The sequence below is a fragment of the Actinoplanes aureus genome, assembly GCF_015704865.1.
GTDB classification, from domain to species: domain Bacteria; phylum Actinomycetota; class Actinomycetes; order Mycobacteriales; family Micromonosporaceae; genus Actinoplanes; species Actinoplanes aureus.
Map to the genome: position 1 here is coordinate 470397 of NZ_JADQTO010000004.1, position 113232 is coordinate 583628.

The window sequence follows — 113232 nt, forward strand, 5'->3', positions numbered from 1 at the left end:
TCTCCACCAGGGCGATCAAGCCGCCGGCGGCCGCCTCGGGGGAGACGTGGCCGATGGAGAGGCCGGAGGTGCCGCCGGAGAAGCGGCCATCGGTGATCAGCGCGCAGGCCTTGCCGAGGCCGCGGCCCTTCAGGAACGAGGTCGGGTAGAGCATCTCCTGCATGCCGGGGCCACCGCGCGGGCCTTCGTAGCGGATCACCACGACGTCGCCCTCGGTGACCTCCTTGCCGAGGATGCCGGTGACCGCGTCGTCCTGGGACTCGTAGACCTTGGCCGGGCCGGTGAATTTCCAGATCTCCTCGGAGACGCCGGCGGTCTTGACGACGCAGCCGTCCGGGGCGAGGTTGCCGAAGAGGATGGCCAGGCCGCCGTCCGCGGTGTACGCGTGATCAACCGACCGGATGCAGCCGGATTCAGCGTCGGTGTCGAGCGTGGCCCAGCGGTTCTGAGTGGAGAACGGCTGGGTGGTCCGCACCCCGCCGGGCGCCGCGTGGAACAGCTCCAGCGCCTCAGCCGACGCCGATCCGCCCCGGATGTCCCATTTGTCCAGCCAGGCTTCCAGCGAGGGCGAGTGCACGGACCGGACCCCGGTCTTGAGCGCACCGCCCCGGTTGAGCTCGCCGAGCAGAGCGGGGATGCCACCGGCCCGGTGCACGTCCTCCATGTGGTACTTCGGACTGTTCGGCGCGACCTTGGACAAGCAGGGCACCCGGCGCGAGACGGCGTCGATGTCGGAGACGCTGAAGTCCAGCTCGGCCTCGCGGGCCGCGGCGAGCAGGTGCAGCACCGTGTTGGTGGAGCCGCCCATCGCCACGTCCAGGGCGACCGCGTTCTCGAAGGCGTCCCGGCTGGCGATCGAGCGGGGGAGCACCGACTCGTCGTCCTTCTCGTAGTACTCCTTGGCGATCTGCACGATCAGCCGGCCGGCCTCGGTGAAGAGCGCCTTGCGGGAGGCGTGCGTGGCAAGCGTCGACCCGTTGCCGGGCAGGGAGAGCCCGATCGCCTCGGTGAGGCAGTTCATCGAGTTGGCGGTGAACATGCCGGAGCAGGAGCCGCAGGTCGGGCAGGCGGAGCGCTCGATGGTGTCGAGCTGCTCGTCGGTGACGTTCTCGTTGGCGCTGGCGCTCATCGCGTCGACCAGGTCGAGCTTGTCGTGCACCACGCCCTCGATGGCGATCGTCTTGCCGGCCTCCATCGGGCCGCCGGAGACGAAGACCGTGGGGATGTTGAGCCGCAGCGCGGCGATCAGCATGCCGGGGGTGATCTTGTCGCAGTTCGAGATGCAGACCAGGGCGTCGGCGCAGTGCGCGTTCACCATGTACTCCACCGCGTCGGCGATCAGCTCGCGACTGGGCAGGGAGTAGAGCATGCCGCCGTGGCCCATGGCGATGCCGTCGTCGACCGCGATGGTGTTGAACTCGCGCCCGACCCCGCCGGCCTCGGCGATCGACTCGGCGACCAGGCCGCCGAGGTCCTTGAGATGCACATGCCCCGGTACGAACTGGGTGTAACTGTTGGCGATGGCGACGATCGGCTTACCGAAGTCGTCGTCGGTCATGCCGGTGGCGCGCCACAGGGCGCGCGCGCCGGCCATCGTGCGACCGTGGGTCGAGGTCCGGGAGCGCAGCTCAGGCATCCCCCCATACTGCCACCGGCTGGTCGGGGATAGGCCACGGACGTCCACAGCTCGGGACGCCGGGGGCTGTCGGAATCGACGGAGATCCGGCACAGTGTGTCCGTGCATTCACCGTCCGGATTGGAGCTGGCCGGTCTGGCATGCCTGCTGGCCGCCGTTCCCGCGGTGGCGTACCTCGGGCAGTCCGGCCGCCGGCACACCGGTGCGGCCCGGCGGGCTCACCTGCTCCTGGCGGCCGGCGGTGCGATCGCCACCGCCGCCGCGCTGGCCGGGCTGGCCAGCGCGCTGCTGACCGGCCACCACCATGATCCAGCGCACATCCGGTCGCTGGCGACCGCGGTCGCGGTCGGCATGGGGGTCGGCACGCTGGTTCTGCTGGCCGGCACGGTGGTGCTGCCGGGCGCCACCCGTGGCCCGGCCGCGGCGGTACGCCACGTGCTGGACGGCCTGGTGATCGCGGCGGCGATCTGGTTCGTCGGCTGGGTGCTGATCTCCCGGCCCACCCGGATCCTCGGGGACCTGACGCCGTACCCGTGTCTCGCCGTGCTGGTGCCCGCGGTGTTCGTGGTGCTGGCGCTCGGCCTGACCGCGGTGATGGCGTTGCACGCGCACCGGCCGCGCCGGCACACCGTCCGGGTGGCGGCCGGGGTGAGCGTGGTGGCCATCGCCGCGACCGCGCTCTCCGGCGGCATCTGCCGGGAGCGCGACTGGCTGGTGCTGTTCAGCGTGCTGCTGCTCACCGCCGGGCTGTTCCACGTGGCGTTCGCGGTGCGCGCCGCCGACCGCCCGGTGGAGCTGAGCGGCGACGTGCTGGAGCGCGGCGGGGCGTACGCCGTGGTGGTGATGATCGCCATGCTCGCCGCGCTCGGTTACCACCTGATCCGCGGCGGCACCATGGACGTGCTCGGCTACTTCGGCGCCGCCGTGGTCGGCCTGGCCCTGGTGGCCCGGCAGTACCTGGCGCTGGACGACGTGCGGCGCTACACGGTGCAGCTGCGCCAGCGTGAGGCGCACTTCTGTGAGCTGGCGCACACCGATCCGCTGACCGGCCTGGCCAACCGCCGGGGGTTGCAGCGGGCACTGCGCGAGTCGCCGGAGAATGCCGCCCTGATCGGCATCGACATGGACGGCTTCAAGATCGTCAACGACATGCGCGGGCACGACATCGGCGACGCCGTGCTGGTCGAGGTCGGCTCCCGGCTGCGGCGCAACCTGCTGGAGGGCGATGTCGCGGCCCGGCTGGGCGGTGACGAGTTCGCGGTGCTGATGCACGGGGACCCGGAGGAGGCGGTGCTGGCCGCGCACCGGTTGCTCGCGGTGCTCGGCGAGCCGTACGAGGTGGACGGCGGACCGATCTTCCTCTCCGCCAGCGTCGGGGTGGCCGACACCGGGGAACTGCTGCACGACGCCGACCTGGCCCTGCGCTACGCCAAGCAGCGCGGCAAGAACCGGGTGGAGCGCTACCAGGCCGGCTACGACGAGTTGCTGCGCCGCCGCGGGACCCTTCAGGGCGAGCTGCGCCACGCGATCGACCGCGACCAGTTGCGGCTGGTGTTCCAGCCGGTGGTGGCACTGCCGTCGATGCGGCCGGTGGGTGCCGAGGCGCTGCTCCGGTGGACCCATCCCGACCTGGGTCCGGTACGCCCGGACGAGTTCATCCCGGTCGCCGAGGAGTCCGGACTGATCAACCGGATCGGCGCGTGGGTCCTGGAGCAGGCCTGCAAGCAGCTCTCCGAGTGGCTTGCGAAAGGGCACGACGTCTGGGTCTCGGTGAACCTGTCGCCCAAGGAACTGCACAACGCCGACTACGCCGGTCAGGTCGCCGACGTGCTGGCGGAGTACGGCGTTCCACCACAGCGGCTGGTGCTGGAGGTGACCGAGCACGCCGTCGCCACCGACATGGAGGAGCTGGTGCGCCGGCTCGCCGAGCTGCGCGGGACCGGGGTGCGGATCGCGCTGGACGACTTCGGGGCGGGCTACTCGTCGCTGACCCAGCTGCGGACGCTTCCGGTGGACATCCTGAAGATCGATCACGCGCTGGTGGCGGAGCCGGAGTCGCGTACCGGGACGGCGGCCCCACTTGTCGACGTGGTGGTCCGGCTCGGTCACCGGCTCGGCCTGGAGGTGCTGGCCGAGGGGATCGGCTCGCCGGCCCAGCGCGAGGTGGTGGAGGAGGCCGGCTGCCGCCTGGGGCAGGGGTCGCTCTTCGGCTGGGGTGTGCCGGCCGAGCACTTCGAGACGCGGCTGCGGACACTGCGCCCAGCGGGTCCCCGGCCGCAGCCCACCGCGCGGAACGCTCCTCCGAGTGACGCCCCGGCGCGCAGCCAGGTGGTCCGGCTCGGGCCGGGAATGCGGCAGGTCAGAGCGTTGCTGCCGAGCGACCCGGATTTCGCTGATCAAAATGTGGGATCAGTTGACTCAGGCCGTGAGATGGGGCAAGGTTAGCCGCATGTGCTTCGCGTCCCGAGTACTTATCTGAGCGCACCTCTCCACCAAGGAGGGTGCGCTAGGTCCCGTGCTTCTGCACGAGGGCCTTTTTTGTTGCTCAAAAGCCGGATCAAGTACTCGACCGCCAACCGAAAAGGTCTGAACTGCCATGACGAGACCCACTCCCGAATCTCTCGCCCAACGGGTCACTCCGGCCACCGTCGCTGCGGCCGTGAACACCGCCACCACCACCGTGGCTCCGGTAGCCACCAGCGGTGCCGGCGCGCTCGTCCGGTCGCTCGAGGCGCTCGGGGTAGAGGTCGCGTTCGGCATCCCGGGCGGGGCGATCCTCCCGGCGTACGATCCGCTCTTCGACTCGAAGGTGCGGCACATCCTGGTCCGGCACGAGCAGGGCGCCGGGCACGCCGCCACCGGGTACGCGCAGGCCACCGGCAAGGTCGGCGTCTGCATCGCGACCAGCGGTCCGGGCGCGACGAACCTGGTCACGCCGATCGCCGACGCGTACATGGACTCGGTGCCGATCGTCGCGATCACCGGGCAGGTCGGCCGGCCGTACATCGGCACGGACGCCTTCCAGGAGGCGGACATCCAGGGCATCACCCTGCCGATCACGAAGCACAACTTCCTGGTCCAGGACCCGGAGGAGCTGCCCCGGATCCTGGCCGAGGCGTTCCACCTGGCGGCCACCGGCCGGCCCGGCCCGGTCCTGGTCGACATCCCGAAGGACGTGCTCCAGGCGCACACCACGTTCGCCTGGCCGCCGAGCCTGGACCTGCCCGGCTACCGCCCGACGCTGCACCCGCACGGCAAGCAGATCCGCGAGGCGGCCCGGCTGATCGCGCAGGCCAAGCGCCCGGTTTTGTACGTGGGCGGCGGCGTCCTCAAGGCCGGCGCCACCGACGGGCTGCGCAAGCTGGCCGAGCTGACCGGCATCCCGGTGGTCACCACGCTGATGGGCATCGGTGCGTTCCCCGACTCGCACCCGCAGCACCTGGGCATGCCCGGCATGCACGGCACGGTCCCCGCGGTGTACGCGTTGCAGCGCTCCGACCTGCTGGTCACCCTCGGCGCCCGTTTCGACGACCGGGTCACCGGCAAGCTGGACTCGTTCGCTCCGGAAGCAAAGGTGGTCCACGCCGACATCGATCCGGCGGAGATCGGCAAGAACCGGCACGCGGACGTCCCGATCGTCGGCGACGCCCGGCACGTCATCGACGAGCTGATCGCCGCGGTCTCCGGGAGCGCCGGCGGCGCCGCTCAGTACGAGGCCTGGTGGAAGACGCTCAACGAGATCCGCGAGCGCTACCCGCTGGGCTACGAGGAGCCGACCGACGGCACCCTCGCCCCGCAGTACGTGATCGAGCGGATCGGCGCGCTGGTCGGCCCGGACGCGATCTACTGCGCCGGTGTCGGGCAGCACCAGATGTGGGCGTCCCAGTTCATCAAGTACGAGAAGCCGGGCACCTGGCTGAACTCGGGTGGCGCCGGCACCATGGGCTACGCGGTTCCGGCCGCGATGGGCGCCAAGGTCGCGAGGCCGGACACGCAGGTCTGGGCGATCGACGGCGACGGCTGCTTCCAGATGACCAACCAGGAGCTGGCCACCTGCGCCCTGGAGGGCATCCCGATCAAGGTCGCCGTGATCAACAACGGCAACCTGGGCATGGTCCGGCAGTGGCAGACCCTGTTCTACGACGGCCGCTACTCGAACACCGAGCTGGGCACGCACAAGCACCGCATCCCGGACTTCGTGAAGCTGGCCGAGGCGCTCGGCTGCATCGGCCTGCGCTGTGAGTCGAAGGACGACGTCGACAAGATCATCCAGCAGGCCATGGAGATCAACGACGCTCCGGTGGTCATCGACTTCACGGTCGGCAAGGACGCGATGGTCTGGCCGATGGTCGCGGCCGGGACCAGCAACGACGAGATCATGTTCGCCCGGGACGTGCGCCCGACCTTCGACGAGGACGATCTGTGATGACGAACAAGCACACGCTGAGCGTGCTGGTCGAGAACAAGCCCGGTGTGCTGGCCCGGGTGAGCGGCCTGTTCTCCCGCCGCAGCTTCAACATCGATTCGCTGGCGGTGGGCGAGACGGAGAACCCGGAAGTCTCCCGCATCACGATCGTGGTCAACGCCGACACGTCTCCGCTGGAGCAGGTCACCAAGCAGCTCAACAAGCTGGTGAACGTCCTGAAGATCGTGGAGCTGGACCCGGCGCAGTCGGTCCAGCGTGAGCTCCTGCTGGTCAAGGTGCGTGCCGACCGGGCGCAGCGCAGCCAGGTGCTCGAGACCGTCGAGCTGTTCCGGGCCCGGGTGATCGACGTCGCTCCGGACACCCTGACGATCGAGGCCACCGGCAATCCCGACAAACTGGATGCGTTGCTGCGCGACCTCGAGCCGTACGGGATCAAGGAGATGGTCCAGTCGGGTCTGGTGGCCATCGGCCGCGGTTCGCGCTCCATCACCACCGGCCCGGCTCTACGCGCCGCCTAGTTTTCCATCCAACCGCCCCACCCGCCGCCCTAAACCGGACTAAAGGCGCAACTAGCAAAGAAGGAAGTCATGACCGCGGAAGTGTTCTACGACGACGACGCCGACCTGTCCATCATCCAGGGCAAGAAGGTCGCCGTGATCGGCTACGGCAGCCAGGGCCACGCGCACTCGCTCTCGCTGCGCGACTCGGGTGTCGACGTGGTGGTCGGTCTGAAGGAGGGCTCCAAGAGCCGTCCGAAGGCCGAGGAGCAGGGCCTCACGGTGAAGACGCCGGCCGAGGCGGCCGCCTGGGCTGACGTGATCATGGTGCTGGCGCCGGACACCGCGCAGCGCAAGATCTACGCCGAGTCCATCGCCCCGAACCTGACCGCGGGCAAGGCGCTCTTCTTCGGCCACGGCCTGAACATCCGCTTCGGCCTGATCAAGCCGCCGGCCGACGTGGACGTGGCGATGGTCGCCCCGAAGGGTCCGGGCCACCTGGTCCGCCGCCAGTACGTGGACGGCAAGGGTGTGCCCGCGCTGATCGCGGTCGAGCAGGACGCTTCCGGCAACGGCCAGGCCCTCGCCCTGTCGTACGCGAAGGCGATCGGCGGCACCCGCGCCGGCGTCATCAAGACGACGTTCAAGGAGGAGACCGAGACCGACCTCTTCGGCGAGCAGGCGGTCCTCTGCGGCGGCACCGCGGCGCTGGTGCAGACCGGCTTCGAGGTGCTCACCGAGGCCGGCTACGCCCCGGAGATCGCGTACTTCGAGTGCCTCCACGAGCTCAAGCTGATCGTGGACCTGATGTACGAGGGCGGCATCTCCCGGATGCGCTACAGCGTCTCGGACACGGCCGAGTTCGGCGACTACGTCTCCGGCCCGCGCGTGATCAACGCGTCGGTCAAGGAGGAGATGAAGCGGATCCTCGCCGACATCCAGTCCGGTGCCTTCACCCAGCACCTGATCGAGGACGACGAGGCCGGCGGCCCCGAGCTCAAGAAGTACCGTGAGCAGGGCGCCCAGCACCCGATCGAGATCACCGGCGCGAAGCTGCGCGGCATGATGAGCTGGGTGGACCGGCCGATCACCGAGACCGCCTGAGGTTTGACCGCTTGAAACGCCCGGCCGGGGTTACCCGGCCGGGCGTTTTCGTGAATGAACTGAACCTCACGGTGGCCCCCGTTCGTACCATTCGGCATCGTCTATGGCGACGAAAGCGGATGGAGAGCCATGACTGCCGTTGTCCTGGTAACCGAGGAACTCGCTCAGGCCGCGCTCGACCTGCTCGCCGACGAATTCACCGTCCGGCAGATCGACGGCACCGACCGGCCGGCTCTGCTGGCCGCGCTGGCGGAGGCGGATGCGGTCATTGTCCGCAGCGCCACGAGGATCGACGCCGAGGCGCTCACGGCCGCGACCCGGTTACGTGTCGTGGCCCGGGCCGGGGTGGGTCTGGACAACATCGACCTGCCCGCCGCGACGGCCCGTGGCGTCCTGGTGGTGAACGCGCCGACCAGCAACATCGTCTCGGCGGCCGAGCAGGCGGTGGCACTGCTGCTGGCGGTGGCCCGGCACACCGCGGCGGCGAGCGCCACCCTCAAAGCGGGCGCCTGGCGGCGCTCCGCGTTCACCGGGGTCGAGGTGCAGGGCAAGACCGTCGGGGTGGTCGGGCTGGGCCGCATCGGCGTGCTCTTCGCGCAACGGATGGCCGCTTTCGGGGTACGCCTGATCGCGTACGACCCCTACGTGCAACCGGCCCGGGCGGCGCAACTCGGTGTCCAGCTGGTCACCCTCGACGACCTGCTCAAGGAGAGCGACTTCATCTCGGTGCACCTGCCGCGTACGCCGGAGACGCTCGGTCTGATCGGCGAGCGGGAACTGACCCTGGTCAAGCCCGGCGTCCGGATCGTCAACGCGGCCCGGGGCGGGCTGGTCGACGAGGCGGCGCTGGCCGAGGCGCTGGCCGGCGGCCGGGTGGCGGGCGCCGGCCTGGACGTCTTCGAGACCGAGCCGATCACCGACTCCCCGCTGTTCGGCTTCGACAACGTGGTGGTCACGCCGCATCTGGGCGCCTCGACCGCCGAGGCGCAGGACAAGGCGGGGCTGGCGGTGGCCCGGAGCGTACGGCTCGCCCTGCGCGGACAGTTCGTACCGGACGCGGTGAACGTGCGGGCCGGTAGCGCGGTGGACGAGGACGTACGCCCGCTGCTGCCGCTCGCCGAGCGGCTGGGCCGGGTCTTCACCGCGGTGGCCGGCGGCGTGGCGGCCCGGGTCACCGTGGAGGTTCGCGGCGAGGTGGTGGCGCACGACGTCACGGTGCTCGAACTGGCCACCATGAAGGGGCTGTTCGCGCCGGTGGTGGAGGAGACGGTGACCTACGTGAACGTGCCGCACCTGGCCGCCGACCGGGGAGTCGAGGTGGAGCTGGCGACGGCGGAGGACGCCGGCGAGCACGCCAATCTGATCACGGTGCGCGGGGCGCTGCCGGACGGCCGTACCGTCGCCGTCGCCGGCACCGTGGTGACGAGCGGAACCCGGGAGACCGCGAAGCTGGTCGAGGTCGACGGCTTCGAGCTGGACCTGGCCCCGGAGGGGGTGCTGCTCTTCTTCCGCTACCGCGACCGTCCCGGTGTGGTGGGCACGATCGGCACCACGCTGGGCGGGGCAGGCGTCAACATCGCCGCCATGCAGGTGGCCCGCCGGGCCGCCGGCGGCCAGGCGCTGATGGTGCTGACCGTGGACTCCGCGGTGGATCCGGAGGTGCTGAACACGGTGTCGCGCGGGATCGGCGCGACCCGGGCGGCCGCCGTGGATCTGCGGGCGGACTAGGACCGGATCGGCGGCGGGTAGACCGTGCCGTCCTGGAGGTCCAGCAGGTCCAGGTTCAGCTCGCCGGCGAGCCGCTCGATGGTCTCCAGCACCACGTCCGGGCAGCTCTCGTCGAGCCGCATCTGGATGTGGTCGGCCGCGGCGTGCAGCGGGGCGTTGGCCCACGGCGTCCCGGGTTCCGTGGCGCGTGGGCCGCGATCGGGATACCGGCTGGTCAGGGCGTCGTAGAAGGCGACGACGCGCGGGTCGGCCGGGCGCTGCGGGTGATCGCCGCGGGCGCACCGCTCGTTGGCGTCGCGCACCGCGTCCGGGGCGGCCGTCTGGTCCATGGCCCAGACCACTAGGTCGAAACTCACCGGCGCATGGTGCCATCACACGGCCGTGGTACGCCGAATCGGTGCGCCGACACGCGGGGATGCGTCTTGCGCGTCATTAGTCCGCATCGCTAGCGTTGTCCCAGCCGTACGTTCCGGGCCGGACACGTCTTCGGGTGACGCCGTCCGTCACCGGTTCGCACGGCAAGAATCCGGCGGGACCGAACCACGCGTACTCGTCGCAGCAGCCCCCGTGATCGTTTGCCGCGATCCGGGGGCTGTTTGCCGCTCACCTGTTGGGACCCGCGTACCGAACATCGGGAAGCGGTACTACCCTGGCACGGGTTGGACCCGACGTTGGGAGTGGACGTGAGCGTGGCGCGGATCGCGGTTGTCGCCGGTGACGGCATCGGGACCGAGGTGACCGCGCAGGCCCGCAAGGTGATCGACGCCGTCCTCCCCGGCTCCACCTACAACGAGTACGACCTGGGCGCCCGCCTCTACAACCGCACCGGCGAGGTCCTGCCGCGGTCCGTGCAGGACGAGCTGGCCGGCCACGACGCCATCCTGCTCGGCGCGATCGGCGACCCGAGCGTCCCGCCGGGCATACTCGAGCGCGGCCTGCTGCTCAAGCTCCGCTTCGACTTCGACCAGTATGTGAACCTGCGCCCCTCCAAGCTGTGGCCGGGCACCACCAGCCCGCTCGCCGGCGTCAAGCCCGGTGAGATCGACATGGTCGTGGTCCGCGAGGGCACCGAGGGCCTCTACGTCGGCGCCGGCGGCGTCCTGCACCAGGACACCCCCGCCGAGATCGCGACCGAGGAGAGCCTCAACACCCGGCATGGCGTCGAGCGGGTCATCCGCGACGCCTTCGCCCGCGCGCAGCGCCGCGACCGTCGCCACGTCACCCTGGTGCACAAGACCAATGTGCTGACCAAGGCCGGCAGCCTGTGGGCGCGCACCTTCGCCGCCGTCGCGGCCGAGCACCCCGACATCACCACGGAGTACCAGCACATCGACGCCGCCAGCATGTTCATGGTGAGCAACCCACAGCGGTTCGACGTGGTGGTGACCGACAACCTCTTCGGTGACATCCTCACCGACATCGCCGCTGCCGTTACCGGCGGCATCGGCATGGCGGCCAGCGGCTCCGTCAACCCGGAGCGCGCGTACCCGTCGACTTTCGAGCCCGTGCACGGCTCCGCCCCGGACATCGCCGGTAAGGGCATCGCCGACCCGGCGGCCGCCATCCTCTCCGCCGCGCTGCTGCTGGAGCACCTGGGCCACCTCGACGAGGCACGGCGAGTAACCGAGGCGGTCGCGGCCGAGGTCGCGTCCCGGGCCCCGGGCGCGCCGCTGCGTACCGCCGAGGTCGGCGACCGCGTCGCCGCCGCCGTCTGAGCCGGCGACTTCCACCCCGGAGCCCGGTCGGGCTCCGTCACCCGCGGTCATTGTTTTAACGACCGTTCGGGGTAGATTCATGGGGCACTACGGGTGCCCTCGCATGCTTCGATCTTTTCTTCGTAGAAAGCAGGTCTCGCTGTCATGAGCGGTGGTGACAACCTCGAATTCGAGATCCGTCCGAACCCGGCACCCGTAGGCGACGCAGAACGCGCCGCGCTGCTGGCCAACCCCGGCTTCGGCCGCATCTTCACCGACCACATGGTCACCGTTCGCTATGCCGACGGCAAGGGCTGGTATGACGCGCGCGTCGAGGCCCGTGCCCCGATCCCGATGGACCCGGCGAGCGCCGTGCTGCACTACGCCCAGGAGATCTTCGAGGGGCTGAAGGCGTACACGCTGCCGGACGGCGGTGTCGCGATGTTCCGCCCGGATGCGAACGCGGCCCGCTTCAACCAGTCCGCCGAGCGGATGGCGATGCCGGCCCTGCCCGTCGAGACGTTCCTCCGGTCACTGCACGAGATCATCGAGATCGACCGTGGCTGGATCCCGCAGGGCGAGGAGGGCAGCCTCTACCTGCGCCCGTTCGCGTACGCGAGTGAGGTCTTCCTCGGCGTCCGCCCCGCCACCGAGTATCTCTACCTGGTGATCGCCTCCCCGGTCGGGCCGTACTTCTCCGGCGGTGTGAAGCCGGTGTCCATCTGGGTCTCGCCGGACTACACCCGGGCCGCTCCCGGCGGCACCGGCGCCGCGAAGTGCGGCGGCAACTACGCCGCCGGCCTCTCGGCGCAGGCCGAGGCCGCCGAGCACGGCTGCGACCAGGTCGTCTACCTGGACGCCGTCGAGCGTAAGTACATCGACGAGCTGGGCGGCATGAACGTCTTCCTGGTCTTCGACGACGGCAGCCTGGCCACCCCGCCGCTGACCGGCACCATCCTGCCCGGCATCACCCGCGACTCGGTCATCAAGCTGGCGCGGCGGGCCGGCCGCCGGGTCGAGGAACGCCCGATCAGCCTGGACGAGTGGCGCGAGGGCGCCGCCTCCGGCCGGGTCCGCGAGGCGTTCGCCTGCGGCACCGCCGCGGTGATCACCCCGATCGGCACGATCCGGAGTCTGGACGGCGAGTTCACCGTCGCCGACGGCGGTTCCGGCGAGGTCACCATGGCCTTGCGCAAGGAACTCGTCGACATCCAGCGCGGCCGCGCCGAGGACCCCTTCAGCTGGGTGCATCGAGTTCTTTAACCCTTTTAGGGGTACGCGTCCCCCACAGTCCCCGTGCTGCCCCGCGGCCTGGGCACGGGCCCAGGCCGCAGCGCGACCGCCGGGCTGATGCGGTGGTCCCGTTCAACCCCCCAACCGCTCCAGCACAGCGCCCGCCTCGGGCAGTCCGGAAATCTCGGCCTGCACGGCGCGGGCGTTGGCGCGTAGAGCGGGCAGTTCCCCCGCGGCCTTCGCCACCGTCGCCGGGGACAGTTCGTGCGGCGGCAGGACGGTGGCCACACCGGCCGCCGCCGCCCGCGCGGAGTTGACGAACTGGTCGGCACCCTGCGGCAGGATCAGGTGCGGCAGCCCGTGACAGAGCGCCGCCACGATCGTCCCGGCCCCGCCCTGGGTGACCAGCCCGGCGCAGTGCGGCAGCAGCAGGGCGTGCGGCACGAAGTCGGTGACCAGCACATTCGACGGCTGCGGGCCGAGTCTCGCCGGATCGCTGCCGGGGCCGAGCGCGACGACCACGTTGACGGGCAGATCCCGCAGCCCGGCGAGCGCCGTCTGGAACACCTCGGTCGCGCCGAAGAAGAGCGTTCCGAGGGTCAGGTGCAGCGTCGTCTCGTACGGAAGTGTGGAGAGATCCCACGGCAGCCGCTCGCCCGGCAGCACCTCGCCGGAGGTGGGCCGCAGGGCCCACCGGTCGCGGAACGCCGCGACCGCGTCGTCCTGCAGGGACGGAGGGCAGTTGTCCAGGTAGGGAACGCCGAGGATGTGGTCCGCCACGTTCCACCGCTCGCAGAGTTCCGGGTACCGGGCACCGAACCAGTCCCAGGCCTCGGCCGGGAGCGGGCCGAGCCCGTGCACCACGTGACGGGCGCCGGTCCGGGCCGCCGCTATCGCACCGGCCAGTTCCGTGATCGGGTGCACGACCAGGTCCGGCCGCCACTGCTCGGCACGCGGGACCAGGTTCCCGGCCCGCCGGAACGCGGCCGCCCCGAACATGCCGGAGATGATGGCCGGCATGCGCTCCTCCGGCGGCAACGCGGCGGGGTTCACGCCGCTCGCCCGGAAGTCCGCATCCGCCTCCGCCCGGCTCGGGCCGACGTCCCAGGTGGGAATGCCACGCCGGGCCGCCTCGGCGACACCCTCGGCGCCGGAGGCGAGGACCACGTCGTGCCCGGCCTGCTGAGCGGCGCGGATCATCGGGAGCAGCGGAAGCAGGTGACCGTGCGCGGGCCAGGTGCTGAAGAGGATGCGCATCCCTCCAGCAGAACCCGCCCGCGCCGTTACGTCAGTCAGTTCTCGGTCAGCAGGTGTCCCCGCATCGCGGCGATCTCGTCGGCGCTGATGCCGATCTCCTTGGCGTACGCCTCGACCGTGCCGTGCCGTTCGTGTAGATCGTTCAGGAACATCAGCATGGCCTCCGGCGGCGAGTCGAACATGTGCTCGTTGCCGAGGACCGCCTCCGGGTTGTGCTCCAGCAGGTATTTCGTGAGCGGGCGCATCGCCTCGGTGGTCAGCGCGTAGTCCGCGGCGATCACCTCGTCCTCGACGCCGAGCAGCGACAGGGTCAGCGCGCAGACGGTGCCGGTCCGGTCCTTGCCGGCCATGCAGTGCACCACGACCGGGGCGGCCTCCGGGTCGGCGATCAGCCGCAGCGAGTCGGCGATGGCCTCCCGCCCGTCCTCGGCGAAGTTCAGGTAGCGGTCGGCCAGCCAGCGCTCGTGCAGGGTGTCCTCGTCGTGCTCGACCTCTTCCCAGTCCACGTGCCGCAGCACCAGATTCCGGTAGTCGACACCGTGCTCGTCGGCCACCCGGCCGAACTTCTCGACCTCGAAGGGCCGCCGCAGGTCGATCACCGTGCGTACGCCCAGCGCCGCGAAGGCCTCCGCGTCGCCGTCGTTGAGCCGGTGCAGCGAGTCGGCCCGGAACAGCCGCCGCCAGCGCACGGTCCGGCCGTCCAGACCGGCGTATCCGCCCACGTCACGGAAGTTGTACGCCTTCGAGAAAGGCAGGTTTCGTGAATACGATTCAGCCGACACGCCCCCAACTTAGTCTCGATAGTTGGAACAGCGCTTCCCACGAACCCGGTTAGTGGCATGCTTCATCTCGTGACCCACTCCGTGCTCATTATTGGCACCTAGCGCGCCGGCCGACGTTCTTCGCCGACGCGCAGACCTCCCGCATCCGCGGGGGGTCTTTTTGTTGTGGTGGTGGGTGATCAACTCGAGAGGACTGCCTTCCGATGAACTACCAGGTGTTCGACACGACGCTGCGCGACGGCGGGCAGCGCGAGGGAATCAGCTACACGGTCGCCGACAAGCTCGCCGTCGCGCGCCTGCTGGACGAGTTCGGGGTGGGCTTCATCGAGGGCGGCTGGCCGGGCGCCATGCCCAAGGACACCGAGTTCTTCGAACGAGCGAAGACCGAGCTGGAGCTGCGGCACGCGGTGCTTGTCGCGTTCGGCGCGACCCGCAAGGCCGGTGTCGACGTGGCCGCCGACCCGCAGGTGAAGGCGCTGCTGGACGCCGGGACCCCGGTGGTCTGCGTGGTCGCGAAGTCGGACATCCGGCACGTGGAGCGGGCGCTGCGCACCACCGGGGACGAGAACCTGGCGATGGTCCGGGACACTGTCCGGCACCTGGTCGCGAATGGACGGCGGGCGTTCGTGGACTGTGAGCACTTCTTCGACGGCTTCCGCTACGACCCGGCCTACACCGCGAGCGTGGTGCAGGCCGCGATCGAGGCCGGCGCCGAGCGGGTCGTCATGTGCGACACCAACGGCGGCATGCTCCCCTCGATGATCACCAAGGCGATCAACGAGGTGGTCTCGCTGACCGGCGTCAGCCCGGAACAGCTCGGCATCCACTGCCAGAACGACACCGCCTGCGCGGTGGCCAACACCGTCGCCGCCGTCGAGGCCGGCGTCAAGCACTTCCAGTGCACCGCCAACGGCTACGGCGAGCGTCCCGGCAACGCCGACCTGTTCGCCGTGGTCAGCAACCTGCAACTCAAGCTCGGGCTGAAGGTCCTACCGGACGGATGCCTGGAGAAGGCGACGCGGGTCTCCACCGCGCTCGCCGAGATCGCCAACATCGCCCCCGACACCCACCAGGCCTACGTCGGGGCCGCGGCATTCGCTCACAAGGCGGGGCTGCACGCGAGCGCGATCAAGGTGGATCCGCTGCTGTACAACCACGTCGACCCGTCGGTTGTCGGCAACGACATGCGGATCCTGGTTACCGAGATGGCCGGCCGGGCCAGCATCGAGCTCAAGAGCCGTGAGCTCGGACTGGACCTGGCCGGCCACCCGGACACCCTGACGAAGGTGACCCAGAAGGTCAAGGACCTGGAGGCCGGCGGCTGGTCGTTCGAGGCCGCCGACGCCTCGTTCGAGTTGCTGGTCCGCAGCGAACTGCCCGGCGCCGACGTGGCCCGGCCGTTCACCCTGGAGTCCTACCGGGTGCTGGTCGAGCACCGCGAGGACGGCACGGTCATCTCCGAGGCCACCGTCAAGGTCCGGGTACGCGGCGAGCGGGTGATCGCCACGGCCGAGGGCAACGGTCCGGTCAACGCCCTCGACGAGGCGCTGCGTGTCGCGCTCTCCAACCACTACCCGCACCTCAAGTCGTTCGAGTTGACCGACTACAAGGTGCGGATCCTGGAAGGCAGCCACGGCACCAACGCGATCACCCGGGTGCTGCTGGAGACCAGCAACCACACCGGCGAGTGGACCACGGTCGGCGTACACGAGAACATCGTCGAGGCCAGCTGGACCGCCCTCGTCGACGCCCTGACCTACGGCCTGGCCCGCACCACAACCACAGTCTGAGGCCCAACCCCAGTGCTGCCTCAGGACCGGTGAGGCAGCACTGGGGTTGGGCTGTTTAGAGGGCTGGGCTGCGGGCGGCGGCGACTGACGCGATCAGCGCGATCGCGTCCGCCCCCGGCATCGGGTCGAGCTGCCGGCCGTCGCGCAACCGCAGCGCCACCCGGCCGTCAGCGGCCTCCCGGCCGCCGATAACCGCGACGTACGGAATCTTGCGTCCGGCCGCGTCCCGGATGCGGGCGCCTACCGATCCGTCGTGATGAACCTCGGCCCGTAGTCCGGCGGCGAGCGCGTTCTGAGCGAAGTCCCGCGCCGCCGCGTCCTGTTCGGCGCCGATCGGCAGCACGTCCAGCTGCACCGGCGCGTACCAGACCGGGAACGCGCCGCCGTGCACCTCGATCAGATGCCCGAAGAGCCGCTCCATCGACCCGGCCAGGCTGCGGTGCACCATCACCGGCCGGGACCGCCCGCCACTCGCGTCGGCGTACTCCAGCTCGAACCGTTCCGGCTGGTGGTAGTCGATCTGCACGGTGGCGAGGCTCCACTCCCGGCCGGCCGGGTCGGCGATCTGCATGTCGATCTTCGGACCGTAGAACGCGGCTTCGCCGGGCGCGTCCGCGTACCGAATATCGGCGTTGGAAAGCGCGTCGCGCAGCAGCGCCTCGGAGCGTGCCCAGCCCGCGTCGTTCCCGCCGTATCTCCCGCCGGCGCCGCGCAGCGAGAGCCGGTACGACACCGGCCCGAGACCGAGCGCGGCATGCGCGTCGCGCATCAGCCGCAGTACCCCGGCGACCTCGTCGCCGGCCCGTTCCTCCGGGCAGAAGATGTGCGCGTCGTTGAGCAGGATGGACCGGACCCGGGAGAGCCCGCCGAGCACGCCGGACCGTTCCGCCCGGTACATCGGGCCCAGCTCGGCGATCCGTAACGGCAGATCGCGGTACGACCGCTGGCGTGCCTTGAAGATCAGGGCGTGGTGCGGGCAGAGGCTGGGCCGCAGCACCAGTTCGTCGTCGCCGACCCGCATCGGCGGGAACATGTCGTCGGCGAACTTGTCCCAGTGGCCGGAGAGCTCGAACATCCGGCGTTTGCCCAGGGCGGGCGAGTACACGTGGTGGTAGCCGGCGCGTCGCTCCAGCTCGTACAGGTAGGACTCGATCTCGTGCCGGGCGGCCGCGCCGCCCGGCAGCCAGAACGGCAGACCGGCGCCGATCAGCGGGTCGGAATCGAAAAGGTCCAGCTCGCGGCCGAGCCGGCGGTGGTCGATGGACATCGGAGGTCTCCTCGGGTCGGTGAGCGACACACCGAGGAAGCAGAACGGCCCCGGGCATATCGCCCGGGGCCGTGTCGTCACTGAGAGGTCAGCGGAGACTAACGCCGGGACGTGCCGGCGTCGTCGTGACTGCGCTGATCCTCATGCCGCCGATGCTAGGCCCCGCCCGGTCCCGCCGCGAGCCAGTTTTCGGCGAGGAGCTGGAAGAGGTAGTGGTCCTGCCACTCGCCGGCGATCCGCAGGTAGCGCGGCGCCATGCCGATCCGTTCGAAGCCGTTGCGCTCCAGCACGCGCCGCGACCGTACGTTGTGCAGCAGCGTCGCCGCCTCGACCCGGTGCAGGCCGTGCTCGGTGAAGGCGGCCCGGACGATCGCCGCGACGGCCGCGCTGGCCACACCGCGACCGGCGGTCTCCTCGGCGACCCAGTAGCCGAGGCTCGCCGACAGGAACGGGCCGCGGACCACGTTGGAGAGGGTGACCCGGCCCACGACCCGGCCGTCCACGACGATCACGTACGGCAACGCGTCGTCCTTACCCAACACGTCGGCGATGAGCCGCCGCTGCCCGTACTCGGTGTAGTAGCTCTCGTCGCGGATCGGGTCCCACGGCTCCAGGTAGGCCCGGTTCGCCCGGACCAGCGCGGCCAGAGGACCGGCATCGTCGACGGTGACCCGCCGGATCTCGATCACGAGGCCGCCGGGACGGTGAGCGAGGCGTACACCGCGCGGTGGTCGGAGTCGGTCACGTCGTGCACGTCCACCTCGCGCACCCCGATCCGCTCGTCGACCAGCACGTGGTCGATGGTCACCAGCCCGTTCGATCCTCCCCGGGACGGCCAGCTGGGGACGAGACCGTCGCCCACGGCGTCGGCGGCGTCCCGGTAACCGGTCGCGATCAGCTCACGCAGCACCTTATGGTCCAGCGTCGCGTTGAAGTCGCCGAGCAGGATCCGCGGCGTGGCGGCCGGGTCGGCGGGCAGCTGCTCACGGATGTCGGTGCTCCAGCCGGCGAACATGGTCGGGTGGGCCGGGGCCAGCGGGTGCACCGACTCCACGTAGACCGGGGCGGCGCCGGTCGGCTGGATCGTCGCGTACGCCTGCTGGAAGCCGCCGCCGTTGCGCCGCGACCCCTGATCGGTCATCGGGTAGCGGGAGTAGAGGCCGGAGCCGCTCGCGCCGTACTCCGGTGCCAGCTGCTGGTAGGGCAGCAGCTCCGCGATGCCGGCCGCCTTCAGGGCCGCCTCGCCGCGCGGGGTGAACTCCTGCACGGCGAGCACGGCGACGTCGTTGTCCCGGACCATCTGTACGATCTGCGCCGGGTCGGCTCCGCTGAACAGCAGGTTGGCGGTCAGCACCCGCAGCTCGACGCCCTCGGACGGGCCCTTGTCGAAGTCCGGCAGGGCGCGCGGCAGCACGCACACGGCCATGCCGAAGGCGACCACGCCGGCCACCGCGGCGATCGGCCACCGCTTGGTGATCAGGGCGATCAGGAACGGGATCCAGGTCCACGCCGCGACGAAGGGCGTACCGGCGAACAGCATGATCAACAAGCCGCGTTCGAGCCCGAAGACCCGTCCCAGGAACCAGAGCGCCCCGGGCGCCACAAGCAGCCAGAGCAGGACGGAAAGGACGATTCGGCGCTTGGCCGGGCGTTTCTCGAGCGGCGCGTCGGTGATCGTCATGGCGGCAAAGTTATCTGGGCCTCGCTAACAGCATGCTGTGAACGCGGTTTACATCACACCATCGACGGCGATGGCTGCCCGGGGCCGCGGCGCGCCACGACCCCGGGTCCCACCGTCAGACGTCGGCGTCCACCAGATCGCCGAACTCCGCCAGATCGTCCCGGATGACGGCACCGTCACCCTCCACGACCAGGGTCAGCCCGTCCACCGCGAGGTGCCGTCCGGCGGCCGCGGAGACCTGCTCCACGGTCGCCTCCAGGTACTCCCTGCGCAGCGTCTCGTAGTAGTCGTCCGGCAGGCCGTGCACCACCAGCGAGGCCAGCGCCCCGGCGATCGCACCCGGCGTCTGCATCTCCACACTCAGCTGACCGGCTCGCCAGGAGCGGGCCACCTCCAGCTCCGCCTCGGTGACGCCCTCCCGCTGAGTGCGGGCGATCTCGCCGAGGGTGTCCTTGATCGCCGGGCCGGTCACCGCGGTCTGCACCCCGGCGGCCACCTCGAACCGGCCCGAGCGGCGGGTCATCGCGTACGACCCACGGATCCCGTACGTGTAGCCCTTCACCTCGCGGATCAGGTGGTTCAGCCGGGACGTGAACGCGCCGCCCAGCACGGTCGCGGCGAGCGTCATCGCCACGTAGTCCGGGGTGGCCCGCTCGGGAGCCCGGTGCCCGATCCGCAGCGTCGACTGCACCGAGCCGGGCCGGTCCACCAGCAGCGTGCGTACCCGGTCCGGTACCGGCACGCCCAGCGGGCCCTCCTTCTCCTGTGGCGCGCCGGAGGTATCGGTGAACGCGGCCTCGGCCAGGACGTCCAGGTCGAGCGCGTCCAGATCCCCGGCCACCAGCAGCACACCGGGACGCAGCATCCACGACTCGTGGAAGGCGAGCACGTCCTCGACGGTGACCGCGGCGACGCTCGCCGGGTCGCCGTGCAGCGGACGGGAGTAGCGCCCGTCCGCGCTGAAGAGGTCCTTTCGCAGCGCCGCGTCCGCACGCGGCCCGGGCTGCGCCCAGTCCATCCGCAGCGCGGTCACCTCGTCGTCGCGCACGCGCGCGACATCCGCGGCGTCCAGCTTCGGCGTGCGCGCGGCCTCGGCGGCCAGGCGCACGGCGTCGGCCAGCATCGGTACGGGCGCCGAGACACCCACCCGGAAGGCGTCCCAGTCCACCGACGGGGACAGTTCGGCGCCGAGTCCCTCCAGCGCCAGCGCGTACGCCGCCGAGTCGCGCCGCTTCGTCCCCTCCTCCAGGCACTTGGCGAGCACCGTCGCGGTGCCCTCGCGGCCGTCGGTCTCCCGGGCCGCACTCGCGTCGAGCAGCAGCACGGCGCTCGCGAGGATCTGGCCGGGCAGGTGGGCGGCGATCACCGTGCCGCCGTGCGCGCTGATCCGCCGCACCGCGGGAAAGGCGTACGGGCGGGCCGGTCCCGGGTCCGGACGGGTGGTGACGAGGGTCATGAGGGCTCCCCGGGCAGGTAGGTGAGGGTGACACGGGACTCGGGCCGCAGCGTCTCGGCGGCCGCGGCGGTGACGTCGTCCGCGGTGACGGCGAGCCACTTCGGCAACCGGTCGCCGGCCGCGGCCGGATCGCCGAACTGGGTCGCGTACCGGCCCAGGGTGTCGGCCCGGCCGCCCACAGTGGAGACCTGCCGCCACCACGCGGTGGTCAGCAGCGCCTTGGCCCGGTTCAGCTCGTCCGTGGTGACCGGCTCGTCGATCAGGCTCTGCACCACCTCGGCGAGGCCGGCCTCCAGGGTGTCCACGGCGACGCCGTCCTTCGCGGTGGCCGTGATGATCAGCGGGGCCGGGGCGTGTGCCAGGTCCACACCGTACGAGCCGATGTAGTCCGGCTGCGCGATCCGCGCGCCGTCGGCCAGCCGCTGGTAGAGCCGGCTGCCCCGGCCGTTGCCGAGCACCGTCGCCAGCACCGTCATCGTGTCGTAGCCGGCCGACCCGAACGGGTACGTCCGGTGCGACAGGTAGATCCGCGGAGCGGGCACATCGGCGGTGACGGTCTCCCGCGCCGGGGTGCCGGCCGGACCGGGAAGCGTCCCGTCCGGAGCCGGCGGGATGTCCGGCACCGTGGCGATCGCGCCGAAGTACTTCTCCGCGAGCGCGAACACCTCGGCCGGCGTGGTGTCCCCGACCACCGTGAGCACGCAGTTGTTCGGCGCGTAGTACTGCTGGTGGAACGCCTTGAACGTGGCCAGGCTCGCCGCGTTCAGATCCTCCATGGACCCGATCGTGGCGTGGTGGTACGGGTGGCCCTCCGGGTAGAGCAGCGGAAGCAGGCGCAGCCACGCGTCGCCGTACGGCACGTTCTCGTACCGCTGGCGCCGCTCGTTCTTCACCACCTCGCGCTGGTTGTCCAGTGTCTCCTGGGTGAGCGCCGGGACCAGCCCGCCCATCCGGTCGGCCTCCAGCCAGAGCGCCAGCTCGAGGTGCTCGGACGGCATGGTCTCGAAGTAGTTCGTCCGGTCCGGGTTGGTGGTGGCGTTCAGCGAACCGCCGTTACCCTGCACGAGCTTCATGTGCTCGGTCTTCTTCACGTGCTGCGAACCCTCGAACATCAGATGCTCGAAGAGGTGCGCGAAGCCGGTCTGACCTGGCGGCTCGTGCCGGGAGCCGACGTCGTACCAGAGGTTGACGCAGACGACCGGTGCGGTCCGGTCCTCGCTGACGACGACGCGCAGGCCGTTCGCCAGCCGCGTGGTTTCGATGGGCCACGGATACCCGGTCGTTGCGACCGGTGCGGTTGGTGACGTCACCCGCCCATCTTGCCCTGCCGGCATCCCATCGATAACCGCGTAGCGCATGATCGTGCGCGGTGTAATGCTGGTGACGTGCTGGACGACGTACGGGCGCGGCATTCCGCAAGGGGGATCTGATGGCCGACGTGCTGATCCGGCCTGGCCTGGCCATTCCGGAGAGTGAGCTGAGCTGGCGCTTCTCGCGCTCCAGCGGACCGGGTGGCCAGGGCGTGAATACCACGGACTCGCGTGTCGAGCTGTCGTGGAACCTGCTCGCCTCCGGCCTGCTGTCACCCGCGCTGAAGGAACGCGCGGTCGAGCGGCTCGGCAGCCGGCTGGTCGACGGCGTGCTCACCATCACCGCCTCCGAGCACCGCTCCCAGCTCCGCAATCGCGAAGCTGCCGAGGCCCGCCTGGCCATGCGGGTCGGCGAGGCCATCGCGCCGCCACCCCGCCAGCGCCGCCCGACCAAGCCGTCCCGCGGCTCCGTCGAGCGCCGCATCGGCGAGAAGAAGCGCCGAGCCCAGATCAAACGCAACCGGCGCGGAGACATGGACTGACGCGGCAGCCGTTCACGGACTGTAGCGAGTCCGAACTCGCCCAAGGCGTGACGGAACGGCGGATACTGAGCCGATGGACAACTTGCCGGACAAGGGCGATGCCGAGATCATCACCATGCTGGAAGAGCGCCTGGGGCGACTCGAGCTCGCCGTTTCGCACGCCAGCTCCGCGCTCAGCGGACAGCAGGCCGAGGCGGCGGACGCGATAGACGAGGCAGTGGTCGAACACGAAGAACTCGGTTCCCTGCTCAAAGAGGTCATCCGCCGCCTGACCGGAAAGTAGCTAAGACACCGAGCGCGGCGGACTGATCGGGCGCAACTGACCGCGCGCGGCGGGTGATTTCTGGATACTCGCAGCATGGAGGACTTGACCGACAAGAGCGACAGCGACCTGATCGCCCTGCTGAAGTACGACGCCACCCACCTGCAGGACGTCGTCGACCACCTGCGGTCCGACGGCGCCGGTGATCCGGCCGAATCGATCCGCCTCCTCGATGACGCGGTCGCCACCCAGGAGGAGAACGTCGCGATCCTTCAGGAGTTCGCCCGCCGCCGCGCCGCCGCCGGCTGAATCGCGCCGGCGGTCGCGCTGGGGCCCGGCGTCGCAGGTGGCCGCGGGGGAGAGCGGGGACGGGCCGGATCGTCGGGACGGTCGTTGCCCGTACCCCTCAGCGTTGGTTGAAGGGTGCGACGGCCTCGCGGTTGCGTGCGGCGGCCTCCGGGCCGAGCAGTTCCTCGCAGACGCGGATCAGGCGGCTGCGCAGGCCGGCCGCGCGGCGGGCGAGTTCGCGCTGGCGTGCGACGTACTCGGCCTTGCCCTCGGGGGTCTCGATCTTCACCGGGGGGTGGCCGTAGGAGGCCAGGTCGTAGGGGCTGGCCTGCATGTCGAGCAGGCGGATCTCGCCGGCCAGGGCGAAGCAGTCCAGGGCGAGGGCGCCGGGCACGGCCGGGCCGAGTTTCTGCGCCCACTTGTGGACGTCCATCGCCGCGTGCAGGCAGCCGGGCTGGTCCAGGTCGACCTGGGTGGCGCGGGTGGGCTGCAGGCGGTTGAGGCCGACGGCCTCGGGGGTGAAGAAGCGGAAGGCGTCGAAGTGGGTGCAGCGGATGGTGTGCTGCTCGACCACCTTGTCGGTGCCGTCCTGGCCGAGGCGTAGCGGCAGCTCGTGGCGGTGCTCCGGCTCGCGGTAGACCATCGCCCACTCGTGCAGGCCGAAACAGCCGGAGAAGACCGGCCGGGACGCGGTCGCGGTGAGCAGACCGTGGATGTATCGCACGCTCTCGCCGCGGGCGTGCAGGAACGCGTCGACGTCCAGCGTGACCACGCCGTCGGGGTGGGTCAGATAGAACTTCAGGCCGGCGTGCTCGGCGAGCCCGTCGGGAGCCGGGGCCAGCCCGGCGCCGACGCCGGGATGCCACCGGCGCAGCAGCGACGGCCTGGTCCCGTAGTAGTCGTAGAGGAAGTCCTCGATGGCGTGCTTCTCGCCGGTCGACCGGCGGGCACGGTGGCCCGCGGTCATCTGGTCGGCGCGCTCGGCGTGCGCCCGGGCGAGGGGAATCCAGGTGACCGAGGGCAGCGTGGTGGTGAGTGCCCTCACCTGCTTGATCCCCATCGCACCAATGTATCTAGCCAAGGCGATCAACACGATCACCGTTTGGCGCGAATGAGTTCCGCCACGGCGTGGCGCGACATAGGCATACGAAAGTATGTAGCAGGTGTACTACATTCTTGATAGTGTGCTGGACATGAACGAGACGGTGCTGGCGGGTGAGGCAGGGGTCGGCCGCGGCGTGCCGATCGATGAGGCGGTTATCGAGGTTCGCGACCTGCGGATGAGCTACGGGCCGAAGGAGGTTCTGACCGGCGTCGATTTCACGGCTCACCGGGGCGAGGTGCTCGTCCTGCTCGGGCCCAACGGCGCCGGCAAGACCACCACCATCGAGATCCTGGAGGGCTTTCGCCGGCGGTCCGGTGGTGCCGTTCGGGTGCTCGGCGTCGACCCGGAGCAGGGAGCGGAGCAGTGGCGGGCCCGCCTCGGTGTGGTGCTCCAGTCCTGGCGTGACCACAGCAAGTGGAAGGTCCGGGAGTTGCTGGAGCACCTCGGCGCCTACTACTCGGTCTACTCCACGGCTGATCGCCCCCGGCCCTGGCCGGTCGACGAGCTGCTCGAGGTGGTCGGGCTGACCGAGTCGGCGGGCACGAAGATCGCCCGGCTCTCCGGTGGCCAGCGGCGCCGCCTCGACGTGGCGATCGGCATCGTGGGGCACCCCGAGCTGCTCTTCCTCGACGAGCCGACGGTCGGCTTCGACCCGGAGGCGCGGCGCGAGTTCCATGATCTGGTGCACCGGCTGACCGATGTGGACGAGACCACGATCATGCTCACCACACACGATCTCGACGAGGCGGAGAAACTGGCCGACCGCATCCTGATCCTCTCCGGCGGGCGGATCGCGGCGGCCGGCTCGGCCGACGAGCTGTCCCGGCAGGTGTCCGGCGAGACGGAGATCCGCTGGACCCGGGACGGGCAGCGGTTCGTGCACTCGGCGGCGGAGGCGACGGGCTTCGTGCGGGAGCTGTTCCGCCAGCACGGCGACGCGATCGGTGACCTCGAGGTGCGGCGGAGCAGCCTCGAGGAGACGTACATGAAGTTGGTCCGCGAGGCTGAGGGGAGCGCGCGATGATCCGGGTGGTTCGGCTGGGTCTGAGCCGAGGGCTGATCGAGCTGCGGCAGACCGTGAGCAGCGGGACGGATCTGTTCGGCTACTTCCTACCCGCGGTGTTCCTGGTGATCGCGCTGATCTGGATGCGCGACAGCACGATCCCCGGGACCGAGTTCGCCCTGGGTGCGCACAGTCTGGTCGGTTCGATGGCGATGCTCATCGTGATCAGCGGACTCATGAGCATGATGCAGTACCTGACGATGGACCGGGAGGACGGCACGCTGCTGCGGGCGAAGGCCACGCCCAACGGGATGACCGGCTACCTGATCGGCAAGATCGTGCTGGTTGCCGGGGTGGCCGTGATCAGCTGCCTCTTCGTCCTGGTGCCCGGCCTCTTCCTGGTGGACGGCCTGACCCTCGGCGCCGACGGGTTGCTGGTTCTGCTCTGGCTCGTGCCCCTGGCCTTCCTGGCGACCATGCCGCTGGGCGCGGTGCTCGGCGCGCTGTTCGAAAACCCGCGCCAGGCGTCGCTGATGATGCTGCCGATCATCGGACTGACCGCGGTCTCCGGCGTCTTCTATCCGATCACCGCACTGGCCGGCTGGGTGCAGGGCGTCGCCCAGGTCTTCCCGGTCTACTGGTTAGGGTTGGGCCTGCGATCGGCCTTCCTGCCGGATGCCCTGGTGGCCGCGGAGCTCGGCGGCACCTGGCGGCATCTGGAGACTTTCGGGGTGCTGGCGGCGTGGTCGGTGGCCGGGCTGGCCCTGGCGCCTGGCATTCTGCGCCGGATGGCTCGCCGGGAGTCCGGCTCCGCGGTGGCGGCCCGTCGCGAGCGGGCGATGACCCGAATGACTGTTTGAGGGAGTCGATGGGCAGCGAGGTCACGTACAACCGGATCGCCATGCTGCGGGCCGAGCGGGGCATCACCCGCCGGCAGCTGGCGGACGCCCTCGGCGTGCACTACCAGACCGTCGGATACCTGGAGCGCGGCGAGTTCAGCCCGAGCCTGCACCTGGCGTTGCGCATCTGTGAGTACTTCGAGGTACCGGTCGAGGTGGTCTTCGCCCTGGAGCCGTTCCCGCGGCTCGGTGCGGAGACCCGCCCGGCGTAGATTCCGGGGGAGTCCGTTCCTTCGAAGAGGGGTTAATCCCGTGCGCTTCGCCCGTTTTGTTCATGCCGCTGGGGTCTCGTTCGGCGTCGTCGAGGGCGATGGCTCCTCCGGCCTGACGGTCGCCGAGATCAGCAGCCTGCCGTTCGAGAAGGTGGTCTTCACCGGCCAGCGGTGGGCGCTCCCGGACGTACGCCTGCTCGCGCCGATCTTCTCCAGCAAGGTGATCGGGATCGGCCGCAACTACGCCGACCACGCGGCCGAGCTGGGCAACGAGGTGCCCAAGGAGCCGCTCATCTTCATCAAGCCGTCCACCTCGGTGATCGGGCCGAACGACGCGATCCGGATCCCCAGCGTCACCAGCCGGGTGGAGGAGGAGGCCGAGCTCGCCGTGGTGATCGGCGCCACCGGCGCACGGCGGGTCGACCGGGCCGGCGCCGAGAAGGCGATCTTCGGCTACACCTGCGGCAACGACGTGACCGCGCGGGACCTGCAGCGCAAGGACCCGCAGTGGACCCGCGCCAAGGGCTTCGACTCGTTCTGCCCGCTCGGCCCGTGGATCGAGACCGAGCTCGACGTGAGCGACCTCGAGGTGCGGTGCGAGGTGGGGCGCGACCCGAACAACATGGAGGTGCGCCAGATCGGGCGGACCAAGGACATGGTCTTCGACATCCCCAGCCTGGTCTCGTACGTGTCGCACGTGATGACGCTGCTCCCCGGTGATGTGATCCTGACCGGTACGCCGGCCGGGGTCAGCCAGATCGTGCCGGGTGACACGGTGTCGGTGAGTGTCCAGGGCATCGGCGAGCTGCGGAACCCGGTCGTCTCACTCGACTGACCGCTCGATCCCGTCCAGGAGCAGGTCCAGGCCGTACCCGAACGCGTCCTGGGTCTGCTCCTCGAAGCCGCCGGCGTTCCAGAGGGCCGTCATCGCCGGATGCTCCTCCACGTCGAACCACTTCTCCCAGAACTCGCCGTGCGCGTGCCACCACGACTCGGTGGTCTGGCCGCTGGCCTGCCGCAGCCGCTCGTCCTCACCGGCCTCCCGGGCGAACGCGTAGACGAACGCGGTCACGGCCAGCGCCGCCCGGTTTATCCGGTCCACCGGCAGGCCCCGGTCGGTCATCGCGGCGATCATGAACTCGCGCTCGGCGAGCATCCCCGGCCCGAGCGGCGGCCGCACCAGCGACACCTCGGTCAGCCAGGGGTGTGCGACGTACATCGCCCGCGTGCCGGCGGCGAAGTGCGCGATCGATGCCCGCCAGTTCTCGGATCTGGTCAGCTCACGGGCGGCGAGCACCTCGTCGACCATCAGGTCGATCAGATCCGCGCGGGACGGCACATAGGTGTAGAGCGTCATCGTCGCCACCCCGAGATCGGCCGCGACCCGGGCCATCGAGGCCGCTTCCAGGCCCTCCGCGTCTGCGACGCGGATCGCGGCGGCCAGCACCGCGTCGACGCTGAGGCGCGGCGGGCGCCCGGCGGCCTTGCGGGCGGGCAGGCTCCGCCGCCAGAGCAATGGAAAGTTCACCATGATTCCGTATACCCTACGGGAAACAGTTTCCGTAGGGGGTACGAGAATGAAGATCTTGGTTACCGGCGCTACCGGAAACGTCGGCCGCATGGTCGTCGACGAGCTGCTCGCCCGCGGTGCCACGGACGTGCGGGCCCTCACCAACGACCCGGCGAAGGCGCAGCTGCCGCCCGGCGTCGAGGTGGCGCGCGGCTTCCTCGGCCGGCTCGAGACCCTGCCCGACGCCCTGGCGGGCGTCGAGAAGATGTATCTCGCGCCGCATCCCGCCACCGTGTTCGAGGTGTGCCGGCTGGCAGCCGACGCGGGGGTACGCCAGATCGTCGACATGGCCGGGGCCAAGGGTGGCACCTGGCAGGTCATCGAGGACGGGGTGGAGGCGTCCGGGGTGGCGTACACGCACCTGGAGCCCGGCGAGTTCATGGCCAACTCGGAGCTGTGGTCGGCGCAGATCGCCGCCGGAGACGTGGTGCGGGACGCGTACGGGGACGTGGTGAACGCGCCGATCGCCCAGGAGGACATCGCGGCCGTGGCCGCCGAGGTGCTGCTGTCCGACCGGCATGCCGGCCGGTCCTACGAGCTGACCGGTCCGGAAGCGCTAAGCCGCCGGCAGATGGTCGCGGCGATCGGGCGGGCGCTCGGCCGCGATCTGACCTACGTCGAGCTGACCGGGTCCGAGGCGCGGGCGCACTTCGAGTCGATCATGGGGGAGTACGGCGAGTGGTACCTCGACGGCCTGGCACAGCTGGCCGACCACCCGCAGGCCGCGGTATCGACCGTGGCCGACCTGCTGGGCCGTCCGGCGATGGCCTACGAAGAGTGGGCACGTCGTCACGCGGATCTGTTTCGGTAACCCGATTTGGCGGGCCGGTAGGCCTCGGGTAAAGTTCTCCCCGGCGCGGCAAGCCGGGCCAATGGGGTATGGGGTAATTGGCAGCCCGACTGATTCTGGTTCAGTTAGTCTAGGTTCGAGTCCTGGTACCCCAGCGCTGGCTCTCCCCCGGGAGAGCGGCGCTGGATCTCTGGTAGGTCCAGCAACGGAAGTTCTGGTCCCGTCGTCTAGCGGCCTAGGACGCCGCCCTCTCAAGGCGGTAGCGAGGGTTCGAATCCCTTCGGGACTACATCGGTGAACGGCCCGCATCTTCGGATGCGGGCCGTTGCGCGTTCCCCCGGCCCAACCCCACTGCTGCCTCACGACCGTCGAGGCAGCAGTGGGGTTGGGCCGAGGGCTGCACCCGGCTTCGGGTGCGGGAGCGGCCCTGATAGAGTTCAGCCCGCCGCTGAAGGTAAGCGGCTCTGGTCCCGTCGTCTAGCGGCCTAGGACGCCGCCCTCTCAAGGCGGTAGCGAGGGTTCGAATCCCTTCGGGACTACCAGGAAAGAAACGGCCCGCACCGATCTGGTGCGGGCCGTTCTGCTGTGCGGAGAGCAACGCGGCCGGAAAGCGGAATTCCGGAAATACTTCGACGATGGCCGACATCACAGTGCGACGGGTCGACTTCGGATACTTCGTGCGCCCGGCCGGGGAGACCGGCACCGGCTCCCCGCGGGTCGAGCCGGCGCTCGGCTATCTGATCGATCATCCGCGAGGGCGGCTGCTGGTGGACACCGGCATGGGCAGCCATCCGGACGTGGACGCCCACTATCAACCCCACCGGGTCCCGCTGGCAGCGGCGGTCGCGGCCGCGGGCATCACGCTCACCGATATTCGGTACGTGGTGAACTGTCATCTTCACTTCGACCACTGCGGCGGGAACCCGGAGCTGGCCGGGACGCCCGTCTTCACCCAGCGGTCCGAGCTGACCACCGCCCGGACGGTGACCGGCCACACGCTGCCGGAACTCGTGGACTTCGCCGGTGCCCGTTACGAGGAACTGGACGGTGAGGCCGAGATCCTGCCCGGTGTCCTGGTCGTACCCACCCCGGGCCACACCGCCGGCCATCAGTCGGTGGTGGTGACCACCGGCGATGGAACGGTCATCGTGGCCGGGCAGAGCCACGACCACGCGACCGCCTTCACCGGCGACGTGCTGGCCCGCCGGGCCGGGGTCGGAATCACCCCGGCCTGGCTCGGCCGCCTGCTGGAACTCGACCCGGAGCGAGTCGTCTTCGCACACGACAACGCGGTCTGGACGCCCTAGCCGGGCGGTTACAGGCCGGACAGCCGCTGGCCGGCCCGGACGACCGCCATCGCGTGCCGCTCGCCGGGGCGGCGGCCGAGGCGTTCGATCGGACCGCTTATCGAGATGGACGCGATGACCCGGCCGGTCCGGTCGCGGATCGGCGCGGAGACGCTTGCCACACCGGGCTCGCGCTCGGCGACGCTCTGCGCCCAGCCGCGGCGGCGGACCTCGGCCAGCGTGCGGCCGGTGAACTTGCAGCGGGGCAGCAGCGGCATGACCGCCTCGGGCGGCTCCCAGGCCAGCAGGATCTGGGCCGCCGAACCGGCCACCATGGGCAGCACCGAGCCGACCGGGACGGTGTCGCGCAGGCCGCTGGCACGCTCGGCCGCGGCCACGCAGATACGCTCATCGGCACGGCGCAGGTAGAGCTGAGCGCTCTCGCCGGTGGCGTCGCGCAGCGCGGACAGCAGCGGTTCGGCCGCGGTCAGCAGAACGTCTGGTGCGGCATTGGCCAACTCGCCCAATCTCGGTCCGGGACGCCATCTTCCTTGAGTGTCCCGGACCAGCATCCGATGGATCTCCAGCGCCTGCGCCAGGCGATGCGCGGTTGCCCGCGGCAGCTTGGTGCGCTCGACGAGTTCGGCCAGGCTGGCGCCGTCGACACATGCGGCGAGAATGACAACCGCCTTGTCGAGAACGCCGACACCGCTCATACTGTGTCCCACAAGCCGAAACATACATTCCAGAATTTAGGATGTCCAGATGGTGGGAGTCACTCCCCAGAGCGGGAAACCCAGGACCCTGGCCGAGAAGGTCTGGGATGACCACGTGGTGCGCACGGCCGAGGGCGAGCCGGACCTGCTCTTCATCGACCTGCACCTCCTGCACGAGGTCACCAGCCCGCAGGCGTTCGACGGTCTCCGGATGGCCGGTCGCCCGGTCCGCCGGACCGACCTCACGCTCGCGACGGAGGACCACAACACCCCGACCGGGTACGCGGATCCGGCCTTCAACACCCGTCGCGGTGAGCTGCTGACGATCGCCGACACCGTCTCGCGTACGCAGATCGAGACGCTGCGGAAGAACTGCGCCGAGTTCGGCGTGCAGATCCGGCCGCTCGGCGACGTGAACCAGGGCATCGTGCACGTGATCGGCCCGCAGCTGGGTCTCACCCAGCCCGGCATGACGATCGTCTGCGGTGACTCGCACACCGCCACCCACGGCGCTTTCGGCGCACTGGCCTTCGGCATCGGCACCAGCGAGGTGGAGCACGTGCTCGCCACCCAGACGCTGCCCCAGTCGAAGCCGAAGACGATGGCCGTCACGGTCGTCGGCGACCTGCGCCCCGGCGTCTCCGCGAAAGATCTGATCCTCGCCCTGATCACGCAGACCGGCACCGGCGGCGGCAACGGCCACATCGTGGAGTACCGCGGTGAGGCGATCCGCAAGCTCTCCATGGAGGGCCGGATGACGATCTGCAACATGTCGATCGAGTGGGGCGCCAAGGCCGGCATGATCGCGCCGGACGAGACCACCTTCGAGTACCTGAAGGGCCGCGCGCACGCCCCGCAGGGCGCCGACTGGGACGCCGCGGTCGAGTACTGGCAGACCCTCGCCACCGATGAGGGCGCCGAGTACGACACCGAGATCGTCATCGACGCCGCAGCGATCAGCCCGTTCATCACCTGGGGCACCAACCCGGGTCAGGGTGCCGCGCTGGACGACGTCGTGCCGAACCCCGAGGACTTCCTCGACGAGGTGGAGCGCGGCGCTGCCGAGCGCGCCCTGGCGTACATGGACCTCACCCCGGGCACGCCGTTCCGTGAGGTGCCGGTCGACGTCGTCTTCGTCGGCTCCTGTACCAACGGCCGGATCGAGGACCTGCGTGCCGCCGCCGACGTGATCCGTGGGCACAAAGTGGCCGACGGTGTCCGGATGATGATCGTCCCCGGGTCGTACCAGGTGCGGGAGCAGGCCGAGGCCGAGGGTCTCGACAAGGTCTTCACCGAGGCGGGCGCCGAGTGGCGGTTCGCCGGCTGCTCGATGTGCCTGGGCATGAACCCGGACACGCTGAGCCCCGGCCAGCGCGCCGCCTCCACCTCCAACCGCAACTTCGAGGGCCGGCAGGGCAAGGGCGGGCGTACCCACCTGGTCTCGCCGCAGGTCGCCGCCGCCACCGCCGTGGTCGGCAAGCTGGCCGCGCCCGCCGACCTGTAGAGGACACCGTCATGGACAAGTTCGTCAGTCACACCGGCAAGGTCATGCCGCTGCGCCGCTCCGATGTGGACACCGATCAGATCATCCCAGCGGTCTATCTGAAGCGGGTCACCCGGACCGGTTTCGAGGACGGCCTCTTCAGCGCCTGGCGCGAGGACCCGAACTTCGTGCTGCACAACCCGGCGCACGCGGGCGCCACGATCCTGGTGGCCGGCCCCAACTTCGGCACCGGCTCGTCCCGCCAGCACGCGGTCTGGGCGCTGCGCGACTGGGGCTTCAAGGCGGTCATCGCCTCCCGGTTCGGCGACATCTTCCGCGGCAACGCCCTCAAGGAGGGCCTGCTGCCGATCCAGCTCGACCAGAAGATCATCGAGAGCCTCTGGGATCTGGCCGAGAGCGAGCCGGAGAAGCAGATCACCGTCGACCTGGACGGGCGGGTGGTCCGCGTCGACGATGCGGCGTACGGCTTCCCGATCGACGATTTCAGTCGGTGGCGTCTCATGGAGGGCCTCGACGACATCGGACTGACGCTGCGGCACGAGGCCGCGATTACCGCGTACGAGAAGGGCCGTCCGTCTTTCAAGCCGGTCGTAGTTCTTTAGTCCCAGTCACGAATTCGCCCTCATCGGGTCGCCGATGGGGGCGAATTTCGTTGGGACACAACGGATTTTTGCCCCGAATGTTTGTGTCTCCAGGTCACAGGGCATACGGTGCGCGCAGAATGGCCTTCGACGGGCCAGTTCTCACGTCCGGGAGGAAACCGTGAACAAGGCCGAGCTCATCGAGGCGCTCGCCGACAAGCTAGGGGACAAGAAGACAGCGACCCTGGCATTGGACGCGCTCATCAATGAGGTGCAGAACGCCGTCGCCAAGGGCGACAAGGTGGCCATCACCGGCTTCGGTTCCTGGGAGAAGCGGACTCGGAACGCGCGTACCGCGCGGAATCCGCGTACCGGTGAACCGGTGAAGGTGAAGAAGACCGCCGTCGCCGCTTTCCGGCCGGGCAGCACATTCCGGGACCTGGTGGCCAGTGGCAAGCCGGCCAAGGCCACCGCGGCGAAGAAGACCACTGCTAGCAAGGCGGCGCCGGCCAAGGCCACCGCTACCAAGACGACGGCGGCCAAGAAGACGGCCGCTACCAAGTCGGCTGCCACCAAGGCGGCGCCGGCGAAGACCGCAGCCACCAAGACGACGGCGGCCAAGAAGACCACCGCGACCAAGGCGGCACCGGCTAAGAGCGCCGCCACCAAGACGGCCAAGGCGGCACCGGCCAAGGCCACCGCTACCAAGACGACGGCGGCCAAGAAGACGGCCGCTACCAAGTCGGCTGCCACCAAGGCGGCGCCGGCGAAGACCGCAGCCACCAAGACGGCAGCGGCCAAGAAGACCACGGCTAACAAGACGACCACTGCCGCGGCGAAGAAGACCACGGCTAACAAGGCCGCGCCGGCCAAGAAGACCGCGCGCAAGACGGCCACTCCGGCTGCCGCCCCGGCCCGGGCCCGCGTCGCTTCGACAGCACGCACCACCGCGGCCCGTAAGGCGCGCTGACCGGCCGAACCGAACAGTAAAAGGCGTCCACCCGTACGGTGGACGCCTTTTCGGTGTCCCGGCGCGACCGGCCCGGGCCGTCCTACCGTCCGGGCATGGAACGCAGACCGATGCCGCGCGGCCTGGTGGCCCGGGCCACCATCGCGGCGGCGCTGTTCGCCCTCGCGGTGGTACCCGGGTGGACGTTCGGCGACCTGGCCGAGCAACACACCGGCCGGCCGGTGCTGGACTGGCTGATCACCTGCGGCTGGTCCGGGCTGGCCGTCACCGGCTACGCGCCGTGGAGCTCGTACCGGCGGCGGGACGGCTGGCTCGGAGCCGTCCCGCTGTACGGGTGGTACCTGGCCGGGGTGCTCAGCTGGCGGCTCGCGCTGCTGCCGTACCGGGACTGGGAACCGCGCCCGGACGAGCAGTGGCAGGCCCGCTGGCTCACCGGCGACCTGCTCGGCTACTGGCGGGCCGACCCCGCACCGCGCCCGGTCACAGGCGCGAGGCGTCCAACAGTCGCTCGCCGGACCAGGTGAGCAGCCAGCCGTCGCCCTTGCGGGTCTTGAACGGCTCGTCGTCCTCGACGCCGTGCAGCAGCGCCAGCAGCGGCGGGATCACCTTGCCCTGACTGCACACCACCACCCGCTCGTCCGTACGCAGCTGCGTCAGCCGGGCCTGAGCCATGGTCAACCGGGCCGTCAGGTCCGCCGCGTCGGACGGTTCGGCGAAGGCGCCGTCCAGCACGATCGGCATGTCGTCCAGCGCCTTGGCGAGCGGCTCCAGGGTCTGCTTGCACCGCAGCGGCGGCGCGGCTATCAGGTGGCGCGGCCGGAACGAGGTCAGCGCCGCGGCGATCCGGCCGGCCTGCCGGTGCCCGACCGGATCGATCGGGCGCAGCCGGTCCGGGCCGGCCCACTTCTTGCGCTCCCCGGCATGCGCGTGCCGGACCAGTGCCACCACCGCGGTCACCGGTGGCAGCGCGGCGAACCGGTCGAGCAGCGGCCGCTCGTCCGGGTAGCTCAACCGCTCCGCGGCCTCGGCCGGCGGCAGCCAGGCGATCCGGTCGACCTCCCGGGTGTCCTGGACCGGACCCGAGGCGCCGGCCCGCATCAGCCAGAACCGTACGGTCTTCGGGCGCCCGTTCGGCAGTGTGTACGCCACCTCGGGCAGGCACACCTCGGGGATCCCGGCCACCCCGGTCTCCTCGGCGACCTCCCGTACGGCGGCGGCCAGCGCGCCCTCGTCCGGTTCGAACGTCCCCTTGGGCAGGCTCCAGTCGTCGTACCGCGGGCGGTGCACCAGGCACACCTCGACGCCGTTGTCGCCGGGGCGGTAGAGCACGCCGCCCGCGGCCAGCACCGGGTCGGACATCAGCTTCTCTTGCCGATGACCCGCCGCAGCAGAGCCTCCTGAAGGTGAACCTGCGGACTGGAGGTGGTACCGACGTTGCGGTGCCAGACTCCCTCGCCGTCCAGGTCCCAGCCCTCGGTCTGATCGCTCATCGACAGTTCGAGCACGTTGCGCATCTCCTCACGGGCCGAGGTGAGCGTCACCTTGACCAGTGCCTCGACCCGGCGGTCCAGGTTGCGATGCATCAGGTCGGCGGAGCCCATCCAGTACTCCGCGTCGGCGCCGGGACCGAACCTGAAGATCCGGGAGTGCTCCAGGAACCGGCCGACGATCGACCGCACGCGGATGTTCTCCGACATACCCTTCACACCCGGCCGCAACGCGCACATTCCCCGGATCACCAGGTCGACTTTCACCCCGTCCTGGGAGGCCTTGTAGAGCGCGTCGATGGTCTGCTCGTCGACAAGTGAGTTCACCTTGAACTGGACCAGGGCCTCGCCGCCCCCGCGGGCGATGCGGGCCTGCTCCTCGATCCGCTCGACCAGACCCCGGCGTACGCCGTGCGGCGCCACCAGCAGCCGCCGGTAGGTGGTCTGCCGGCTGTACCCGGTGAGCACGTTGAACAGGTCGGTGACGTCGGCGCCCACCTCCGGATCGGCGGTCAGCATGCCGAAGTCCTCGTACAGCCGGGCGGTCTTCGGGTGGTAGTTGCCGGTGCCGATGTGGCAGTAGCGCCGGATCTGGTTGCCCTCCTGGCGCACCACCAGCGACGTCTTGCAGTGCGTCTTCAGACCGACCAGGCCGTAGACGACGTGGCAGCCGGCCCGCTCCAGGGTGCGCGCCCAGGCGATGTTCGCCACCTCGTCGAAGCGCGCCTTCACCTCGACCAGGACGACCACCTGCTTGCCCGCGGCCGCCGCGTCGACCAGAGCGTCCACGATGGGTGAGTCACCGGACGTGCGGTACAGCGTCTGCTTGATGGCCAGCACGTTCGGGTCGGCCGCGGCCTGCTCGATGAAGCGCTGCACACTCGTCGAGAACGAGTGGTACGGGTGGTGCACCAGGATGTCCGACTCGCGCAGCCGGTTGAACACGCTGCGTGGCACCTCGCCGTCCGCCAGGTGCGGGTGGGTCGCCGGGACGAAAGGGCGGTCTTTCAGGTCGTCCCGGTCGCAGTCGCCGAACACCTGCCACAGCGACGACAGGTCGAGGATGCCCGGCACCCGCAGTACGTCGTGGCTGTCCATGTCGAGCTCGCGTACCAGCAGGTCGAGCACGTGGTCGCTGATCGAGGCGGCCACCTCGAGCCGGACCGGCGGGCCGAACCGGCGCTGCGCCAGCTCCCGCTCGAGGGCCTGGAGCAGGTCCTCGTCGCGGTCCTCGTCCACCTCCAGCTCGGCGTTGCGGGTCACCCGGAACAGGTGCCACTCCAGGATCTGCATCCCCGGGAAGAGCTGGTCCAGGTGGTTCGCGATGAGCTCCTCGACCGGCAGGAACCGCACCCCGCGGCCGTCGTTCTGCACGGTCACGAAACGGGGCACGTTGTTCGGCACCTTCACCCGGGCGAAGAGCTCCGGGTTGTCGCCGTCCGGATAGCGCAGCGCCACCGCGAGGTTCAGCGAGCGGCTGGAGATGTACGGGAACGGGTGCGCCGGGTCGACCGCGAGCGGCGTCAGCACCGGGAAGACCTGCTCGCGGAAGTAGGTCCGCAGCCGGCCCTGCTCGGGCGCGTTCAGTTCCTTCCAGCTGACCAGTTCGATGCTCTCCGCGGCCAGTTTCGGCCGGACCTCGTCGGCGAAGCAGGCGGCGTGCCGGGTGACCAGATCCGCGGTCCGTTCGGTGATCATCTCGAGCTGGTGCCGCAGCGGGGACCGGTCGCCGCCGCGGACCGGCAGGCCGGCGCTGAGCCGCCGTTTCAGACCGGCCACCCGGACCATGAAGAACTCGTCGAGATTGCTGGCGAAGATGGCCAGGAATTTCGCCCGCTCCAGCAGCGGGGTGCCCGGATCCTCGGCCAGCGCCAGCACCCGCGCGTTGAAATCGAGCCAGGAGAGCTCGCGATTCAGGAACCGGCCCTCGGGCAGCTCATAAGCCTGCTCCTCGGACACCGCCTCGGTTTCCAGGAGCGCGGTGGCCTCGGCCGGCTCGGCCGGCTCGGCCGGTTGCGGTTCTGCGGGCTCCGGCCGGGGGAGGAAGCGGCCGTTCGGGCCACGCCTACGGGTCTCGGGGGTCCGGGGCGGGGTTGGCATGAGCCCATTCTTGCCGCTTCCGCCGAAACGTGAAACGAACTACTGGACTATGAGTTCAGGCGATTCCGGGAATCAACACCCGGCGGACCGTACCGGAGCTGTCCGGCTCCACGGTGACGCGCTGGCCGAGCCGCAACAGGCGCAGCCCGGAGCGGTCGAAAGCGTCCGAACCGAACGCCAGTTCAGAGCCGTCGTCGAGGAGCAGCGTGCCGCTGCGGGTGTCCGGGTCGAAGGTGGCGATGGTGCCCTGCATAACGCGCACGGTACCGGGCTCAGGCGGCCGGCGCGCACTCCGCGGTGAGTCCGAGATCACGCAGCAGCCCGCAGGTACGCCGTCCGGCGCCCAGAGTGAGAACCGTGTCCAGGTCCGCCGCGGTGTCCACGTCCTGCCGCAGACCCGGCCAGTCCCCGGCGAGCGGAGTCGCTCCGGAGGCCGCGTGCGCCGCGGCGGAGGGCCCGCCGAACCGGGGATCGAGGACGGCCCGCGGCGGCGCGGCGAGCAGGACGGTGCCGATGCCCGCGGCGTCCGGCACGAAACTGCGGCCGGCGACCCGCCCGAGCACGTCGTCCAGGTGCTCCGGACGCAGCGCCGGCAGATCACCGGCGAGCACCACCCGGTACGCGGACAGGCCGGCCACCTCGTCCGCGCCGTACCGCATGGCGGCGTTCAGCCCCGCGCCCGGGTCCGGCGCCACCCGGGCACCGAGGTCACGGACCGCCGCGGAGACCGCCGGATCGTCCGTGACGACCACCAGGTCCGCCACCACGGAGGAGCCCAGCACCGCCGTGACGGTGTCCCGCACCATGGCCAGGGCCAGCTCCGGATGACGATCCACCGGCACGGCACCCCGCAGCCGCGTCTTGGCCGCGTGCAGCCTCTTGACCGGGATCACCGCCGTCCACTTCCGCAACACCCCGCCAGTCTGCCAGCGTTTCTTCGCGCACCCCTGCCTGGTACGCCCCGGCCGGAGCGGGCATGATTTCGTCGCAGGTGAACGTTGTGCGGCCGGGAGACGTCGCCGATCGAGGGACGGGGGAAGCCGTGGCACAGCTCAAGCTCGGATTCTGGCAGCGTGTCGCGGTGATGCTGGTGCTTCCCGTCATGACCGTGCTGACCAAGAAGACCTGGCTCCACCACGAGCGGATCCCCGCCACCGGCGGTGTGATCCTCGTCCCGAACCACGTCTCGCACTTCGACCCGTTGGTCATCGCGCACTACATCTACCGGTCCGGCCGCTGGCCGCGCTTCCTCGGCAAGGCCAGCGTCTGGAAGGTGCCGGTGATCGGGTTCCTCCTGAACAAGACGCGGCAGATCCCGGTCGAACGGGGCAGTGTGGATGCGGTGAAGTCGTTGGACAGCCTGATCGAGGCACTCCGCGAGGGCGGCGCGGTGGTGATCTATCCGGAGGGCACCACCACCAAGCACCCCGATCTGTGGCCGATGCGGGGCAAGACCGGCGCCGCCCGGCTCGCGCTGCTCACCGGCGCACCGGTGGTGCCGATCGCGAACTGGGGTGCGCAGGAGATCTTCGATCCGCGTACCAACCGGCTCAGGTTGCGCCGCACGCACGTCACGGTGACGGCCGGCCCGCCGGTCGACCTCCGCCGCTGGGCCGGCGTCGAGCCGACCCGGGCGGTACTCGACGAGATGACCGAGGCGATCATGCTGGATGTACGGGACCTGCTCGGCGAGATCCGCGACGGCGAAGCGCCGGCGCTCTACGAACGGCCCGTCCGGCGGGCCTCGACCTCGGAGGACGCGTCATGAGGGCGGCCGTCATCGGATCCGGCGCGTGGGGCACGGCGTTCGCCAAGGTGCTCGGCGACGCCGGATCGCACGTGACCATGTGGGCACGGCGCGAGGTGATCGCCGCGGAGATCCGGGAACGGCGCGGCAACGAGGGATCGCTTCCGGGCGTACGGCTGGCGGACAGCGTCACCGCCACCACCGACCTCGCCGAAGCGGTCGCCGGCGCCGAGCTGATCGCCATCGCCGTGCCGTCGCAGACGCTGCGGGGCAACCTGGCGGACTGGGCCGGCCACTTCCCGTCCGACGCCACGGTCGTCTCGCTGATGAAGGGGATCGAGCTCGGCACCCTGAAACGGATGAGCGAGGTGATCACCGAGACCGCCGGCGTCGCGCCGGAACGGGTCGTGGTCGTCTCCGGGCCGAACCTGGCACCCGAGATCGCTGCCGAGCAGCCCACCGCGACCGTGGTCGCCTGCGTCGACGAGAGCCGCGCCAAACAGGTGCAGCACGCGCTCGCCACGCCGTACTTCCGGCCGTACACCAGCGACGACGTGATCGGCTGCGAGCTCGGCGGCGCGACCAAGAACGTGATCGCGCTGGCGTACGGGATGGCGATCTCGATCGGTCTGGGCGACAACACCCGGGCCTCGCTGATCACCCGCGGTCTCGCCGAGACCGCCCGGCTCGGGGTGGCGCTCGGCGCCGACCCGCTCACCTTCGCCGGCCTGGCCGGCCTCGGCGACCTGGTCGCCTCCTGCTCCTCGCCGCTCGCCCGGAACCGCACCTTCGGTGAGCACCTGGGCCGCGGCGAGACTTTGGAGCAGGCGCAGATCGCCACCCGGCAGACCGCCGAGGGCGTGAAGAGCTGCCTCTCCATCCGCGACCTGGCCCGTTCGCGCGGCGTCGAGATGCCGATCGTCGAACAGGTGGAACGGGTCTGCCACGAGGGTGTGGACCCGCGGGTCGCGGTGAAACTGTTGATGACTAGAGAGATGAAACCCGAGTGACCAGCTACTCCGACGGCACCCGCGCGGTGCACGCCGGCCTGCCCGAGCCCGTCGTCGGCGAGCCGTTCCTGCCCGGACCGGTCTTCGCGGCGCCCTACCACCTCGACCCGGCGACCGGGCCGGGGGAGAACGGGTACGCCCGGACCGAACACCCCACCCGGCGCGCGCTGGAGGCGGCGATCGGCGCCCTGGAGGGCGCGCCGACGCTGGTCTTCGCCAGCGGGCAGGCGGCGATCACCGCGCTGCTGCTCTCGGTGCTGCGCACCGGCGACACGGTCGCGCTTCCGGCGGACGGCTATTTCACGGTACGGGCGTTCGCCGAAGGAACCCTGCGTGACCTGGGCGTGAAGACCGTCCTGGTGCCGACGGCCGGACCGTACCCGGACCTCACCGGGGTACGGCTGGTGCTGCTGGAGACCCCGGCCAACCCGGGACTGGACGTCTGCGACGTGCGGGCGATCGCCGCGGCCGCGCACGAGGCCGGTGCGCTGGTGGCGGTCGACAACACCACCGCCACCCCGCTCGGGCAGAACCCGCTCGCGCTCGGGGCGGACCTGGTGGTGGCGTCCGGCACCAAGGCGCTGACCGGGCACTCGGACGTGCTGCTCGGCTACGTCAGCGCCGGCGACCCGGAGCTGCTCGGCAAGGTCGAGACGTGGCGCAAGCAGACCGGCGGCGTACCCGGCGCGTTCGACTGCTGGCTGGCGCACCGATCGATTGCCACACTCGACCTGCGGCTGGCCCGGCAGAGCGCGAACGCGGCGGCGGTCGCCGAGTTCCTGCTGGCCCGCGACGACGTCTCCGGGGTGCGGTGGCCGGGGCTGCCGTCCGACCCGTCGTACCCGATCGCGTCGGCGCAGATGCGGCGCGTCCCGGGTGTGGTCTCGTTCGACCTCGGCTCGGCCGAGCGGGTGGCCCGGTTCCTCACCGAGGCGAAACTGGTCTTCGCCGCTACCTCGTTCGGTGGCGTGCACACCACCGCCGACCGCCGCGCCCAGTGGGGCGACGACACGTCACCCGGGTTCGTCCGGTTCTCCTGCGGCATCGAGGACACCAGCGACCTGCTGGCCGACCTCACCGCCGCGCTGGACTCTTCCGTATGACGAGCTGGAACACCTTCGACGCCGACGAGATCGCGGCGCTGACCCAGGGCGACAGCTTCTTCGCCGCGCCAGGGGAGCGGGACTGCCCGGCCTGCGGGGAACGGCGGCTGCGCGCGTACTTCACCGCGCCGGAGAACGCCCGCCGCCCCACTCTGGTCAGCTACGTGTGGTGCGGCGGCTGCGACAAGTTCGTCGGGACCAGGGCCCGGCACCCGGAGGGCCTGATCTTCTCGGACCCGCTGGCCGCCCTGCCCGTCGCCGAGCGCCGGGAGCTGGAGCGCAGCCTCACCGCGTTCCTCGCCCATCTGGACGAGCTCTGGGAGCGTGGCGCTCTCCCGCAGACCTTCACCGCCTGACGCGGCAGGCGCGGCGGCCGGAACGGGCGCTTCGGCCCGGACTGGCAGACGGCCGCCGGGGCACGGCGGGACGGGGCGGATTCGGCGGGTTCGGCGGTGACGCGTACCGATGCCGGGTTGTGAAAGGCGTGCTGCCTCGCGGCGCGCTGGTGAGCGTGAGTAGCTCAGGCGTGGGCGGCGACGAAGTCGTGCAGCCAGTCCCGCGGTACGTCGGCGCCGGGCTCGCCGCCGATGCGGCGCAGGGCCTCGCCCGGGCGGATGCCGAGCAGGGTCAAGGTCATGACCGCCAGCAGGGTGGACCGGCCGACGTCACCGGCCGACTGGGTGACCACGAAGCGGCCCGCGCGCACCTCGCGCGCCAGGCGGGTGGCGAGGGCGACCAACTGGCCGGCCTCGGCTCGCAGATCGTCGCCGGTGGCGGCGGGCAGCGGCACCAGTTCCATCCCGGCTGTCTCCGGAGCCGGCTCCGCGGTGGAGACCAGCACCTGCACGCCCGCGCGGGCGAGCGCGCCCAGCTGCTGCGGCGACCAAGGCTCCTCGCGGGAGTGGGCCATCGTGGCCAACTGGCCCGGACCGGGACCGGCGATCACGTGGAGTGCTGGTGCCATGAACTGTTCGTCTCCCCTGCCCTGCGGTGGCCCGACGCGGATCCCATATCTGGCTTACGCAGAGTAGGGTCACCCCCGGCATGCCCGCTAGCGAGAGGCACAGAGAAGAGTGACGACCCCCCGGAAGACTCGTGTCGCGATCGTGTTCGGTGGTCGCAGCACTGAGCACGCCATTTCCTGCGTGAGTGCGGGCGCCATCCTCGGTGCGCTGGACCCGGATCAGTACGAGGCGGTTCCGGTCGGAATCACCCGTGAGGGTCGCTGGGTCCTCGCCGCGGGTGACCCCGCTCAGCTCGCCATCTCCGGCACGCGTCTGCCGGAGATCACCGCCTCGTCCGGTAACTCGGTGGTCCTCGGAGCCGGGGAACTGCTCGTCCGGGACCCGGCCGAGGGCATGTCGGAGCTGGCCGGTGTCGACGTGGTCTTCCCGGTGCTGCACGGTGCCTACGGCGAGGACGGCACCATCCAGGGGATGCTGGAGATGGCCGGGATTCCGTACGTGGGTGCGAACGTCTTCGCCTCGGCGGCGGCCATGGACAAGGAGTTCACCAAGAAGCTGGCGGCGGTCGAGGGCATCCCGGTCGGGCCGTACGTCGTGTTGCGCGCCGGCGTCTCGCTCTCCGAAGCGGACAAGGAGCGGCTCGGGCTGCCGGTCTTCGTGAAGCCGTCCCGGGCCGGGTCGTCCACCGGCATCACCAAGGTCACCGACTGGGCCGACCTGGACGCGGCCATCGCCACCGCCCGGCAGATCGACCCGAAGGTTCTGGTCGAGGCCGCGATCGTGGGCCGCGAGATCGAGTGCGGGGTGCTCGAGGGGGAGAACGGCGGCGCGCCTTCGGCGTCCCTGCTCGCCGAGATCCACGTGGACGACGCCGACTGGTACGACTTCGAGACGAAGTACCTGGTGGGCAGCCGCTACACGATCCCCGCCGCGCTCTCTGCGGAGGTGACCAAGCGCGTCCAGGAGTACGCCCTGCGCACCTTCACCGCGCTGGACTGCGCCGGTCTGGCCCGCGTCGACTTCTTCGTGACGGCCGACGGCGAGATCTTCCTGAACGAGATCAACACGATGCCGGGGATGACGCCGACCTCGATGTTCCCGCAGATGTGGGCGGCCACCGGGCTGGAGTACCCGAAGGTCGTGGACCGGCTGATCCGTACCGCGCTGCACCGCGGCACGGGCCTGCACTAACCGATCTTGCAGCCGCTGGGCAGGCCGTCGGTCGTCGACTTCACGGTCTTCACGATCGTGTCGGAGAACTCGTTGGCCCACTGAGCCGGGTTCTCGTACGCCGCTGGGACGGTCACCTGGACCGGGACCTCACGGTCCATCGTGGTGAGGGTGGCCGATCCGTCGCCGGGCTTCGGGTACCAGCAGACCCGGTTCATGATGAGCAGCTCGGTGTCCAGCGGCACGCAGCCCGGCCTGGTGTCCTCCAGCGACTCGCACATGACCGGCTGCGGCACGCCGCACGCGACGGTGAGCGGTGGCTCACCGTAGGCCGCGTTCTGCTCCGGCCCGGCGCTCACCTTGCGGGCCGGCAGATCCCGCACCTTCAGCGGCAGCTGACTCGTCACGGCGAGGCAGACCTGCGCGGCGCGTTCGTCGAGTTTCGGCGCCGCCATCTGCACGGCAGTGTTAGGTATTGGCTTTTTGTCCGGTTCTTCGGTTTTTTCCGGTTGGATGGACAGGAAAGCCACGACACCCACGATCAAAGCAACCGGTACGGCCACCGCGGTCGCCCATAGCGCGGCGACCCGGTTGGTCCGATCCGGCTGCTGTGGCTCGGTCTTCGGGGTGTCGACATTCACCATGTCAGAGGTTTACCACGGAGCAGGTGAGCGTCCTCGTGATGCCCGGCACGTACTGGACTTTGCTCACAATGAGCCCGCCGAGCTCGTCGACGGTGTGCGCCTCGGTCAGCACCACGACGTCGTACGGCCCGGTCACGGCGTCAACCCGGACCACCCCCGATATCTTCTCGATCGCGGCGGCCACGTCACGGGCCTTACCGACCTCCGTTTGAATGAGGATGTATGCCTGGACCACGATCGACTCCTATCCGCCACCGCCGGTGATCCCCGATCGTGAAACTACCGTACGAAGCCGCCCCGCAGCGGGACGCCACCATCGAAGGACTTAGACGTGAGCATCGCAGAGGCCGGTGAATTCGGCTTGATCGGCCGAATCATCTCCCGGCTCGGCTCCGGCCCCGCTACCCTGCTCGGCCCCGGCGACGACGCCGCCGTGGTGCGAGCAGCCGACGGGCGGGTGGTGGCCTCCACCGACGTCCTGGTCGAAGGACGGCACTTCCGGCGCGACTGGTGCGGGCCGGCCGACATCGGCCACCGGGCCGCGGCGGCCAACCTCGCCGACATCGTCGCCATGGGTGCGACTCCTACCGCGCTGCTGGTGGCGCTCTGCGTACCCACCGGAACCGACCCGACCTGGGTGGAAGGCCTCGCCGACGGGCTCAGCGACGAGGCCGGCCTGGTCGGGGCCTCGGTGGTCGGCGGCGACATGTCGGCCAGCCCGACCCTGACGATCGCGGTCACCGCACTGGGAGACCTGGGTGGCGCGGCGCCGGTCCGGCGCGACGGGGCCCAGCCCGGCGACATTCTCGCTCTTTCCGGCCGGATCGGGTACGCGGCCGCGGGCCTCACCGTTCTCTCCCGTGGGTTCCGGACGCCGAAACTGCTGGTGGAGGCGTACCGCCGGCCGGCCGTCCGGTACGCCGCCGGCCCGGAAGCGGCCCGCCTCGGCGCCACCTCGATGATCGACGTGTCGGACGGGCTGCTCCAGGACCTCGGCCACGTCGCGACCGCCAGCGTCGTCGGGATCGACGTGCACAGCGACGCCTTCGACGTGCCGGACCAGATGCGGGACGCGGCCAACGCGCTGGGGGTCGACCCGTACCAGTGGATCCTCGCCGGCGGCGACGACCATCCGCTGGCGGCCACCTTCCCGCCCGGCGTGTCACTTCCCGAGGGCTGGCAGGTCATCGGCGCCGTGCACGACGGCACCGGAGTCACCGTCGACCGCAAGCCGTGGACCGGCGGAGGCCTGGGCTGGGACCACTTCCGCTAGAGGTTCTAGGCTCTCCCCGTGCACGCGATCAAGATCGAATCGGCCGACTTCGCCTCGCCGGCCGTCCAGGCGCTCGTCGCCGAGAACCTGGCCGACCTCTCCGCCCGGTACGGCGGCGGCACCGGCGACGACACCCCGCTCACGGCAGCCGACTTCACCCCGCCGAACGGCGCCTTCCTGGTAGCCATCTCCGACGGCCGGCTGATCGCGAGCGCGGGCTGGCGCCGACACGGTGGCGACGCCGAACTCAAGCGCATGTTCACGGTGGCTGCAGCCCGCGGCCGGGGCGTGGCCCGCCGCATGCTGGCCGCGGTCGAGCAGTCGGCGCGGGAGGCCGGCTGTAAGCGGGTCATTCTGGAAACGGGCAACCGCCAGCCGGAGGCGATCGCCCTGTACGAGTCGGCCGGGTATGAGCGGATCGAGGATTTCGGGTTTTATGCGGGGCATGTTGGGGTGCTTTCCTACGCCAAGGCCCTCTGATCCGCTGTTCTCGCTTACGTCGTCATGCGCCCGCTCCTGCGTCGCCGACTCTTTCGCGTCGTTCGGTGCCCGCTGTCCGGCGGACCGCTCCCGTTTTGCGCCCGCTTCCAAGCCCTTGTCACCGCTTTGCCTGTTGACCTTTAGATCTTGTTAACGGTGGGACCGCCCGTCATATCCGGGTGCTTCGTATTCCTGGACTCCTTCGTCTCGCCCTAATCGCTGGGATTCCTGCGGACCTTGTGCGCTATGCCCCGGAAATCCAGGGCGAGACGCACAAGATCTCGGGTGCGACGCCGTGCGACATTGGCCTGTGACAAGTGACACGGCCGCATGGCGCGCACGTGATCAAGTGGCGTGCGGGGCGCCCGCTTCCCGCGGACGGCGGTGCGGTGGATGGCTGTGCCGCATCGACGCATGGCCTCGTGCACAGGGTTATCCACAGGGGCGGCGCTGGAGTGCTGCGGATGGCCAGGATCGAGGGATGGCAGACAAGGCGGCGCAATTGGAGCAGTTGCTGGAGCGACAGCACGCGGTGATCAGCCGCCCTCAAGCCCTCCAGTCGCTCTCGTCGAGCGCCATCGAACGACGTATCGCCTCGAACCGGTGGCAGGCGCCACACCGGGGTGTCTACGTCGCTCACTCCGGGCCGCTCGACCGCCCGCAGCACCGCTGGGTTGCGGTTCTCGGCACCGTCGCGGGCCGGCCGGCGTTGCTCGGCGGCCTGTCCGCGCTGGAGACGGTGGGCTTGCGGGGGTTTCCGACCGAGGTGGTGCATGTCCTGGTGCCGGCCCGGGTGACGCCGCGCAGCCCACCCCGTGGTGTCGTTGCTCACCGCACCTCGAACTTGCGCTCAGCCGACGTGCATCGCACCGGTGACCCGCCCGGGACCAGGCCGGCCCGTTCGCTCGTCGACGCCGCGCAGTGGGCCCGCAGTGACCGGCAGGCGCGGGCGATCCTGGCCGCGGGCTTCCAGCAGCGGCTGGTCAGGGAGGAGGAGATGACTTCCGTCCTGGCCGGCATGCCACGGGTGCGGCGGCGGGCGGTGATCGTCGAGGCGGTGTCCGAAGCTGCCGCGGGCGCGCACTCCGTACCGGAGATGGAGTTCCGGCGGCTCTGCCGGATGGGTGGACTGCCGGAACCGAAGCTCCAGACGGAACGGCGCGACGGCGCCGGCCGGCGCCGCTATCTGGATGCCTACTTCACCGGGTACGGCGTCCACGTCGAGATCGACGGCGCCCTGCACCTGGACGCCCGGCAGTGGTGGGCGGACATGAGCCGGCAGAACGCGCTCTGGATCGCCGGTGACCGGGTGCTCCGCTTCCCGGCCTGGGCGATCCGGTCGGAACCGGCGGAGGTGCTGCGTCAGCTGACCACGGCTCTCACCGCGGCGGGCTGGACGGCAAGCAGCCGCCGGACCCGAGGGTTCGGCGGCTGCTCGTCAGATCTCGAGGCTCAGGTCAGGCGCGGGCGACCTTGCCGGCCTTGATGCACGAGGTGCAGACCTTGAGCTTCTTGGTGGTCCCGCCACCGGCCGGGGTGCGCACCGACTGGATGTTCGGGTTCCAGCGGCGGTTGGTCCGCCGGTGCGAGTGGGACACGTTGTGGCCGAAGCCCGGTCCCTTGCCACAGACGTCGCACACGCTAGCCACGGGATACTCCTGGGTTTGATACGAAAAAACTGACCTGATCCAGAAAACTGGAGGCGCCCAGGGAAGCATCGCCCAGGCAACCCGGCAAGGTTACCCGATCCCAGGGCGGGACAGCCAATCGCCCCCGGTCAGGGTGCGTAGCACGCGTTTGTCGGGGGTCGTTAGTACGATTTTCGCGTGCTGGAGACCCTCGATGCCGCTGCGGTACGCCGTTGGTGCGGTGGTGGGCTCGAAGCGTTGCGGGCACATCAGCGCGAGATCGACGACCTGAACGTCTACCCGGTGCCCGACGGTGACACCGGCACCAACCTCGTTCTCACGCTCACCGCCGCACAGGAGGCGCTGGAGCAGGACGAGACGGCCGACACGGCCGTGGGCCGGCTGATGCGCCGGATGGCCCGCGGGGCGTTGCTCGGTGCCCGGGGCAACTCCGGGGTCATCGTGTCGCAGATCCTGCGTGGGATGGCCGACACCTTCGCCACCGCGGTCGCGGTGCGCGGTGGCGAGCTGGCCCGGGCCTTGCGGACCGCGACCGACGCCGCCTATGCGGCGGTGGCCCGCCCGGTGGAGGGCACCGTCCTCTCGGTGGTGGCGGCCGCCGCCGAGGGCGCCGGCCGCATCAAGTCCGACAATCTGGTCACGGTGGCACGTGCGGCCGCGCGGGCCGCGTCCGAGGCACTGGAGCGCACGCCGCAGCAGCTCCCCGTCCTGGCCAGAGCCGGGGTGGTCGACGCCGGCGGCCGCGGCCTCTGCCTGCTCCTGGACGCCCTCGTCGCCGCCATCGCCGAGGAGGCCAGCCCAACCAGCGTCAGCGGCCGTGACGGGCACACCAGGCCGGCCTTAGGCAGCAGCGAAGACGGCGGCCGTGACGGGCACGCCAGGCCGGCCTTAGGCAGCAGCGAAGACGGCGGCCGTGACGGGCACGGGCCGGCTCCAGGCAGCAGCGAGGACGGCGACCGGGCCGATCGCGTCGGCGGCCGTGACGGGCGAGCCAGGCCGGATCTAGCCGGCGGCGAAGACGGTGACCGGGCCGATCGCGCGGACGGCGTCAGCGGCCGTGACAGGCGAGCCGCGCCGGGACGCGGCGTCCGCCTGACGGACGGCCTGCTCCTACCGCCACCCGATGACGGCCACAACCACGCCACAACCGACGACGACGGCTGTGCCGGGCTCGGCTTTGAGGTGCAGTACCTGCTGGACGCCACACCCCAAACCATCTCCCAGCTGCGCCGCACACTCGACGACCTAGGCGATTCGCTGGTGATCGTCGGCACCGGCGACGGCGACCCCCCGACCTGGAACGTCCACGTGCACGTCACCGACATCGGCCCCGCGATCGAGGCCGGGATCGCCGCCGGTCGCCCGTACCAGATCCGGGTCACCCAGCTGGAGGAGCGCCGGCCCGGCGCCGATGTGCGGGCCGCCGTGGTGGTCGCCGCGGGCGAGGGACTCACCGCGCTGTTCGAGGGCGAGGGCGCCACCGTCGTCGACCGGAACCCGTCGACCGCCGAGCTGCTCGCCGCCATCAACGCCACCGGCGCCGACTGCGTCGTGCTGCTGCCCAACGACGCCAACACCCATGCGGTCGCCTCCTCGGCGGCCCGTGAGGCGATCGCGGCGGGAGTGAAGGTGAGCGTCGTGCCCACCCGTTCACCGGTTCAGGCGCTGGCCGCGCTCGCCGTCCGGGACACCCAGCGCCCGTTCGCCGACGACGTGATCGCGATGGCCGAGGCCGCCGGCGCCTGCCGCTACGGGGAGGTCTGCACCGCGCAGCGGGACGCGCTCACCGTCGCCGGGCCGTGCCGGCAGGGCGATCTGCTCGGCCTGGTCGACGGCGAGGTGCACGTCATCGGCGCGGACCTGGCCGATGTGAGCCGGCGGCTGCTGGACCGCATGCTCGGCGGTGGCGGCGAGCTGGTCACCCTGGTGCTGGGCGCGGACGCGCCGGCCGAGCTGGAGACCGACCTGCGTGGCCACGCGCACCGGACCTGGCCGTTCATCGAGTTGCAGTGCTACGCCGGCGGTCAGCCCCGGTACCACCTGCTGGCAGGAGTCGAATGACCACGACCGACACACCGTTGACCAAGGTGCTCGGCGCCAAGACCGCCAAAGCCCTCGAGACACATCTCGACCTGCACACCGCCGGTGATCTGATCTACCACTTCCCCCGGCGCTACGACGAGCGTGGTGAGCACACCGATCTGCGCCGCCTGGAGGTGGACGAGCAGGCCACCGTGCTGGCCCAGGTGCAGGGGATCAACGTGAAGCCGATGCGGGCCCGCCGGGGCAATATGCTCGAGGTGACCATCGGCGACGGCACCGGCGCGACGCTGACCTGCACGTTCTTCAATCAGGCGTGGCGGGAGCGGGAGCTGCGCAAGGGCGTGTGGGGCCTGTTCGCCGGCAAGGTGACCGAGTTCCGCGGCAAGCGGCAGTTGAACGGCCCGGCGTACCAGCTGCTCAGCGCCGACGCGACGCAGGACGACGCGGCCGCCGAGATCGAGGAGTTCGCCGGTGCGCTGATCCCGGTCTATCCGGCCGCGCAGGCCGTGCCGACCTGGGTGATCGCGAAGTGTGTGCGGACGCTGCTGGACACGTTCGAGCCGCCGGCAGATCCGTTGCCGGCCGAGACCCGGGCGAAACGGAACCTGGTGGGCATCGGCACGGCCCTGAGGGAGATCCACCGGCCGAGCTCCGAGGAGGCGTTGTACCGGGCGAAGTACCGGCTGAAGTGGGACGAGGCTTTCGCCGTACAGCTGACGCTTGTGCAACGCCGGGCACGTGCGGCCGCGGCGCCCGGCACCGCGCGGCCGCGTGCCGAGGCCGGGTTGCTGGCGAAGTTCGACGCCGGGCTGCCGTATGAGCTGACCGAAGGTCAGCGTGCGGTGGGCGAGGAGATCGCGGCGGATCTTGCCCGGCCGCATCCGATGCACCGGCTCCTTCAGGGCGAGGTCGGTTCCGGAAAAACCCTGGTTTCGGTACGCGCGATGCTGCAGGTCGTCGACGCCGGTGGGCAGGCCGCCCTGCTCGCCCCGACCGAGGTCCTCGCCACCCAGCATTTCCGCGGGATCAGTGCCCAGCTGGGCGCTCTCGGCCGGGCCGGCGAGCTGGACGGCGACCCGGAGGGCACGCAGCTCACCCTGGTCACCGGCTCGCTCGGTGCGGCGGCGCGGCGGGCCGCGCTGGCCAAGGCCGCCGACGGCACCGCCGGCATCGTGGTCGGCACGCACGCCCTGCTGTACGAGGGGGTCGACTTCAAGGATCTCGGCCTGGTGGTGGTCGACGAGCAGCACCGGTTCGGGGTGGAGCAGCGGGACGCGTTGCGTGCCAAGGCCGCCCGGCCGCCGCACGTGCTGGTGATGACGGCGACGCCGATTCCGCGCACGGTGGCGATGACGGTCTACGGCGACCTGGAGACGTCCGTTCTGTCGCAGTTGCCGCGCGGCCGCTCGCCGATCGCCTCGCACGTGGTCCCGGCGCTGGACAAGCCGGCCTATCTGGATCGGGCGTGGAAGCGGATCCAGGAGGAGGTACGGGCCGGCCACCAGGCGTACGTGGTGTGTCCGCGGATCGGGGACGACGAGGAGTCCCCGCCCACGGACGACGAACCCGGCCGCCGCCCGCCGCTGGCCGTGACCGAGGTCCTGCCGCTGCTGCGGAACGAGTACCTGACCGGTCTGCGGATCGAGATGCTGCACGGCAAGATGCCACCGGACGAGAAGGACGCGGTGATGCGCCGGTTCGCCGCCGGTGACCTGGACGTGCTGGTGGCGACCACGGTGATCGAGGTCGGCGTGGACGTGCCCAACTCGACGGTGATGCTGATCCTGGACGCCGACCGGTTCGGGGTGTCGCAGCTGCACCAGCTGCGCGGGCGGGTGGGCCGTGGTTCGGCGCCCGGCATCTGTCTGCTGCACACCGAGTCGGCGGAGGGTTCCGCGGCCCGGGAGCGGCTGGACGCGGTGGCCTCGACCACGGACGGTTTCAAGCTCTCCGAGATCGACCTGGAGCAGCGCCGGGAGGGTGACGTGCTGGGCGCGTCGCAGTCCGGCAAGCACTCGCATCTGCGGCTGCTGTCGCTGCTCCGCGACGAGAAGCTGATCAAGGAAGCCCGGACCGAGGCGTCCGAGCTGATCGGCGACGACCCCGACCTCTCCCGTCATCCCGCCCTGGCCGCTTCGGTGGCCGCGCTGGTCGACGAGGAACGCGCCGAGTACCTGGAGAAGGGTTGATCACGCACATCTGCCCGCGCGATGCGTGGGCCAAGGCCGAAGAGACCGGATGGTACGAGGGGGACACTCTCGCCACCGAAGGGTTCATCCACTGCTCCCCGGCGGACTGGGTGCACGTGCCGGCGACGCTGCGGTTCCGCGGCCGGACCGACCTGCTCCTGCTGGAGATCGACGAGACCGTTCTTCCCGAGCTGGTGGTCTGGGAGGACGGCAGCCCGCCGGAGCCGGACGGGCGGCAGTTCCCGCACATCTACGGCCGCCTGCCGGTCACCGCCGTCATCGCCGCGCATGACTTCCCGCCGCAGGCGGACGGGTCGTTCGCCCCATGGAAAGGGCGCGCCGACCGCTGACCGGTCGACGCGCCCTCGTGGTGCTTTGCCTATCAGGCGGTGAACTTCACCTTCCGGCGACGAGCCAGGAAGAAGAGCACGCCACCCGCGGCCAGCAGCGCCGCGGCACCGCCGGCGATGCCACCCGCGGCGGCACCGGTGACGGGCAGGCCGCCACCTTCGCCGTCCTCACAGTCGGCCGGCTGCGGGTAGGCCAGGTTCACGGTCTCGGAGAAGGTCTCGCCCTCGGCCGTGACGGAGATGGTGAGGTCGATGGAGAAGCCTTCGGTGGCGCTGAAGGTCTCGCTCTTCGACTCGCCCGGAGCGACGGTGACCTCGCGGACCTCGCCCTTGCTCGTCTCGTAGCGCAGGTCGAGCGGGAAGCCGTCGGCGGGGTTGTCGAACCCGACGGTCATGGTGTCGCAGGTGACCTCGAAGATCGCCTCCGGCTCGCCCGGCACGTCGTCCGGCAGGCCCGGGGTCTCACTCGGCGTCGGCGAGGCGGAGCCGGGGGTGCTGGGCTCGGGAGCCGGCGACGAGCTGCTCGGGGTGCTCGGCTCCGTCTTCTTCTCGCACTTGCCCTCGAAGTTCACGGTGTTCGACGCATCGACCGCGTGCTTGTTGTCGAACTCGACCTTGACGGCCAGCCGGGCGAGGTTCTTGTCGCCGGCGATGCGCTGCCGCGCCTTAATGTCCTCGTTGGTCGGGTGCTTGAAGTCCTCGGTCACCGTGTACTCGGCCAGCGTCGTCGGCTCCACCGGGAAGCCGATCTCGGACTTGACCTCGGTGAAACGGAACTTGTTCACGCCCTCGGGGGCGTTGCCCTTGACCGTCCAGTCGACGACCCATTCGCCGGTGGCCTTGTCGCAGTCCACCGACTTTCCGATGACGGCGTCGGTGGCGTACGCGGGCGAGGCGGCCACCGCGATCCCGGCGAGGCCGAGGACAGCGCCGGCGGCCATACCGGCCACGCGACGGAGCGGGGATTTAGACAGGTTCACGCCTACTCCTGTGAAAGGGGGTGTCGGGGCGCGAGGAAGCGGCGGGCGTCGCTGTTGGACGGATGCGATGCCCGCGACGACGCCTCCCCACGTCGTCCAGCGAGCGACTCGTGGTCGCACGCAACGGTGCCCGACCCTAGCCAGTTCCCAACATCAAAGAAACGTCTCAGCGCTCGCTAAGGCTCTTGATACCAATCTGAGATCTTCGCTGTACCGAACGGAACGGTACCGTTGCGCGTAGTGCCTACGACGAGGGAAATGTTCACGCGAAGGTGGCTTGGTCCCAGTGGTGAAGTAGCGTCCCCTGTGATGACCAGGATTATCGCGGGTGCGCACGGCGGCCGGCGTCTGTCCGCACCGTCCGGTGCGCACACCCGGCCCACATCGGATCGCGTCCGGGAGGCGTTCTTCAGCTCGCTGGAGACGATGACCGACCTGTCGGACGCCCGGTTCGCAGACCTTTATGCCGGATCCGGCGCGGTCGGCCTGGAGGCGTTGTCCCGGGGTGCGTGCCACGCGCTTCTGGTCGAATCGGACGCGAAGGCGGCGCGGATCATCCGGGACAACATCGTCGCTCTCCGCGTCGGCCCGGCCACCCGGCTGGTGACCGGCAAGGTGCTGCCGACCCTCGCCGACCCACCCGCCGGCGGCCCGTACGACGTGGTTTTCGCCGACCCGCCGTACGCGCTGGGCGCCGACGAGGTCGACACCGTGCAGGAGGAGCTGGTGGCCAACGGCTGGCTGGCGCCGGACGCCGTGGTGATTTTCGAGCGGTCCACCCGTTCCGGGCCGTTGAGCTGGGTGGACGGCCTCATCGGCGAACGCACCCGGCGTTACGGCGAGACCACACTTTGGTACGGTCGCCGATCATGAGACGAGCGGTGTGTCCAGGATCCTTCGACCCGGTCACCAACGGGCACCTCGACATCATCGGACGGGCCAGCCGGCTCTTCGACGAGGTGATCATCGGGGTCCTCATCAACCAGTCGAAGGTCGGGCTGTTCACCATCGAGGAACGCATCGAGATGCTGGGCGAGGCGACCGCGCAGTACGACAACGTGCGGGTCGCGGCCTTCCACGGCCTGCTGGTCGACTTCTGCCGCGACCAGGGTGCCGCCGTGGTCGTCAAGGGCCTCCGCGCGGTGAGCGACTTCGATTACGAGTTGCAGATGGCGCAGATGAACATCGGCCTGTCCGGTGTGGAGACGCTGTTCATGCCGACCAATCCGCTCTACTCGTTCCTCTCGTCGAGCCTGGTCAAGGACGTCGTCAAATGGGGCGGCGACGCGTCCGCGTACCTGCCGGACCCGGTTCTCGACCGCCTGATCAGCCGCCTGAAGCAGAGCTAAGGCGTACCGGCGTGCCGGAAACTGGCACGGCGGTGACGCAGTAACGTGATCGCACCACGCTGAGTGGGCGGGGCGGTTGGATGGACGACGGGAGTGAGGCGCCGGTGGATCCGCTCGACGGCATCGACGAGATCATCGACCTCGTGCACGAAGCGCGCTCCGTGCCGATGTCGCGGACGAACGTGATGATCGACCGGGATCACATGATCGAAAAACTCGAGGACCTCCGCGCCGCGCTCCCATCGGAACTGCGTAAGGCGGCTGCCGTCCTGGAGGAGCGGGACCGGATCATCGAGGCCGGGCGCCGGGAGGCGGACCGGATCGTCAGCGAGGGTGAGACGGAACACGCCCGGCTGGTCTCGGTGAACGAGATCACGGTGTCCGCCGAGCACGAGGGCGCCCGGATCATCGCCGAGGCGCGTACCGAGGCGCAGCGCCTGCGTGAGGAGGTCGACGACTACGTCGACACCGCCCTGGCGAACTTCGAGCAGTTCCTGACCCGTGCGCTGGCCTCGATCGAGCGCGGGCGGGACAAGATGCACGCCCTGCGCGAGATCGGGACGTTCCAGGGCGAGGACAGCGAGCGCCCGCTCCCGTTCTGAGAGGGCGATTCGACGGCGTCCGACAAGCTCAGGTAATGTTTTCCGTCGGCCTACCTATGGCTGAGAGTTCACTATGCCAAAGTCACCGCAGAGTCACCTGGACCCCAGGCAGCCGCTGGTCGTCGACACGACGAAACTCCCCCGGCAGCCTGGTGCGACGCGTGCCCTGAATCGGGTGGTCCCGGCGCCGGCGGACCTCGGCCTGGAGCTGATCTCGGTCCCCGAGGGTTCCGACCTCGAGCTCGATCTGAGCCTGACGTCGGTCTCCGAGGGGGTGTACGTCAGCGGCACCGTGCGCGGCTCGCTCTCCGGCGAGTGCGGGCGTTGCCTCAACGAGATCGGCAAGTCGTTCGAGGTCTCCCTCGCGGAGCTGTTCGCCTACGCGGACAGCACCACCGAGGAGACGACTGACGAGGACGAGGTGGGCCGGATGCAGGGCGACCTGATCGACCTGGAGCCGGCGGTTCGGGACGCGGTAGTGCTGACCCTGCCGACCAACCCGCTCTGCCGGCCGGATTGCCCAGGGCTGTGCCCCGACTGCGGGGTGCACTTCGACAACCTCCCGGCTGATCACAGCCATGAGGACGTCGATCCCCGCTGGGCCGCTTTGCGCAATTTGACTGGGCCTTCAGAGGCGGCTTCGCCGCCACACCCGAAAAAAGCAAACGAGGAGTAGGAACCGTGGCCGTCCCCAAGCGCAAGATGTCGCGCAGCAACACCCGCTCGCGCCGGGCGAACTGGAAGGCGACCGCGGTGATCACCGCGGCGTGCCCCCAGTGCAAGTCGCCGAAGCTGCCGCACGCCGCTTGCTCGGTCTGTGGCACCTACAACGGCCGTCAGGTCCTCGAGGTCTGACGCCGCCGCGTGACGCGCCCGATCATCGGGCGGGTCGCTCCTGAGCGGTGGCGAACCATCGGTGCCACGGCTCCCGGACAACGGACTGTCGGGGAGCCTGGCACCGCGCGGATCGCCGTCGACCTCCTCGGCGGGGACCAAGCTCCCGACGTCGTGGTTGACGGCGCTCTGCGTGCCTGCCAGGCCGATCCGTCCCTGCACCTGACTCTCGTCGGCCCGGCTGATGCCGCCGACGCGGTTCTCGCTGCCCTGGACCCGGCCGACCGGCAGCGGATCACGACAGCGATCACGCCGGCCGACACCGTCCGCAACGCGGTACGGGCGATCGCGCAGGGACACGCCGACGCCCTCGTCTCGGCCGGGGACACCGCCGTCACGGTTCTCGCCGCGGCTCGCGAGCTGGGCCGCTGGCCGGGCGTACGCCGTCCCGCGCTAGCCGCCATCCTGCCCACCGCGGCCGGCCGGCTCGTCCTGCTCGACGTCGGCTCGACCGTCGATCCGGACGCGGCGACCCTGGCCGTGCACGCGCGCCTCGGTGCCGCGTACGCCTCGGTCGTGAACGGCGTCACCGAGCCCCGCGTGGGCCTGCTCACCATCGGCAGCGAGCCCGGCAAGGGCGACCGCCTGCGCCGCGCGCTGCCGCCCCTGCTCGAAGAACTGCCGCTGCCCGCCGCCGCCCGCTACATCGGCCTGGTGGAGGGCAACGACGTCGTCCTCGGCAGTGCCGCCGACGTCGTGGTGACCGACGGGTTCACCGGCAACGTACTGCTCAAGGGCCTGGAAACCGGGTACGCCCTGGCCGGCCCGCCCGCCCCCGACACCGATCTGCCACCCCGGGCGGCGCTGCTGCTCGGGGTCGGCGGCACGGTCGTGGTGTGCCATGGCGCCGCCACCGGCCCGGACCTAGCCGCGGGCATCGGCTTCGCGGCCGACCTGCATCGCCGCGCCTCGGTCGCGGCCATCGCCGATCTCCTGAGGTACAGCGAGGTATCCCATGATTGACAAGCGTCGCCGCCCGTCCACCGCGCCCCTCGAGGAGGCGTTCGGTGTGCCGTTCGCGCCGGAGCTGCTGGAACGGGCACTGACCCACCGGTCGTACGCCTACGAGAACGGCGGCCTGCCCACCAACGAGCGGCTGGAGTTCCTCGGCGACTCGGTGCTCGGCGTGGTGATCACCTCGGCGCTCTTCCACAACCACCCGGACCTGCCCGAGGGCCAGCTCGCGAAGCTGCGGGCCAGCGTGGTCAACATGCACGCCCTCGCCGACGTGGCCCGCGGCCTCGGCCCGGAGGGTCTTGGCCCGCACCTGCTGCTCGGCAAGGGCGAGGAGACCACCGGCGGCCGGGACAAGGCGAGCATCCTCGCCGACACGCTCGAGGCTCTGCTCGGCGCGATCTACCTGGAGCACGGCCTGGAACTCGCCGGCGAGGTGATCCACCGGCTGTTCGACCCGCTGATGGCCGAGTCGGCCGGGCGCGGAGCGGCGCTGGACTGGAAGACCAGCCTTCAGGAGCTGACCGCGGCGCTGGGGCTGGGTGTGCCGGACTACGAGATCGAGGACTCCGGCCCGGACCACGCGAAGACGTTCACCGCCTGGGTGGTGGTCGCCGGCGAGCGGTACGGCGGGTCCGAGGGCCGCAGCAAGAAGCAGGCCGAGCAGCGGGCCGCCGCGGCGGCGTGGCGGACACTGACCGAGCGGGCCGAAGCCGAGATCGAGGCCGCGACCGCAGCCGCGGCCGCGGGGGGGGGGGGGGGGCGGCGGGGGGGGGGGGGCGCCCTTCGGGTGGCCGCGCCCGCCGCGGCGGCCGGGGCCGCCGCGGCGGCCGCGACCGAGGTGGCTGAAAGTCCGGCGCCGGACGTGTCATGATCCCGGCCGTGGACGGAGTGAAGGTTGTGGATGAGCCCGACGCCGGCGCGGTGGCGGAGAAGCCCCGGCTCTGGGACGCCGCGGGCGGCTGGACCGGAGTGCTCACCGCGATCGGCATCCTGGCGCTGACCCGCGCCGGGCAGCTGCTGATGATCTGGTGGCTCGGCGGGGCCACCGCTGAGCCGCGCAGCATCCGCGAACGGCTGCTCATCTGGGACGGTGGCTGGTTCCTCCGGGTCGCGATGGACGGTTATCCGGAGGGGTACACCTACGACGCGAACGGCACCCTGCAGGGCAATGAGCTGGCCTTTTTCCCGGTCTACCCGATCCTGATCCGGACCGGGGCGGCGCTCGGGGTGGATCCGGGCACGGCCGCGCTGGCCGTGGCCTGGATCGCCTCGATCGGCGCCGCGATCGCGCTGCACCTGCTCGGCACCAGCCTGTACGGCAAGAAGGCGGGCTGGGCCCTGGTGGCCATCTGCTGCTCCGCTCCGGCCTCGGTGGTGCTGTCCATGGCGTACTCGGAAAGCATCTTCCTCGCCCTGGTGGCCGGCATGTTCGCGGCCGCGCACCGCCGGGCCTGGTGGGCGGCCGGCCTGCTCGGCCTGGCCACCGCGCTGAGCCGCCCGACCGGCGTCGCCGCCGCGCTCGGCCTCACCGTCGCCGCGCTGCTGGCGATCCGCGAACCCGGCGAGAAGAAGCTGCCGCCGCTCGCCGCCGCTGCGGCCGCCCTCGCCGGGGTGCCGCTCTTCCTGGGCTGGGTGGCCTGGCGGGTGGGCGACCTGACCGCCTGGTTCAAGATTCAGACCGCCGGGTGGGGCACCTCCTTCGACTACGGCAGCAGCACGCTGAAGTTCCTCAACACGACGCTGCGCACCGGCGACGGATGGGTTCCGATGAGCGTCGCCCTGATCCTGCTGGTCGCGCTCGCCGCGGCGGGGGTGGCGCTGGCCCGGAAGACGTGGCTGCCCCTAGCCGTCTACGGTGTCGTGGCGATGGTCCTGGTGTACGGCCAGGCCGGTTTCTATCACTCCAAGCCCCGGTTGCTGCTGCCCGTACTGTTGACGCTGCTGCCGGCCGTGGTGGCCGCCTCCCGCGCCCGTCCCCGGGCCGCGATCCTGTCGATCGTGGCGTGGGCGCTGTTCGGCCTCTGGTACGGCGCCTACCTGGTAACCGTCTGGCCCTACACGCTGTAAAGGACACCGGAGTGCCCGAGCTTCCCGAGGTCGAGACCGTCCGTCAGGGCCTGGCCAAGTGGGTGGCCGGCCGTACCATCACCGCGGTCGAAGTGCACCATCCCCGGGCGATCCGCCGGCACTTGCCCGGCGACGCCCACTTTGCCTCGGTGCTGGCCGGCCGGACGATCCTGGACGTCTCCCGCCGCGGCAAATACCTGTGGCTACCGCTGGACTCCGGCGACGCGATCATCGGCCACCTCGGGATGAGCGGCCAGCTGCTGATGCAGCCCACCGACGCGCCTGACGAGAAGCACCTGCGGATCCGCTTCTCCTTCACCGACGGCGGTCCGCAGCTGCGCTTCGTCGACCAGCGCACGTTCGGCGGCCTCTCGGTCTCCGAAGGCGGCGCCGAACTCCCCGACGAGATCTCACACATCGCCCGCGACCCGATGGACCCGCTCTTCGACGACGAGGCCTTCGTGGCCCGGCTGCGCGGCCGGCACACCGAGATCAAGCGAGCCCTCCTGGACCAGACGCTGATCTCCGGCGTCGGCAACATCTACGCCGACGAGGCACTGTGGCGCGCCAAACTGCACGGCGCCCGCCCCACCGACCAGCTGACCCGCCCGGCCGTGAAGCGGCTGCTGGCATACGTCCGCGAGGTGCTAGGCGAGGCGATCGTGGCGGGCGGGACCAGCTTCGACGAGCTCTACGTGGACGTGAACGGCGACAGCGGCTACTTCGACCGCTCCCTCAACGCCTACGGCCGCGAGGACGAACCCTGCCGCCGCTGCGGCGCACCGATCCGCCGCGAGCACTTCATGAACCGGTCCTCGTTCAGCTGCCCCCGCTGCCAACCACGCCCAAGATCAAAACCATCCGCGGTACGGTGACCGGCCGTACCGGCCGCGACCACGTGCCCACCCCCGGCTTGGCCCACGCTCAATGCTGTCTCGACGGCCGCCAGACAGCACCCACGTTGGGCCGGACAAGACCCTGACCACGAAAAGACGTCTAGTCCGCGCGATGCGCCCCGGCCGTACTCAGATTCGGGCTGGCATCGGTGGCCAGGCCGAACCCGGCCCCCCGCCGCCCCATCAGCCGCCGGGCGGCGGTGAGCAGCGCGGTCGGTACGCCATGCACGATATGCCCGTCCCCAGGCCGGCACCCGTCCCCGTCCCAGCTCTGATAAGCCCCCCAAGGTCCCTCGAACGTGCAGATCCGCACTCCCAGATCCCGGTAGAGCGGATGAGTCGGCACCCCCGGATTGAGCACCACCCGGTGCAGCCCACGCCGCGCCGCGAGCCGCACGGTGAGCGCCACCGGTCCGACCCCGCCCGACCCGGCCGGCGCCCGGTCCAGAAAAAGCCCTTCCACACCGTCAGCCCGCCACGCGTCCACGTCGGTCAGGACATCGGCGAGCGAGCGACTGCCCCAGTCCAGATCGATGCGGCCCAGCGACTGGTGCAGGGTACGGCGGTCACCAGGCTGTTCCCGGATGATCCAGGTCTCGGCGTCGAGTTCCAGCTCGGGCGACGGGTGGGCGTACGGGGGGAACAGGGTCTTCACGGCGTCCTCCGGAGATCGGCAGCGGTCAGGGCGACGATGAGCAGGCCGGCGAGGTGGGTCGCGGCCAGGACGGCGACGGCCGCGGGCAGCGGGCCGGCCGGTGACGGAAAGAGGGCGAGGACCGCGGCGGCGGACGGCGGTAGTGCCGCGAGTGCCGCGGCCACGCCGGCCCGGGATCGGGCGGCGAGCAGGAACGTGACGGCGAAGACGCCGCCCAGCAGGGTTCCGGCGGCCAGGGCCAGCACCGCGTTCTGGGCGCCGGGAACGGTGGCCAGGCCGTACGGCAGCCGGAAGGCGGCCACCGCCAGGCCGGCACCGGCGGCCAGCGGCGGCAGCAGGCCGGCCAGCGTGATCGCGGTCACGTTGCGGACGTGCCGGTCGAACTCGGCGGCACTCTCCGCCGAGTCGAGCCCCGCGTCCAGCCGGTCGGTGTGCCAGCCGATCAGCGCCTCCAGCAGCGGGACGGCCAGCAGCAGGGGCAGTGCGGCGGGCAGCGGCATGACGGCCGGGGCGGTGCGCCAGAGCAGCACCACGCAGATCGCCTGGGCGGCGCCGATCATCAGGTAAGCGGCGCCCCGGCGGCGTTCGGCGGCGGTGAGCCCGGGTCCGCGGGCGGGCCGGGACGGGATCAGGGCGGGCCGGAACGCGCGTACCGTCACCGCCACGATCGCGGCCGGCAGCAGCGTTTCGACCGGCACCGGCAGCACCGGCGGGGCCAGCGTTAGGCCGGCGAGCAGCCAGCAGGGCACGTACCAGGCGGCGACCGACCGCTCGGAGCGGGTGACCAGCGCGGCGGTCACCGAGCCAAGGGTGAGCAGCCCACCGATCCCGACCGTCGCGGCGAGCGCGCGGTCCGGCCCCAGCAGGGCGTCCGGCGCGATCCACACCAGCGCGCACCAGAGCCCGGCCATCGCGGCGAATCCCGCGCCCACCAGCCGGGCTGCGGCCGCCGGTCCGCTCCGGCGGGCCACGTTCACCCCGGCGCCGGTCAGGGCCTGCGCGGCGGTCCAGCCGAGCAGCAGCATGACGGCCGGCACCGGCCAGGCAACCCGGCCCAGCGTGGCCGCGGCGGCCAGCGCGACGCTGAGCGGTCCGAGATAGAGCAGGCAGCGCACGAAAGCGAGCCCGAGGTAGGCACGCCGGGCAGGCGCGCGCCGGCTTCCCTTCCTTTTCCGGTACGCGTAACCGGCGCTCTCATCCAGGAAAGAGGCATCCCGCCCCACCGGCTCGACGCAGGCCACCTCGTCCGGTTCGGACGGCGCGACGGCCCCGGCGGCGAGCACCGGCGACTCCCCGGTCGGAGCCGGGAACGCCACTTCGGACCCGAGCTCCGGCACGAACTCGGCCGAGTGCCGTCCCACGCTCCGGGTCCGTCGGCGGGGCGGGGCGAGGTCGTCGCGTACCGGTGCCTGGTTGACCGCGGAGTGCCGGGGCTCGTCCGCCCCGGCGTTGCGGCGCCGGCTGCGATTGCGCGCCGTACGTGTGGTGGTCGTCATGAGTTCTCCCGAGTCAGCCAGCGCACGGTCGCCGGCGTCGTGGCCCGCGGCGCGGGGACGGTGAGCGCCAGCTCGAAGGCGGGCGCCGGCGGGGGTGCGGCCAGGTCGGTGTAGAGGGCGCCGTACACCCGCACCACCCGGTCGACGGTGAAGTGGTTCAGGGCCCGCTGCCGCGCGGCGTCGCCGAGCGCCCGGCGCCGGGTCGGGGTGCGGAGCAGGTCGACGATGGCGATGGCCAGCTCGGACGGGTCGTTCGGCGGCACCAGCACCCCGGCCTCGCCGAGCGTCTCGCCCGCCGGCCCGACGTCCACGCCGACCACCGCGCGACCCGACATCATGGCTTCCACCAGCCGGTACGGCGGGTCGGCCGGTCCCGGCACGTGCGCCACGACCTGGCCGACCGTGTACCGGTCCCGCGGGTCGGCTGGCAGCGGGTGCAGGCGTACCGTCCGGCCCAGTCCGGTCCGCTCGATCTGCTCGGCGCAGTGGTCCTCGTGTGCCGCGGTGACACCGACCAGGTGCAGCACGGTCCCCGGCACGGCCGCCGCCACCTCGGTGAACGCCTCCAGCACGAGAGCCAGCCCGCTGTCCGGCCCGCCGCTGCCGGCCCAGACCACGGCCGGAGCCGGGCTCAGCTCCACCGCTCCCGGATACTCCCGCGGGTCCACCCCGGCCGGCACCTGCACCAGCCGGGACGGCATCGCCCCGTGCTCCAGCGCCCACCCGTGGTGATAGGTGCTCAGCGGTGCGATCAGTTCCGCCTCGGCGTACCCGGTACGGGCCACCGAGGTCCGGAACCGCCGCAGCACCGTGCGTACCCCCACCGACAGCCGGTCCTCGGCCGGTCGCTGTCGCGGCACCGCCGCCCGCGCCTCGGTGAGCAGCAGCGGCGTGCCGCTACGCCAGCGCCCGGACAGGGCGGCCAGCAGCGGCGTGGTCCCGCCCACGCAGTGCACCAGTTCCACCTCCGGCAGCGGAACGGCCAGCGCCCGCATCGCATGCCGCAGCAGCGTCGCCGCGGTACGCGCGTCCCGCACGCTGAGCCGGGGCAAGGGCTGGTCCGGACCGAGCTCAGCCTGCCGGGTCCGCCACGCCTCCAGCAGCGCGTCCGCGAGCGGCACGCCGGCCAGCGGGTCCGGTGCGCCGGCCAGCTCGGCGATCCGGCGCAGCCCGGTGGCGAACTGGCCGGTGATCGGGAGGTCGTCGCCGAGCAGTCCCCGGCAGAGCATGCTGGCGGCCTCGACGGCGCCGTCCGGGGTGGCGGCCCGCCGTCGTTCGGCACGGCCCGGGTCGCGGCCGAGCGCGACGGCACGCGCGGAGCCGACATGGAACGGAAGCGGGTACGCCGGCGCGGACGGCAATTCACGGTCCGTGACGGTCAGCAACTCGAAGCGGAATCGGCGCAGGCCCTCGACGAGGGTCCGGCACCAACCACCGAGCGCGTCCCGCCGGTACGGGTACCCGCCGCCGGTCAGCAGGCAGATGCGCTCACGCGACGGGGTCGGATTCACGCAGGAGGCAACGACACAACCCGCCGAAGTCAACGGAGCATGTCGGTTAGGCGACACAATTACGTACCTTATGACCGCATTTGTCGTCCTGGTTTGCCCGTTTTTGCCCGAAAGGGGTCTAGCTGCGGGGCGGTTTTGTGCCGATCGTGATCGACGCCGGTCACCGCAAACGGCCGCCGATCACGCCGGAAGATCGGCAGTCCGGGTGAACCCTGGTAAGAGCGGTGGGACCCCACTCGTGGCGTGATTCACTGGAATCGAGCGCGCAACCGGTGAAGCCCCGGCTTGACGGAGCGTGGGGATCGGCGGACTATGGAGATGTCGCCAGTCGCGCCCACTCATGCCCCGGTTCCATTCAGGGCTTGAGCATCTGCACCTGAAGAACCTCGCTCGATTTCTCAGGCGGGATTCTGTGCTCACGCGTGCCCGTGAGTGCTGGTGCATCACACGCACTGGGCGCCACGTTGGCCGGCTCTTCCGGCAACGCAAAACAAACGAGACGCAGCGCGTCACAAGGAGTCACGATGGCGAAGGCCCTCTACGGCCACGTAGGTGCGGCGCCCGACCGGCGCCTCCTCGACGAGGTCACCCGACTGCGTTCCAGGGTGCAGGCCCTGGAGTTCGAGGTCACCCGCCTCCGGGCGGAAAATGATCGTCTCGCGGCGGCGGCCGCGGAGGCAGACGATTTCGCGCGGCTCACCGAGCCCGCACTGACCTGAGCTCCGACCGAGCGCCGGTGGATACCGCGGGGTGATCACCCGGCGTTCACATCCCCTCGCACGCCAGACGCACCGAAGAAAGAGCGCGCCTCCACGTCTGTGGCGGCGCGCAGTTTTTTGCCCGTTTCCCGGCGCGGGCGCCCCGCCGGGCCCGGCGTGTCCCTGCCCTGCCGATCCCCTGCGGGTAGCCTGCCACCAGCAGACCACCGCCGACCCCCGGAGATCCGTGCACCTCAAGAGCCTGACGGTCAAGGGCTTCAAGTCCTTCGCCTCCGCTACCACGTTGCGGCTGGAGCCGGGCATCACCTGTGTCGTGGGCCCGAACGGATCCGGCAAGTCCAACGTCGTCGACGCCATCGCCTGGGTTCTCGGCGAGCAGGGCGCCAAGGCGCTGCGCGGCGGCAAGATGGAGGACGTCATCTTCGCCGGCACGTCCGGCCGGGCGCCGCTGGGCCGCGCCGAGGTGACGCTCACGATCGACAACAACGACGGCGCCCTGCCGATCGACTACACCGAGGTGTCGATCACCCGCCGGATGTTCCGGGACGGCGCCAGCGAGTACGAGATCAACGGCAACCCCTGCCGCCTGCTCGACATCCAGGAACTGCTGAGTGACTCCGGCATCGGCCGGGAGATGCACATCATCGTCGGCCAGGGCCGGCTCGACGCGATGCTGCACGCCAAGCCGGAGGACCGCCGCGCCTTCATCGAGGAGGCGGCCGGTGTCCTCAAGCACCGCAAGCGCAAAGAGAAGGCGATCCGCAAGCTCGACGCGATGCAGGTGAACCTCAACCGGCTCACCGACCTCACCGCGGAGCTGCGCCGCCAGCTCAAGCCGCTCGGCAAGCAGGCCGAGGTGGCTCGGCGCGCGGCCGGCATCCAGGCCGACCTGCGCGACGCCCGGCTCCGGCTGCTCGCCGACGACCTGCACACCCTGCGTACCACCCTGGACAAGGAGATCGCCGACGAGTCGGCGATGCGCGAGCGCCGCCAGCAGGTCGAGGAGGAGAACCGCGAGGTCCAGCGCTGGCTGAACGAGCTGGAGGCGGCACACGCCGAGGACGCCCCGCTGCTCCAGGCTGCCCAGGACACCTGGTACCGGCTCTCCACCCTGCAGGAACGATTCCGCTCCACCGAGCAGCTCGCCACCGAGCGGCTGCGGCACCTCGCCGCCACCCCGGACGAGGAGCGTCCCGGCCGCGACCCGGAGATGCTCGAGGCCGAGGCCGAGCGGGTCCGCGAGCAGGAGGAGGAACTGCGCGAGGCGCTCACCGACGACCAGATGCGCCTGGCCGAGGCCCTGGAGTACCGGCAGGACCTGGAACGGCAACTGGCCGCGGCGGAGGGTGAGCTGCGGGCGGCGGCCAAGGCGATCGCCGACCGGCGGGAGGGCCTGGCCAAGCTCACCGGCAACGTGAACGCGGCGCGGGCGCGTACCGGCAGTGCTGAGGAGGAGATCGAGCGGCTGGCGGCGGCGCACACCGACGCCCTGATGCGGGCCGAGGCGGCGCAGGCCGAGGTCGATCTGGTCGCGGCCGAGTCCTCCGACGCGGACCGGGACAACGCGGACCTGGACGCCAAGCACGACGAGGCGGTCGCCGCGCACGATCGGGCCGCCGCCGTAGTGCGGGAGCTCTCCGACGCCGAGCGGACCGCGGAGAAGGACGCGGCGAGCTGGAAGGCGCGGGAGGAGGCGCTCGCCCTCGGCCTCAAGCGCAAGGACGGCGCCGGCGCGCTGCTGGCCAGGGCCGGTCAGGTGCCGGGTCTGTTGGGCAGCCTGGCCTCGATGCTGACCGTGAAGCCGGGACACGAGGTGGCCCTGGCGGCGGCACTGGGCGGGCTCGCGGACGCGGTGGCCCTCTCCGGGGTCGACGAGGCCATCGAGGCCATGCGTACGCTCAAGATCGCCGACGCCGGCCGCGCCGACCTCGTGGTCGCCGGCTCGGCCGGCCCCGGCATGCGGGGCTCGCTGGAGACCCTGCGCCCCGCCCTGCCGGACGGCGCCGTCTGGGCGCCCGAGGTGGTCGACTGCCCGGAGCAGGTGCGCCCGGCGCTCAACCGCGCCCTGCGCGACGTGGCGCTGGTCCCGGACCTCGCCGCGGCCGCCCGGCTGGTCGCCGAGAACGGCGAGCTGCGTGCGGTGACCCCGGAAGGTGACGTGCTCGGCGCGTACGCCGCGGCCGGTGGTTCGGCGAAGGCGACCAGCTACATCGAGGTGCAGGCCGCGGTCGACGAGGCCAAGGCCCGGCGGGCCACGGCCGAGCAGAGCATCGCCGAGCTCAAGGAGCAGCTTGGCGCGGCCCGGGCCGAGGTGGCCGAGCTCAAGCAGGCGGTGAACGTGGCGGCCCAGGCGAAGCGGGCCGCCGAGGGCGAGCGCAACGCGGCCGCCCGCCGGCTGGCCGAGCTGGGCGCCGCCGCCCGGTCGGCGAAGGCCGAGAGCGAGCGCCTCGGCGCCTCCCGGCAGAAGGCCGAGGCGGCCCGCGAGAACGACCTGATGCGCCTCGCCGAGCTGGAGGAGCGGCTGCGGCTGGCCGAGGCCACCCCGCTCGACGAGGAACCCTCCACCGAGGAGCGCGACCAGCTGGCCGCGATGGTGCCCCAGGCCCGGCAGAACGAGATGGAGGTCCGGCTCGCGGTGCGTACCGCGGAGGAGCGGGTCTCGTCCATCGCCGGCCGCGCCGACTCACTGCTGCGCCAGGCCAACGCCGAGCGGCAGGCCCGGGAACGGGCCGCGGCCCGGCGGGCCGCGCGTGCCCGGGGTGCCGAGATCGCCCGCGCGGTCGCGCTCGGCGCGGCCGTCGCGCTCCAGCGGCTGGCGGTCTCGCTCGCCGAGGCCGCCGACGCCCGAGACCGGATCGCTCAGGCGCGGACCACACGGGAGGCCGAGCTCCAGGAGGTACGGGCCAGCGCCAAGCGCCTCGGCATCGAGCTGGAGCGGCTCACCAGCGAGGTGCACCGTGACGAGATGGCCCGCGCCGAACAGCGGATGCGGATCGAACAGCTGGAGGCGAAGGCGGCCGAGGACTTCTCGCTCGACGTCGAGACGCTGATCAGCGAGTACGGCCCGGACCAGCTGGTGCCACCGACCCAGGCGGACGTGGCGCAGGCGGAGCAGGACGGCAAGCCGGTCCCGGATCCGGTGCCGTTCCACCGTCCCATCCAGGAGAAACGGGCCAACAAGGCGGAGCGCGACCTGACCCTGCTCGGCAAGGTCAACCCGCTGGCGCTGGAGGAGTTCGCCGCGCTGGAGGAGCGCTTCAAGTTCCTCTCCGACCAGCTCGAGGACCTCAAGGCCACCCGCAAGGACCTGCTCACCGTGGTCAAGGACGTCGACGACCGGATCCTCGAGGTCTTCACCTCGGCGTTCGAGGACACCGCGCGGGAGTTCCAGGCCGTCTTCCAGGTGCTCTTCCCGGGCGGTGAGGGCCGGCTGGTGCTCACCGACCCGGAGGACATGCTGACCACCGGCGTCGAGGTCGAGGCCCGCCCGCCGGGCAAGAAGATCAAGCGGTTGTCGCTGCTCTCCGGTGGTGAACGTTCGCTGACCGCGGTGGCCATGCTCTGCGCGATCTTCCGGGCCCGCCCGTCGCCCTTCTACATCATGGACGAGGTGGAGGCGGCCCTGGACGACGTCAACCTGGGCCGGTTGATTACCCTCTTCCAGCAGTTGCGGGAGAAGAGCCAGCTGCTCATCATCACGCACCAGAAACGCACGATGGAGGTCGCGGACGCCCTCTACGGCGTCACGATGCGCGCCGGCGTCACCCAGGTGATCAGCCAGCGGCTCAACCGCGAAGCGGAGGACTAGGCAATGCGCGATCGCGCCCGGGCCCTGTTGATCGACCTGGACGGCGTGCTCCGCCGCTGGGACCCGGCCCCGATCATCGCCGCCGAGGTCAAGTACGGCCTGAAGCCGGCCTCGCTGCTCGAGACCGCGATGTCGTGGGACATCTACCGGCCCGCGATGGCCGGCGAGATCACCGACGCCGAGTGGATGAGGCTGGTGGCCGACCGGCTGCCGCTGCCCGCGGAGGAGGCGGCCGCCGCGGTCGCCGAGTGGCAGGCGTACCGGGGCGAGGTGGATCCGGAGGCGCTGGCGTTCGTCCGCGAGGTCCGCGCCGCGGGCCGGCCGGTCGCGATCGCCACCAACGCCACCGACCGGCTCCGCGGCGACCTGGACACGCTCGGCCTGACCGGCGAGGTTGACCTGGTGATCAGCTCGTGGGAGCTCAAGGCGCACAAGCCGGCGCCGGAGTTCTTCGAGAAGGCCTGCCTCTCGATCGGGCACCTGCCGAAGCACGTGCTCATCGTGGACGACGACGACCGGGTGATCCGGGGCGCGCGGGCAGCGAAGCTGGTGGGTTACCGATGGACCGGCCCGGAGCACCTCCCCTACCTGCGCAAGGTCCTCGACCTGCCGGAGTGATCGAGATCAGTCGCCGGTCACGCCGTCGATCCGCTCGCGCAGCAGGTCGGCGTGACCGTTGTGCCGGGCATACTCCTCGATCATGTGCTGGTAGACCCAGCGGAGGCTGATCGGTCCCTGGCGCCCGGGCCTTTCGCTCTCCAGCGGCAGGTCGGCCACCGCCGCGTCGGCCAGCTTGAGCTCATCGTGGAAGGCGGCGAAGTCGGCCTCCGCGTCGGCCTCCGCCACGTCGTCGAACTCGCCGTCCCGGTTCTCCGGTGAGCTGTAGAGGCTCGGCAGATCGCGGTCGCCGGCGGCGAACTGGCGGAACCAGCCGCGTTCCACCTCGGCCATGTGCCGGACCAGGCCGAGCAGGGTGAGGTTGGACGGCTCGACACTGGCCGTCCGTAGCTGTTCGGCGGTCAGGCCGGCGCACTTGCTCAGCAGGGTCTGCCGGTGCCAGTCCAGCCAGCCCTGCAGCATGCGGCGCTCGTCGCCGGTCTTCGGTTCGGGTACGCGATGCGCCTCAGGCGCGGTCCAGGTAGTCATCGGCGCCCATTCTCCGGGCGATAGTCGACCCTCGCCACGTCATAAAGCTCGCCGGCCCTGGTGGTGCCCTCGATCCGGGCGGTGGCGACCTGACCGTCCAGTGTGAGGGTGCCCACGGCGTTGCCGAAGTACGGCCCGGCCAGCCGCTTCCAGCGCAGCCTCGGCTTGCGTACACCGGCCGCCTTGGGCAGGCCGCGGGCCACCCGGGCCACCGCCCGGGACCAGCTGATCCGCATCAGCGGCCGCATCGGCAGGGGCACCTCGTTGTGGATCGGCGAGCAGGTGAGCTGCATCACCGGGGTGGCCATCGCGTGCCCGAAGTCGGCCCGCGCCACGTACGAGTGGTGCACGTCCCCGGACAGCACACTGATCGAGGACGGCGCCGCGTACGCCCCACCGGCGCCCACCCGGTGCCCCGGTGCCTCCGGCCCACCCTCGCCGAGCCGCCGGAACAGCTCGCCCAGCGCGTCGAACGACTTGCCGAACGCCGCCCAGTGCTCCAGGTCGAAAGCCCGGCGTACCTTCTCGCCGAAGGCGGCCGTGCGCGGCCGGTGCGACTCGGCGGTCCGCTCGTTCCACGCCTCCAGATGGTGGATGGCGGGCGGCATGAGCCACGGCAGTGACGAGCCGACCACCAGGTGGTCGTAGTCGCCGTGCGCCCGGTCCAGGAACCAGTCCCACTCGACGGCCGGCAGCATCGCCCGCGCCCCGGGCGTCAGCACCCGGTTGCACCGGTTGTCGAGCACGATCAGGCGGGTCCGGCCCAGGTCGAGCGCGAAACTCCACTGGTACGGCTGGTCGGTGTTCTCCGCCGACTCCGGCTCGTCCACCCGCCGCCCGAAGTCGCGCAGCAGGTCGGTGGCGTCGTCGGCGGTGGAGACCTTTTGAAAAAGCGGGTCGGCGGCGAGCTCGTCCGGGCTCATGTTGCCGAGGTGCTGGTAGATCCAGTACGAGGCGAGGCCACCGGAGATCCGGTCGCGCCACCAGGACTGCCGGGCCATGTCGGCACGCCAGGAGGCCGAGGTGTTCCAGTCGTCGATCAGCTCGTGGTCGTCGAAGATCATCACGCTGGGCACGGTGGAGAACAGCCAGCGCACCTCCGGGTCGCGCCACGACTCCAGGTAGAGCTTCGTGTACTCCTCGAACGCGACGACCTGGTCCACCGGGCCGTGGTGGCCGTTGCGCCGGCGCAGCCGCAGGAAGCGGCGCACCTTCTTCGACGGCTCGTCGGCGTACACCTGGTCGCCGAGCAGGACGAGCAGGTCGGGGCGGGCGGCCGGGTCGGCCATCAGGCGCCGGGATAACGCGTCCAGGGCGTCCGGCGGCAGGCGCCGCCGGGTCGCCTCCGGCGTCGCCTCCCGGCAGGAGCCGAAGACCAGGCTGACCGGTTGGTCGCGGTCGTCGGTGGCCCGGGTCCGGATCACCGGAGCGGGGTACGGCGAATCGGCCGCCGGCCACGCCACCCGGTCATCGAGGGTCAGACGGTAGGGGTGTGCCGAGTCCGGGGCCAGCCCGGTCACGATCACGAGGGCGTAGTGATGGCCGTACGCCGAGAAGGTCGATGCCGAGCCGGCGCCCCCGCCGTCCACCTCGACCCGCACCTCGGCGGGCTCGCTGGTCTCCAGCCACAGGGTGGCACTATCACCATCGACGCGGCGCAGCACCGGTCCGATGAGCAGTTGAGCAGTCACCGGGGGGATCCTCCACGCTCTCGTCAGGGGTGCCCCATCCTCCGTCACCGTGGGCCGAAATTGCCAGTGCGCGGCCCTTGCCACGCCTCGACGGCTCATCTGTCAGGATTCGGGCATGGAATACGTGGTCGCCGCAGTGATCCTGCTCGTCGTCCTGGTGGTGGGCGCGGTCGGGTTGGTGGTGCCGAGGATGCGCCGCCGGGAGCTCCCCCCGCCGCCCACCTCGGGCTCGACCACCACCCTGGAACGGCCGCCGACCGAGGAGCTTCCGCCGCTCATCGAGAAGCCGGTCGAGAAACCGGTGGTGGTCGAACCGCCGGTGGTCGAGGAGCCGGTGGTCGAGGAACCGGTGCTGGAGAGGCCGGCGCCCACCGCCGGCCGGCTGGTCCGGCTGCGCGCCCGCCTGGCCCGCTCGCAGAACGCGCTGGGCCGCGGGCTGCTCACCGTTCTCTCCCGGGACCACCTGGAGGAGGACGACTGGGAGGAGATCGAGGACAGCCTGATCACCGCGGACGTCGGGGTCGAGGCCACCCAGGTGATCGTGGAGCGGCTGCGCGAGCGGGTGCGGGTCCTCGGCACCCGGACCGTCGCCGAGGTCCGCGAGCAGCTCGCCGAGGAGCTCACCGCGGCCCTCGAACCGGACCTGGACCGCAGCCTGAACACCACGCCGCACGACGGCCGGCCGTCGGTGATGCTGGTGGTCGGTGTGAACGGCGCCGGCAAGACCACCACCTGCGGCAAGATCGGCCGGGTGCTGATCGCCGACGGGCGCAGCGTGCTCTTCGGCGCGGCCGACACCTTCCGGGCCGCCGCCGCCGAGCAGCTGGCGACGTGGGGCGAGCGGGTCGGCGCGGAGACGGTTCGCGGGCCGGAGGGCGGTGACCCGGCCAGCGTGGCGTTCGACGCGGTGAAGCGGGGCATCGACGTCGGCGTGGACACCGTGTTGATCGACACCGCCGGCCGCCTGCAGAACAAGGTCGGCCTGATGGACGAGCTCGGCAAGGTCAAGCGGGTGGTGGAGAAGCACGGCCCGGTCGACGAGACGCTGCTCGTGCTCGACGCGACAACCGGACAGAACGGACTGGAGCAGGCCCGGGTATTCACTGAGGTGGTGGATGTCACGGGTGTGGTGCTCACCAAGCTGGACGGCACCGCGAAGGGCGGCATCGTCATCGCGGTGCAGCGCAAGCTGGGAATTCCCGTCAAGCTGGTGGGTCTGGGCGAGGGTCCGGACGATCTCGCGCCGTTCGAGCCGGCGGCCTTCGTCGAGGCCCTACTTGGGGGCGACGCGTAGGCTCGCGGGAGGTGTGTCGTTTTAGTGTGGGAGGCCGTGAGTGACGCAGGAGCCGGTGCGCGAGATACCGCTGCACGGTGGCAACGTCAGCACGGTCTCCCGGATCGGCGACACCGTCCGGCGTAACGCGGGCCCGTGGACCCCGGCGGTGCACGCGCTGCTCAACCACCTGGAGCGGGTCGGCTTCACCGGTTCGCCGCGTGCATTCGGGATGGACGAGAAGGGCCGTGAGGTCCTCTCCTACCTGGACGGCGAGTGCGGGGAGTACCCGCTGGCGCCGCACTGGGTCACCGAGGAGGCGCTGGTCACGGTCGCCACCATGCTGCGGATGTTCCACGACGCGCAGTACGGGTTCGTGCCGCCCCCGGGCTCGGTCTGGCGCTCGTTCGGGCCGCCCCCGCCGGACACCGAGGTGATCTGTCACCACGACGCGGCACCGCACAACGTGGTCTGGCGGCCGGACGGCACGCTCGCCCTGATCGACTTCGACCTGGCCTCGCCGGGCTCCCGCCTCTACGACGTGGCGTACGCGGCGTGGACCTGGGTGCCGCTCTTCAGCGATCGGGACTCCTACACGCTCGGTTGGAAGCGGCCTAACCGGCCGCGGCGGCTGCGCCTGTTCGCGGACGCGTACGGATTGATCCCGCGGGACCGGCACCGGCTGGTGCGGACCATAAGGAAGCGGATCGTGGACCACGTCGAGGGGATCCGGCGGATGGCCGCGGCCGGTGACCCGGCGTTCGTCCGGATCGTGCACAAGGGTCATCTGCGCCGCCCGATGCGCGACCTTCGCCTGCTCGACTACGAGCGCCACACGCTGGAGTACGCGCTCCGCTGAGGTTGTGAGAGTTTCTTCACACGTCGGAAACACGCCGTCACTCGCCGGTAATCGACCGAAGACCGTGCGCGAAACAGGGGAGCGGAAAGCTTCCGCGCATCCGGCCAGGGGCGATGCCGCCACGCTGTGCCGCGAGGGAGGGTTCCTACTTTAGGAGGCCAGCGTGCCTGAAGCACCGACGATTGATACCGGCAACACCGCGTGGCTGCTTGTCTCCACCGCACTCGTGTTGCTCATGACCCCTGGACTGGCGCTGTTCTACGGCGGCCTGAACCGGTCCAAGGGCGTTCTGAACATGATGATGATGAGCTTCAGCGCCATCGGGCTCGTCTCCATACTTTGGCTGTTCTACGGCTTCTCCCTGGCGTTCGGGACCGACCAGGGCGGCGTCATCGGCAACATCGGTGACTACCTCGGCACCAAGACCTTCCTCGGCGAGGGCGACCTGTGGGGCGCCACCGCGGAGAATCCGAGCGGCACCGGAATCCCGCTCTACGTCTTCATGGCCTTCCAGATGATGTTCGCGATCATCACGGTGGCCCTGATCAGCGGCGCGATCAGCGACCGCACCAAGTTCAGCGGCTGGCTGATTTTCGCCGGCGCGTGGGCCACCCTGGTCTACTTCCCGGTCGCCCACTGGGTCTGGGGCGGTGGCTTCATCTTCGACCTGGGCGCGCTGGACTTCGCCGGTGGTACCGCGGTGCACATCAACGCGGGTGCCGCGGCCCTCGCCCTGGTCCTGGTGCTCGGCAAGCGGGCCGGCTGGCCGCGTGAGTCGATGAAGCCGCACAACGTTCCGTTCGTGGCGCTCGGCGCGGGCCTGCTGTGGTTCGGCTGGTTCGGCTTCAACGCCGGCTCCGAGCTGACCGCCGACGGCATCACCGGTCTGGCGTTCATCAACACCCAGGTCGCCACCGCCGCCGCGGTACTCGGCTGGCTCATCGTGGAGAAGATCCGGGACGGCAAGCCCACCCTGGTCGGCGCCTCCTCCGGTGCCATCGCGGGTCTGGTCGCCATCACCCCGGCCTGTGCCTTCATCGCACCCTGGGCCGCGACCCTGCTCGGCCTGGTGGCCGGCGCGGTCTGTGCCCTGGCGGTCTCGCTGAAGTACAAGCTGGGCTACGACGACTCGCTCGACGTGGTCGGCGTGCACTTCGTCGGCGGCTGGATCGGCTGCCTCTGGATCGGCCTGTTCGGCAGCAGCGAGGTCAACGCGCTGGTCGCCAACGATGGCCTGTTCATGGGCGGCGGCGTCAAGCAGCTCGGCATCCAGGCGCTCAGCGCCCTGATCGTCACCGTGTACTCGTTCGTCGTCGCCTTCGCCCTTGGCTTCGCGATTCAGAAGACCATCGGCTTCCGGATCTCCCGGGAGGCCGAGATCGACGGCATCGACCTCGCCGAGCACGCGGAGAGCGGGTACGACCTGGCGCCGGCCGGCGGCGGCAGCGGTGGCGGTGCCTTCGCGATGGCCGGTATCAAGCCCGCCAGCGCGCCGGCTGAGGAATCTTCCCCGGTCAGCGAGAAGATCTCCGGTTAAATTCTGATGGCTGCTCCGATGGAAGGACTGAGCATGAAGCTGGTAACCGCGGTCATCAAGCCGTACCAGCTCGACGCGGTGAAGGAGGCTCTGCACGCCCTGGGCGTCGCCGGGCTCACCGTGAGCGAGGTACAGGGCTACGGCCGGCAGAAGGGACACACCGAGGTGTACCGGGGTGCCGAGTACACCGTCGAGTTCCTGCCGAAGATCAAGGTAGAGGTGCTGACGGACGAGATCGACGTCGAGAAGATCGTCGACGCCGTCGTCACCGCCTCGCGGACCGGCAAGATCGGTGACGGGAAGGTCTGGGTCACCACGGTCGACGACGTCGTCCGGGTCCGGACCGGCGAGCGCGGCCTCGACGCCCTGTAATCGACATGACCAACCCGTTGAGTGAGCCGCCGGCCCCGCCGGCCCGCCCGGTTGCCGGTGGCTCACTCGACAAGCTGAAAGAACACATCGGCTCCGCGGCCCGCGACGAGCGGGCGGCGGCGCTCGATGCTTGGCTGCGGACGCTCTTTCCCGCCCACCTGACCGGCGTCAGCCTGGTCGCGGTCGGCGGCCTGGGCCGGCGGGACTGCGCGCCACACAGCGACCTGGACCTGGTGCTGCTGCACAACGGGACGGCCGGCATCGACCGGATCGCCTCGTCGCTCTGGTACCCGATCTGGGACGCACGGCTCGGTCTGGACCACTCGGTGCGGACCCTCCCGGAGGCGCTCTCGGTCGCGCACGACGACGTGAAGGTCTCCCTCGGACTGCTCGACGCCCGGCACGTGGCCGGCGACGCCGCCCTCTCCGCCGAGCTGATCGCGGCCGCGGGGGACCAGTGGCGGCGTACCGCGGTGCGACTAATGCCACAGCTCAAAGAGCTCACCACGGCCCGCTGGACCAGCCATGGCGAGCTCGCCTTCCTGCTCGAGGGCGACCTCAAGGAGGCGTCCGGCGGCCTGCGCGACGTCACCCTGCTGCGCGGCATCGGCCGGGCCGGCATCGCCGACATGCGACCCGCGGTACGCGCGGCCGGCCTGCGCCTGCTGGACACCCGGGACGCCCTGCACCTGGCGGTCGGCCGCCGCGTGGACCGGCTGGTCGCGCAGGAGCGTAAGGCCGTCGCCGACCTGCTCGAGATCGAGGACCCGGACAACCTCTTGCGACGGGTGGCGGGCGATGCCCGTACCGTCGCACATGCCGTTGATGACGCCTGGCGTGCCATCGACCGGATCCGTAGCGGCCGCCGGCGCGGCGGCCCGATGCCCGGCCCGGCCCGGCGCCCGGTCGCCCGGGACGTGGTGGAACAGGACGGCGAGCTGGTGCTCGCCCGGACCGCCATCGGCCCGGTCCCGGATCCCAGCCTCTCGCTGCGGGTGGCGGCGGCCGCCGCCACCGTGCAGCTGCCCATCGCGCGGGCCACCTGCGAATGGCTCGCCGCCTTCTGCCCGCCGCTGCCCACCCCGTGGCCGCACGCGGCTCGCACCGCGCTCGTCTCGCTGCTGGGTTCGGGTCCCGGTCTGCTGCCGGCCTGGGAGACCTGCGACCGGTACGGGCTGATCGACGCCTGGCTGCCCGGATGGGCCCGGATGCGCAGCCTGCCGCAGCACCACCCGATCCACCGGTACACCCTGGACCGGCACCTGGTGCAGGCCGCCTACGAGGCCACCAAGTACACCCGTGAGGTGGACCGGCCGGACCTGCTGCTGCTCGGCGCCTTCCTGCACGACGTCGGCAAGGGCCTGCCCGGCGACCACAGCATCGTGGGCGCCCCGATCGCGGCCGAGGTCGCGGCTCGCGTCGGCCTGCCCCCGGCCGACGTGGCGACGATCGAGAAGATGGTCCGGCTGCACCTGCTGCTGCCGGACGTGGCCACCCGGCGCGACCTGAGCGATCCGAAGACGATCTCGACGGTCGCCGAGACGGTCGGCGACCCGGCCACCCTGGACCTGCTGCACGCCCTGGCCCGGGCCGACTCGCACGCTACCGGACCGGCCGCCTGGTCGGACTGGAAGGGCCGGCTGATGGCCGAGCTGGTCGGCAAGGTGCACACCGCGCTGGACACCGGCGCCCTGCCCGAGCCGCCCCGGCCGGACCCGGAGCTGCTGGACGGCGGCCTGCCAGTGGTGCACCTGGACGGCGACCGGGTGGCGGTGGCCGCAGCCGACCGGCGAGGGCTGCTGGCCGCGGTGACGGCCTGCCTGACCATGCACCGGCTGGACGTGGTGGCCGCGAACACCACCACCGTGGACGGCCGGGCCATCGTGGAGTTCTACACGTCGCCGCGCTACGGGTCGCCGTACGATCCGATCGCTCTCGCGGCGGACCTGCGCCGCGTCGCCGCCGGCGACGTCTCGGTGACCCAGCGGGTCCGCGCCCGGGCGATGAGCGCCCGCGGCGGCAGCGCCTCGCCCCGGGTGGTGTGGCAGCGGGACGTGGCCACCGACGCGGTGGTGCTGGAGCTGCGCGCGGCCGACTCGCCGGGCCTGCTGTACCGGGTGACCACGGCACTCGACGAGGCCGGCGCGGAGATCCGCGCGGCCCGGATCTCCACCCTGGGCAGTGACGTGGTGGACGTCTTCTACCTGGTCGGCGCGGGGTCGGAGGCGGCACAACGGACCCGGGTGGAAGCCGCCGTCCTGGCCGCCGTCTGAGCGTCACCTCCGGCCACCGCCCGGAGTTGAGCTGATCGACATTGCCGGGCACGGACGGAGAGTCGATGGCTGAGGCGCAGCCGGTGGCGTTGCTGGACGACCACGTCACCCTGGCCGGTGCGGGAGCGGACCTGTCGTTACCGCACACCGCGATGCGCAACCGCTCGGTGGCGGCCCGGCGGGTGCTCGCCCGCGCGGCCGGCGGCACCCTCGAGGAACTGCTGGAGGCGGCGCGCGCCGGCGACGTGCGGTGGCTGCGCCGGATCCGGCGGCGGGTCGACCGCGGGCTGCTCGCCGGTCTGGCGCAGACCATCGCATTGCAGGATGAGCTGCCCACCGACCGGGACGACGCGCTGGCCCTTTACGGCCTGATCCGGGCCGCGCTCGGCGCGCGGGCGCTGCCCGGCCCGCATCAGGCGCTGCACACCCAGCTGGCGTACGCGTGGCAGGGGCCGGACCGGGCCCGTGAGCTGCTCGGCGCGTACCGGCGGATCCCGCGGCCGGCCCGGGAGACGCTGGAGATCGACCTGGCCAACCCGTACACCGGTGGCGGTGTCCCGGAGGAGACCTGGCAGGCCCGGTTCGGCGCGCTCTTCCCGGAGCCGGCGCCGAGGCTGCGCGCCGCCCCCGAACAGGTGCCGTTCGACCGGCTGACCGCCACCGTCGACCGCCCCGCGGAGCCGGCCGATCCCCGCGTCTCGGTCGTGGTGACCGCCTTCCGGCCCGGCCCGGAACTGCTCACCGCGGTCCGCTCGATCGCCGCCCAGTCCTGGCCCAACCTGGACATCATCGTGGTGGACGACGCGTCGCCACCCGAGCACGACGCGGTGCTGGCCGAGGCGGAGGCGCTCGACGACCGGGTCCGCCTGCTGCGGCTGCCCGCCAACGCCGGCACGTACGCGGCCCGCAACGCCGGCATCGAGGCGGCACACGGCGAGTACGTCACGTTCCAGGACTCCGACGACTGGTCCCATCCGCGCCGGATCGAGCTTCAGCTGGCGCCCCTGCTGGCCAGCTCCGCCGTGGTGGCCTCCGTCTCGGAGGGGATCAGCGTCACCGACAACCTCGTGATGACCCGTCCCGGCATCCGGCGCGGCCGGGTCAACGTCTCCTCGCTGCTGTTCCGGCGCGAGGTCGTGAACCGGCGGATCGGCTGGTTCGACTCGGTACGCAAGGCCGCCGACTCGGAGTTCGTGGAGCGGATCGAGGCCGCCTTCGGGCCCCGCTCGGTACGCCGGGTGTCCCGCCCACTGGCCCTGATCCGGCTCTCCGAAGGGTCGCTGTCCCGCTCGGAGATCCGGGCCTACTGGATGCATCCGGCGCGGACCGCGTACATGTCGGCGTACCGCTGCTGGCACGCCTCGGGCGAGCCGCTGCGCGTCGGTCCGGATCGGCCGTTCGTGGCGCCGGCCCACCTGACCGGGCGGCGGGCCGTGGATTCCTATGACGTGGTGGTGGCCGCCGACTGGCGGTTCCTGACCGGGACACAGCGATCCGCGCTGGCCGAGATCGAGGCGCTGCGCCGTGCCGGCCTGTCGGTGGCGATCCTGCAGCTGGAGGCGCTGCGCTCGGTGGACCGGCAGCGCCGGTCGCTGAGCGGCGGTGTGCAGCAGCTGATCAATTCCGGCCGGCTGGACCAGGTGCTGGAGACCGACGAGGTCACCGCCGGGGTACTGGTGATCCGGCAGCCCGAGGTGCTGCAGTTCGCGCCCGAGGACGGTTGCCGGGTACGGCCCCGGCGGCTGCTGGTCGTCGCGGACCGGGCGCCGGCCCGCCGGGACGGCACCGATCAGCGGTACACCGTGCCGGCCGTCACCGCCGCGGCCGAGCGGCTCTTCGGGGTGGCGGCGCTCTGGTGCCCGCAGGACGCCGGGATCCGCGCGGAACTCGGCGAGGTGGAGCTGACGCCGTACGACCTCCCGGCGGTCGCCGAGCCGCAGGACGTCGCCCGGCCGCTCCCGGACCCCGCCGGCGTCCCGGTGGTCGGCACCGACCTGTGCGACGCCGGTGAGTGGCCCCGGGACCTGGCCGACGCGCTCGCGATGCTGGCGCGGTGCGGTGCCGCCGACGTCCGGCTGCGGCTGCCGGAGACGCCGTTGCGCCCGGCCGGGCTGCCCGCCTCCTGGCTGGTCTACGAGGCGGCCGACCTGGACCCGCGTACGTTCGCCGCGCAGCTCGACTTCTACCTGCACTTCCCCTCGGAACAGGCGGCCGAGTTGCTGTCCCGGCCGGCTCTGGATGCCGCCGCGACCGGATGCGTGGTGCTCGTCCCGGAACATCTCGCCGAGGTCTTCGGTGACGCCGCGGTCGCCTGCCGGCCCGCTGACGTGCCCGCGGTGATCCGGCAGTACCAGACCGATCCCCGCCGCTACGCCGATCGCAGCCGGCTGGCTCGCGCGGCGATCGCCCGGAACCACCGGCCCGCCGCTCTGGCCGAGCGGATCGTCACCCTGGCCCGCGCCGCCACCACACCCGCGCAGCGTGTGCCCGCCGAGGCGTAACGGGGCCGGGAGCAGCGGCGTTACGCCTGGGGAAGTGTCTGAGGAGGAGTGTCCGCATGAGTCACCTGAGCCGAATCCGCCGCCGGCTGCCGCGCCTTTCGTCAACGCAGGCCGCGGCGATGGCGGTCGTCGGCGTCCTCTGCGCCGTGTCCGTGCTGACCGGGCTGACCGGGCACACCGGTACGGCCACCGCCACGCTGGCCGTACTCGTCGGTGTCACGCTCACCGCGGTGCTGCTGATGTTCCGCCGGCTCGCCGGGGCCCAGCGGGCCGGCCTCGCCGCGCAGCGCGACCTGCGGACCACGGTCGAGGAGATGCAGCGCCGGCTGGTCGCCGCGGTGGAACGGGAGCGGCTCACCGCCGGCGACCGGCACCTGGAGCTGGCCGAGGCGATCGCCCGGGTCAAGCAGGTCACCGATCGCAAGGCGGCCTCCGCCCAGGTGCTCGGTTTGCCACGCGAGTTCGAGGCCACCGTGCAGCTGTTCCAGGGCTTCGTGCCGCGCGCGCCGATGCCCTCTTCCGGTGATTTCGCGCTGAACCCGACCGACCTGCTGGAACTGCTGCACCTGATCCGGGTCCGGCAGCCCCGCCTGGTGCTGGAGCTCGGCAGCGGCACCTCGTCGGTGTGGATCGCCTACGTGCTGGAGCAGGCCGGCGGCCGGCTGATCTCGCTGGACCACGACATCGAGTACGCCACCAGGACCCGGGCGGTGCTCGCCGCGCACGGGTTGACGGACGTGGCCGAGGTACGCCACGCCCCGCTGACCCCGGTCACCATCGACGACCGGGACTACCCCTGGTACGACCCGGAGGCGCTGGCCGACCTGCACGACGTCGACTTCGTGCTGATCGACGGGCCACCCGCGGCGACCGGCCCGGACGCCCGGTACCCGGCACTGCACGTGATCGAGAAGCGGCTCGCCGAGCGCGCGACGCTGGTCTTCGACGACGCCGGCCGCAAGGACGAGCAGGCCGCGATCGCCGCCTGGACCGAGCGGTACGAGGGACTGACCCGGGAGAGCGAGATCCTCGGCCGGCACGCGGTGCTGTCGTTCGTCCGGCCACCGGCGATGGCCGTGGCACCCAGTTGATCCGATGACTTCCACGCTCGCGCGGCACGACGTCCGCCCGGCCGGCGCCGCGTCCCGGCCGCCGCACCGGGCGGACATCGAGGGCCTGCGAGCCGTCGCGGTGCTGCTCGTGGTTCTCGCCCACGTGGGCGTACCGGGGGTGGCCGGGGGGTTCATCGGGGTCGACGTCTTCTTCGTCGTCTCCGGCTTCCTGATCACCTCGCTGCTGAGCCGGGAGCTGGCCAGCACCGGCCGCCTCGATCTGCCGCGCTTCTACGCCCGCCGGGCGGTACGGCTGCTGCCGGTCGCCACCCTGGTCATCGCGGCGACGCTGGCGGCCACCTGGCTGTGGGCGCCGCCGATCCGCTTTCCGGGGTACGCCGGGGACGCGCTCTCCGCCGCCACCTACACGATGAACCTGCGGCTGGCACACACCGGGACCGACTACTTCGCGGACCAGGCGCCCTCACCGTTCCAGCACTTCTGGTCGCTGGCCGTGGAGGAGCAGTTCTACCTGGCCTGGCCGGTGCTGATCGGCGTCCTGGCCCTGCTGCGGCGCCGCTGGGTCACGGTGGCGGTGCTGGCCGGCTTCTCGGTGGTCTCGTTCGCCTGGGCGCCGGCGTACTTCAGCTCGCTGAGCCGGGCCTGGGAATTGGGCGCGGGCGCCCTGCTGGCCCTCTGGCCGGCCGGGAAGCACCGGCCGTGGCTGGCCTGGGCCGGCGGGGCGGCGATCCTGGGTGGCGCGGTGGCCTACGACGCCGGTACGCCCTTCCCCGGGCCGGCCACTCTGGCACCGGTGCTGGGCGCGGTGGCGGTCATCGCCGCGGGTGGCAACCGGCTCCTGGAGACCGGCCCGATGCGCTGGCTCGGCCGGATGTCGTACGGCTGGTACCTGTGGCACTGGCCGCTGCTGTTCCTGGCCCCGGCCGGTCTCGCCGCCCGCGCCGGATACGCCGGGGTCGCGCTCGGCCTGGCCGTCACGAGCCACCACCTGCTGGAGAACCCGGTCCGCTACCACCGCTGCTGGTCGGTACGCCCACGCCGCGGCCTGTTCCTGGGACTCGGCCTCTCCGCCGCCGCGGCCGGACTGGCCGGACTGGGTCTGCTCTTCCCGCCGGCGGTACCGACCGGAGGTGCCGCCGGCGACACCCGGCGTGCCCTGGCCCGTGCCACCGATCCGGCCGCCGAGCTGAACCGCCTGGTCGAGGCGGCCGCCGGCGCCGTCCGGCTGCCCCGGAACCTGACGCCCACCTTGGCGAAGGCGGCCCGTCAGCGGCTCGCGCCGCAACTGGACGGCTGCCACGTCGGGCTCGCCGGCCCGTTCCAGCCGGAGGGCGATTGCGTCTACGGCGACCGTCGGGCGCGGCGCACCGTGGTGCTCTTCGGTGACTCGCACGCCCTGCAATGGTTCCCGGCCTTCGCCGACATGGCGGAGCGGCGCGGCTGGCGGCTGGTCGCCTACACCCGCAGCGCGTGCAGCCCGGCCCGGGTGGCCCTGAACGAGCGCCGGGCCCAGCGCCGCTACCTGGAGTGCGACACCTGGCGTACCCAGATGCTGGACCGGATCGGCGAGCTGCGGCCGGACCTGGTGGTGGTGTCGTCCAGCGTCAACTACCGGGCGGTGCTCGCCGGGGCGCCGGCCGACCCGGACGCGGTGTGGCGGGCCGGCTGGACCCGTACCCTGGCTACGCTGAAGCGGGACGCTGGCGCGGTGGCGCTGCTCGGCGACACGCCGTTCCTCGCCGGTGAGCCCGCTGACTGCCTCACCGGGGCCGGGCGGATCGGTGACTGCGCCGCCGAGGCGGACGGCGTGGTGCTGGAGCCGGGGTGGCGAGAGATCCAGCGGGCCACCGCCGCCGCGGCCGGAGTGCCCGTGGTGGATCCGCTGCCGTGGCTGTGCGGCGAACGGTGCCCGCTCGTGGTCGGGAACACCCTGGTCTACCGGGACAGCAATCACCTGACAGCGGCGTACGCCGAACTGGTCACCCCGTTGCTGGACGCGCGGCTGCCCTGGCCGCGATGAACCTGGGTACAAACGACACGAGCCCTCGCCGCGGGGGACGGCGAGGGCTCGTGGCGCGGTGCGGGGGCACCGCCGGTGAAGATCAGTAACCGAAGTTCTGGGTGTAGTACGGGGTGCCGCTCTTGGCGTACACCGCGCCCACGCCCACGGCCTTCAGCTTGCAGTTGACGATGTTGGCGCGGTGGCCGGGGCTCTTCATCCAGCCCTTGACCACCTCGGCGCCGGAGCGGTAGCCGTAAGCGATGTTCTCCGCACCAGGCTTGCTGTAGCCGGCCGTCTTCACCCGGGCGACGAACCGGGTACCACCCAGGCCGGTGTGGCTGAAGCTGCCGGACCGCGCCATGTAGGTGCTGTGGCCGCGGGCGGCCTTGGTGAGCGCGGCGTTGACGGTGAGGGCCGCGCAGCCGTTGGCCTTGCGCTCGACGTTGATGAGCCGGTTGATGTCGTTCTGGAGGGTGCCCTCGGAGACGGGCGCTGCCGCGGCCGGGGAGGCGATCATCGCGGCACCGGTGAGAGCGGCGGGGACGAGGGCGACCAGGGCGAAACGACGGAGCAGCGAGCGCAAGAGAGACCCTTTCGGAGTTCGGCGCCTGGCTCATCGCCAGGTTCACCGTTCCCTTCGGCGCTCCTGCTGTGCTTCTTGATCGCGGGTTGGGTGCTCCGTCGTCGCTGTTCGGTTGCCGCCCCCGCCGGCTACCCGGGCATCGGCATGTCTTCCGGTTCGGCCGGGTCACCGTCCGGTTGCAACAGGGCCGTGACGGCCTCGGCGTACCGGTCGTGGTGGTGGTTGTGGCGGACGAACTCGAGGCCACGCGCGCTCTGCGCACGCAGCTGACCGGGCCGGCCGTGCAGCTGTCGCACGGTGGCGGCCAGGTCGTCCGGGTCGCAGTAGACGGCGGCCGGGCCGAAGAGCGGGGCGTACCGGTGGGGGAGGACCGGTACGCAGCCCGCGGCGAGCGCGACGATCAGCTCGGGCACGGCCACCACCGGGCAGTCGTCGGCCGGGAAGTGCAGGTAGAAGTCGAGCTGGTGGAGGAAGGTCCGGGTATCGACGTCGGACGGCCGGTAGCGCAGCCAGCCCTGCGGCGGGCGGCTGCGGTCGCCGGTGCGGTCCAGGACGCGTACGTCCAGGCGGCCACCACCGGGCAGCAGCTCCCGCAGCCGCTCCCGATCGGCGTCGCCGGCGCAGATCCGGCCGATCACCGGCCGGTCCGAGCGGGGCCCGGGCCGGTGCAGGCGCCACCGGGCCGGGTTCACCGTGCCGGGCAGGTCGACCGGGGCGGGCCGGGTGCCGAGCGGGCCGTCCGCGAGTTCGGCGCGCTCGGCCGGTCCGGCCGGTGCCCAGTGCGGTGCCACCCCGAACAGGCGGTACGCCTCGGCCATGCAGGGACCGGCCGCGGCGGCCCACCGCGGGTCGGCCTCGACCACCACCCGGTCCGCCTGGATCCGGCCGGCGGTTCCGGGCGCGAACGCGAGAACGCCCGGCCCGTGCACCACGACCAGCCGGGCGTGCACCTCGTCGGCGAGCACGACCTGGTCCACCTCGCCCGAGTTGATCATCCGTTGCAGGACCGGATCGAGGTTGGCGGGACTGCCGGCGACGTTGGTCAGCTCGGCGAGGTGGAGCAGGGCCACCGTGCGCCCGGGGAGCGCGAGTGCGCGTACCCGCTCGCCGGCCGGCCAGGCCACCTCGCCGCGGGCGGTCCAGTCACCCGCGAGGACCACGTCGTAGGAGGACCGCGCGGGCTCGGCGGCGAGCTTCCGGGGCGCTGCGAACACCCGGCTCCGCGGCGAGCGCGGCCGGATCGGGTCGGCCTTGCCGGCCGCGATCCGCTTGTGCCATGCCTGAAAAGCCGAGAGGTACGCGTACCGCGCCGGATGCATCCAGCCGGGCGCCATGTCCGCGCCGGACAGCGAGCCCGCGCTGAGCCGGATCAGGGCCAGCGGCTCGCCGCCGAGGTGCCGTACGGCGGGCCGGCCGAAGACGGCACGGGCGCGTTCCACGTACTCGGCGTCGGCGCCCTTGCGGACGGTGTCCAGATAACCGAGCCGGGACAGCGCGACCTCCCGGCGCACCATCAGCGACGACAGGTTGTAGGACCGGAACTCGGGGAAGCCCGGCCGGGTCAGCACCAGGTCCTCGGTCACCCGGATCCCGGCCGAGGTGGTCGCGATCACGGCATCGTCGGCGAGCAGCGGGGCCGCCTGCCGCTCCAGCCGCAGCGGATGTGACCAGTCGTCGGAGTCCTGGAACGTGACGAACTCGCCGGTGGCGGCGTCCAGTCCGGCGTTGCGCGCCCGGTAGGTGCCGCCGTTCTCCGGCATCCGCAGGATCCGGACTCGCGGGTCGAGTGCCGCCGCCCGGCGCAGCACGGTGTCGAACTCGCGGCCGGAGCCGTCGTCGACCACCAGGATCTCGTGGTTGGTCCAGCTCTGCGCCACCAGCGAGCGGACCGCGGTGAGCAGCGCGATCCCGGGCCGGTAGGCGGTCACAATCGTGGTGATCCGGTACGGCGAGCCGAACCGCGGCGCGTGGTTGGAGCGGATCCGGTCGAACGGCGGACCGCCGTCGGGTTCCAGGGTGAGCCCGGGCGCCGGCAGCAGCCCGTTGAACCGGGACGGCCAGTCCTCCTTGCCGCTCAGGTCCACGACGAGCGCGGCACGGATCGGCTCCGCGATGTCCGGGCAGTCGGCGAGCAGTTTCGCCGCCCGCCCGTGGTCACCGGCGGCGAACGCGAGCTGGGCGTGCAGCCCCTGATGCTCTCGAGCCGTCCCGGCGGTGCCGAACGTGCGCAGCAGCGAGTCGAAGAGGGCCAGACCGTCGGCGCGGTCGTCCGGGAACAGGTCCTGGCAGGTGATCACCCGGGCCAGCTCGCCGAACGCCCACGGGTCGGCGTCCGGGAACAGCCGGCCCTCGTGCGCGCCGAGTATCAGGTCGTCGACCGGGCGGCGCGCGGCCGCGTACGCCAGCAGGGTCCGCGCCCCCGCCGACCGGGTGTGCAGGGCGGCCGCCGCTGGGCCGGTCGGTGCCACCGCGACGAGCGTCCGCCACTGCCGTTCCAGCAGGTCCGATCCGTACGCGTCCGGTGCCGTGTGCTGCCTGGACAATGGGCTCCCGCCGGTTGGTCTGGCCGTCAACCGGATCAACGGCCCGGTGGCGGGGAGCGTGACGCCGGGCGAGCGGCGTTCGTTGTGCCCGGAGTGCACACCATGACCGAGAACGTCCATGACGTGGCGATTCTCTCGGATTTCCGGTATCCGGGCGGTACCTCCGCCAGCATCGCCGCCGAGGTACGCGCCCAGGCCCGAGCCGGCCTGTCCACCGTGCTCGTCCAGGTGCGCTCCCCGCATCTCAAGCACGACCGCCCGTTCAACCCGCTGATCGTGGAGCTGCTCCGCGACGGTCTGGCCGACCTGGGCGCCGGCGGCGAGCCGGTGAACGCCCGGCTGCTGGTCCTGCGCCAGCCACGGATCTTCACCGAGGACGTCGCGGAGGTGCCGCTGATCCGGGCGGACCGCCGGGTCATGGTGATCAACCAGGCTCCCGGCGACTCCGCCGACCCGGCGCGCTACTACGACTTCGCCGAGGTCCGGCAGCGGGTGGAGGGGTACTTCGGCGAGTGCGAGTGGGCGCCGATCAGCCCGCAGGTCCGAGCCGAGGTGCTGCGCTCCACCCCGGACGCCCCGCTGGCGGCGACCGACTGGCACGAGATCATCGACACCGCGGACTGGTGGACCGAGCGGACCCGCCCGGTCGCCGGCGTCCCGATCCTGGGCCGGCACGGGCGCCCCGACCCGGTGAAGTGGCCGCGCACCGCCGAGGAACTGCTCCTGGCCTATCCCGACACGGCCAACGTTCGGGTACGCGTACTCGGCGGCGGCGAACTGGCCGTGGCGAAACTCGGCCGGCAGCCGGAGAACTGGGAGTTGCTGGAGTTCGGCACGGTGTCACCGGTCGAGTTCCTGCGCGGCCTCGACTTCTTCGTCTACTTCCACGATCCCGACCTGGTGGAGGCGTTCGGCCGGACCATCATGGAGGCGATGGCGGCCGGTGTCCCGGTGGTGATCGGCGAGCACTTCCGCCCGATCTTCGGCGACGCGGCGCACTACACCACACCGGCCGGGGTCGTCCCGCTGATCCACGAGCTGTACGACGACCCCGACCGCTACCAGCAGGCGGCCCGGCGGGCCCGCGCGTTCGTCGACGACCACTACGGCTATCCGTCGCACGTGGCCCGGCTGGCCGACCGGGGTGTCCGGCCGCGCACCGAGCTGCCGGCGCCGCGGCCCGACCCGGACGCCGAGCCGCTCCGCGGCGTGCTGCTGGTCAGCGACAACGGCGTGGGCCTCGGGCACCTGTCGCGGCTGATGGCGATCGGCCGGCGGCTGCCGCCGGAGACGCCCGCCGTGATCGCCACCCAGTCGCACGGTGCCTCGGTGGCACACCGGGAGGGCTTCCTCACCGAGTACATCCCGTCCCGCAGCGTGCTGCGGCTGCCCCGGAAGCGCTGGTCCGACCTGTTGCGCAGCCGCCTGGAACATCTGGTGGACCTGCACCGGCCGGCCGTGGTGGCGGTGGACAGCGTCCCGCACGACGGCATCGTCGCCGCGGTGGCGGCCCGGCGGGACGTCACCTGGGTGTGGGTGCGCCGGCCGATGTGGCGGCGGGGCACCGGCGTGGAGTGGATCGAGAAGGGCGGCGTCTTCGACGGCATCCTGGAACCCGGCGAGTTCGCCGCCGCCGCCGACGAGGGGCCGACCGTCGCGGACCGCGCCCGGGTCCACCCGGTCGAGCCGATCACCTACCTCGACCGGCACGAGCTCGTCGACCGGCGGACCGCGCGGGCGGCCCTCGGCCTCGAGTCGAAGCGCCCGGCCGCGCTGCTCCAGCTCGGCGCCGGCAACATCAACGACATCTCGTCGCCGGCCGCCCGGGTCACCCGGTTCCTGCGCGAGGCGGGCTTCCAGGTGGTGTTCGCGGAGTCCGCCATCGCGACCGAGCCGGCGCCGGAGGTCCCCGGGACACGTCTGGTGAAGCTCTACCCGATCAGCCGGTATCTGCGCGGACTCGACCTGGTGGTCAGCGCCTCCGGCTACAACTCGTTCCATGAGCTGCTGGCCTTCGGCGTACCCACGGTTTTCGTGCCGAACCGGGAGACCGCCCTGGACGACCAGGTGAGCCGGGCGCGTTTCGCGGCGGCCGCGGGGGCCGCCTTGATGGTCGAGGACCCCGCCGGCGCGGACCTGGAGAGGGTGCTCGCGCAGGCAGTGCGAGCAGAGGTACGCGCGGAGCTCAGTCGCCGCTGTACCGAGGTCCGGTTCGGCAACGGTGCCGCCGCGGCCGCGCGCTGGCTCGTGGGACTGGCCGACCCGGCAACGGCAGACCCTGTTTCCACCGGAGTGTGATCATGACTGACCCTGCCACCACCGAACTCGCCATCCTCGCCGGTGATCCGGCCGGCCCGGAGCCGGATCCGGCACGGCTGGAGGCGCTCGTCGTCCGGCTGCGGACCGTGGAGCAGCAGCGCGACGCCTGGCAGACCCGCTGCGAGGGCCTGGCCGGCGAACGTGATCAGGAGCGGGAGGCGGTCCAGCGGCTGCGGGCCAGCGGTTCCTACCGGCTCGGGCGTACGTTGGTGACCTTCGTCCGGGATCCGCTGCACTCGTCGCCGCGCCTGCTGCGCCGCCTGGTGCACCGGGTGCGCCGCCACGTCCCGGCGCCGCCGAAGCGGTCGAGTGCCGCCCCCGCGCTGCCCACGCACCTGTACGTGGCGATCGGGCTGCGCCTGCCGGCTCTGCGCTCGTTCGTCCTCGCGCTGCGGCGGCGGCTGCTCGTCGAGCCGGACCACCGGGCGGTGGTGCTGACCGACGATCCCGGCTTCTCCCTGCTGCGCAAGTCGGCGCTGGTCATCGAGTATCTGCCGGACCGGCAGACCTGGCACCGGCACCGGCCGGACCGGCCCTGGGACGGGGTGCTCGCCGATCGGCTGGCCCGGCTCTCCCGGGAACACGCCGCCGTCCAGGTGATCTTCATCGATCCGGAGCATCCGCCGACCCTGGCCGACCTGCTCCGCCAGTACGACACAACCATGCCGGTCCAGCGGTCGTTGCAGCAGTCGTGACCGCCAAAACCGTGACAGTGCCCCAGCAACCGGACATAGTGCCCGGGCTGCGGCGAGGCGTATCCGCCGAGTCCCCGCCGGCCGGCCGTCGCCTCTGGGGACACGTGCTCCGCCGCTGTGTGCTGGTGCCGCTGATCGTGCTGGTACCGCTGACGGCCGTGGCGGCCCGCGGCGACCACCGGTTCAACCTCTACTGGCACGGCGGCATGTTCCGCGACGACCCGTGGCGGATCGTCTCGCACACCGTGGCGTCCGGTGAGACGTACCTGCGCCTGGGCAACTTCCGGCCGCTCGGCCGGATGGCGGAGAAGTCGCTCGACCTGGTGGCCTTCGCCGGCTCGCAGCTGCTGCACCTGCCGGTCAACATCACGCTGCGGCTGGTCACCATCGGCGCGGCGATCCTGCTGACCGGATCCGCGGTGCTCTTCGCGGAGAGTGTGCTGACCCGCGGTCGGCTCTTCGCCGCGCCGCCGACCACGGTGGCGCTGCTGCTGCCGTACGGGATCGCGGCCGGCCTGGTCGGCGCCGGGCGCAACAGCACGACGACGCTCTTCGGCGGCCTCTACCTGAGCACGGCGGCACTGGTCCTGCTGGTCGCCGTCGCGGCCTGCCGGCTGGACCGGCTGCGCTGGTGGCACGCGGTCCTGGCGCTCTCCGGCGGCGGAGCGCTCGCGATCTTCAACGAACCGGCCTACTTCGCCGTGCCGCTCGCCACGGTCGCCGCCCTGCTCCGCGGACGGTTCGTCCTAGGTCAGGACCTCCGGGGCCTGCTCGGCTCGGCCGGCGTACGCCTGTGTGCCCTGCTCTGGGCCGGCTTCCTGCCGGTCTTCGCGGTGGTGCGCTGGATCATCCGGGGCTACTGCGCGGACGGCGGCTGCTACCACGGGTCGGACCTCGTGATCGATGGGCGGGGACTGCTCGTCCTGCCCGCCCGGATGCTGGCCTGGCTGCCACCGGCGCAGTGGGAGGCGGCGACCCAGAAGGCGGGTTCCTGGGCCTGGGCCGTCCTGCCCGTCACCGCGCTTCTGCTGCTCACGGTGCTCGCCGTGCGTACCCGGAAGCTCTTGCCCAGCGCGACCCGGCCGCCCACCCGGCCGCTCGCCGGTCTGGCGCTGGCCGCGCTCGCCCTGCTCCTCTTCGGCGCACTGCCCGCCGCGCTCAGCGTGGAGGTGCACACCAACCTGACCGGCCGCGCGCTGTGGACCGAGGGCTGGCGTGACTCGGCGACCACCGCGCCCGCGGGCATGCTGCTGCTGGTCGTGCTCGCGGTGCTGGTCACCCGCGCCGGGCGCCGGTCCGCCGGGCTCGTCCTGGCCGGCCTGGTGCTCTGCGCGACCGGCTCGGCCGCGGCCAACCACGCCTACGCCGGCCAGTCCGCCGGCTGGCAGTCGTCGCAGCTGGACAACCGGATCGCGCTCGCGATGAGCGCCTTCGAACGCGGGCCCGCCGGTGACGTACGGCGTTGCGCGCTGCTGGCCGAGGTGCTGCGGGTCAACACCGGCAAACCGTTCCAGCAGCAGCGCTACACCGACTCGCTCGACGTCGCGGCCCGGACCATCGCCGGCGTCCCGTTCTGTGAGGTGGTCCGGTGACCGGCCCGCTGATCTCGGTGGTGGCTCCCGTCTACAACGAGGGCACCGGGGTGGAACGCTTCGTCGCCCGCCTCGGCGAGGTGCTCGGAGCCGCCGCCCTCCGCTACGAACTGATCCTGGTCGACGACGGCTCGTCCGACGACTCCTGGTCCCGGATCGCCCAGCAGGCCCTGCTCGACACCCGGGTACGCGGACTGCGGCTGTCCCGCAACTTCGGCAAGGAGGCCGCGGTGCTGGCCGGGCTGGAGCACGCCGGCGGCGACGCGGTCGTGGTCATCGACTCGGACCTCCAGCATCCGCCGACCGCCATCCCGGCCATGGTTCGGCGCTGGCAGGCCGGCGCGCACGTGGTGGAGGCGGTGAAGCGGAACCGGACCGGGCAGTCGCTCGGCAACCGGCTCAGCGCCCGGCTGTTCAACCAGGCGTTCACCGGACTGACCAAGGTGGACCTGGTCGACGCCACCGACTTCCGGCTGCTCGGCCGCCCGGCCCTGGACGCCCTGCTCCGGATGCCCGAGCACTCGTCGTTCTTCCGCGGCACCAGCAGCTGGATCGGCTTCACCCGGGCCAGCGTCGAGGTGGACATCGACCACCGCGCGGGCGGCGCTTCCCGGTGGACCCTGCGCGGCCTGTTCCGGCTAGCCGTCAACGGCCTCACCTCGTTCACCTCCGCGCCGCTGCACCTGGTCACCCTGGCCGGGCTGAGCTTCGCCGCGTTCTCCCTGGTGCTCGGCGTGCAGACGCTGGTGCGGTGGATCAGCGGCGGGTCGGTGGCCGGCTTCACCACGGTGATCCTGCTGCTGCTGGTGACCGGTACGTTCGTGCTGCTCGGCCTCGGCGTGATCGGGGAGTACCTGGCCCGCATCCACGAGGAGGTCCGGGGCCGCCCGCGCTACCTGATCCAGGAACGGGCCACCGGACCGGCCGTTCCCGAGCAGTGGGTCGTCGAGCAGCGTGCGGAACGCTGACCTCGCCCGCCTGGCCCGGTACGCGATCAGCGGCGGCCTGAGCGCGCTCACCCACGTCGGGGTGGGCCTGGCCGGCACGTCGCTGCTGCACCTGCCGGCGGTGCCGGCGTCGACTCTCGGCTTCACGGCCAGCGTCGCGGTGTCGTACCTGCTCCAGCACGCCTGGGTGTTCCACTCCGGCGCCGGGCACGCGGTCGCCGGACCCCGGTTCCTGACCGTGACGGCGGCGGCGCTCGGGCTGAACACCGCCGTCCTGTGGATCGGGGCCGACCTGCTGCGCGGGCCCTACTTGGTGGTCCAGGCCGTGGCCCTGGTGCTGATCCCGGTGCTCAACTACGCGCTGAACTCCCGCTGGACCTTCGCCCACCGCTGACCCTCAACGCTGCCGCTCGCACTTCCGGGCCTGGCCCGCCCAACACCGGTGTCGTCTCAGAGCCCGCGAGGCAGCACTGGGCGAGGGCCAGGCCCACCCCCGCGGCGGCTCAGAGGCGGTGAGCCTCGCGTGCTGAGGTCACACCGCGGGTGTCGAAGAAGCGCTTCGCGATGCGGGCCAGGTGGTCCGGGTCGTATTCGCGGTGGTTCTGCACCAGGATGACCAGGTCCGCGGAGGCGGTCGCGCCCTCCAGGTCGTCGGTGCGTTCGACCGGTACGCCACCGACGTCCCAGGTGCGCACGTGCGGGTCGTGGTAGGCGACCGTCGCGCCGAGTGACGCCAGGTGGCGGGCCAGCGGGGCGGCCGGCGACTCCCGCTGGTCGGCGATGTTCGCCTTGTAGGTGATGCCGAGCAGCAGGATGGTGGCCCCGCGCACGGCCTGCCCGTCCGCGTTGAGCAAGTTCTGCGCACGCCGGGCCACGTAGGCCGGCATCGTCGTGTTGATCTCCTGGGCCAGCTCGACGAAGCGGAACGGGTAGCCGAGCTTGCTGCGGACGTTGTGCGAGAGGTAGTTCGGGTCGATCGGGATGCAGTGCCCGCCGACGCCCGGGCCGGGGTAGAACGCCTGGAAGCCGAACGGCTTCGTGGAGGCCGCGTGGATCACGTCCCAGAGGTCGATGTCCAGCTCGTGGCAGAACCGGGCCATCTCGTTGACCAGCGCGATGTTGACGTGCCGGTATGTGTTCTCCAGCAGCTTGGCCGTCTCGGCCTCCCGGGTCGACCGGGTCCGCACCACCGTCTCGACGAACCGGCCGTAGAAGCGCGACGCCACGTCCGTGCAGGCCGGGGTGTAGCCGCCGACCACCTTCGGGGTGTTGTGCGCGCCGAACGTCTCGTTGCCCGGGTCGATCCGCTCCGGGGAGAACGCCAGGTGGAAGTCGATCCCCGCGGTCAGCCCGGAGAGCTGCTCCAGCAGCGGCCGCACCACCTCGTCGGTGGTACCCGGATAGGTGGTGGACTCCAGCACCGCCAGCATGCCGGGGCGCAGGTTGCGGCCCACCGCCGAGGTGGCACCGACGACCGCGCGCAGGTCCGGCCCGTCGCCCTCGGAGAGCGGGGTCGGCACGCAGATCACCGCGGTACGCGCCTGCGCGATGAGCGTCTCGTCGGTGGTCGGCCGGAACCCGCCGGCCAGCATCGCGTCCACGTCCGCGTCGCTCAAATCGTCCACGTGCGACCGGCCGGCGCCGAGCGCGCGTACCACCTTCTCGTCGACGTCGAAGCCGAGCACCGACATGCCGGCCCGGATCGCCTGCTGCGCCAGCGGCAGCCCGACGTATCCGAGTCCGAGGATGACGACGTCGTAGCTCAAGGCAGAACTCCTTTGCTGGATGGATCGGTCAGGCCACCGGTGGCAGGGCCACGTCGCTGGTCGAGAAGGGCTGGCGGGGCGCGGTGAGCGTCCGGGTGGCGGCGGTCGTCTCCGGCCGGGCCCGGCGTAGCTCGAAGGGTGAGGAGAACGGGAGGTACGCCGGGAGGAACTCGGCGAGCAGTGCCTCCTGGTCGGCCACCGCCGCGCTGTGCACGTCCACGTCGTTGAGGCAGAACGCGTCGACGTTGCGGCTGCGCAGCAGCCCGGCCAGCCGCAGCGGTGTGTTCGGCTGGGCCAGGTCGGTGTAGAGGTACCGGATCCGGCCGGGTGCCGCCCGCCCGGTCAGGTACGCGTAGTACTGCTGCAGCGAGGAGAGCAGCGAGATGTCGTCCGGATGCCGGAACTGGTGTCCCGCGGTGGCGGCCACGTGCTCGGCGAACCGCTTCTCGATCTCGGTGAGCACGCTGCGCCGCGAGGGGTGCGGGGTGTGCATCATCTTGCGGGTCAGCACCCGGCCGAAGGTCTCCTCGATCAGCCGGCGGTTGTTCTTGGCGGCCGAGTCGGCGGGCCGGTCGGCGGGGCCGCGCGGCGCGGCGTCGACCCGCGCCCCGGAGGGGAAGAACCGGGTCAGTCCACCCGGGGTGAAGAACAGGTCGGGGGTTACCGGCCGGCCCAGGATCACGTCGTCGTTGAGGTAGAGGAAGTGCTCGGCCAGGCCGGGGATGCGGTGCAGCCGCGACTCGATCGCCTGCGAGTTGAACGTGGGCAGCTTCCCGGTGTCGCCGAAGATCTCCTGATGGCTGACCACGGTGAGCCGGGGATGGTCCAGATCCAGCCAGGCCGGCACCTGGTCGTCGGTGACCAGGAAGACCCGGCGTACCCACGGGGCGAAGCTGTGCAGGGCGCGCAGCGAGTAGCGGAGTTCGTCGCGGCTGGCGTACCGGGAGTCGTTGGCGGCCTGCGCGTTGATCTCGTCGACCCAGGAGTTCTCGGCCAGGGCCCGGGCCTTGCGGCGCTGCCAGGCCGGGTCATCGCCGTCGACCCAGGTGTAGACCACGTCGATGGGGAACTCGATCCGGTCCGGATCCATCGCCGTGAACACCCGGCGGGTGCGATAACCGGTCACGTCGTCCGGGCAGCTGAACGGGCCGAAGACCGGCTCGGGAGCCACCACCTCGGGTTCGCCGGCCGGGATCGAGTCGGCCACCGGGTTGCGGCGGGGCGCGCGCAGGCGGCCGTCCGACTCCTGCCAGAACTCGACCTCGCAGGCGTACTCCCGGCCGAGCAGCATGCTGCCGCCGGGATCGGTGACCGGCCAGTAGACGGCCAGCACGCCGGGCTCGCGCTGCGGCTTGCGCCCGGCCGGACGCACCGGCCGGAGCAGGCCGTGGTCACGCGCGGTCAGTTCCTGGAGCAGCCGTACGACCCGGGAACGATCCGCTTCCGGTACGGCGACGGCGGTGCGAACCGGGTTTCGGACCGGCACCCGGAACCAGTCGATCCGGGCCAGATCGAAGGCCTGCGCGACCCGGTCCAGATTGTGCCGCCGGACCTCGACCGGCCCGGTCGCGGCCTGCACCCGTGCGGTCACCAGGCCGTCGGCCGTGCGGACCCGCAGGGTGGCATCGCCGGTCCGGCCCCGGATCCGGACCGGGGCGAGCGGCATCAGAGTGCGGGCGATCCGGAGGCGGCGTTCGGGCGCGACCCGGGGGAGGACACGCCGCTCGACCGCCTCGAAGACCCACCGCCGGACTGACCACGGGGTCAGCCGCAGGATCTGCCGCAGGGTCACGCCGTCGTCCTTTCGCCGCAGGTCCACGGAGCCTTAACGGCACCGTTGAGACGGAAGTTGCGGTCTATATCAGGAGTTGCACCCTTTAACTGCGGTATACGCGCTTCATGGGTGTCTTGGGGGTAATTGGCGAAGGCCCACCCCTAGGGGAACGGATCGGGGTCACGGCCGATGCGGGCCTTGCGCGGGACCGGCATGGTGGAAAGCGGCGAATGCGCGACGACGGCGGGAGGCCGCGATGGGCAAGGCAGTGGCGTATCTGGTGGCACTGATCGCCGGAGTGGTCGTGGTGGGCTGGGTGGTCAGCTCGCTGATCGGGCCGTTCCTCTTCTACCTGATCGTGGGCGCGATCGCGGTCGGCGGCGGGCTCTACCTCTACGGGAAGCTGAAGAAGTCGATCGCCCCGGGGACGCGGACCCAGCGGCGCATCGAGGCGGCGACGAAGACGTACCGCATGCGGAACCGGTGAGGCTCGGGCGGTGCGGCTAGGCTTGCGGCTGACGCCAACAGTGACGACCAACGGCCGAGCTAGCTAAGGAACAGCGCACCGTGTTTGACACCTTGAGTGACCGCCTGTCCGGGATCTTCACCAAGCTCCGCGGCAAGGGCCGGCTCACCGATGCCGACATCGACGCCACCGCGCGCGAGATCCGTCTCGCGCTGCTGGAGGCGGACGTCGCGCTGCCGGTGGTCAAGGCGTTCATCGCCAGCCTCAAGGAGCGGGCGCGCGGCGCCGAGGTCTCCCAGGCGCTGAACCCCGCGCAGCAGATCATCAAGATCGTTCACGAGGAGCTCATCAACATCCTCGGTGGCGAGGGGCGGCGCCTGGTCTTCGCCAAGCAGCCGCCCACCGTCATCATGCTGGCCGGTCTCCAGGGTTCCGGTAAGACCACGCTGGCCGGCAAGCTGTCCCGCTGGCTCAAGGGCCAGGGCCACCAGCCGCTGCTGGTCGCCTGTGACCTCCAGCGGCCCAACGCGGTCAACCAGCTCCAGGTGCTCGGCGGCCGGGCCGGCGTGGACGTCTACGCGCCGCAGCCCGGCAACGGCGTCGGTGACCCGGTCCAGGTCGCCAAGGACTCGATCGAGCACGCCAAGCGGGCGGCGAAGGACATCGTCATCGTCGACACCGCCGGCCGTCTCGGCATCGACGCCGAGATGATGCAGCAGGCCGCCGACATCCGCGCCGCGGTCGACCCGGACGAGGTCATCTTCGTCATCGACGCGATGGTCGGTCAGGACGCCGTGCAGACCGCGGAGGCGTTCCGCGACGGTGTCGGCATCACCGGCGTGGTTCTCTCCAAGCTCGACGGTGACGCCCGCGGTGGTGCCGCGCTCTCCGTCCGGCACGTCACCGGCCAGCCGATCCTCTTCGCCTCCACCGGTGAGAAGCTCGAGGACTTCGACATCTTCCACCCGGACCGGATGGCCAGCCGGATCCTCGGCATGGGTGACGTGCTGACCCTCATCGAGACCGCCGAGGCGGCCTTCGACGAGGATCAGAAGGAGAAGATGACCAGCAAGCTGCTCGGTGGCGAGCAGTTCACGCTGGAGGACTTCCTGGACCAGCTGATCGCGGTACGCCGGATGGGCCCGATCGCCAACATCCTCGGCATGATGCCCGGGATGAACCAGCTCAAGGGCCAGCTCGACGAGCTCGACGACAGCCACTTCGACCGGGTCACCGCGATCATCCGGTCGATGACCCCGCAGGAGCGCACCACCCCGAAGATCATCAACGCGTCGCGCCGGGTGCGCATCGCGAACGGTTCCGGCGTCACCGTGATGGACGTCAACCAGCTGCTCAACCGCTTCGCCGACGCGCAGAAGATGATGAAGCAGATGACCGGCATGATGGGCCTGCCGGGCAGCCGCCGGAGCGCGACCAAGAGCTCGAAGAACAAGCGCAAGGGCAAGGGCGGCAACCGTCCGCGTCCGGCCGGCCGGATGCCGGCCGGTTTCCCGGGCGGTGGCATGCCGCAGCTCCCGCCGGGCATGGACCCGGGTGCGCTGGGCGGCGGCCAGGGCGGCATGCCGCCGGGCTTCAAGCTGCCGAAGCTGGACTTCAACAAGCTGAGCAAGCCCCCGAAGGACGACAACCGCTGATATAGGCATTGGGCTACTGGTCGGGTGCCTAGTATGGTCGAAGGTGAATCCGTTGAGGAGGAGCCGATGACCGCTGCGCCGCACCTGAACGAGCGGGACTTGATCGAGCATTTGCTGGGGCGAGACGACCTGACCGTCGACGACATCGCGGACCTTCCCGAGGATCTCCGATACGAGTTGATCGACGGAAGGCTCGTCTTGTCCCCCCTCGCCCTGCCCATCCACCAGTTCATCGCTTTCGAGATCGCCGTGGCCGCACGCGAGCGCTGTCCGGACGACGTTCTCATCAATCCGGAGCAGGCCGTCCTGCTGGATCGGCGCAACGAATTGCGTCCGGACGTGGTGCTCATCCAGGAGGAGGGCGCCGGTAAGTCGCCGGTGCGCCCGGGGGATGTGCCGCTGGTGGTCGAGGTGGCATCGGAGTCCACGAAGGAGTTCGACCGAACCGGCAAGCTGAAGAAATACGCCTACGTCGGGATCCGCAACTACTGGATCGTCGATCCGCTGGCCGAACGCGTGACGCTCACCCAGTTCGTGCTCGGTCCCGATGGTGACTACCAGCAGGTGCGGCACACCGGCGATCTCGTCACGGTCGACCGGCCGTGGGAGATGACGCTGGACCTGCCGGCCTGGACCCGCCGGCGGGACCGGATTCGTGCGGTGGCCCGGCCGGACAGCTGAACGGTTGATCAGGTAGGACTGTTCCATGGCGTTGCATGTGCGTGGGACCGTCCTGCCGGACGGTGCGGTCCGGGACATCTGGCTGGTCGGCGACCGGGTCACCTTCGAGCCGGTGTCCGATGCCGAAACGATCAGCGACGGCGGCTGGATCGTGCCCGGCCTCGTCGACGCCCACTGCCACCTCGGCATCGCCTACGGCGCGAAGCCGATCGAGAGCGTCGACCAGGCCCGTGAGCTGGCCACCCAGGACCGGGACGCGGGCGTCCTGGCGATCCGGGACGCCGGCTCGCCGTACCCCTATCCCGAATTGGACGACGAACCCGGCGTGCCGCGCCTTGCCCGGGCCGGGCGGCACGTGGCCGCGCCGCGTCGCTACCTGCGCGACATCGGTGTCGAGGTCCTGGGCGACGAGGTCGCGAAAGCGGTCACCGCGCAGGCGAAGGCCGGCACCGGCTGGGTGAAGCTGGTCGGCGACTGGATCGACCGCGAGGTGGGCGATCTGGCGCCGAGCTGGGACGCGGCGACGATGGCCGCGGCGGTGGAGGCCGCGCACGCGGCCGGAGCCCGGGCCGCGGTGCACACGTTCTCCGAGGAGGGCGTGGAGATCATGGTGCGGGCCGGGGTGGACTCGGTGGAGCACGGCACCGGGCTGTCGCTCGACCTGATCGACGAGATGGCCCGGCGCGGCACCGCGCTGGTGCCCACGATGATCAATATCCGGACCTTCGGCAAGATCGCCGATCAGGCCCGGGAGAAATTCGCCGGGTACGCCGACCACATGATCGCCCTGCGCGACCGCTTCCCGTCCGTGGTGCTTGCCGCGCACGAGGCCGGCGTGCCGATCTACGTCGGTACCGACGCGGGCGGGGGCATCCGGCACGGGCTGGCCGCCGAGGAGATGCTCTACCTGCACGAGGCCGGCATCCCGGCGACCGACGTCCTCGCCGCCGCCTCCTGGAAGGCCCGCGAGTGGCTGGGCTTCCCCGGCCTGGTCGAGGGCGGCCTCGCCGATCTGGTGGTCTACGAGGCGGACCCGCGCGCGGACCTGCGAGTGGTCCGCGCGCCGAGCCGTATCGTGCTGAAGGGTCAGGTCATCCGGTGAGGCTCCAGATCCGCAGGCCGTCAAGGGTCGGGCAGGCCAGCCGGTCCTCGGTGTTGACGCAGTTCCCGATCCGCAGCGGCACCTCACCGAGCGTCGTGACGTGGCCGTCACTGAACCGAATCAGCTGCACCGGACCGGGTGCCGCCGGCACGTTCAGCAGCGTCTCCGTGTTGAGCCAGGAAGTGGCCGCCTCCTTCGTGCGGAGCACCTCACGCCCGTTCGCGTCATAGAACGCCATCACGCCGGTATCCGCGACCATCGTGCGGCCGTGGCCGTCGGACTCGACCATCGGGTAGCCCTCCATCGCGGGAACCCGCCACACCTCCCGTTGGCGGGTGAGGTCGATCGAGGCCAGTGTGTACCGACGGAGCGGTGCCTGGTCCAGGACGCAGAGCCGGTCGGCGTCGCACATGTCCAACCCGTGGAGCGTGTGCCCGGCCTTCTCGCTGACGACCGTGGTTGTTTCGCCGGTGCCCAGGTCGGTGGCGGCCAGTCGGTACCCGTTCTTGCCCGACGTCTCCTCGATGATCAGCCAGTTGTCGTACGCGATGACCCAGCCGTTGTCCGCGGGCCTCGGCACGGTGAAGGTCTCCAGCACCCGGCCGGTGCCCGCGTCCATCAGCCGGACCTCTCCCTCCCCGGTGACTTCGAACAGCTGACCGTCACCGGACTCGCCGAGTCTCAGCGTGCCGCGCGGGTGCACGATGCCCAGCCGATCCGCTGTCGCGTCCCGCGACCAGCGCCGCTCGCCGGTCAGCCAGTCGTATGCCTCGATCTGCTGATCCTGTTGGGACCATCGGATCGCGGCCCGGTCGTGCAGCACCAGACCGTCGTTCTCGGCGAGGGGCAGGTCGAAGAGCAACTTGCCGTCGGTAGCCCGGTACACATACGCCGCCCCCGAGGTGTTCAGCACCACCGCGGATTTCGCCGCGCGCAGACCGACCAGTGCGTTCGGCTCGGCCTTCTGCTCGGTCCTGTGCTCGGCCTCCCAGAGAAGGGCGCCGGTGTGCAGGTCCGCCGCACGCAGGTGGAACGTGCCGTCGTCGGCTTTCCAGAGGGCGAAGACACGCCCGTCGGCGGCGACGACGTCGGCCGACGTGATCGTGCCGCCGAGGCTGATCGGTGAGCCCACCTCGGGCATCGCGCGGTTCGACGGGGTAGGCGCGACGGTCTGATCAGGCCGGCGGTCCGACCGCTCCACCAGCCCGACCGCGCCCGCCACCACCAGGCACACCGCAACCGCCGAGGCCACCACGGCCCGGGTCCGGTTGCGCTGCCGGCCGCGTTCGCGGGCCGCCGCCGCCGGGGCGAGCGGGATCGCGTCGGCCTGGCGGCCCAGTGTCGCGAACAGTTCGTCGAGATCAGCGGGCATCGGATGTTCCCTCCGGCAAGAGAGCGGGTTCGAGCGCGGTCGCCAGGCCGGCCCGGCCTCGGGACAGCCACGACTTGACGGTGCCGATGGAGGCGCCGGTCTCCGCGGCGATGTCGGCGATCGATCGGTCGAGGAGGTAGTGCAGGGCCAGCGCGTTGCGGTGCGCGGGTGGCAACGTCCGCATGGCCGTCACCAGCAGCACGGTGTTCTCCGACGGCGGCGCCACCGGCGGGAGAGGCGGTTCGGCCGCGGCGCGGTCTCGCCGGACGAACATTCGGCGCCACCGGTCGGTGGAGAGCCGGTTCACCACCAGCCGCAGCCAGGCCTCCGGGTCCTCGTACCGGGAGATCCGCCGCCATCGTTGCCAGGCCCGGGCGTAGGCCTCCTGGACCAGGTCCTGAGCCTCCCCGGCGTCACCGGTCAGCCCGTACGCGTACCGCATCAGCCGCCGGGAGGTGTCCCGGTAGAACCCGTCGAAGTCCATCCATCACCCCGTTCGTCTCCGTTGAGGGACACGGGACGCCCACCCGGTGGGTTGCAGCCGGCCGAGACTAGGATGCTTCCTCATGGCTCGCGTGCTCACTCCCCGTGCGGAGGACTTTCCCCGCTGGTACCAGGACCTGATCGCCAAGGCGCAGCTCGCCGACAACGGCCCGGTGCGCGGCACGATGGTGATCCGGCCGGTCGGCTACGCCATCTGGGAGCGCATGCAGGCCGACATGGACGCCCGGATCAAGGAGCAGGGCGTCCAGAACGCGTACTTCCCGCTCTTCATCCCGGAGAACTACCTGCGCCGCGAGGCCGACCACGTGGAGGGCTTCTCGCCGGAGCTGGCCGTGGTCACCCACGCCGGTGGCAAGGAGCTCGCCGAGCCGCTCGTCGTCCGCCCGACCAGCGAGACGGTGATCGGCGAGTTCATGGCCAAGTGGGTCGACTCGTACCGGGATCTGCCGCTGCTGCTCAACCAGTGGGCCAACGTGGTCCGGTGGGAGCTGCGCCCGCGTACCTTCCTGCGCACCACCGAGTTCCTCTGGCAGGAGGGCCACACCGCGCACGCCACCGAGGCGGACGCCCGCGAGCACGCCCGCGATATCCACAAGAACGTCTACGAGGCGTTCATGACCGAGATGCTGGCCATCCCGGTCGTGCCCGGCCGCAAGACCCGGGGTGAGCGGTTCGCCGGCGCCACCAACACGATGACCGTCGAGGCCATGATGCGCGACGGCAAGGCACTCCAGATGGGCACCTCGCACGAGCTCGGGCAGAACTTCGCGAAGGCCTTCGACATCACCTACTCGTCGGCCGACCGCACGGTCGAGCACGCCTGGACCACGTCCTGGGGCACCTCGACCCGCATGCTGGGCGGTCTGATCATGGTGCACGGCGATGACAACGGGCTGCGGCTGCCGCCGCGCCTCGCACCGATCCAGGTCCAGATCATGGTGGTCAAGGCAGGCGAGGGTGTCGCGGAAGCAGCGGCCAAGCTGCGCGACGACCTCAAGACCGCCGGGGTACGGGTAAAGCTCGACGATCGTGCCGACATCCCGTTCGGCCGTCGCGCCGTCGACGCGGAACTCCAGGGCATCCCGATCCGCGTCGAGGTCGGCCCGCGTGACCTGGCCAACGGCAACGCCGTGGTGGCCCGCCGGATCGACGGCACCAAGTCGCCGATCGCCCTGGCCGAGGTGGCGAACGCGGTCGTCGCCGCTCTCAAGGCCGACCAGCAGCGCCTCTACGACGACGCGCTGGCCTTCCGCGAGGAGCACACGGTCGACGTGAAGACGCTGGGTGAGGCGATCGAGGCGTCGCAGACCGGCTGGGCCCGGGTGCCGTGGTCGGCCGTCGGCGAGGCGGGCGAGAAGGAGGCGAACGGCAAGGCCGTCACGGTCCGCTGTCTGACCCGCCCGGACGGGACGATGCCGGAGTCGGACGAGGAACCGGGGCTGGTCGCGTACCTCGGTCGTTCTTACTGATTGTGAGTTTTCAGCCGGGCCGGTCCGTCGTCTATCGCAACTTCTCGGCGGGCCGGCTGGTCAACGTCCGGCCCTGCCGGGTGGTCTCCGACGACGAGCGCGGGCTGCTGCTCTGGCTGGCCCGGGACACGCCGGTGATCATCGAGGTGGCGGCGGACGGCCGCGGTGTCCGCCAGATGCCCTTCACCGAGTGGGTGAGCGCCGAGCGCCGCCTGGTCCCGTCCACCTGGTCCGGCCCGGGCATCCTGAAGTTCATCCCGCCCGAGGGCGACCACTCGGTGTGGTTCTTCCGCACCGGCGACGGCGTCTTCAAGGAGTGGTACGTCAACCTCGAGGAGCACGCGGTCCGCTGGGACGACGGTGACCTGGCCGGTGTCGACGTGGTGGACCAGGACCTCGACGTGGTGGTCGCGCCGGACCGGTCCTGGCAGTGGAAGGACGAGGACGAGTTCGCAGAGCGGCTCGCGCTCCCGGAGCACTACTGGGTGCCTTCTCCGGACGAGGTCTGGGCCGAGGGCCGACGGATGATCAAGAAGATCGAGGCCGGTGACTTCCCCTTCGACGGCACCTGGACCGACTTCCGCCCCGACCCGTCGTGGCCGGTCCCGGCCGAGGTGCCGCCCGGATGGGACCGGCCCGGGGCACGTTGAGACCCGGTTGGGCAGGGCGGCCTGTCGTCTGGCAGAATGGCTCGTTGGTATCCGGCACGCGTCAGGCGCCCTCTAACCCCTGATCGCGACGCCAGTCCACGAGGCATCGGTCCCGCATCCCCACGTGGGTCCCGGTCGGCTCACCCACGCAGTCATCAGGAGCGAATAAACCGTGGCCGTAAAGATCCGGCTTCTGCGGATGGGCAAGATCCGCAACCCGCAGTACCGCATCGTCGTCGCCGACTCGCGTACCAAGCGCGACGGCCGTGCCATCGAGTACGTCGGCATCTACCAGCCGAAGGAACACCCCTCGGTGATCGAGGTCAAGTCCGACCGCATTCAGTACTGGCTCGGCGTCGGCGCGCAGCCGAGCGAGCCCGTGCAGCGGATCCTGGAGAAGACCGGCGACTGGCAGAAGTTCAAGGGCCTGCCGGCCCCGCCGCCGCTGCTGGTCGCGCCGAGCAAGCAGAGCAAGACCGAGGTCTACGAGGCCGAGGCCAAGGCTGCCGCCGGTATCGCCGACACCAAGCCGGCCACCGCGAGCAAGTCGAGCAAGAAGGCTGCCGCTCCGGAGGCCGCCGCCGCCAAGCCGGCGGAGACCAAGGCGGCCGACCCGGCCGAGCCGAACCGCGAGGCCGTCGCCGAGACTGCACAGGACCCGGCCGGTGCCGGCGCCGACGCGAGCTGACGGGGCGCTCCGGCCCGCGCTGGAGCACCTCGTCAAGGGCATCGTCGACAACCCGGACGACGTCCGGGTCCGGCTGGTCGACTCGCGCCGTGGCAAGCGGCTCGAGGTCCGTGTGCACCCGGAGGACCTGGGAACGGTCATCGGGCGCGGCGGGCGTACGGCCAAGGCCCTGCGTCAGGTGATCGGCTCGATCGGCGGGCGCGGCATTCGCGTCGACATAGTCGACGCGTACTGATCGATGCTGCTCGTCGTCGGCCAGATCGGTAAACCGCACGGCATCCGGGGCGAAGTCTCGGTGGTCGTGCGGACCGACGAGCCCGAGGAACGCTTCACGTCCGGGTCGGTGTTCATCACGGAGGTCCCCCGGGACCGCCGGGTGAACGCCGGCCCGGCGGCAGCGCCGGCTCCCGGAGTGCCGTTCGAAGTTCCCAAGCAACTCGTCCTCGAGTCGATCCGCTGGCATCAGGGCCGCGGCATCGCCGTCTTCGAGGGCATCCACGACCGCAACGTCGCCGAGGCGCTGCGCGGCGTGTACCTCCAGGTGGACAGCGCCGATCTGGCGTCCCCGGAGGATCCCGAGGAGTTCCACGACCACCAGCTGATCGGGCTGCGCGTGGAATCGGTCGACGGCTCTTCGCTGGGCACCGTGCAGCGGATCGAGCACGCACCGGCCTCGGACCTGATCGTGCTCGCCAAGACCGGCGGCGGGACGGCTCTGATCCCGTTCGTCACCGCGATGGTCCCGACCGTGGACGTCGCCGGCGGCCGCATCATCGTTGACCTCCCGGAAGGCCTCCTCGATCTGTGAAGGTCGACATCATCTCGATCTTCCCGGAGTACTTCGCGCCGCTCGACCTCTCGCTGATCGGCAAGGCGCGGACCGCCGGGACCCTTGAGCTGTCCGTGCACGACCTGCGGACCTGGACCTCCGACGTGCACCGCACGGTGGACGACACGCCCTACGGCGGCGGTCCCGGCATGGTGATGCGCCCCGAGCCGTGGGGACAGGCCCTGGACGCGGTGGCGACTCCGGGGACGACTCTGGTCGTACCGTCCCCGGTCGGCGCACCCTTCACCCAGGCGGACGCCCACCAGCTCGCGGAGCTGGACCACCTGGTTTTCGCCTGCGGCCGTTACGAGGGCATCGACCAGCGAGTGATCGACGACGCGGCGGCCCGGATGCCGGTGCGTGAGGTCTCCCTCGGCGACTACGTGCTCTTCGGCGGCGAGGTCGCGGTCATCGTGATCATGGAAGCGATCACCCGGCTGCTGCCCGGCGTGCTCGGCAACGCCGAGTCGCTCACCGAGGAGTCGCACGCCGCCGGCCTGCTCGAGGCCCCGGTCTACACCAAGCCGCAGTCCTGGCGCGGCCGTGACGTGCCCGATGTGCTCCGCTCCGGCGACCACGGCCGGATCGCCCGCTGGCGTCGCGAGCAGAGCCTGCTGCGGACCGCCTCCCGGCGCCCCGACATGTGGGCCGCCTACCCGCCCGAGAACCTCGACAAGAAGGACCGGGCAGCGCTCACCGAGGCTGGATTTCAGATCCCGCCTCCGCGTGTGGCAGAGTAGGGAGGTTGCCGTCTCCATCCCACGCCGTGGGGTGGGACGAGGATCTTCTACCAAGTCTGATTGACACCAGCCGGAAGATCAGAATCACCCACTCGCGCACCGACTCCCGGTGCGCCTAGTACGACGAGGATGCAGCGATGAACACGCTGGACGCTCTCGACGCCCAGTCGCAGCGCACCGACCTTCCCAGCTTCCGCGCCGGTGACACCATCAAGGTGCACGGCCGGGTCGTCGAAGGTAACCGTTCCCGTGTCCAGGTCTTCCAGGGCGTCGTGATCGCTCGCCAGGGTGCCGGTCTCCGGGAGACCTTCAAGGTCCGGAAGATCAGCTTCGGCGTCGGTGTCGAGCGGACCTACCCGATCAACAGCCCGGCGATCGACCGGATCGAGGTCGTCACCCGCGGTGACGTGCGTCGCGCCAAGCTCTACTACCTGCGTGAGCTCCGTGGCAAGAAGGCCAAGATCAAGGAGCTTCGGGAGAAGCAGACCGTCTGACAACACTGAGACGACCGGAACGGGCGCGGGCGCATTACGCTTGCGCCTGTGCCGGACGGTTCTGGTGAACCATTCCAGTCCTACCGCCCGTAACTTCCCCTAGCCGGGAAACTCGGGCGGTAGTGCTGTATCCGGGGGCGGTTCGGCCGGCGGACGGCGGGAGATGCGAAGCGTGGAACCGATGGAAGGCTACGGGCCGACGGCTCGGCGGCGGCGTGGGCTCTCCCGGCGCAAGGAGATGCCCCTCTGGCAGGAGCTGCCGCTGCTGCTGATCGTCGCCTTCTGCTTGGCCGTGCTCATCCGGACGTTCCTGGTGCAGGCCTTCTACATCCCGTCCGGGTCGATGGAGAACACCCTGGCGATCCAGGACCGCGTGCTGGTCAACAAGGTCGTCTACGACATGCGCGACCCGTTGCGGGGCGAGATCGTGGTCTTCCGCGGCACCGACGACTGGGCGCCGGAGGTGACCGAGGCGGTCAGCAACACCTTCCTGGCCAAGCTCGGCCGGACCGTCGGCGACCTGGTCGGCATCAGCCGCCCCGGCGAACGCGACTTCATCAAACGGGTGATCGGCCTTCCGGGTGACAAGGTCGCGTGCTGCGACGAACAGGGCCGGATCACGGTCAACGGGGTCGGCATCGACGAGGAGTACATCGCCGAGGGCTTCAACTCCGACCTGAGTCAGCCACCGATCCCCGGTCAGTGCACCAGCCGCCGGTTCGCCGAGGTGACCGTGCCGGCCGGGCAGATGTTCGTGATGGGCGATCACCGCTCGGTCTCCCAGGACGCCCGCTGCCAGGGGCCGGTGCCGATCGAGAACATCATCGGGCGGGCCTTCGTGGTGGTCTGGCCGAGTGACCGATTCAACAGTCTGAACGTGCCGGACGTATGGAAACGATTCGCCGAGGATCAACCCACGGCCGCGGCGACCAGACCGGATCCGCAGCCCAAGGCCACCCCGGTGATCGCCGCGGACGTGTTCCCGCTTCTCATCGGAGTGGTCTTATCCGCGCGTTCCGGCATGTCGTTCGTGACTCGACGACGTAGGCTCCGAGCGTGATTGACGAGCAGACCGAAAAGCGCCGGGGCTCATTCTGGCGTGAGCTTCCCATCCTGCTGGGTGTAGCGATCCTCGTTGCCGTGCTGGTTCGCGCTTTCGTGCTCCAGACGTTCTACATCCCCTCCCCGTCGATGGAGCACACGCTCAACGTGTGGGACCGGGTGCTGGTCAACAAGCTCGTCTACGACTTCCGCGACCCCCGCCGCGGCGAGATCATCGTGTTCAAGGCGCCCAGCGACTGGCAGTCCGGCGCCGAGGGCGAGGACTTCATCAAGCGGGTGATCGGTACTCCCGGTGACAACATCGTCTGCTGCGACCCCCAGCAGCGACTCGAGATCAACGGCGTCTCGCTCGACGAGCCGTACATCTTCACCGAGACCGACGGCACCCGTAACCAGGTCGCCGACCAGGAGTTCAACATCACCGTGCCGGCCGGCCGGCTCTGGGTGATGGGCGACCACCGCGAGGCGTCCGGCGACTCGCTGGAGCACTACGAGCAGAGCACCGCCACCGACGAGGCCGGCAAGATCGACGACGCCACGGTCCCGATCGACTCCGTGGTCGGGCGCGCGTTCACGATCTTCTGGCCGGCGAGCCGGGCCTCCTGGCTGTCGGTGCCGAAGGAGTACGAAGCGATTCCGAACGCCTCGGGCAAGTAGCCGGGTCGCCGGTGCCTCCTCGAGCGCAATAGGCTTTGCACGTGACCGTGATTGACCGGCGCGCCGGCCGCGTCCTCCTCGTCGATCTCGCGGGCCGGGTGTTGCTGCTGCACGGCGGTGACCCGGCCCGGCCGGAACTACGGTGGTGGTTCACCGCCGGCGGCGGCCTCGCCGACGGCGAGACCGTGGCCGAGGCGGCGGCCCGTGAGCTGTTCGAGGAGACCGGCCTGCGGGTGGCGCCGGACGACCTGGGCGGGCCGGTCTGGCACGAGATCACCGAGTTTTCGTACGACGGGCGGGACTACCGTCAGGAGCAGGACTTCTTTCTGCTCCGGGTGGCGGACTGGCAGGTGGACACGGCCGGGATGGACGCCGAGGAGAAGCTCACCATCACCGAGCACCGGTGGTGGTCGGCCGCCGAGATCGAGGCGAGTAGCGAAGAGATCTTCCCGCTGGACCTGGCCGATCTGCTGCGGCGGTGCGTCGCTGCCGTACCAGATAAGGATCTTTAATGCTTGCCCCGCCACGCACCGTGGTCCGCCGGGAGGCCGGGCTCTACGCGCTGGAGCAGGCGCTTCAGCGCCGCGGCTTCCGGCATGTGGCCGGAGCCGACGAGGCCGGCCGCGGCGCCTGCGCCGGGCCGCTGGTGGCGGCCGCCGCGATCCTGCCGGAGGGCAAGCGCGGCGAGATCCCCGGGCTGGCCGACTCCAAGCTGCTCACCGCCGCCGCCCGGGAACGGGTCTACGAGCACGTGGTGGAGCGCGCCCTGGCCTGGTCCGTGATGATCATTCCGCCGACCGAGGTCGACGCGCGCGGCCTGCACGTCTGCAATCTCGCGGCGATGCGCCGGGCGCTGGCCTCGCTCACCATCCCCCCGGAGTACGTGCTGACCGACGGTTTCCCGGTCGACGGGCTGGGGGTGCCGGGCCTCGCCGTCTGGAAGGGCGACCGGGTCGCGGCCTGTGTCGCGGCGGCCAGCGTGCTGGCGAAAGTGACCCGGGACCGGCTCATGGTGGAGCTGGACGAGCGCTTCCCGGCCTACGGCTTCGCCGTGCACAAGGGTTACATCACCGACGAGCACAGTTCCGCGCTGCTGCGGCACGGGCCCTGTGCCGAGCACCGATTCTCGTACGTCAATGTCGCCGCGGCCTCGGGTCGCGGCAACCGGCCTCCGCGGGCACGCCGCCCGGCGGACCCGGCGGCGGTCGTGCCGGCGCTGTTCGACGTATCTGTTACGGAGCCGCTGCTGCTTCCGGAGACGGCTGAGGGTACCGTCGGCGTGGCGTCGGGCGAGCAGCCTCAGCCGTCGCCGTCGGTGGGGGAAGATGAGGCCATGGAGGGCGAGACACGATGAGCGCAGAGGATCTCGAGAAGTACGAGACCGAGATGGAGCTGCAGCTCTACCGGGAGTACCGCGACATCGTCCGCCAGTTCTCCTACGTGGTGGAGACCGAGCGCCGGTTCTACCTGGCCAACCAGGTGGACCTGCACGTGCGCAACTCCGACGGCGAGGTGTACTTCGAGGTCGAGATGCACGACGCCTGGGTCTGGGACATGTATCGTCCGGCTCGGTTTGTGAAGAATGTGCGGGTGATGACGTTCAAGGACGTGAACGTCGAGGAGCTCGAGAAACCGGACATCTCCCTGCCGGATGACGCCGGCTTCGGCGGGTAGCACTTATCCACAGTTCGCGGCTGTGCACAGGGCCGGTCGCGAGCGCGCCTCGGCGTGGGCAGGCTGAGCGGCATGGTGTCCGTTTTCGCGTTGGTGTCTGTGGTGCTTCTGATCGCTCCGCGTCCTTCGTCCGTGCCTGATCTTGCTGTTTCTGTGCCTGCTCTCGCCGCGCCCTTGCCTGCGGGGTTTGCGGCGTCCGCGCCTGCGGGGCTGGCTGTGTCCGTGCCTGCGGTGCGTTCTTGGGCGGTGCTTTCCGGGGGTGCTCCGGCCTCGCGGTATAGCTGGCCGGTGGCTCCGCCTCGGGTGGCGCGGCGGTTCGAGCCGCCCCCGGAGCAGTGGCTCGCCGGTCACCGCGGCGTCGATCTCGCTGCCGCTCCCGGTGCCACCGTGCGTGCCGCTGGAGGCGGCAAGGTGATTTATGCCCAGATTCTCGCCGGCCGGGGCGTGGTCAGCGTGGCGCACGCGGGTGGGCTGCGGACCACTTACGAGCCGGTGACCGCCGTGGTCGCGCCAGGCGACGAGGTCGCGGCCGGCGAGCCGCTGGGCACCCTGGACCCCGGCCATCCCGGCTGCTCGGAGAGCGCCTGCCTGCACTGGGGGCTGCGCCGGGGCGACCTCTACCTCGATCCGCTCGCCCTGCTCGGGCTCGGCCGCGTCCGCCTGCTGCCCCTCAACGCAGCCCGCAGCGCTGGCCCTAGCGCTGCCCGCGGCGCTGCCCTCAACGCTGCCGCTGCCCGCGGCGCTGCCCTCAACGCTGCCGCTGCCCGCAGCGCCGCCCTCAGCGCTGCTTGAACTCGTTCAGCAGGGCTGGCAGATGGTCGGTCAGGTGGTGATATTCCTCCGGACGGTTGTAGACCTGCGCGCTCAGCCGCAGCAGCCCACGCCCGCCCCACGCGTTCACCGCGGTCTCCACGGCCAGCTTGTCCGAGATGTGCTGCCGCAGCGCGTGCGCCTCCGGGAAGGTGGTGGCCATCCCGGCCGGCAGCGGCACGATCCGCATGGAAACCCCAGGTCCGCCCGGGTCAGGCAGGTCGGCGGGCGCGAGGCCGAGGGCCTCACCCACAACCCGTTGGCCGTACGCGGCCAGCGCGGCATTGTGCTCCCGGACGGTGTCCACACCGAGCGTGCGCAGCGTGAAGACCCCGGCCGGGGCGGCCAGCCACGGGGTGTAGTCGATCGTGCCCTGGAACTCGACGGACAGCGGAAACCCCTGCTCCTGCTCCCACGACACGATCAGCGGGTCGATGCGCCGCCGCCAAGCCGGTGCGACGTGCAGCAGTGCGGTGCCTCGCGGAGCCCAACCCCATTTGTGCAGGTTGCCGACCCAGAAATCGGCACCGATCGCGCCCACGTCCACCGGCAGCATTCCCGGTACGTGCGCCGCGTCCACCAGGACCGGAATGTCGTTTTCCCGGGCGGCCGCGACGATTTCGCGTACCGGCAGCAGCATCGCGGTCGCTGACGCCAGCTGGTCGACGACGAGCAGCCGGGTCCGGCCGGGACGCAGCGCGGCCCGGATCCGCGACACCACCTCACGAGCCGGCGCCCCGAGCGGGACGGCGACCGTGCGCGCGCTGGCCCCCGTCCGCCGGCACTGCCGACGAACCGCCATCGCCACCGCCCCGTACGCGTGATCGGTCATCAGCACCTCGTCGGAGGTACTCAGCGGAACCGACTGAAGAACCAGCGACACCGCGGCCGTGGTGTTCGGCAGCAGCGCGCTGCCGTCCGGATCCGCGCCCAGGAACGACGCGAGGTGCCGTCGGGTGTGGACCACCCGGTCGAGCAGCCCGGTGCCGTAGAACCGCAGCGGATTCGCCTCCATCTCGTCCCGCAGGCGTTGCTGGGCCCGCTGCACCCCGATCGGAAGCGCGCCGAACGACCCGTGGTTCAGGTAGGACACCGCCGGATCCAGCGAGAACAGAAGCCGGGCACCGGGAATGGACCGGGGCGGATCTTCGGCGCTCATGCTCGGATCGTACGGTGTCAGGCTCGCGGGTGCGCCTGATTGAATGCCGCGCGTAGTCGCTCGGTCGACACATGGGTATAGATCTGGGTGCTCGACAGCGAGCTGTGTCCCAGCAACTCCTGCACGGCCCGCAGGTCGGCACCACCGTCGAGCAGGTGCGTCGCCGCGGAGTGCCGCAGGTCGTGCGGGCTGGTGTGCGGCAGCCCCGCCGCCTGCGCCGCACGCGCCACGATCCGGCGCACGACGGTCGCCTGGAGCCGGCCACCCTTCACGCCGAGGAAGAGTGCGTCCCGGCTGTAGCGTCCCGCCAGCTCGGGCCGGCCGAGGCGTAGCCAGTCGTCGAGGGCACGGCGGGCCGGGAGGCCGAAGGGGACGGTCCGCTCCTTAGCGCCCTTGCCGAAGACCCGGACGACCTGGCGGACGTAGTCGACGTCGGCTCGGTTGAGGTCGCAGAGCTCGCTCACGCGTACGCCGCTGGCGTAGAGCAACTCCAGGACGGCCCGATCCCGGATCGCCAAGGCGTCACCCGCTGCGGAGCCCTCTCCGGCATGCTCCGCATGCTCGCCTGTTTCCGCGCCCATGCTGCGGCCCCGCCCGGTCCCTGGGGCCGCGTCCGTGCCTGCGGCCGCGTCTGTTGTGGTGGCCGTTTCTGTCGCCGCAGCCTTTCCGATCGTTGCGGTCGTCTTTGTTGCCGTGGTCTGCCCGATCGGTGCGGCTTTCTCCGTCGATGCGGTCATCAGGTGTGCGGCTTGGTCCGCGCGAAGGACGGTGGGCAGGGGCCGATGCGCGCGCGGACTCGCGAGTTGCGCACCCGGATCATGCGGGGCGCGGCCGGTGCGATGCGCCCAGCCCGTGAAAGTCCGGGCCGCCGCGGCCCGGCGCGCCTGCGAGGCACGAGCGGCACCCGCACCCATCCGAGCCGCCAGCCAGCCGCGGAGCACGCCGATATCGAGCTCGGCGACCGAAGTGCGCCCTTCACGCACGGCGTGGTCGAGCATCGAGACGACATCCCCGACATACGCCCGGACGGTGTGCGCGGACCGCCCGTCCACACCGGCCAGGTGATGCCCGAAGTCGTCCACCGCCTGCCGGAGCGCCGCCGGCAGTGCCTCGTGCAATTCACGGGTACGCATCGCTCACGACCGTCCTCCGCCAAGGATCATGACGTCAAGCATCCGCGCCGACCTGTTTCCCGGCGTTTCTGTCAGACCTGGGGGCTAGCCTCACCGGCATGGCACGTTGGGGAGAAATCGAGAAGGAAGCACCCGAGTTCGCGGCCCGGGTCCGGGCCCTGTTCGACGCCGGCACCAACAAGACCATCGCCACCCTGCGGCGTGACGGCTCACCCAGGATCAGCGCCTGCGAGGCCCAGTTCACCGACGGCGATCTCACCTTCGGCATGATGGCCGACTCGGTGAAGCTGGCAGACCTGCGCCGCGACCCGCGGATGGCCATGCACAGCCCCACCCTCGAGCCACCGGAGGAAAACCCGGAAACCGGCCCCGGCGACGCCAAACTGGCCGGCCGTGCCGTGGAGACCCCACCGCCTCCGGACACGCCGTTCCCAGACGCCGGCTTCTTCCGCGTGGACATCACCGAGGTGGCGCTCACCTACGTCGGCGTCCCAGCCGACCACCTGGTCATAGAGTCCTGGCACGCCGGCCACGGCTACCGCCGCCGCACCCGAACCTGACTGCCACCCAGTCCCCATGCCAGGCCGCGGTGTTGTGGTCGCTGGCCGGCGCCCTGGGCGCCGGTCCGGGCCGGATGGCCGCTCACCCGAGGCGGCCGGCATCGGATCCACCGATCAGTGGTGGTCATGGCTGTGTGGTTGATGCGTGCCCCGCCCTCGGTCAGCCACAGTCGGCGAAGCCGCTTCCTGCTAGCACGCCCTGCTACACGGCGTCGTTCCCGATCCGTGTGCGGACCAGCATTGCGGCCGCAAGGGCGTGCTGCGGGTTTGTCGTGTCCGGCCGGCAGCAGCACTTTCATCCGGCTTCAATGACGTGCTGCGGGCTTGCCGTGTCCGGCCGGCAGCGGTGCTCTCACTCGGCCTCTATGACGTGCCGCGGGTCTGCCTTGTCCGGCCGGTAGCAACGCTCTCTCCTGGCTTCCCGGATGTGCCCTGGGCTCGCCATGTCTGGTTGGCGGCAACGCTCCCATCCGGCCCCTCCAAGACGTGCCTTGCCGCCAGCCGGCAAGGCCGTGGCTGACGCAGGTGCCTGCCTGCTCTCGGTGGGGGCATGCGCGACGGCCGGGCAAGCGAGCTGTAACCGACGCACATCCAGACGGCGTCTAACGTGCCTCAGCACCAGCCCCACCCGTGCGTGGGCACGTTTCGAGGGGTCACCGGTGAGCGGAGCGGAGGATACGTCGATGTCGCGGGGAAGCAGTGGGGTCAGGGGCGGGTGAGTTGCACGCGGTCGGCTGGGTGCACGGTCTCGGTGCCGTCGTGCGCCGTGACGACGAGCACCGGGACGCCATCGCGCAGCCGGTACTTGCGGCGCTCGTTGTCGTTGGGCATGCGTGCGCCGACCCGGT

General features: G+C 71.1%; 110 protein-coding genes and 3 tRNA genes (2 of these 113 running past the window's edge). 78 read left to right on the forward strand and 35 right to left on the reverse strand.

Annotation, left to right across the window (positions count from 1 at the left end):
* Positions 1-1636, reverse strand: partial view of a dihydroxy-acid dehydratase gene (gene ilvD / locus I4J89_RS10925; RefSeq protein WP_196413759.1) — the 5' portion only. The gene continues 212 nt to the left of window position 1, outside the view; only the first 1636 of its 1848 coding nucleotides appear in the window; its start codon is at positions 1634-1636; the stop codon falls past the left edge of the window.
* A gap of 102 nt (positions 1637-1738) precedes the next feature.
* Between ilvD and I4J89_RS10930 the strand changes: the two genes are divergently transcribed.
* The 5 genes from I4J89_RS10930 to serA all read left to right on the forward strand — a co-directional run bounded on the left by I4J89_RS10930 (position 1739) and on the right by serA (position 9391).
* A complete protein-coding gene (locus I4J89_RS10930; RefSeq protein ID WP_309238259.1) occupies positions 1739-4081 on the forward strand; it encodes a putative bifunctional diguanylate cyclase/phosphodiesterase in 2343 nt (780 codons plus the stop codon).
* 151 nt (positions 4082-4232) lie between these two features.
* Entirely contained in the window at positions 4233-6062 is a 1830-nt protein-coding gene (locus tag I4J89_RS10935; protein ID WP_196413760.1) for an acetolactate synthase large subunit, read from the forward strand.
* Complete coding sequence (gene ilvN, locus I4J89_RS10940; RefSeq protein ID WP_196413761.1) at positions 6062-6580, forward strand: acetolactate synthase small subunit; 519 nt, start codon at positions 6062-6064, stop codon at positions 6578-6580. Before I4J89_RS10935 ends, ilvN begins: the two co-directional genes overlap by 1 nt.
* 69 nt (positions 6581-6649) lie before the next feature.
* Complete coding sequence (ilvC, locus tag I4J89_RS10945; RefSeq protein WP_196413762.1) at positions 6650-7663, forward strand: ketol-acid reductoisomerase; 1014 nt, start codon at positions 6650-6652, stop codon at positions 7661-7663.
* A 129-nt stretch (positions 7664-7792) separates the two neighbouring features.
* A complete protein-coding gene (serA, locus tag I4J89_RS10950) occupies positions 7793-9391 on the forward strand; it encodes a phosphoglycerate dehydrogenase (protein WP_196413763.1) in 1599 nt (532 codons plus the stop codon).
* Here the strand turns inward: serA and I4J89_RS10955 are convergent.
* Positions 9388-9720, reverse strand: coding sequence for a hypothetical protein (locus tag I4J89_RS10955; RefSeq protein WP_230858776.1), 333 nt, complete (start codon positions 9718-9720; stop codon positions 9388-9390). The two genes, serA and I4J89_RS10955, sit on opposite strands and share 4 nt — an antisense overlap.
* A 360-nt stretch (positions 9721-10080) precedes the next feature.
* Between I4J89_RS10955 and I4J89_RS10960 the strand changes: the two genes are divergently transcribed.
* Entirely contained in the window at positions 10081-11106 is a 1026-nt protein-coding gene (locus I4J89_RS10960; protein ID WP_196413898.1) for a 3-isopropylmalate dehydrogenase, read from the forward strand.
* A gap of 144 nt (positions 11107-11250) precedes the next feature.
* Positions 11251-12348 carry a branched-chain amino acid aminotransferase gene (locus I4J89_RS10965; protein WP_196413765.1) on the forward strand — a complete coding sequence of 366 codons (1098 nt, stop codon included), beginning with the start codon at positions 11251-11253 and terminating at the stop codon, positions 12346-12348.
* Positions 12349-12450: 102 nt separating this feature from the next.
* Here the strand turns inward: I4J89_RS10965 and I4J89_RS10970 are convergent, their stop codons facing one another.
* Positions 12451-13575, reverse strand: a complete 1125-nt coding sequence (locus I4J89_RS10970; protein WP_196413766.1) for a glycosyltransferase — start codon at positions 13573-13575, stop codon at positions 12451-12453.
* A 35-nt stretch (positions 13576-13610) separates the two neighbouring features.
* Complete coding sequence (locus I4J89_RS10975) at positions 13611-14357, reverse strand: tyrosine-protein phosphatase (protein ID WP_196413767.1); 747 nt, start codon at positions 14355-14357, stop codon at positions 13611-13613.
* Between the two features lie 203 nt (positions 14358-14560).
* Between I4J89_RS10975 and cimA the strand changes: the two genes are divergently transcribed.
* Positions 14561-16147 carry a citramalate synthase gene (cimA, locus tag I4J89_RS10980; RefSeq protein ID WP_196413768.1) on the forward strand — a complete coding sequence of 529 codons (1587 nt, stop codon included), beginning with the start codon at positions 14561-14563 and terminating at the stop codon, positions 16145-16147.
* 55 nt (positions 16148-16202) lie between these two features.
* On the opposite strand, the gene thrS is transcribed toward cimA, so the two are convergent.
* From thrS to I4J89_RS11005, 5 genes are all read right to left on the reverse strand, one after another.
* Positions 16203-17414: a threonine--tRNA ligase gene (gene thrS / locus I4J89_RS10985; protein WP_196413769.1), complete on the reverse strand. Its 1212-nt coding sequence runs from the start codon at positions 17412-17414 to the stop codon at positions 16203-16205.
* 155 nt (positions 17415-17569) lie between these two features.
* A complete protein-coding gene (locus tag I4J89_RS10990; RefSeq protein WP_196413899.1) occupies positions 17570-18100 on the reverse strand; it encodes a GNAT family N-acetyltransferase in 531 nt (176 codons plus the stop codon).
* Positions 18100-19095, reverse strand: a complete 996-nt coding sequence (locus tag I4J89_RS10995) for an endonuclease/exonuclease/phosphatase family protein (RefSeq protein ID WP_196413770.1) — start codon at positions 19093-19095, stop codon at positions 18100-18102. The genes I4J89_RS10990 and I4J89_RS10995 overlap by 1 nt, the downstream gene beginning before the upstream one ends.
* A 115-nt stretch (positions 19096-19210) precedes the next feature.
* Positions 19211-20551, reverse strand: a complete 1341-nt coding sequence (locus I4J89_RS11000; RefSeq protein WP_196413771.1) for a M16 family metallopeptidase — start codon at positions 20549-20551, stop codon at positions 19211-19213.
* On the reverse strand, positions 20548-21885 hold the full coding sequence (locus I4J89_RS11005; protein WP_196413772.1) for a M16 family metallopeptidase: 1338 nt from the start codon (positions 21883-21885) through the stop codon (positions 20548-20550). The genes I4J89_RS11000 and I4J89_RS11005 overlap by 4 nt, the downstream gene beginning before the upstream one ends.
* A 95-nt stretch (positions 21886-21980) precedes the next feature.
* Here I4J89_RS11005 and arfB point away from each other — a divergent pair, with 95 nt between their 5' ends.
* The 3 genes from arfB to I4J89_RS11020 all read left to right on the forward strand — a co-directional run bounded on the left by arfB (position 21981) and on the right by I4J89_RS11020 (position 22974).
* Entirely contained in the window at positions 21981-22403 is a 423-nt protein-coding gene (gene arfB / locus I4J89_RS11010) for an alternative ribosome rescue aminoacyl-tRNA hydrolase ArfB (protein ID WP_196413773.1), read from the forward strand.
* A 73-nt stretch (positions 22404-22476) separates the two neighbouring features.
* On the forward strand, positions 22477-22686 hold the full coding sequence (locus I4J89_RS11015) for a hypothetical protein (RefSeq protein ID WP_196413774.1): 210 nt from the start codon (positions 22477-22479) through the stop codon (positions 22684-22686).
* A 75-nt stretch (positions 22687-22761) separates the two neighbouring features.
* Positions 22762-22974 (forward strand): hypothetical protein, encoded by a 213-nt coding sequence (locus I4J89_RS11020; RefSeq protein WP_196413775.1) that lies wholly within the window; start codon positions 22762-22764, stop codon positions 22972-22974.
* 97 nt (positions 22975-23071) lie between these two features.
* Here the strand turns inward: I4J89_RS11020 and I4J89_RS11025 are convergent, their stop codons facing one another.
* Positions 23072-24013 carry a 3-methyladenine DNA glycosylase gene (locus tag I4J89_RS11025; RefSeq protein ID WP_196413776.1) on the reverse strand — a complete coding sequence of 314 codons (942 nt, stop codon included), beginning with the start codon at positions 24011-24013 and terminating at the stop codon, positions 23072-23074.
* A 133-nt stretch (positions 24014-24146) separates the two neighbouring features.
* Between I4J89_RS11025 and I4J89_RS11030 the strand changes: the two genes are divergently transcribed.
* From I4J89_RS11030 to I4J89_RS11045, 4 genes are read left to right on the forward strand one after another with little or no spacing between them, the layout of a single operon-like run.
* Positions 24147-25082, forward strand: a complete 936-nt coding sequence (locus I4J89_RS11030) for an ABC transporter ATP-binding protein (protein WP_196413777.1) — start codon at positions 24147-24149, stop codon at positions 25080-25082.
* Positions 25079-25921, forward strand: a complete 843-nt coding sequence (locus tag I4J89_RS11035) for an ABC transporter permease (RefSeq protein ID WP_196413778.1) — start codon at positions 25079-25081, stop codon at positions 25919-25921. The genes I4J89_RS11030 and I4J89_RS11035 overlap by 4 nt, the downstream gene beginning before the upstream one ends.
* An 8-nt stretch (positions 25922-25929) precedes the next feature.
* The gene (locus I4J89_RS11040) at positions 25930-26172 is read left to right on the forward strand and encodes a helix-turn-helix transcriptional regulator (RefSeq protein ID WP_196413779.1); all 243 of its coding nucleotides are present in this window, start codon (positions 25930-25932) and stop codon (positions 26170-26172) included.
* 40 nt (positions 26173-26212) lie between these two features.
* Entirely contained in the window at positions 26213-27007 is a 795-nt protein-coding gene (locus tag I4J89_RS11045) for a fumarylacetoacetate hydrolase family protein (RefSeq protein WP_196413780.1), read from the forward strand.
* Here I4J89_RS11045 and I4J89_RS11050 read toward each other — a convergent pair.
* Positions 26996-27703: a TetR/AcrR family transcriptional regulator gene (locus I4J89_RS11050; RefSeq protein ID WP_196413781.1), complete on the reverse strand. Its 708-nt coding sequence runs from the start codon at positions 27701-27703 to the stop codon at positions 26996-26998. The two genes, I4J89_RS11045 and I4J89_RS11050, sit on opposite strands and share 12 nt — an antisense overlap.
* Positions 27704-27749: 46 nt before the next feature.
* On the opposite strand from I4J89_RS11050, the gene I4J89_RS11055 reads away from it, so the two are divergent.
* The 5 genes from I4J89_RS11055 to I4J89_RS11075 all read left to right on the forward strand — a co-directional run bounded on the left by I4J89_RS11055 (position 27750) and on the right by I4J89_RS11075 (position 29839).
* Complete coding sequence (locus tag I4J89_RS11055) at positions 27750-28553, forward strand: SDR family oxidoreductase (protein WP_196413782.1); 804 nt, start codon at positions 27750-27752, stop codon at positions 28551-28553.
* Positions 28554-28615: 62 nt separating this feature from the next.
* Positions 28616-28687 (forward strand) — tRNA-Gln (locus tag I4J89_RS11060).
* A 61-nt stretch (positions 28688-28748) separates the two neighbouring features.
* Positions 28749-28821: transfer RNA gene (locus tag I4J89_RS11065), tRNA-Glu, on the forward strand.
* Positions 28822-28998: 177 nt separating this feature from the next.
* A tRNA-Glu gene (locus I4J89_RS11070) sits at positions 28999-29074 on the forward strand.
* A gap of 93 nt (positions 29075-29167) precedes the next feature.
* Positions 29168-29839, forward strand: coding sequence for an MBL fold metallo-hydrolase (locus I4J89_RS11075; RefSeq protein WP_196413783.1), 672 nt, complete (start codon positions 29168-29170; stop codon positions 29837-29839).
* A gap of 8 nt (positions 29840-29847) precedes the next feature.
* Here the strand turns inward: I4J89_RS11075 and I4J89_RS11080 are convergent, their stop codons facing one another.
* On the reverse strand, positions 29848-30534 hold the full coding sequence (locus I4J89_RS11080; protein WP_014447202.1) for an IclR family transcriptional regulator: 687 nt from the start codon (positions 30532-30534) through the stop codon (positions 29848-29850).
* A gap of 49 nt (positions 30535-30583) precedes the next feature.
* Between I4J89_RS11080 and leuC the strand changes: the two genes are divergently transcribed.
* The 4 genes from leuC (at position 30584) to I4J89_RS11100 (ending at position 34113) form a co-directional block, all read left to right on the forward strand.
* Positions 30584-32038 carry a 3-isopropylmalate dehydratase large subunit gene (gene leuC / locus I4J89_RS11085; protein WP_196413784.1) on the forward strand — a complete coding sequence of 485 codons (1455 nt, stop codon included), beginning with the start codon at positions 30584-30586 and terminating at the stop codon, positions 32036-32038.
* 11 nt (positions 32039-32049) lie between these two features.
* Positions 32050-32640, forward strand: a complete 591-nt coding sequence (gene leuD / locus I4J89_RS11090) for a 3-isopropylmalate dehydratase small subunit (RefSeq protein ID WP_196413785.1) — start codon at positions 32050-32052, stop codon at positions 32638-32640.
* Positions 32641-32800: 160 nt separating this feature from the next.
* Positions 32801-33589, forward strand: coding sequence for an HU family DNA-binding protein (locus tag I4J89_RS11095; RefSeq protein ID WP_196413786.1), 789 nt, complete (start codon positions 32801-32803; stop codon positions 33587-33589).
* 95 nt (positions 33590-33684) lie between these two features.
* Complete coding sequence (locus tag I4J89_RS11100; RefSeq protein WP_196413787.1) at positions 33685-34113, forward strand: hypothetical protein; 429 nt, start codon at positions 33685-33687, stop codon at positions 34111-34113.
* Here the strand turns inward: I4J89_RS11100 and I4J89_RS11105 are convergent.
* From I4J89_RS11105 to cofC, 4 genes are read right to left on the reverse strand one after another with little or no spacing between them, the layout of a single operon-like run.
* The gene (locus I4J89_RS11105; RefSeq protein WP_196413788.1) at positions 34070-34948 is read right to left on the reverse strand and encodes an NUDIX hydrolase; all 879 of its coding nucleotides are present in this window, start codon (positions 34946-34948) and stop codon (positions 34070-34072) included. The genes I4J89_RS11100 and I4J89_RS11105 overlap by 44 nt on opposite strands.
* Positions 34948-37176 (reverse strand): RNA degradosome polyphosphate kinase, encoded by a 2229-nt coding sequence (locus I4J89_RS11110; RefSeq protein WP_196413789.1) that lies wholly within the window; start codon positions 37174-37176, stop codon positions 34948-34950. Before I4J89_RS11110 ends, I4J89_RS11105 begins: the two co-directional genes overlap by 1 nt.
* A gap of 55 nt (positions 37177-37231) precedes the next feature.
* Positions 37232-37429, reverse strand: a complete 198-nt coding sequence (locus I4J89_RS11115; RefSeq protein WP_230858664.1) for a cold-shock protein — start codon at positions 37427-37429, stop codon at positions 37232-37234.
* 19 nt (positions 37430-37448) lie between these two features.
* Positions 37449-38090 (reverse strand): 2-phospho-L-lactate guanylyltransferase, encoded by a 642-nt coding sequence (gene cofC / locus I4J89_RS11120; protein WP_196413791.1) that lies wholly within the window; start codon positions 38088-38090, stop codon positions 37449-37451.
* A 128-nt stretch (positions 38091-38218) separates the two neighbouring features.
* Between cofC and I4J89_RS11125 the strand changes: the two genes are divergently transcribed.
* Genes I4J89_RS11125 through I4J89_RS11140 form a run of 4 tightly spaced genes read left to right on the forward strand, consistent with a single transcriptional unit; the run spans position 38219 to position 41392 of the window.
* A complete protein-coding gene (locus I4J89_RS11125; protein ID WP_196413792.1) occupies positions 38219-38944 on the forward strand; it encodes a lysophospholipid acyltransferase family protein in 726 nt (241 codons plus the stop codon).
* The gene (locus I4J89_RS11130; RefSeq protein ID WP_196413793.1) at positions 38941-39933 is read left to right on the forward strand and encodes an NAD(P)H-dependent glycerol-3-phosphate dehydrogenase; all 993 of its coding nucleotides are present in this window, start codon (positions 38941-38943) and stop codon (positions 39931-39933) included. The genes I4J89_RS11125 and I4J89_RS11130 overlap by 4 nt, the downstream gene beginning before the upstream one ends.
* The gene (locus tag I4J89_RS11135) at positions 39930-41036 is read left to right on the forward strand and encodes a cystathionine gamma-lyase (protein ID WP_196413794.1); all 1107 of its coding nucleotides are present in this window, start codon (positions 39930-39932) and stop codon (positions 41034-41036) included. The genes I4J89_RS11130 and I4J89_RS11135 overlap by 4 nt, the downstream gene beginning before the upstream one ends.
* Positions 41033-41392 carry a hypothetical protein gene (locus tag I4J89_RS11140; RefSeq protein ID WP_196413795.1) on the forward strand — a complete coding sequence of 120 codons (360 nt, stop codon included), beginning with the start codon at positions 41033-41035 and terminating at the stop codon, positions 41390-41392. The genes I4J89_RS11135 and I4J89_RS11140 overlap by 4 nt, the downstream gene beginning before the upstream one ends.
* A gap of 164 nt (positions 41393-41556) precedes the next feature.
* On the opposite strand, the gene I4J89_RS11145 is transcribed toward I4J89_RS11140, so the two are convergent.
* Positions 41557-42000: a hypothetical protein gene (locus tag I4J89_RS11145; protein WP_196413796.1), complete on the reverse strand. Its 444-nt coding sequence runs from the start codon at positions 41998-42000 to the stop codon at positions 41557-41559.
* Between the two features lie 109 nt (positions 42001-42109).
* On the opposite strand from I4J89_RS11145, the gene I4J89_RS11150 reads away from it, so the two are divergent.
* Complete coding sequence (locus I4J89_RS11150; RefSeq protein WP_196413797.1) at positions 42110-43192, forward strand: D-alanine--D-alanine ligase family protein; 1083 nt, start codon at positions 42110-42112, stop codon at positions 43190-43192.
* On the opposite strand, the gene I4J89_RS11155 is transcribed toward I4J89_RS11150, so the two are convergent.
* Both I4J89_RS11155 and I4J89_RS11160 read right to left on the reverse strand, forming a co-directional pair.
* On the reverse strand, positions 43189-43815 hold the full coding sequence (locus I4J89_RS11155; protein WP_196413798.1) for a DUF3515 domain-containing protein: 627 nt from the start codon (positions 43813-43815) through the stop codon (positions 43189-43191). The genes I4J89_RS11150 and I4J89_RS11155 overlap by 4 nt on opposite strands.
* Before the next feature lies 1 nt (position 43816).
* On the reverse strand, positions 43817-44050 hold the full coding sequence (locus I4J89_RS11160) for an Lrp/AsnC ligand binding domain-containing protein (protein ID WP_196413799.1): 234 nt from the start codon (positions 44048-44050) through the stop codon (positions 43817-43819).
* Positions 44051-44146: 96 nt separating this feature from the next.
* On the opposite strand from I4J89_RS11160, the gene I4J89_RS11165 reads away from it, so the two are divergent.
* From I4J89_RS11165 to I4J89_RS11175, 3 genes are all read left to right on the forward strand, one after another.
* Positions 44147-45088: a thiamine-phosphate kinase gene (locus I4J89_RS11165; RefSeq protein WP_196413800.1), complete on the forward strand. Its 942-nt coding sequence runs from the start codon at positions 44147-44149 to the stop codon at positions 45086-45088.
* An 18-nt stretch (positions 45089-45106) separates the two neighbouring features.
* A complete protein-coding gene (locus I4J89_RS11170; protein WP_196413801.1) occupies positions 45107-45568 on the forward strand; it encodes a GNAT family N-acetyltransferase in 462 nt (153 codons plus the stop codon).
* Positions 45569-46049: 481 nt separating this feature from the next.
* Positions 46050-47054, forward strand: a complete 1005-nt coding sequence (locus tag I4J89_RS11175) for a PDDEXK family nuclease (protein ID WP_196413802.1) — start codon at positions 46050-46052, stop codon at positions 47052-47054.
* On the opposite strand, the gene rpmB is transcribed toward I4J89_RS11175, so the two are convergent.
* A complete protein-coding gene (rpmB, locus tag I4J89_RS11180) occupies positions 47026-47217 on the reverse strand; it encodes a 50S ribosomal protein L28 (RefSeq protein WP_093401721.1) in 192 nt (63 codons plus the stop codon). The genes I4J89_RS11175 and rpmB overlap by 29 nt on opposite strands.
* A 177-nt stretch (positions 47218-47394) precedes the next feature.
* Between rpmB and I4J89_RS11185 the strand changes: the two genes are divergently transcribed.
* Genes I4J89_RS11185 through I4J89_RS11195 form a run of 3 tightly spaced genes read left to right on the forward strand, consistent with a single transcriptional unit; the run spans position 47395 to position 51799 of the window.
* Complete coding sequence (locus tag I4J89_RS11185) at positions 47395-49278, forward strand: DAK2 domain-containing protein (RefSeq protein WP_196413803.1); 1884 nt, start codon at positions 47395-47397, stop codon at positions 49276-49278.
* Complete coding sequence (gene recG, locus I4J89_RS11190; RefSeq protein WP_196413804.1) at positions 49275-51449, forward strand: ATP-dependent DNA helicase RecG; 2175 nt, start codon at positions 49275-49277, stop codon at positions 51447-51449. Before I4J89_RS11185 ends, recG begins: the two co-directional genes overlap by 4 nt.
* Positions 51446-51799 carry a DUF952 domain-containing protein gene (locus tag I4J89_RS11195; protein ID WP_196413805.1) on the forward strand — a complete coding sequence of 118 codons (354 nt, stop codon included), beginning with the start codon at positions 51446-51448 and terminating at the stop codon, positions 51797-51799. Before recG ends, I4J89_RS11195 begins: the two co-directional genes overlap by 4 nt.
* Positions 51800-51831: 32 nt before the next feature.
* Here the strand turns inward: I4J89_RS11195 and I4J89_RS11200 are convergent, their stop codons facing one another.
* The gene (locus tag I4J89_RS11200) at positions 51832-52779 is read right to left on the reverse strand and encodes a hypothetical protein (protein WP_196413806.1); all 948 of its coding nucleotides are present in this window, start codon (positions 52777-52779) and stop codon (positions 51832-51834) included.
* Between the two features lie 309 nt (positions 52780-53088).
* Between I4J89_RS11200 and rsmD the strand changes: the two genes are divergently transcribed.
* The 9 genes from rsmD to mutM all read left to right on the forward strand — a co-directional run bounded on the left by rsmD (position 53089) and on the right by mutM (position 59523).
* The gene (gene rsmD, locus I4J89_RS11205) at positions 53089-53652 is read left to right on the forward strand and encodes a 16S rRNA (guanine(966)-N(2))-methyltransferase RsmD (RefSeq protein ID WP_196413807.1); all 564 of its coding nucleotides are present in this window, start codon (positions 53089-53091) and stop codon (positions 53650-53652) included.
* Positions 53649-54128, forward strand: a complete 480-nt coding sequence (coaD, locus tag I4J89_RS11210) for a pantetheine-phosphate adenylyltransferase (RefSeq protein WP_196413808.1) — start codon at positions 53649-53651, stop codon at positions 54126-54128. The genes rsmD and coaD overlap by 4 nt, the downstream gene beginning before the upstream one ends.
* A gap of 104 nt (positions 54129-54232) precedes the next feature.
* Positions 54233-54730, forward strand: a complete 498-nt coding sequence (locus tag I4J89_RS11215) for an ATP synthase subunit B family protein (protein ID WP_196413900.1) — start codon at positions 54233-54235, stop codon at positions 54728-54730.
* A 73-nt stretch (positions 54731-54803) separates the two neighbouring features.
* Positions 54804-55406 carry a YceD family protein gene (locus I4J89_RS11220; RefSeq protein ID WP_196413809.1) on the forward strand — a complete coding sequence of 201 codons (603 nt, stop codon included), beginning with the start codon at positions 54804-54806 and terminating at the stop codon, positions 55404-55406.
* Between the two features lie 5 nt (positions 55407-55411).
* On the forward strand, positions 55412-55585 hold the full coding sequence (rpmF, locus tag I4J89_RS11225) for a 50S ribosomal protein L32 (RefSeq protein ID WP_196413810.1): 174 nt from the start codon (positions 55412-55414) through the stop codon (positions 55583-55585).
* A gap of 57 nt (positions 55586-55642) precedes the next feature.
* A complete protein-coding gene (locus I4J89_RS11230) occupies positions 55643-56587 on the forward strand; it encodes a phosphate acyltransferase PlsX (protein ID WP_309238266.1) in 945 nt (314 codons plus the stop codon).
* A complete protein-coding gene (gene rnc / locus I4J89_RS11235; RefSeq protein ID WP_230858666.1) occupies positions 56580-57452 on the forward strand; it encodes a ribonuclease III in 873 nt (290 codons plus the stop codon). The genes I4J89_RS11230 and rnc overlap by 8 nt, the downstream gene beginning before the upstream one ends.
* Positions 57453-57478: 26 nt before the next feature.
* On the forward strand, positions 57479-58648 hold the full coding sequence (locus I4J89_RS11240) for a glycosyltransferase family protein (RefSeq protein ID WP_230858667.1): 1170 nt from the start codon (positions 57479-57481) through the stop codon (positions 58646-58648).
* An 11-nt stretch (positions 58649-58659) separates the two neighbouring features.
* Positions 58660-59523, forward strand: coding sequence for a bifunctional DNA-formamidopyrimidine glycosylase/DNA-(apurinic or apyrimidinic site) lyase (mutM, locus tag I4J89_RS11245; RefSeq protein ID WP_196413813.1), 864 nt, complete (start codon positions 58660-58662; stop codon positions 59521-59523).
* Positions 59524-59644: 121 nt separating this feature from the next.
* Here the strand turns inward: mutM and I4J89_RS11250 are convergent, their stop codons facing one another.
* Genes I4J89_RS11250 through I4J89_RS11260 form a run of 3 tightly spaced genes read right to left on the reverse strand, consistent with a single transcriptional unit; the run spans position 59645 to position 63206 of the window.
* A complete protein-coding gene (locus tag I4J89_RS11250; protein WP_196413814.1) occupies positions 59645-60199 on the reverse strand; it encodes a spherulation-specific family 4 protein in 555 nt (184 codons plus the stop codon).
* Positions 60196-61695, reverse strand: coding sequence for a hypothetical protein (locus I4J89_RS11255; protein WP_230858668.1), 1500 nt, complete (start codon positions 61693-61695; stop codon positions 60196-60198). Before I4J89_RS11255 ends, I4J89_RS11250 begins: the two co-directional genes overlap by 4 nt.
* Positions 61692-63206 carry a DUF3492 domain-containing protein gene (locus I4J89_RS11260; protein ID WP_196413815.1) on the reverse strand — a complete coding sequence of 505 codons (1515 nt, stop codon included), beginning with the start codon at positions 63204-63206 and terminating at the stop codon, positions 61692-61694. The genes I4J89_RS11255 and I4J89_RS11260 overlap by 4 nt, the downstream gene beginning before the upstream one ends.
* Before the next feature lie 524 nt (positions 63207-63730).
* Here I4J89_RS11260 and I4J89_RS11265 point away from each other — a divergent pair.
* The 3 genes from I4J89_RS11265 (at position 63731) to I4J89_RS11275 (ending at position 68351) form a co-directional block, all read left to right on the forward strand.
* Entirely contained in the window at positions 63731-63925 is a 195-nt protein-coding gene (locus I4J89_RS11265) for a hypothetical protein (protein ID WP_196413816.1), read from the forward strand.
* A gap of 226 nt (positions 63926-64151) precedes the next feature.
* The gene (gene smc / locus I4J89_RS11270; protein WP_196413817.1) at positions 64152-67733 is read left to right on the forward strand and encodes a chromosome segregation protein SMC; all 3582 of its coding nucleotides are present in this window, start codon (positions 64152-64154) and stop codon (positions 67731-67733) included.
* Positions 67734-67736: 3 nt separating this feature from the next.
* On the forward strand, positions 67737-68351 hold the full coding sequence (locus I4J89_RS11275; protein WP_196413818.1) for an HAD family hydrolase: 615 nt from the start codon (positions 67737-67739) through the stop codon (positions 68349-68351).
* Positions 68352-68357: 6 nt separating this feature from the next.
* On the opposite strand, the gene I4J89_RS11280 is transcribed toward I4J89_RS11275, so the two are convergent.
* On the reverse strand, positions 68358-68879 hold the full coding sequence (locus I4J89_RS11280; RefSeq protein ID WP_196413819.1) for a DinB family protein: 522 nt from the start codon (positions 68877-68879) through the stop codon (positions 68358-68360).
* The gene (locus I4J89_RS11285; protein ID WP_196413820.1) at positions 68876-70570 is read right to left on the reverse strand and encodes an alkaline phosphatase D family protein; all 1695 of its coding nucleotides are present in this window, start codon (positions 70568-70570) and stop codon (positions 68876-68878) included. Before I4J89_RS11285 ends, I4J89_RS11280 begins: the two co-directional genes overlap by 4 nt.
* Positions 70571-70685: 115 nt before the next feature.
* Between I4J89_RS11285 and ftsY the strand changes: the two genes are divergently transcribed.
* The 8 genes from ftsY to I4J89_RS11325 all read left to right on the forward strand — a co-directional run bounded on the left by ftsY (position 70686) and on the right by I4J89_RS11325 (position 82478).
* The gene (gene ftsY, locus I4J89_RS11290) at positions 70686-71864 is read left to right on the forward strand and encodes a signal recognition particle-docking protein FtsY (protein ID WP_196413821.1); all 1179 of its coding nucleotides are present in this window, start codon (positions 70686-70688) and stop codon (positions 71862-71864) included.
* A 40-nt stretch (positions 71865-71904) separates the two neighbouring features.
* Positions 71905-72702, forward strand: coding sequence for an aminoglycoside phosphotransferase family protein (locus tag I4J89_RS11295; protein WP_196413822.1), 798 nt, complete (start codon positions 71905-71907; stop codon positions 72700-72702).
* A 163-nt stretch (positions 72703-72865) separates the two neighbouring features.
* Positions 72866-74239 (forward strand): ammonium transporter, encoded by a 1374-nt coding sequence (locus I4J89_RS11300; protein ID WP_196413823.1) that lies wholly within the window; start codon positions 72866-72868, stop codon positions 74237-74239.
* Between the two features lie 33 nt (positions 74240-74272).
* Positions 74273-74611 carry a P-II family nitrogen regulator gene (locus I4J89_RS11305; protein WP_196413824.1) on the forward strand — a complete coding sequence of 113 codons (339 nt, stop codon included), beginning with the start codon at positions 74273-74275 and terminating at the stop codon, positions 74609-74611.
* A 5-nt stretch (positions 74612-74616) separates the two neighbouring features.
* Positions 74617-76884, forward strand: coding sequence for a [protein-PII] uridylyltransferase (locus tag I4J89_RS11310; protein WP_196413825.1), 2268 nt, complete (start codon positions 74617-74619; stop codon positions 76882-76884).
* Between the two features lie 65 nt (positions 76885-76949).
* A complete protein-coding gene (locus tag I4J89_RS11315) occupies positions 76950-79385 on the forward strand; it encodes a glycosyltransferase family 2 protein (RefSeq protein WP_196413826.1) in 2436 nt (811 codons plus the stop codon).
* A 56-nt stretch (positions 79386-79441) separates the two neighbouring features.
* The gene (locus tag I4J89_RS11320; RefSeq protein WP_196413827.1) at positions 79442-80476 is read left to right on the forward strand and encodes an O-methyltransferase; all 1035 of its coding nucleotides are present in this window, start codon (positions 79442-79444) and stop codon (positions 80474-80476) included.
* A gap of 4 nt (positions 80477-80480) precedes the next feature.
* Positions 80481-82478 (forward strand): acyltransferase family protein, encoded by a 1998-nt coding sequence (locus tag I4J89_RS11325; protein WP_196413828.1) that lies wholly within the window; start codon positions 80481-80483, stop codon positions 82476-82478.
* A gap of 82 nt (positions 82479-82560) precedes the next feature.
* Here the strand turns inward: I4J89_RS11325 and I4J89_RS11330 are convergent, their stop codons facing one another.
* Both I4J89_RS11330 and I4J89_RS11335 read right to left on the reverse strand, forming a co-directional pair.
* The gene (locus tag I4J89_RS11330) at positions 82561-83043 is read right to left on the reverse strand and encodes a CAP domain-containing protein (protein WP_230858669.1); all 483 of its coding nucleotides are present in this window, start codon (positions 83041-83043) and stop codon (positions 82561-82563) included.
* Positions 83044-83171: 128 nt separating this feature from the next.
* On the reverse strand, positions 83172-85586 hold the full coding sequence (locus I4J89_RS11335) for a glycosyltransferase (protein WP_196413829.1): 2415 nt from the start codon (positions 85584-85586) through the stop codon (positions 83172-83174).
* A gap of 102 nt (positions 85587-85688) precedes the next feature.
* Between I4J89_RS11335 and I4J89_RS11340 the strand changes: the two genes are divergently transcribed.
* Genes I4J89_RS11340 through I4J89_RS11360 form a run of 5 tightly spaced genes read left to right on the forward strand, consistent with a single transcriptional unit; the run spans position 85689 to position 91533 of the window.
* Positions 85689-87884: a glycosyltransferase gene (locus I4J89_RS11340; RefSeq protein ID WP_196413830.1), complete on the forward strand. Its 2196-nt coding sequence runs from the start codon at positions 85689-85691 to the stop codon at positions 87882-87884.
* A gap of 2 nt (positions 87885-87886) precedes the next feature.
* On the forward strand, positions 87887-88600 hold the full coding sequence (locus tag I4J89_RS11345) for a hypothetical protein (protein WP_230858670.1): 714 nt from the start codon (positions 87887-87889) through the stop codon (positions 88598-88600).
* Positions 88597-90192, forward strand: coding sequence for a hypothetical protein (locus I4J89_RS11350; protein ID WP_196413831.1), 1596 nt, complete (start codon positions 88597-88599; stop codon positions 90190-90192). Before I4J89_RS11345 ends, I4J89_RS11350 begins: the two co-directional genes overlap by 4 nt.
* On the forward strand, positions 90189-91160 hold the full coding sequence (locus I4J89_RS11355; RefSeq protein WP_196413832.1) for a glycosyltransferase family 2 protein: 972 nt from the start codon (positions 90189-90191) through the stop codon (positions 91158-91160). Before I4J89_RS11350 ends, I4J89_RS11355 begins: the two co-directional genes overlap by 4 nt.
* Positions 91147-91533 (forward strand): GtrA family protein, encoded by a 387-nt coding sequence (locus I4J89_RS11360; RefSeq protein ID WP_196413833.1) that lies wholly within the window; start codon positions 91147-91149, stop codon positions 91531-91533. The genes I4J89_RS11355 and I4J89_RS11360 overlap by 14 nt, the downstream gene beginning before the upstream one ends.
* 109 nt (positions 91534-91642) lie before the next feature.
* Here I4J89_RS11360 and I4J89_RS11365 read toward each other — a convergent pair whose 3' ends face one another.
* Both I4J89_RS11365 and I4J89_RS11370 read right to left on the reverse strand, forming a co-directional pair.
* Positions 91643-92905, reverse strand: a complete 1263-nt coding sequence (locus I4J89_RS11365; protein WP_196413834.1) for a nucleotide sugar dehydrogenase — start codon at positions 92903-92905, stop codon at positions 91643-91645.
* Positions 92906-92933: 28 nt separating this feature from the next.
* Positions 92934-94697: a stealth family protein gene (locus I4J89_RS11370; protein WP_196413835.1), complete on the reverse strand. Its 1764-nt coding sequence runs from the start codon at positions 94695-94697 to the stop codon at positions 92934-92936.
* A 238-nt stretch (positions 94698-94935) separates the two neighbouring features.
* Between I4J89_RS11370 and I4J89_RS11375 the strand changes: the two genes are divergently transcribed.
* The 4 genes from I4J89_RS11375 to I4J89_RS11390 all read left to right on the forward strand — a co-directional run bounded on the left by I4J89_RS11375 (position 94936) and on the right by I4J89_RS11390 (position 98583).
* Entirely contained in the window at positions 94936-95166 is a 231-nt protein-coding gene (locus I4J89_RS11375) for a hypothetical protein (RefSeq protein ID WP_196413836.1), read from the forward strand.
* Positions 95167-95246: 80 nt separating this feature from the next.
* On the forward strand, positions 95247-96800 hold the full coding sequence (ffh, locus tag I4J89_RS11380) for a signal recognition particle protein (RefSeq protein ID WP_196413837.1): 1554 nt from the start codon (positions 95247-95249) through the stop codon (positions 96798-96800).
* A gap of 66 nt (positions 96801-96866) precedes the next feature.
* Entirely contained in the window at positions 96867-97481 is a 615-nt protein-coding gene (locus I4J89_RS11385; RefSeq protein WP_196413838.1) for a Uma2 family endonuclease, read from the forward strand.
* Between the two features lie 25 nt (positions 97482-97506).
* The gene (locus I4J89_RS11390) at positions 97507-98583 is read left to right on the forward strand and encodes an amidohydrolase family protein (protein ID WP_196413839.1); all 1077 of its coding nucleotides are present in this window, start codon (positions 97507-97509) and stop codon (positions 98581-98583) included.
* Here I4J89_RS11390 and I4J89_RS11395 read toward each other — a convergent pair.
* A complete protein-coding gene (locus tag I4J89_RS11395; RefSeq protein WP_196413840.1) occupies positions 98573-99955 on the reverse strand; it encodes an outer membrane protein assembly factor BamB family protein in 1383 nt (460 codons plus the stop codon). The two genes, I4J89_RS11390 and I4J89_RS11395, sit on opposite strands and share 11 nt — an antisense overlap.
* Positions 99945-100439 carry a SigE family RNA polymerase sigma factor gene (locus tag I4J89_RS11400; protein ID WP_196413841.1) on the reverse strand — a complete coding sequence of 165 codons (495 nt, stop codon included), beginning with the start codon at positions 100437-100439 and terminating at the stop codon, positions 99945-99947. The genes I4J89_RS11395 and I4J89_RS11400 overlap by 11 nt, the downstream gene beginning before the upstream one ends.
* 82 nt (positions 100440-100521) lie before the next feature.
* On the opposite strand from I4J89_RS11400, the gene proS reads away from it, so the two are divergent.
* The 13 genes from proS to I4J89_RS11465 all read left to right on the forward strand — a co-directional run bounded on the left by proS (position 100522) and on the right by I4J89_RS11465 (position 109514).
* Entirely contained in the window at positions 100522-101928 is a 1407-nt protein-coding gene (gene proS, locus I4J89_RS11405; RefSeq protein ID WP_196413842.1) for a proline--tRNA ligase, read from the forward strand.
* A 2-nt stretch (positions 101929-101930) separates the two neighbouring features.
* Positions 101931-102578, forward strand: a complete 648-nt coding sequence (locus I4J89_RS11410) for a ribonuclease FAU-1 family protein (protein WP_196413843.1) — start codon at positions 101931-101933, stop codon at positions 102576-102578.
* A 172-nt stretch (positions 102579-102750) separates the two neighbouring features.
* Entirely contained in the window at positions 102751-103266 is a 516-nt protein-coding gene (gene rpsP / locus I4J89_RS11415) for a 30S ribosomal protein S16 (protein ID WP_196413844.1), read from the forward strand.
* Positions 103244-103501 carry an RNA-binding protein gene (locus I4J89_RS11420; protein WP_014447131.1) on the forward strand — a complete coding sequence of 86 codons (258 nt, stop codon included), beginning with the start codon at positions 103244-103246 and terminating at the stop codon, positions 103499-103501. The genes rpsP and I4J89_RS11420 overlap by 23 nt, the downstream gene beginning before the upstream one ends.
* Positions 103502-103507: 6 nt before the next feature.
* On the forward strand, positions 103508-104074 hold the full coding sequence (gene rimM / locus I4J89_RS11425; RefSeq protein ID WP_196413904.1) for a ribosome maturation factor RimM: 567 nt from the start codon (positions 103508-103510) through the stop codon (positions 104072-104074).
* A complete protein-coding gene (gene trmD, locus I4J89_RS11430; protein WP_196413845.1) occupies positions 104071-104835 on the forward strand; it encodes a tRNA (guanosine(37)-N1)-methyltransferase TrmD in 765 nt (254 codons plus the stop codon). Before rimM ends, trmD begins: the two co-directional genes overlap by 4 nt.
* A gap of 137 nt (positions 104836-104972) precedes the next feature.
* A complete protein-coding gene (gene rplS, locus I4J89_RS11435) occupies positions 104973-105329 on the forward strand; it encodes a 50S ribosomal protein L19 (protein ID WP_196413846.1) in 357 nt (118 codons plus the stop codon).
* Between the two features lie 163 nt (positions 105330-105492).
* Entirely contained in the window at positions 105493-106389 is an 897-nt protein-coding gene (lepB, locus tag I4J89_RS11440; protein WP_196413847.1) for a signal peptidase I, read from the forward strand.
* Entirely contained in the window at positions 106386-107048 is a 663-nt protein-coding gene (lepB, locus tag I4J89_RS11445) for a signal peptidase I (RefSeq protein WP_196413848.1), read from the forward strand. The genes lepB (I4J89_RS11440) and lepB (I4J89_RS11445) overlap by 4 nt, the downstream gene beginning before the upstream one ends.
* 41 nt (positions 107049-107089) lie before the next feature.
* Positions 107090-107560 (forward strand): NUDIX hydrolase, encoded by a 471-nt coding sequence (locus I4J89_RS11450; protein ID WP_196413849.1) that lies wholly within the window; start codon positions 107090-107092, stop codon positions 107558-107560.
* On the forward strand, positions 107560-108402 hold the full coding sequence (locus I4J89_RS11455) for a ribonuclease HII (RefSeq protein ID WP_196413850.1): 843 nt from the start codon (positions 107560-107562) through the stop codon (positions 108400-108402). The genes I4J89_RS11450 and I4J89_RS11455 overlap by 1 nt, the downstream gene beginning before the upstream one ends.
* The gene (locus I4J89_RS11460; protein ID WP_014447123.1) at positions 108399-108722 is read left to right on the forward strand and encodes a DUF2469 domain-containing protein; all 324 of its coding nucleotides are present in this window, start codon (positions 108399-108401) and stop codon (positions 108720-108722) included. Before I4J89_RS11455 ends, I4J89_RS11460 begins: the two co-directional genes overlap by 4 nt.
* Before the next feature lie 72 nt (positions 108723-108794).
* Positions 108795-109514, forward strand: coding sequence for a murein hydrolase activator EnvC family protein (locus I4J89_RS11465; protein ID WP_196413851.1), 720 nt, complete (start codon positions 108795-108797; stop codon positions 109512-109514).
* Here I4J89_RS11465 and I4J89_RS11470 read toward each other — a convergent pair.
* Positions 109501-110691 carry an aminotransferase class V-fold PLP-dependent enzyme gene (locus tag I4J89_RS11470; protein WP_196413852.1) on the reverse strand — a complete coding sequence of 397 codons (1191 nt, stop codon included), beginning with the start codon at positions 110689-110691 and terminating at the stop codon, positions 109501-109503. The two genes, I4J89_RS11465 and I4J89_RS11470, sit on opposite strands and share 14 nt — an antisense overlap.
* 17 nt (positions 110692-110708) lie before the next feature.
* The gene (locus I4J89_RS11475) at positions 110709-111824 is read right to left on the reverse strand and encodes a tyrosine recombinase XerC (RefSeq protein WP_196413853.1); all 1116 of its coding nucleotides are present in this window, start codon (positions 111822-111824) and stop codon (positions 110709-110711) included.
* A gap of 98 nt (positions 111825-111922) precedes the next feature.
* Between I4J89_RS11475 and I4J89_RS11480 the strand changes: the two genes are divergently transcribed.
* Positions 111923-112384, forward strand: coding sequence for a pyridoxamine 5'-phosphate oxidase family protein (locus tag I4J89_RS11480; protein ID WP_196413854.1), 462 nt, complete (start codon positions 111923-111925; stop codon positions 112382-112384).
* A 705-nt stretch (positions 112385-113089) separates the two neighbouring features.
* On the opposite strand, the gene I4J89_RS11485 is transcribed toward I4J89_RS11480, so the two are convergent.
* Positions 113090-113232, reverse strand: partial view of a winged helix-turn-helix domain-containing protein gene (locus tag I4J89_RS11485; RefSeq protein WP_196413855.1) — the final stretch only. It continues 262 nt past the right edge of the window; 143 of the gene's 405 nt are visible here — the last part of the coding sequence; its start codon lies beyond the right edge, outside the window; it ends in the stop codon at positions 113090-113092.

Excerpts from the sequence above, each read along its gene's own strand:
- I4J89_RS11375 (WP_196413836.1), top strand. The coding sequence starts at position 94,936 with ATGGGCAAGGCAGTGGCGTATCTGGTGGCACTGATCGCCGGAGTGGTC.
- I4J89_RS11460 (WP_014447123.1), top strand. The coding sequence starts at position 108,399 with ATGAGCGCAGAGGATCTCGAGAAGTACGAGACCGAGATGGAGCTGCAG.
- I4J89_RS11475 (WP_196413853.1), bottom strand. The coding sequence starts at position 111,824 with ATGCGTACCCGTGAATTGCACGAGGCACTGCCGGCGGCGCTCCGGCAG.
- I4J89_RS11320 (WP_196413827.1), top strand. The coding sequence starts at position 79,442 with ATGAGTCACCTGAGCCGAATCCGCCGCCGGCTGCCGCGCCTTTCGTCA.
- I4J89_RS11385 (WP_196413838.1), top strand. The coding sequence starts at position 96,867 with ATGACCGCTGCGCCGCACCTGAACGAGCGGGACTTGATCGAGCATTTG.
- I4J89_RS11100 (WP_196413787.1), top strand. The coding sequence starts at position 33,685 with ATGGAACGCAGACCGATGCCGCGCGGCCTGGTGGCCCGGGCCACCATC.
- I4J89_RS11220 (WP_196413809.1), top strand. The coding sequence starts at position 54,804 with ATGCCAAAGTCACCGCAGAGTCACCTGGACCCCAGGCAGCCGCTGGTC.
- I4J89_RS11340 (WP_196413830.1), top strand. The coding sequence starts at position 85,689 with ATGACCGAGAACGTCCATGACGTGGCGATTCTCTCGGATTTCCGGTAT.
- I4J89_RS11140 (WP_196413795.1), top strand. The coding sequence starts at position 41,033 with ATGACGAGCTGGAACACCTTCGACGCCGACGAGATCGCGGCGCTGACC.
- I4J89_RS11315 (WP_196413826.1), top strand. The coding sequence starts at position 76,950 with ATGGCTGAGGCGCAGCCGGTGGCGTTGCTGGACGACCACGTCACCCTG.
- leuC (WP_196413784.1), top strand. The coding sequence starts at position 30,584 with ATGGTGGGAGTCACTCCCCAGAGCGGGAAACCCAGGACCCTGGCCGAG.
- rsmD (WP_196413807.1), top strand. The coding sequence starts at position 53,089 with ATGACCAGGATTATCGCGGGTGCGCACGGCGGCCGGCGTCTGTCCGCA.
- I4J89_RS11025 (WP_196413776.1), bottom strand. The coding sequence starts at position 24,013 with ATGGGGATCAAGCAGGTGAGGGCACTCACCACCACGCTGCCCTCGGTC.
- I4J89_RS11325 (WP_196413828.1), top strand. The coding sequence starts at position 80,481 with ATGACTTCCACGCTCGCGCGGCACGACGTCCGCCCGGCCGGCGCCGCG.
- I4J89_RS11050 (WP_196413781.1), bottom strand. The coding sequence starts at position 27,703 with ATGGTGAACTTTCCATTGCTCTGGCGGCGGAGCCTGCCCGCCCGCAAG.
- I4J89_RS11305 (WP_196413824.1), top strand. The coding sequence starts at position 74,273 with ATGAAGCTGGTAACCGCGGTCATCAAGCCGTACCAGCTCGACGCGGTG.
- I4J89_RS11055 (WP_196413782.1), top strand. The coding sequence starts at position 27,750 with ATGAAGATCTTGGTTACCGGCGCTACCGGAAACGTCGGCCGCATGGTC.
- arfB (WP_196413773.1), top strand. The coding sequence starts at position 21,981 with ATGGCCGACGTGCTGATCCGGCCTGGCCTGGCCATTCCGGAGAGTGAG.
- I4J89_RS10995 (WP_196413770.1), bottom strand. The coding sequence starts at position 19,095 with ATGACGATCACCGACGCGCCGCTCGAGAAACGCCCGGCCAAGCGCCGA.
- I4J89_RS11480 (WP_196413854.1), top strand. The coding sequence starts at position 111,923 with ATGGCACGTTGGGGAGAAATCGAGAAGGAAGCACCCGAGTTCGCGGCC.
- I4J89_RS11015 (WP_196413774.1), top strand. The coding sequence starts at position 22,477 with ATGGACAACTTGCCGGACAAGGGCGATGCCGAGATCATCACCATGCTG.
- I4J89_RS11020 (WP_196413775.1), top strand. The coding sequence starts at position 22,762 with ATGGAGGACTTGACCGACAAGAGCGACAGCGACCTGATCGCCCTGCTG.
- serA (WP_196413763.1), top strand. The coding sequence starts at position 7,793 with ATGACTGCCGTTGTCCTGGTAACCGAGGAACTCGCTCAGGCCGCGCTC.
- I4J89_RS11035 (WP_196413778.1), top strand. The coding sequence starts at position 25,079 with ATGATCCGGGTGGTTCGGCTGGGTCTGAGCCGAGGGCTGATCGAGCTG.
- cimA (WP_196413768.1), top strand. The coding sequence starts at position 14,561 with ATGAACTACCAGGTGTTCGACACGACGCTGCGCGACGGCGGGCAGCGC.
- I4J89_RS11145 (WP_196413796.1), bottom strand. The coding sequence starts at position 42,000 with ATGGCACCAGCACTCCACGTGATCGCCGGTCCCGGTCCGGGCCAGTTG.
- I4J89_RS11075 (WP_196413783.1), top strand. The coding sequence starts at position 29,168 with ATGGCCGACATCACAGTGCGACGGGTCGACTTCGGATACTTCGTGCGC.
- I4J89_RS11455 (WP_196413850.1), top strand. The coding sequence starts at position 107,560 with ATGCTTGCCCCGCCACGCACCGTGGTCCGCCGGGAGGCCGGGCTCTAC.
- I4J89_RS11265 (WP_196413816.1), top strand. The coding sequence starts at position 63,731 with ATGGCGAAGGCCCTCTACGGCCACGTAGGTGCGGCGCCCGACCGGCGC.
- I4J89_RS11130 (WP_196413793.1), top strand. The coding sequence starts at position 38,941 with ATGAGGGCGGCCGTCATCGGATCCGGCGCGTGGGGCACGGCGTTCGCC.
- I4J89_RS10935 (WP_196413760.1), top strand. The coding sequence starts at position 4,233 with ATGACGAGACCCACTCCCGAATCTCTCGCCCAACGGGTCACTCCGGCC.
- I4J89_RS11345 (WP_230858670.1), top strand. The coding sequence starts at position 87,887 with ATGACTGACCCTGCCACCACCGAACTCGCCATCCTCGCCGGTGATCCG.
- I4J89_RS11280 (WP_196413819.1), bottom strand. The coding sequence starts at position 68,879 with ATGACTACCTGGACCGCGCCTGAGGCGCATCGCGTACCCGAACCGAAG.
- I4J89_RS11465 (WP_196413851.1), top strand. The coding sequence starts at position 108,795 with ATGGTGTCCGTTTTCGCGTTGGTGTCTGTGGTGCTTCTGATCGCTCCG.
- I4J89_RS11005 (WP_196413772.1), bottom strand. The coding sequence starts at position 21,885 with ATGCCGGCAGGGCAAGATGGGCGGGTGACGTCACCAACCGCACCGGTC.
- I4J89_RS10970 (WP_196413766.1), bottom strand. The coding sequence starts at position 13,575 with ATGCGCATCCTCTTCAGCACCTGGCCCGCGCACGGTCACCTGCTTCCG.
- I4J89_RS11000 (WP_196413771.1), bottom strand. The coding sequence starts at position 20,551 with ATGACCCTCGTCACCACCCGTCCGGACCCGGGACCGGCCCGCCCGTAC.
- thrS (WP_196413769.1), bottom strand. The coding sequence starts at position 17,414 with ATGTCCATCGACCACCGCCGGCTCGGCCGCGAGCTGGACCTTTTCGAT.
- I4J89_RS11255 (WP_230858668.1), bottom strand. The coding sequence starts at position 61,695 with ATGACGACCACCACACGTACGGCGCGCAATCGCAGCCGGCGCCGCAAC.
- I4J89_RS11115 (WP_230858664.1), bottom strand. The coding sequence starts at position 37,429 with ATGCAGGGCACCATCGCCACCTTCGACCCGGACACCCGCAGCGGCACG.
- I4J89_RS11110 (WP_196413789.1), bottom strand. The coding sequence starts at position 37,176 with ATGCCAACCCCGCCCCGGACCCCCGAGACCCGTAGGCGTGGCCCGAAC.
- ilvC (WP_196413762.1), top strand. The coding sequence starts at position 6,650 with ATGACCGCGGAAGTGTTCTACGACGACGACGCCGACCTGTCCATCATC.
- proS (WP_196413842.1), top strand. The coding sequence starts at position 100,522 with ATGGCTCGCGTGCTCACTCCCCGTGCGGAGGACTTTCCCCGCTGGTAC.
- I4J89_RS11400 (WP_196413841.1), bottom strand. The coding sequence starts at position 100,439 with ATGGACTTCGACGGGTTCTACCGGGACACCTCCCGGCGGCTGATGCGG.
- I4J89_RS11105 (WP_196413788.1), bottom strand. The coding sequence starts at position 34,948 with ATGTCCGACCCGGTGCTGGCCGCGGGCGGCGTGCTCTACCGCCCCGGC.
- rplS (WP_196413846.1), top strand. The coding sequence starts at position 104,973 with ATGAACACGCTGGACGCTCTCGACGCCCAGTCGCAGCGCACCGACCTT.
- I4J89_RS11275 (WP_196413818.1), top strand. The coding sequence starts at position 67,737 with ATGCGCGATCGCGCCCGGGCCCTGTTGATCGACCTGGACGGCGTGCTC.
- I4J89_RS11080 (WP_014447202.1), bottom strand. The coding sequence starts at position 30,534 with ATGAGCGGTGTCGGCGTTCTCGACAAGGCGGTTGTCATTCTCGCCGCA.
- I4J89_RS10965 (WP_196413765.1), top strand. The coding sequence starts at position 11,251 with ATGAGCGGTGGTGACAACCTCGAATTCGAGATCCGTCCGAACCCGGCA.
- I4J89_RS11310 (WP_196413825.1), top strand. The coding sequence starts at position 74,617 with ATGACCAACCCGTTGAGTGAGCCGCCGGCCCCGCCGGCCCGCCCGGTT.
- ftsY (WP_196413821.1), top strand. The coding sequence starts at position 70,686 with ATGGAATACGTGGTCGCCGCAGTGATCCTGCTCGTCGTCCTGGTGGTG.
- I4J89_RS11040 (WP_196413779.1), top strand. The coding sequence starts at position 25,930 with ATGGGCAGCGAGGTCACGTACAACCGGATCGCCATGCTGCGGGCCGAG.
- ilvN (WP_196413761.1), top strand. The coding sequence starts at position 6,062 with ATGACGAACAAGCACACGCTGAGCGTGCTGGTCGAGAACAAGCCCGGT.
- I4J89_RS11395 (WP_196413840.1), bottom strand. The coding sequence starts at position 99,955 with ATGCCCGCTGATCTCGACGAACTGTTCGCGACACTGGGCCGCCAGGCC.
- coaD (WP_196413808.1), top strand. The coding sequence starts at position 53,649 with ATGAGACGAGCGGTGTGTCCAGGATCCTTCGACCCGGTCACCAACGGG.
- leuD (WP_196413785.1), top strand. The coding sequence starts at position 32,050 with ATGGACAAGTTCGTCAGTCACACCGGCAAGGTCATGCCGCTGCGCCGC.
- I4J89_RS11470 (WP_196413852.1), bottom strand. The coding sequence starts at position 110,691 with ATGAGCGCCGAAGATCCGCCCCGGTCCATTCCCGGTGCCCGGCTTCTG.
- I4J89_RS11390 (WP_196413839.1), top strand. The coding sequence starts at position 97,507 with ATGGCGTTGCATGTGCGTGGGACCGTCCTGCCGGACGGTGCGGTCCGG.
- recG (WP_196413804.1), top strand. The coding sequence starts at position 49,275 with ATGACCACGACCGACACACCGTTGACCAAGGTGCTCGGCGCCAAGACC.
- rnc (WP_230858666.1), top strand. The coding sequence starts at position 56,580 with ATGATTGACAAGCGTCGCCGCCCGTCCACCGCGCCCCTCGAGGAGGCG.
- I4J89_RS11175 (WP_196413802.1), top strand. The coding sequence starts at position 46,050 with ATGGCAGACAAGGCGGCGCAATTGGAGCAGTTGCTGGAGCGACAGCAC.
- I4J89_RS11030 (WP_196413777.1), top strand. The coding sequence starts at position 24,147 with ATGAACGAGACGGTGCTGGCGGGTGAGGCAGGGGTCGGCCGCGGCGTG.
- I4J89_RS11155 (WP_196413798.1), bottom strand. The coding sequence starts at position 43,815 with ATGGTGAATGTCGACACCCCGAAGACCGAGCCACAGCAGCCGGATCGG.
- I4J89_RS10955 (WP_230858776.1), bottom strand. The coding sequence starts at position 9,720 with ATGGACCAGACGGCCGCCCCGGACGCGGTGCGCGACGCCAACGAGCGG.
- lepB (WP_196413847.1), top strand. The coding sequence starts at position 105,493 with ATGCGAAGCGTGGAACCGATGGAAGGCTACGGGCCGACGGCTCGGCGG.